Genomic DNA, 114,975 nt, shown 5'->3' on the forward strand with positions numbered 1-114,975 from the left:
CTGCGGCGCTGACTGAACACAGCAAGCGGAAGCCCGGCGGCACCTCGCCAGAAGAACCCGGCCGCAGCCGGGGAAGCAGACCAACAGAAGAGGGCCCGAAGCAGTATTCCTGCTTCGGGCCCTCACACGTTTAAGCGGGCGGGCGGTCAGACCTCGGGGGTCTTCTCGCCGCGGCGAATAGCCAGGCGCTCCTCCAGGATCACCTGGAGCTCTTCCATCGACCGGCGCTCCATGAGCATGTCCCAGTGAGTGCGGGCCGGCTTAGCGTCCTCTTCTTCGACTTCGGACACACCAACGCGCATGCCGATGCCGTGAGTACCGGAATCCCACGTGTCCGGAACATCTGCGTCCGTCGAGAACGGAACTTTGAACCGGTGGCCGTCTTCGCAAACGAATTCGACAAGCTGACGAGGTGCCGGCTCGACACCGACTTCCGATTCCAGGGACCGGGAGCCAAGCTGGGTGCCCCGCAGGCTGCGTTCGCTCATGTGACTGAACCTCTCACTCGGTGGGCGGGTATTCAAGCAGACAACAAGTCTAACGCCGCCGAGTATTCCAGGCACACACGACCCGTTAAGGCCAAGGTGCCACAATCACATGTATGAACGACGCCCCGCGCACGCACCGCGAACCGATCGAACCCGACGGCGTGTGGACAAAAGAAGAACAGTCCAGCTTCAAACGCGCCCATATGACGTATCTAAAAGCGCGCACACGCGCTGAGCGCACGGCACAGTCAGTGTCCAAGTTCGCCGGCCAGGCGAAAACGGCAGGGGAGAGGCTCAAGAGCGCCGGATCAGCTGCAGCGCGCACAGCAAAAACAGCCGCGGGTGCAGCAGCCGTTGACGGAGGACTCATCGATAGGGTCAGCGACAGCATTGATACGACGGTCGAACGCATAGGAAAGATGAGCGGAGCTTCAACCGACGGTGTGAAGAGCGGAATTGCCGGAGCGCGCACGAAAGCTAAGTCTGCCGCGCGGCGTTTTTCCGGCACAGATCACAACGAGGACCGCGCGTAGAGCTTGCCTCGTAACCTGTTTGTTACCTAAACTTGCCTCTCGTTACAGATTCGCAACGAGAGGTGACACTGTGCCGAAGGCTTCGAAGACCCTGCGGGCATCCGACATTCTGCGCGCCAGCCGCCGACGTCCGGTTCTTGCAGCCATCGCGGTTCCAACTGCCGCAGCAGCTGCGATTACGGCTGCCGGTTTCGCCGCCGCTCCCGGAGCTGCAGAAGAACCTCAGGCCTTCGAAAGCAAGGCAGCACCCGAAGCAACGACAGACGACACTGCCGACAAACAGCGGAAGGACGCCCAGGCAAAGGCCGAAAAGGAACAGAAGAAGGCTTCCGGTTCCATGACCCTGCCCGAACCCGAAAAGTCCGAATCGGACGCGGGGGAGAAGGCCAACAGCTCCTCTGGCAAGGGCGGATCAAGCAAGAGCGCGTCCAGCAAGTCTGAACCAAAGGCCAACACCAAGGCATCCGGATCGGGTGGCACGTGCAAGGCCTCGTACTACTGGCAGGATCAGATGACCGCCACCGGTGAGCGTTTCAACACAAACGACCTCACTGCCGCGCACAAGTCACTGCCGTTCAACAGCCGCGTAAAGGTGACGAACAAGGCAAACGGCAAGTCCGTCACGGTTCGCATCAATGACCGCGGACCGTACGTTGCAGGCCGTTGCCTCGACCTTTCGACCGCGGCAATGAAGGCTGTTGGCGGAACAGGAGCCGGCGTCATCACTGTTTCCTACCAGGTGCTGTAAACCGCCCTTTCGGGAACGTGCTCAAACACACCCCAGCTCCGTTACCTTTCCGTTACGAATTGATATAGCATTGCGTTATCGTTCCGAAACTTTCATCTGCGATTGGAAGATCTGTGAGCAAACACCGCGCTGAAGGCACCAAGGCCTCCGGAAGCATTTTTGACCTCTTTCGCCGTTCGTCCAAGCGTGGGCGCTACGCGAGCGAACCGAAGTCTGCCGCTGGAGTTCTCGCCTCTGCAGGCCGCCGCCCGGTCCTGGCAGCAATTGCCGTACCGACCGCAGCTGCGGCAAGCATCGTTGCAGCCGGCTTTGCTGTAACGCCAAGCGCAGAAGAAGAACAGACCCAGTTCACCCAGAATGCGGCTCCGGCAGCAGACGCACCCGACACCTCGGCTGCCGAAAAGGCTGCCAAGGACGCCGAAAAGCAGCAGAAAGACAGCGCGCGCTCTCTGTCCGTCAAGGAAGAAGAGCCGGCTGAAGACACCCAGTCGGGCAGTGCAGGCAGCTCGAACTCCGCGGGCAGCTCCGGCAAGTCCGGCAGTACCTCCAAGAAGAGCGGCAACAAGGCCGGCTCAGGTGCCGCTGCCAGCGACAGCGGCAAGCCGAAGAACACAAAGGCATCGGGCAAGGCCGGTTCGTGCCCAGCTTCGACCTACGGCCAGGGTGACGGTTTCCATGGCAGGCAGACCGCCAACGGCGAACGGTTCAACCGCAACGCAATGACCGCAGCACACAAAACGCTGCCGTTCAACAGTCGCGTCAAGGTCACGAATACAAGCAACGGAAAGTCTGTCACCGTCCGCATCAATGACCGCGGACCGTACCACGGCAATCGCTGCCTGGACCTTTCCACCGCCGCAATGAACCAGATCGGCGGCGACGGAGTCGCTACCGTCAAGTGGCAGGTTCTCTGACATAACGCATACAGAAAGCGGCGCAGCACAGTGCGCCGCTTTCTGTATGTCATGGCAGGCTAAGCGCAGTGTGCGCTGTGTCCGGCACAGCAAGCAGACAATCCGGTGTGAGCTCAGAGACTTCGCCAGCGAAACAGTCCTGTGACGCCATCTTTGCCATAAGCGCCGATAATATACATTATGTTAAGTAAAGATTGAGAGGCCGCTTCCCCGATGTCGATGACAGTCATCACCGTGCTCCTCGCAGGCTCTCTCGCCGCCGGATGGATTGACGCCGTTGTCGGCGGTGGCGGACTCATTCTGCTGCCGCTCATCATGATCATGGCTCCGGGACTGACGAACGCTCAGGCACTTGGCACCAACAAGCTCGCCGCGGTTTTCGGCACAACGAGTGCCGCCATTACTCTCGCTCGCCGCGTTCCAAACGCTCTTGGCGCTCTGCGCTGGGCTCCCCTGGCTCTGGTCGGCGCGGCCATCGGCGCGCTCATCGCTGCCAGCGTTGATCAGCACATCATGCGGCCGATCATCATCGTCGTCCTCGTTGCCGTCGGCTTCTTCGTCCTGCTGCGCCCATCCTTTGGCCGTGACAGCGAGCCGCGCATTATGTCAAAGCGCTCGTGGACAGCAGGTGCAGCGATCATTCTGGCCATCGGCATCTACGACGGCGCATTCGGGCCCGGCACCGGCCTGTTCTTCATCATGTCTCTCACGGCGCTCATGCGCGGAGATTTTATGACAAGTGCAGCCTGGGCGAAGGTCCTCAACGTCGCTACCAATCTCGGCGCGCTCATTGTGTTCGGGCTGCGCGGTGATGTCCTGTGGCTGCTGGGCCTGGGCCTCGCCGTAACGAACATCATCGGCGCCCGCATTGGCGCGCGCATGGTGCTCGGTCGCGGCGCCGGCTTCGTCCGCATCGTGATTCTCTGCGTTGTCGTCATCATGGCGGGCAAACTCACCTACGACCAGTTCTTCGCCTGAGCCGCTCCCCTGGCTTACCTACACTCACAATAGTCGGTGCGACCATATTGCCAGTCGCCATCGGCGCACTGATCTCATCGATCCGCCCTCCAACCGCACCAAAGTCGGCTCCAAGTTCCGGCGGACACTGTAAGCGTAAGCCATCACAAACGTGGATAGTACGTGAAAGCCGAAAACCCGGTCGACCAGCACAACGATTTCGCTGACAACTACGGTCGTAAGGTCGTAACGCCCGGGCTTGAGGACCCTCGCAACTCAGAAAACTTCGGCAGGTGGTGGCATCGCTGTCCTACCCCTTCGACAAAGTCTGGGACCGGAAACTCAACTCGTATCATCGTCGCGGATAGCTAACTGGGACCCATCCACCCTTGTGGATACACATTTTTGCAGGCTTACTAACCGGTAAGTATCGGAATCACGGATTCGTTCACCGCACTGCGGTCTGAGCAACGCGGATGACTACGCTTTCAGCAGGGTATTCCATTGTCGCGAGAGCTGTCGTATTCTCGGGTGACAATTCAGACGTTGAGGCGATGGGATATAAGGAGGCCGCAGCTTGGCAAAATTAAGCAATCATGGCCCTCGACATAGCCCCGTGTGCCGTGAACATCCGGAGGTGAAGAGTTCATGATTCCGCAAAGAAGAATTGTGTGGACGTTTGTGTCTGCACTAGCAACGGGCGCGTTTGTGGCGAACATGGTCCTGCCCGTGCAAGCAGAAGGCGTGCAGGTCCGAGATGCTGAGTACACGCTCGACGCACTGTTCAGACACGATCTTGTCATCGGTGGTATGGACTCCGTAAAGAGTTTGACACGTAACGGTACGCCAAGTTCCGACATCGAAGATGGGGTGCAAATAGGCACATTTAAAGGCGATAAAACAGTGATCGTCGACGCTTCTCTCGCGGCGCATGGAGCACTCGCGGTAGTCGACACAGAGCAAGTTGATCTTTCCTGGGAGGGCGTCGACACCATACGAAGGTATGCCGTGTTTCGCGACAACGAACTGCTTGCAGAAACGTCTGAACGGTCTTTCCGAGACTCGAACACTTCGCCAGGCGCAATTTATCACTATCGTGTGGAGACCGTTGTCCCTGAGGGGACAGCTCTTCCTACCTCCGAAGAGGCGACAATTCATGGATTCGACGTCATCGTTCCTGACTCCCCGGACCTAGTGGCAGAGGCAGCGGAATACAACACCAAAATTAATGCAATGGCCGCGCGTAAGGGATCGACTGTGCGATATCGGACATTCATTCCGCAGGCAAAGCTCAGCGCACCGCTAGTAGGTTGCGGTAGCTACCGCAGTCTGAGCGGGTACAAATTCGGTGGGGATAACCGGGGCTACAATGCCAGTTCTGGGACGTCTCGCACGAGTATGACTGCGAATGTACGGTGGGACGGCCGTGGGCTCGTTAGCAGTTCCAATAAAATAGGCGCAACGAAAGTATACAATTCCAAGGGCAAGCTTGTAGCTACGAAGACGGCATCTACCAAGGACATGTCGATTAAGCAACTCGGAAAGACAAAGTCAGCTGTCGATCTTCGCTTCAGGTTAAAAGCGGGAAACCCATTTTGCAAGCACAACTCGATTCAGGGCGCTTTTACGATCACGGTCACTAAAAATGGCTCCTACAGGATTATTTCTGGCAGCCATCGTCAAATGCCGAATCACGAGGTGTATGTATCCTCAACCACCGGTAAGTGGAAGACTGTCTACAAGCGAAAGTACGCAAGTGCTGCGTGCCTGGTTCGTTGGGCCTGCCCAGAGGCGCAGATGGTGGGTTATGGAAACTATTGATCGACCGCACAGCTCTGGGCTATCGGCGCGACGCCGTTTCATTATGGTCAGTGCTCTGGCGGGCGGATTCGCACTACAGGTACTTTACAGCTTTGGGTTCGCCGCGTATCTGAACATCCCGGAGGGCCACCGATGGCCGCCTGTCGTTGCCGCCGGTCTCATGACCCTGGTCGTCGCAGTCGGCACCTGGGGACGCGAAAGAGAAATGGCTCGCATCGCCAAAACTGCCACCATTGCGGCCATTGTGTTCATTCTCTCGAACGCCCTGCTCGCACAGATCGATGCCTTAATTCAGGCCCAGATTCACATGAGCGTGAGCCATGCAGTGAGCGATATATTCATGAGGATTTTCTACTTCTTCATTCTCACGGGCGAAGCATGGTCATCGTTCTTCATCTCGATGGTTGTAGCAGCCCTCGTCACTGAGTAGATCACCAGACATGCATCACCCGTCGGCGAATGGAATCCAAATCCAGCCTTCGCGCAGCGCCGTCTGCCTTTGCTCTTCCGGCGGCCCATAAGCTTTGCCCGTCACCACCGTGTGCGCTGACACAGCGGCGAGAACAGCATCGAGCGCATTGTCATCTGCCACACAGAGATCTGCGTGCTCGTCACTCATGACGAGGCGGAGGGACCTCAGAATCTCTTCTCTCACCTGGGCGCCCGCCGCGCCTTTGTATCCACGGTGCTTAAGCCCGTGTTGGAAGAGGAAACCTGCCGGATAGACCTCGCAGATCCGCCCTGAACCATCGCGCGCCGTGTCGATCCCCAATAGCTTCAGCTGCGCTTCAATGCCGCTCCACCGCAGTGCCGGATATGCGATCCTGTCAGTTGACACACTCAGCGGGCGCAGACCGAAATCGTCCTTGAGGACCCTGTCCGTCATACGGAGAACCGCCTCTGTCCGCCAGTCAGCACACTGCTGCGGCCCACCAGCGTGGTGAGCACTGACCAGGTCAACGAACCTGTCCGGCCAGCCGAGCGGCACATCGACCCCGGTCTTCACCGACTGCCGGATGGCTTCGATGATGGCGCTGTCGTCAGCACCGACCTCGAGCTGCTCAACTCGAAGCGCTGAGGAGTCAGCAGACACAACCGCAAGACCTGTCTGGGCAGTCTGTGAAGCCAGGTCGACCCCAGCAATAAACACTGTCATTGCTTCTGCGCCATGTACGTCAAACACATGTACGGAAGATCAAACGGCTCACTCACCGGATGTTCTTCGGTCAAATAGCCGCGCAGGTTGCCCTCGACACGCGCGCGGACCGTGTCATTTGAGCGCAGCCAGTACGTACGCGTTGCTGTCAGCGCAACCGTGTCGTCAATCGTCATCGGCACACTGAACTCATCAATGCGCGCTTCGACCGTACCGAAACCTGCTCGAAGCTCGGGCCGCCACTGCGGGCGATAGACATCACCGGCGTGCATGATGCGTGACAGTCGTAGAACCCAGTCAACCCGCACATCGAGCTGGTTGAGAACTATGGCCGCCACTCCCCCGGGTTTGAGAACCCTCGCGAACTCCGCTGAGGCCGCCTCGGCATCAAACCAGTGCCACGCTTGAGCAGACACTACGAGGTCGAACGATGCATCAGCAAAGGGCAGCTGTTCTGCCCGAGCGGTTGTCGACGGCAGAGGGTTGATCTCCAAGAGCGCCGAGTCCGGATCGGCTGCGTGAACGTCAAAGCCACGCGCCGCAAGCGCCCGACCGTATTTCCCGGTACCGGAACCAACGTCGAGCACCCGAAGTCCCGCAGGATCAGCGGGCACCTCTCCCCCGTCCTCGGCGGCTGCTGCAGCCAGTGCGCGGTCAGAGACAGCGCGAACGGCCGTATCGGGATAGCCGGGTCGAATGCGCTCGTACTCGTATGCCGAAGCACCGAACAGAGTGCCGCGTCCTTTAGCATCGCGGCGAATCTTCGGGCTTGCCATCAGGCCTCAGTCAGAATGAATTCCGCCCCGGCGTCCTCGACAGTTTCACGGATCGCCTGCACCATGCCGTCCGAAATGGGAATGCCGTTGACGGAGCGATCCTCGACCGAGCGGTGCTCAGGATCACCGGCAACCTGCACGGGTTCGTCCGGGTCAACGGGCTCCATACCGCGCAGGGTGTCCCGCAGAACGCGTGCGTACTCTTCGGCGTCCGCACCTTCTCCGAATGCGCGAGGATCAATCGCCAAGAAGAAGTAGCCAATCGACTGGCGTCCGGCAACATCACCCGGCTGGTCGGAACCGGACAGGGCAGCCGAGAGCAGCTGCACCATCGTGGCAAGCGCGTAGCCCTTGTGCCCACCGGCGCTGTTGCCGCCAACCGGAAGAAGCCCAATGTCGGAGCTTTCCGGGCTCAAAAGAGCGTTGTAGACCTCCATGCCGTCCGTGACAACCTCACCATTGCCGTCAGTTGCCCATTCACCGGCGAGAGGCTCATCCGCGTAGGCGTAGACCTTGACCTTGTTGCCGGGCACAACGGTGGTGGCCATGTCAACGAAAATGGGCTCTTCGTCCTTCACTGGGTGTGCGAAGGCAATCGGATTCGTTCCCATGAGCGCATGCTTGGCCCCGGTCGGCTTCTGCATGGCCGAGCGCGTCGAACACGTGGCAATGCCCACCATGCCCCTGCGAGCAGCTCGCAGGACATACTGTCCGGCAGCCCCGAAGTGATTCGCATTGCGCACCGACCCGATGCCCACTCCGAACTTCTCTGCTGCTTCGATTGCTGCGTCCATCGCGCGCACGCTCACCGGATGACCGAAGCCATGGTCGGCGTTAAAAACCGAAACCGCACCGAACTGGTGAACCAGGCGCTGTTCGGCCTTTTCATTCAGGGTGCCGTCGGAGATCTCCTGCCAGTACAGGGGAAGCATCGAAATGCCGTGGGAGTCGACTCCCGACAGGTCGGTGGCAAACATGATCTCTGTGCACACCTGCGCCTGGTCTTCTGCCAGTCCAAAGGCTTTCAGCCCAGTGAAGATCTGCTCTTTGACGGACTGCGGGGTGTAACGACGCATAGGAGGCCTTCCTCAGCTGGGGTTGATTCAAGCGGCACACGTGCCGTGTGTGTCGGTTCGCTGCGACCCAGCCTATCCGGTGTCTGCGGCGTACCAATGGGAGCCTAAAATGAACCGAGAGTGTATATATCCTGGGTTTTCTTCTTAAGAACCAGAAAGGCCATGATGGACGTTTCCCTTGAGCAGGCACAGGCTGACTACCGCGCGTTCGCCGCTCGCGGCCTCAATCTCGACATCACCCGAGGCAAGCCGGCACCCGAACAGCTTGACCTGTCGGCTGATCTGCTGACGAACGTCACGGGTGACGACTTCACCTCGCCTTCGGGAATCGACACGCGCAACTACGGCGGCCTTGACGGACTGAAGGAACTCCGCGAAATCTTCGGTGAGCTCTACAAGGTGCCCACCGAGCAGATCTTGGCGCAGGGTTCGTCATCTTTGACGCTTGAGTACATGACCCTGGACTTCGCCAAGCGCTACGGCACCCCCGCAGGTGCCCCGTGGACGAACGCCAAGATCCTCTGCCCCGTTCCCGGCTACGACCGCCATTTCCAGTTGGCAGAAGCCCTCGGCTACGAGCTCATCGCAATCCGCACGGACGATGAAGGACCCGTCATGGACGACGTCCGCCGCTATGTGGCAGACCCAGATGTCCGCGCCATGTGGCTCGTACCCATGTACTCCAACCCGACCGGCACATCGATCAGCGAAGCCAGGGCCCGCGAACTCGCTGAAATCAAGGCGGCAGCAGACGACTTCACCCTCCTGTGGGACAACGCCTACGGCCTGCACCACCTGTCAGATGACAACCAGGCACCCATGGTCGACATCCTGTCCCTGTGCGCCGAAGCAGGCCACCCCGACCGCCCCTGGATCTACGCCTCGACATCGAAGATGACCTTCGCCGGCGCGGGTGTGGCGTTCTTCGCCAGCTCCCCCGCCGTCATCGAGTGGTACCGCACCCACATGGGGGCCGCCATGATCGGCCCGGACAAGATCAACCAGCTGCGCCACCTGCGGTTCTTCCGCGATGCCGACGGCGTTCGCGAACACATGCGCCGCCACGCCGAGATCATCCGCCCGAAGTTCGAAGCCGTGCTCACCGCGCTTGAAAACGGTCTGAGTTCCGACATCGCGTCATGGACGCAGCCGAACGGCGGCTACTTCATCACCCTGCGCGTCCCCAACGGCACCGCCTCAAAGGTTGTGAAGTACGCGGCCGAAGCCGGTGTAGCTCTCACCCCCGCAGGCTCCACCCACCCGCACGGGCTTGACCCCAACGACGCCTACATCCGGATCGCGCCCTCAATGCCGAGCCTCGAAGACGTCACCGCCGCAGCCGAAGGCCTGGTCGCCTGCGTGCGCCTGGCCGCAGCCGAACTCGGCTGAACCCTCCCCCCAAGAAAGAACGAGGCGGAGCTCACTTTGGTGAGCTCCGCCTCGTTCGTTCTGTTCCCCAATCAGCGGTAGTCGTAGAAACCGCGGCCGGACTTCCGACCGAGCAGTCCCCCGTCGACCATGCGCGACAGCAGGACCGGCGGCTTGTCGGCGGCAGCACCGGTTTCTTCATAGATCGACTGGCCGACGAACAGGCACGTGTCCAGCCCGATGAGGTCAGCAAGCGTGAGCGGACCCATGGGGTGGGCGGCACCGTTCATCATGCCGTTGTCAATGTCTTCCTTCGTCGCGTGACCGGCTTCGTACATGCGGATGGCGGCGAAAAGGTACGGGATGAGCAGAGCGTTGACGATGAAGCCGGGGCGGTCGTCCGAGCGGATGGGCTTCTTGCCCAGAACGTCAATCGAGAACTTCTCAATCGTGTTTGCAACCTCCGGATCAGTCAGCACGGAGCTGATGATTTCGACAAGCGGCTGCACCGGTGCGGGGTTGAAGAAGTGCAGACCGAGAACCCGCTCCGGACGTGAGGTCACCTGCGCGAAGCGGATGATCGGCATGGACGAAGTATTGGACGCAAGAATCGCGTTCTTGTCGGTGACGATGCCGTCGAGTTCAGAGAAGATCGACTTCTTGATCTCTTCGTTTTCACTGGCGGCTTCGATGACCAGCTGACGGTCGGCCATGGCCTGCAGATCAGTTGTGAAGGTCAGGCGGCCGAGAGCCGCGTCGGCGTCTTCCTGGCTGAGCTTGCCGCGCTCAACGCCCTTGGCGAAGGACTTTTCGATCCGGCCGCGGCCGGCTGCGACAGCTTCGTCGCTGATGTCCCGGACGACGACGTCCAGACCCGAACGAGCGAGGACCTCGGCAATGCCCGAGCCCATGAGGCCGGAGCCGATGACACCTGCTTTCGTGATTTCCATTATTCTCCTTTCGAAGACGAAAGGCGGCGACCCCTTACGGGCCGCCGCCGATTTCAGCTGCCGAACCAAGCGGAATTGCGAATCTGCTTCATCGCCTCTTTCCGCCGTGGCCCGGGCAGTGTCTGAACGTACACAACGCCGTTCAGGTGGTCTGTTTCGTGCTGGAGCATCTGCGCGAACACCCCATCACCGCGCAGTTCGACCGGGTTGCCGTCAGCGTCGAAGCCCTTCACGGCCGCATATTCCCAGCGAGGGGTGGGAAACTGCAGACCCGGGATCGACAGGCAGCCTTCGCCGATGTCGCGCTTCTCGCCCGACGTTTCGATGATCTCGGGGTTGAAGATCGCACCGGTGCGGCCGTCGACGTCATAGCCGAAGGCTCGAAGGGCAACCCCAATCTGGGGCGCTGCCACGGCGGCACGGCCGTCGGGCAGCGACGAGTCGATGAGGTCTTGCGCCAGCGCCCGAGTTGCCGGCCCGAATTCGGTGACGGGCCGGCACTCAGTGCGCAAGACGGGATCTCCGAAGAGCCTGATGGCTCGTTCAGCCATCGATGACCACCACGAGGTCGCCACCCTCAAGCTGCGCGACAGGTTCGATGGCCACACGCGACACGGTGCCGTCGATCGTCGCCGTGATGGAGGCTTCCATCTTCATCGCTTCGATCGTGGCGACCGTCTGGCCTGCCTTGACCTTGTCGCCTTCGGCAACCTGGAGGGTGACGACACCCGCGAACGGGCTGGCCACGTGACCCGGGTTGGATTCGTCGGCGCGTTCTGCAACCGCGATGTCAACGTCAACCGAACGGTCGCGGATCGACAGCGGGCGCAGCTGGCCGTTGAGCGTTGCCATGACGTTGCGCATACCCCGTTCATCCGGCGAGGAGATCGCCTGGATGCCGACGAGCAGAGCCTTGCCCTTTTCGATGACGACGGAGTGTTCGTGACCTTCACGCACGCCGTACAGGAATTCGTTCGTCTCCAGCACCGACAGGTCGCCGTACTGGTCGATCATGCGGCCGTATTCCTTGGTCGGCTGCGGGAACAGCAGACGGTTGAGCGTGTCCTGGCGGGTCTTGCCGGGCTCGCGCAGGAGCTCAGCTTCGTGCGCCTCAAGGTGCTCAGCAGGCTTGACGTGCTTGCGGCCTTCCAGCGCCTTGGTGCGGAACGGCTCGGGCCAGCCTGCCGGCGGGTCGCCGAGGTCACCGCTGAGGAACCCGATGACGGAGTCCGGGATGTCGAAGCTCTGGGGGTTCTCCGCGAATTCCTTGGGGTCGGCGTTGACTGCGACGAGGTGCAGTGCGAGGTCGCCGACAACCTTCGAGGAGGGAGTCACCTTTACCAGGTGGCCCAGGATCTTGTCGGCTGCTTCGTACATGAGCTCGACTTCTTCGAAGCGCTCGCCCAGGCCGAGTGCAACTGCCTGCTGGCGCAGGTTCGACAGCTGGCCGCCGGGGATTTCGTGGCGGTAGACGCGACCCGTCGGTCCCGGCAGACCGGATTCGAACGGCTTGTAGACGTTGCGCACGGCCTCCCAGTACGGTTCGAGGTCCTGCACGTTGGCCAGGTTGAGGCCGGTGTCGCGCTCGGTGTGCTCGAGGGCTGCCACGAGTGCCGACATGGGCGGCTGGCTCGTGGTGCCGGCCATCGATGCGGAGGCTGCGTCAACAGCGTCCACGCCGGCTTCCGATGCGGCCAGGAGGGTGGCCAGCTGACCGCCGGCGGTGTCGTGGGTGTGCAGGTGCAGCGGCAGGTCGAACTCGCTGCGCAGCGCGGTGACCAGCTTGGTGGCTGCGGCGGGGCGCAGCAGGCCTGCCATGTCCTTGATTGCGAGGACGTGGGCGCCGGCTTCGACGATCTGCTCTGCAAGGCTCAGGTAGTAGTCGAGGGTGTAGACCTCTTCCTTCGGGTTGAGAAGATCCGAGGTGTAGCACAGCGCGACTTCGGCCACTGCCTTGCCGGTGCCGCGGACAGCCTCAATTGCCGGGCGCATCTGTTCGACGTCATTGAGGGCGTCGAAGATGCGGAACACGTCGATGCCGGTGCGGGCGGATTCGTCGACGAAGGCGTCGGTCACTTCGGTCGGGTAGGGCGTGTAGCCGACGGTGTTGCGGCCGCGCAGCAGCATCTGGAGGTTGGTGTTCGGCATGGCCGAGCGCAGCTTCTCCAGACGTTCCCACGGGTCTTCCGCGAGGAAGCGCAGCGCGACGTCGTAGGTGGCGCCGCCCCATGCTTCTACCGAGAGCAGTTCGGGCAGCATCCGGGCGATGTACGGTGCGACAGCTTCGAGGTCACGGGTGCGCACACGGGTCGCCAGAAGCGACTGGTGGGCGTCACGGAACGAGGTGTCAGTCACCTTGAGTTCCTTGGCATCACGCAGAGCCTTTGCCCAGCCCTCGGGGCCGAGTTCCAGGAGGCTGTTGCGCGATGACGCGGGTGTTTCTTCGGAAAGTTCCAGCTGCGGGAGCTTTTCAGAGGGCTTGAGGTCAACCGGTGACGGGCCGTAGGGCTGGTTGACGGTCACGTCGGCGAGGTATTCGAGGACCTTCGAACCGCGGTCAGCGCCCACGCGTGCTTCCAGCAGGTGGGGACGCTCTTCAATGAAGTTGGTCGACAGGTCACCGCGAATGAACGCGGGGTCGTCGAGAACAGCCCGGAGGAAGCCGATGTTCGATGCGACACCGCGGATGCGGAATTCGGCAAGTGCGCGACGCTGGCGGTTGACCGCAACGTCGTACGTGGCACCTCGTGCGGTGCACTTGACGAGCATCGAGTCGAAGTGGGCCGAAACCTCGGCACCCGCGTAGACGGTGCCGCCGTCCAGCCGGACACCCGCACCGCCGGCCGAACGGTACGCGGTGATCGTTCCTGTGTCCGGGCGGAAGGAGTTTGCGGGGTCTTCCGTAGTGATGCGGCACTGCACGGCCGCACCCTTGTAGCTGATCTTGTCCTGAGTCAGGCCGAGTTCTTCCAGGCTTGTGCCCGCGGCAATGCGCATCTGCGCCTGCACGAGGTCGACATCGGTGATCTCTTCCGTGATCGTGTGCTCAACCTGGATGCGCGGGTTCATTTCGATGAAGGCGAACTTGCCTGCGCGCGGGCCGGCGGTTTCCAGCAGGAACTCGACGGTTCCGGCGTTCTGGTAGCCGATCGAACGGGCGAACTGCAGCGCAGCGTCGTGCATTGCGCTTGCGATTTCCGGGTCGAGGTTCGGCGCGGGGGCGATTTCGACGACCTTCTGGTGGCGACGCTGGATAGAGCAGTCGCGTTCGAACAGGTGAACGGCGTTCGAGTCGTTGTCAGCCAGAACCTGGACTTCGATGTGGCGGGGCCGCTGAACGGCCTGCTCAATGTAGACGGTCGGGTTGCCGAACGCACCTTCGCCTTCGCGCATGGCGATCTTTGCGGCCTCAACCAGTTCGGTGCGGTTGTCAACACGGCGCATACCGCGACCGCCGCCGCCGGCAACTGCCTTGACGAACAGCGGGAACTCCATGTTCTCAGCGGCTTCGAGCAGTTCGTCGAGGTCAGTCGATGCCGGGGTTGCATCGAGCGTGGGAACTCCCGCTTCGCGTGCTGCGGCGATGGCCTCAACCTTGTTGCCGGCCATCTGGAGCACATCGGCACGCGGGCCGATGAAGGTGATTCCCTCGCGGTCGCAGGCACGAGCAAGTTCCGGGTTTTCCGACAGGAACCCGTAACCGGGGTAAACGGCGTCTGCTCCGGATTCCTTGGCCACGCGAATGATCTCGTCGACGTTGAGGTACGCCCGAACCGGGTGCCCTTCGTCTCCGATCATGTACGCTTCGTCAGCCTTGAGGCGGTGCTCCGAGTTGCGGTCTTCGTAGGGGAAGACGGCGACTGTGGACGCGCCGAGTTCGTAGGCTGCGCGGAATGCGCGCACCGCGATTTCACCGCGGTTGGCTACCAGGACTTTCTTGAACATCAGGCAAGCTCTATTCCGGTTGTGCCCCTTAAAGGGCGGCCTCCAGTTTGTGTCTGAACTACTGTACCGAATGCGGTAGTGATCTCCGTCATGCGGCTTGCACAGGTCTATGTCCGTGCCACCCTCTACGCTTGTGCCCATGCGGATCCTTCACACTTCGGACTGGCACATCGGACGGACGTTCCACGGCATGAACACCGTTCCGCACTTCCTTGAGTACGCCGACTTCCTCATTGAGACCATCAAAAGCAGCTCGGCTGATGTGCTGCTTGTCTCCGGCGATGTCTTCGACCGGGCCGTTCCGCCGCTGGACGCTCTGGAGGCCTACGAAACCACGATGGCTCGGGTCTTAGACACCGGTGCAGTCGCAGTGTTGACCAGCGGCAATCACGACTCCCACCAAAGGCTGGGGGTCGGCCGCCGACTCATGGAATCCTCCGGGCTGTACATTCGCACGTCCCTTTCCGACATTGAACGACCCGTTGTGCTCGGCGACGACGGCGACCGCACAGTCGTATACGGAATCCCCTACTTGGAGCCTGCCCTCGTCAGCGGCGTCTTCGACACCTCGCGCACACACAGCGCAGTTCTCAATGCAGCAATAGGGCGCATACTCGCCCACCGTGCGCAGCACTGTCCGGACCACACGGCGATCGTCATGGCACACGGATTCATCGCCGGTGCCGAACCCAGCGATTCCGAAAGATCAATTGAGATCGGAGGTGTGGGCAGGGCGGAAGCGGACCTCTTCACGTGGGCTGACTATGCCGCCCTCGGCCACCTGCACCGCCCACAGACCGTCGCACCGAACGTGCGGTATTCGGGTTCGCCCCTCCCCTATTCCTTTTCCGAGGCCGGCACAAACAAGCTCATGTGGCTGTACGACACCCGGTCCGGAGCGATCGATTCTGTGACGATCCCCGAGATCCTTCCGATCGCTTCTCTTACGGGCAGCGTCGATCAGCTGCTGGTAAAAGCACCCGTTTACCAGGACCACGCGGTCGAGGTGCGGCTGACCAACACCACGGTCCCGCAGGGCGCTTTGGACTCACTCCGGAAAGCATTTCCGCAGCTGCTCAGCGTCCAGTGGATCAACCTCGTGCAGACTACGGCGCCACGGGGCAGGAAAAAAGAGACTATTGACGACGCCGAGGTGTTCGCGCAGTTCTGCAGAGCAGCCGCCGGTCGACCCCCTTCGGAATCCGAACGTGAACTGTTCGCCAACGCGATGCAGTGGGCTCAGGAGCGGACTCGATGAAATTCCACACGCTGTCCGTGGAAGGCTTCGGTGCCTTCAGCCAACGCCAGACGGTCGACTTTGACACCCTTGCCGACGACGGCCTGTTCCTCATTTCCGGCCCCACGGGGTCGGGCAAGACCACCATCCTCGACGCTGTCACGTTTGCCCTGTTCGGCCGTGTTCCCGGTGTGCGCAATGATGCAGGCGAACTGCGTTCCACCTACGCCGGTCCCGACACGCCCACGACCGTCGTGCTCGATTTCACAGCGGACGGACGCAGGTGGAAAGTTGAACGCAGCCCAAGCTACGACCGACCAAAACTGCGCGGCGAAGGCACGACGAAAGAAAAGCCGCGGGCATATCTGTTTGAACAGCGCGGTAAGGATTGGACGCCCGTGGCTTCCGGCAGCCGCCAGGTGGGCGAAGCCCTCGCACCGGTCATAGGCCTCACAGCAGAGCAGTTCACCAAAATCGTGCTGCTCCCCCAGGGAGAATTCACGGCCTTCCTCAGAGCTGACACAGCTGAGCGAGAACCCCTGCTGCGCAAGCTGTTCGGAACAGAGCGCTTCAGCTCCGTCGAAGACTGGTTCCAACAGCGGTCACAAGACGCAAGGCAGAAACTCGACGACATCATGCGGCACCGCTGCGATGTCATGAAGACCGCAGCTGAACAGTGTCTCGACCGCCTGGCAGTGCCAGACGACCAACGGCCGGGATTCGTTGACGTCGTCGCTTTTCTGGCTGCTGCGAAAACAGCTGCAGTCGAGCACGCAGAAACAGCGACCATCGCTGCCAGAACCGCTGATGAAAGCCTTGAGCTTCACAACAACCGTGCCCAAGAACTGAAAAGCGCCGCCGTAAAATCCGAGGCTCTCGAAGAGCACCGGCGGTTGGAAGCTGAGCATGAGAACCAGCGGGAGGCTGTCGAGGCCGCCCGCTGCGAACTCGAACGCAAGAAAGCGGCGGATCGCATCATGCCGAGCCTGCGCGAACAGAGAAAAGCTCACCGAGCGCTTTCAGATGCTCAACAGCAACACGAACGGGCACAGGAAGAACTGAAAGCTTCACTAGGCCAGGTTGAGGATCTCGCACAGTGCGAATCCGTCACAAACACCGCTTACTCCGCAGCAGGCAGCCTGGCCCGCAGTCTGCGCAGGCGGGAAGCGCTCGAAGCTGAGAGCAGACGATGCCGAGAAGCGCTCGAGGCCGCGCACGAAGAGCTGAAGAAAGCCCAAGCGGCCCACACCGAAGCCGCCCAAGCCGACACGGCGGCGCAGAACGAACTCGCGGAAGCACCCGATCTCGCCAAGCTCGAAGCCGAACACCAAGACATCGCGACGCACGCCGACAGTGCGCTCAATGCCCACAGGCGACACGCTGAAATGCAGGACCTCGTCCAGAGCGCACAGGCGGTGCTGCGCGAGCGTGAAGACACCGTACGTGATGCGACAGAGCACTTTCGGAAAGTCCGGGGCCTGCGTCTGAGCGCAATAGCGTCTGAACTTGCCCGGGACCTGCGTCAAGGACACGCATGCCCAGTGTGCGGATCGGAAGAACACCCGAGTCCGGCCAGGGCGGCGGGCGCAGAGAACTCACGGGATGCAGAAGAACGGGCCGAACGAGCAGCTGATCGGGCGCAAACGGCACTCGACGAGGCACGCACTGCCGTTTCATCGGCCCAAGCGCAGCTGGCTGCCGCGGAAGAGGCCGTGCAGAATGCGAAGTTCACCGACCCCGACGAAGCTCGGGGGGCTTTGGACAAAGCCGCCGCTGAACTGCAACGCGGACGCGAAGTTCAGCAGAAACTCAAGGGGGCAGCAGAACGCGCGGCTCTGCGCTTGGCATCTGCTCACGAACGGCTGACAACCGCGCAGCAGCAGACCGATGCGGCCAGGGAGCGCTTTACGGATGCTGACTCGCAGATGGATGCCATGTCACAGACGCATGATTCCGTTTTCGCTCCCGACATCCGCGCCGCAGGGGTCGAGGTCCCGGACACTGCCGAGGCTGCATCCGCCGTTGCCGAGGCCCTCAGCAGACGGATGTCGCTCATCCGCAAGCTGCAGACTGCCGAAGACCACGTGCAGCGCGCCGAGCGCGAGTTCACCCAGCGTGCGGCTGACTACGCCGCCCAGCTCGAAGCATCCGCATTTGCGGATGACCACCAGCTTGAGAAGGCGGCGGCTTCCGATGCCGAGCAGCTCGAAAACGTGCTGACGGCGAATGAATACCGGAAAACCAAACTGCATGAAAACCGAAACAGCGACTGGTTCGCGGAAGCTCAGACGCTGCCCAGCGCACAGGAATGTCATGATCGCGCCGCGGAGGCAGCCGCTGCCGCTGACACCTGGGCTCAGCAGTCACAGCGGCTGCACCAGCGCCTAGCTGTCGTCGCCGACCGTCTGAATTCCCTGGAAAGACTCCTCGAGCGCTTCACAGCCGAATCCGATCATGAGCGCCGCGCAATTGATCGGCTGAAAGAAGAAGTCCAATTGTCGGACCTTGTACGCGGCACAGCGCAGCATTCGAAGCTGCCTTTGAGCTCGTTCGCGCTTCTAGGACTGTTCGAAGCGGTCACACGCAGCGCCTCAGACCGACTCAGCGCCATGACCAGCGGGCGATACCGTCTGTCAGTGAATCCTCTTGGGCAGAGAAAGGAACGCAAAGCGGGACTCAGCCTCGTCATCCACGATGCGTTTTCCGAAAGCGAGCGTGATCCCCGTTCCCTGTCGGGTGGCGAGTCATTCATGGCCGCACTGGCTTTGGCACTCGGCCTGGCTGACACAGTGGCTGAAACGGCAGGGGGCCTTCGTCTGGACACCCTCTTCATTGACGAAGGCTTCGGCAGCCTCGACCCCGATTCACTGGACGCGGTGCTCACCGTGCTCGATGAGCTGCGCACGGGAGGTCGCTGTCTCGGGGTTATCTCCCACGTCGAATCCATGCAGCGGGCAATACCGGCAAAGATCATCGTCGACCCGGGTCCTGCCGGTTCCAGCATCCACACCTCCGGGCTGAAAGATTCCCCGGGCGCCTCCAGCATGTAAGCAGCAGAATCGGATAACGTGGAACTGTGCTTGTCCTCAGTATTTCCAGTCTCAAAGGCGGCGTCGGCAAGACGTCGGTAACTCTCGGCCTGGCTTCTGCCGCGCAGAGCCGCGGAATCCCGACCCTCGTGGTCGACATGGACCCCCAGGCTGACGCATCGACGGGGCTCGACGTCCCGATTTCCACGCCGCTGGACATCGCGGATGTCCTTGCCGCACCGAAATCAAAGCTCGCACGCGAAGCGATGGTGCCCAGCGGATGGACCGACAAGGGGTCCAGCCGGCTCGACGTCATCCCCGGCTCACCGCGTGCCGCCGAATTCGATCGCCCCAGTCTGTCAGAGCGCTATCTCAAGAGGCTGCGCGATGCACTTGACAGGGTGTCCGACGTTTACAGACTGGTCATCATCGACTGCCCACCATCGCTCAACGGCCTTACGCGCACGGCCTGGACAGCCAGCAACCGGGTTCTCGTCGTCACTGAACCCGGTCTGTTCTCTGTCGCTGCGGCTGATCGTGCACTGCGCGCCTCAGATGAACTGCGCAAGCGCACAGCCAAAGACCTGCAGCCTCTGGGCATTGCGCTTAACCGCGTGCGTCCGTCGTCGCGCGAACACAGCTTCCGCATCAACGAACTCAAGGACATGTTCGGGCCGCTGGTGATCAACCCGCCGCTTCCCGAACGCACTGTTCTGCAGCAGGCACAGGGTTCTGCCCGACCGATTCACCAGTGGCCTGGGCGTCCCGCCAGCGAACTTGCTCGCGCTTTTGACAAGATTCTCGATCGTGCGCTGCGCAGCGAAAACATTCGGGGACGACGCCCCGCTGAAGAACCCTCTGCAGCGCCGGCATCGCCGACTGCGAACACACCACCGCAGCAGCAGCCGCAGAGCACTGATGCTGGTTCGCAGGCCCAGACAACCGGGTCAAAGGTCGAAAAGCCCAAGGACACGAACACTGCGCCTTCCAGCCCCGCTGAACCGCAGACGCAGAGCGTAGGCCCCCCACCCGCCGGCACCTCCGCCAAGCCGAAAAACCGACCGGCCGACAAGTCCGCACCCGCAGACACCTCCGCCAAGCGGGAAAACCAGCCGGCCGACAAGGCCGCACCCGCAGCAAAGCCCGGTACAGCAGAAAAACGCGATCCTGCGACGAAACCTGGCCCAAGCCAGAAACCCGCCGCCGAAAAGCCAGCTGAAACCGCCAAGGCGAAAGGCCAGGCTGAAAAGACCCAGCCGGCGGAACAGACAGCGCAGACAGATAAGTCCGAACCCGCGAAGCTGACCGGCCCGCGCCCCGACGGCACATACCCCAGCCGTCGTGAACTTCGCCAGAGGCGCGCAGACTGACGCACACCCAGACACAGCACAACAGAGGCGGCCAGGAGATGTTCTCCTGGCCGCCTCTGTGTATCAGGCCTTCAGTCCCCCAGGGCGCAAATCAGCTTGACTTGCGCGCCCTCCGAAGTGCGAGTTCGTCAATCGGCAGCTGTGCCTGTTCGGGCCTTTCGCTGGGAAGTTCAGACAGTGTTCCTTCGACTTCACGCCATACCTGGCCGACGGCGATGCCGAACACGCCCTGACCGCCCTGGACGAGGTCAACGACTTCATCAGCGGACGTGCACTCAAACACCGACGCGCCGTCGCTCATCAGGGTGATGCGCGAGAGATCATCGATTCCGTGTTCGCGCAGGTGTCCCACGGCGGTGCGAATCTGGTTAAGGGCGACCCCGGTATCAAGAAGGCGCTTGATGACCTTGAGCACCAGAATGTCGCGGAAAGAATACAGGCGCTGCGAACCCGATCCGGTTGCAGTGCGAATAGAGGGAACGACGAGGTCCGTGCGTGCCCAGTAGTCGAGCTGACGGTACGTGATGTCAACGACACGGCACACCGTGGGACCGCGGTAGCCCGCGTCTTCGTCGAGCTCCGGAAGATCGTCGTCAAAAAGCAGCCCTTGGGCTGCGCGCGGAATCGGCTTGACCGATTCTTCTGTTGAGTGGCTCACGCCATCTCCTCCTTAGACCCCTGGGGGAAGTAAGGGCACGTTGTCGAAGTCCTCTGAGTTTACCGCATAGGACAGACACGAGCCCGGGGCTGCCTTCAAGAAGAACCTATGTGCTGGGCGGAGTCGTTTCAAACATTTAGAAGATAACGTTTCTGCGTGTCGTCGTTATCCTAGGAATCGAAACTGTGCTCAGCCTTCCCGTTCGGGCTGCTTTTCCGCAAGCAGCCTGGTTTTCACCGTGGAAGCGTACTTGTCTTCGTACTGCTGCCCGGACAGGCGCAGAATCTCGTACATCACCTCATCGGTGATCGAACGCAGCAGGAACCTGTCGTGCTCAAGATCCTGATAGCGGCTGAAGTCCATCGGCTCACCGAACACCACGCCCACACGGCGCAGCTTGGGGATGACGGAACCGGTTTTGAGCACCTTGTCCGTGCCGATGACAGCAACCGGAATGACCGGCACACCAGCCTCGAGAACCAGGCGGGCAACGCCGGTACGACCGCGGTAGAGCTTCCCGTCGGGACTGCGTGTGCCCTCCGGGTAGATGCCCAGGAGAGCCCCGCTCTTGAGCACTTTCAGACCGGCCTGCAGCGACGCCTCGGAAGCGGATCCTCCGCCTCGGTCCATGGGGAGTTGGTTCGTGGCCTTGAAGAACCACTTGGTGAAGAAGCCGGTGATTCCGCGCCCCATGAAGTAGTCCTTCTTAGCCAGGTAGACCACGGGACGCGGTGCAACGAGCGGCGTGAAGATTGAATCGACAAACGAAAGGTGATTTCCGGCGATGATCGCCCCGCCCTCAGCCGGTATGTTCTCGAGGCCGCGAACCCAGGGACGAAAAAGAGCCTTGAGAAGCGGACCGACGAAGATCCGCTTAAGCAGCCAGTAGAACACTCAGAGCCTTTCGGGACGCACCGCGCTTGTTTGCGCTTCCGAGTATAGGTCCTTTGCGACCCTCTGCTGTGGCATCCTGGAAACATGACCGCCCAGCACGCAGCAGACTTGACGCAGCCCCTCCGCCTGAACGGCTCAGGTGACGTAGGGATTCTCGCCGTTCACGGCTTCACCGGCTCTCCCGCCACGATGCGACCACTTGCACAGGCTCTCCACGCCAGCACCGGCGCGCCGACCTCTGTTCCGCTGCTGCCCGGACACGGCACGAATCTGAAGGACATGGCTGCCAGCACGTGGCAGCAGTGGAGTGAAGCGGTCGACCAGGCCGCTGACGAACTGCGCACCGAGTGCCGTGAAATCGTCATCATCGGATTGTCAATGGGCGGGGCCCTCAGTCTGCACACTGCGGCCAAACGCTCAGACATTGCACACGTCGGTCTCATCAATCCGGCCGTCTATGTCGACAGCCCCTTCGCGCCTTTTGCCGGTGCTTTGTCCATATTCATCAAACGGGTGTCGGGGATTGAGAACGCAATCAACAAGCCCGGACAGGACGAACAGGCGTACCCGCAGGTGCCTCTGCCAAGCGTCGGTGAACTGTACCGAGGTGTCGGGGTCGTGCGCTCCGAACTGTGGCGGGTGCACGCACCGATCACCTATTTCCTATCCGGGACCGACGATGTGGTGGAACCGCGTTCGTGGAACTGTGTGCGCCAAGGTGTGCGCGGACCGATGAGAACCGTTCCGCTGCCCATGAGCAATCACGTTGCAACCCTCGACTATGACGCAGGCAAGATCGAAGAAGAGCTGACCGCCGTCGTCCGTCAGCTGCAGGAGGAATCCCGTGGCGCGTGACGAAGACGGACCCGAGTGGGATCGGCTGAACCAGGATGAGAAGGTCACCGATGAGCAATGGGACTCGATCATGTCCGGCTACAGCGATTTCGACGCGGTCAATTCCGAGGTGTCTGCTTCAGAAACTGCCGACTACCTAGCAGAACAGGATGGCTGGACGGCTCCCCCAGCGCCGAAGATCGGCATTCGCAGTGCACGACCAGGGCTCGTCGTATCCACAGCCGCATTTCTGCTCGGGATCATCGGGCTGGTTCTGACCGCGCTGTTCTTTCGCTCGGCACCGGGACTTGTGACCGCGTTCTTCATCGTGTGTGCTGCAGGGGGTGCGGTTGCATTGATACTGTTCCTCCCCCAGTCCCGCACCGACCGCTATGACGACGGCGCGCAGGTGTGAATCTCCGTGTCAGTGCCAGGTGAGACGATTCCGGGATGAAGGAATTTCCCGGTTTCGATCTCCCGGAGCCCGCACGTTCCGGCCAGCTGAGCATCGCCGACATCGGCACTGATCTAAGCGACGTCACGTTCACGGTGCTCGATTTCGAAACCACCGGAGCAGACCGCGGCGGCGGCAACGTCACAGAGATCGGCGCCGTCCGTGTTCGCGGCGGAAGAATCGACGGAGAATTCCAGACCCTCGTCAATCCAGCTGGCCAGGCCATATCGCCGTTTGTGCAGCGACTGACCGGCATCAGCAATTCCATGGTGGTCACAGCACCGGAAATGAGGGCGGTGCTGCCGTCGTTTTTGGAATTCGCACGAGGCACGGTCTTAGTTGCCCACAATGCGCCGTTCGACATCGGCATTCTCAGGCGAGCCTGCGAAGAACACGACTACCCGTGGCCTGGCTTTCCCGTAGTCGACACCCTCACACTCGCCAGGCGGCTGCTTCCCAAAACGGAAGTGCGCAATCACAAGCTCGGCACACTCGCACAGCACTTTGGCACAGCGACTGACCCCGAACACAGGGCACTCGCAGATGCTCGAGCAACGACGGAGCTCCTCCACCACCTCTTCGACCGTCTGGGCGGCTACGGTGTCACAACGCTCGAAGAACTGCTGTCGATCAAACCCAAAGGGCTTGGCCGCAGGCGCACGAAACTGCACTTGGCAGAAAATGTTCCCTCAGCTCCCGGCGTCTACATGTTCCTCGACGGGGCGCGCCGTGTTCTCTACATCGGAAAATCACGCGACATGCGCTCGCGTGTCCGCTCGTACTTCACTGCCGGAGAAACTCGAGGGCGCATGACGGAAATGGTGACAGCCGCACAGGAAGTCACCACAATCCCCTGCGCAACAGAAATCGAGGCCGCGGTGCGCGAAGTGCGGCTCATCGGCGAACTCGCCCCTCCCTACAACCGGCGATCGAAGAGACCAGAACGCCAAACGTGGCTGAAGTTCACCGACGAGGCGTTTCCCCGGCTGTCAGCAGTACGCTCTCGACCACCCCGAAATCTACTGGTCGCCGGCCCTTTTTCGTCGCACAAGAGCGCACTCCAGGCCAAGCAGGTGTTGGAGCAGCTGTATCCCCTGAAAACCTGCACTCAGAACCCCCGGTCCGAAAAGTTCAGGCCGTGCGCAGCCAGCCAGGTCGACGCGTGCGGCGGCCCATGCTCTGGTGTAACGGACGAACAGGCGTACCAGGACGCCATAAGCGGGCTTGAGCAGTTCGCAGCGGGTAACACGTCCGATTTCAGCCAACAGCTGCATGGAAGGCTGCGGCAGCTGTCCCAGAATCAGCGCTTTGAAACTGCCGGGGAAACACTGGATGCGGCAGTGCACATGCTGCGCGTCCAAGCACGGGCAGAAGCAGCAGACCTGCTTAAGGACACCGAGCAGATAACCGCAGCGCGCCCGCAACCTGACGGAAGCTGGGAACTGGCGCTCATCCGCTGGGGACGGCTGGCCGCATCAGAAACTGCTGCAAAAACCTCTGGCGTGCTCAGCGCGGCACAGGCGATCGAAGCGACAGCCGCCCACGTTGAACCTGATCAGCACACGCTGCTGGAAGAGCACACGCTTCTGTCAGGGTGGATGTACGCTGTGGGAACCGTACTCATCAGCTCGACGGCACCTCTGCTTTTGCCGCGAACAGGTTTCAGCTATGCCTCAGCGCAGCTGGGCTCAAGCGGACGCGGCGGCTGACTCTTCAACCAGCTGGTCGAGCTTCGCCGCGGCCTTTCCGGCATCAAGCGTTTCCTGAGCACGCTGGAACTGAGCCGACAAGCGGTCGGCAAGCGGCGCCTCGGCGTCATCAGAAGCGGCCACGAGCGCCGCCGCGGCATTGAGCAGCACAGCGTCTCGCACAGGCCCGGTCTCCCCGTCCAGGGTGCGGCGGATAACGGAGGCGTTGTATGCGGGATCGCCGCCGCGCAGGTCATCCTTTGTCACACGTGCAATGCCCAGTGACGTCGCATCGAATACCGAGTGCTCAATCTGTCCGCCGCGCACTTCCCACACGTCATTGACTGCAGTGTTGGACAGTTCGTCAAGACCGTCCTGCGAACGGAAGACCAAAGCGGAATCGCCGCGTTCAGCAAGCACACCCGCAATAAGCGGCGCCATAGCAGGATCCGACACGCCGATGGCGGTCGAACGCGTGCCGGCCGGATTGGCGAGCGGGCCGAGGATGTTGAACGCACTGGGCACTGCAATCTGCTTGCGCACAGGGGCGATGAAGCGCATAGACGGGTGGTAGACGTTCGCAAACAAGAACGCCATGCCGACTTTCTGGGCAACCGCTGCAGTCTCCTCCGGGGTCAGGTCCAGGGCCAGCCCAAGGTGTTCAAAAACATCAGCCGACCCCGAGGCCGAGGAGGTAGCCCGGTTTCCGTGCTTTGCCACCGGCACCCCGGTTCCGGCGATGACGAACGAAGCTGTCGATGAGATGTTCACCGTCTTGGCCCGGTCGCCGCCGGTGCCGACGATGTCGACATAGCCGTCGAGACCTTCGATGGAAACGGCGTGCTCCATCATCGCCGACACAAGACCCGTGATCTCTTCGACGGTTTCGCCCTTGCCGTGGTGGGCTACCAGGAACGCGGCCATCGTGACGTCGGGGACGTCACCGGACATGATCTGGTCCATGGCCCACGCCGCGGTGCCTCGGTCCATGTGCCGGTGATCCATGAGTCCCACAATGAGGTCCGACCAGTTACGCACGTCCTTCATGACGCTGCTTTCGTTCGCGGTGAAGGGAACGGTCATAACTGTGCCTTTCTGCTGGGCAATCTGTACGGCGGGACAAACGCGGTCAGTCTATCGGCGTGAAAGGTACGGCATGTTCCCGGCCTGGCACGCACGCAATCAGATGATGAAAAGCCAAGGATTCTGAGCTCTCCATGCCACGACTCCCATACCTCATAAAACAGGCACTTGGTCGTGGCTGCTGAACGAAACGGGTGAAACTATCGCCAAACATAAACAGAACCAATTGATAGTGATACGCACCACAGTAGTGCGACACGCAGGCGAGGCAGGGCGTCACATCGAGTAAATCTTCACAAACCGCGCCAACTCGCCGAAAGATGGGTATTGAAATCTCAATTAATGAGTGAATCCTGAGTGAAAGATGAAATTCACCTGCGGACTGGGTAATAATCGTGGTGTGTCAACTGCAGCTTCATCTCAAACAGCGCCGGTTCATCCCGTGATCAGCAGGCCGAACACGACAACCATCGGGTTCATCGTGTGGCTTGCGAGCGAGCTGATGTTCTTCGCCGCGCTCTTCGCCATGTACTTCACGATCCGCTCCGTGGTTCCCGACATGTGGGCAGCGGAAACGCCCAAGCTCGAAGTGCCCTTCGCGCTCGTGAACACCTCGATCCTGGTCCTGTCTTCCGTGACCTGCCAGATCGGCGTTCACCACGCTGAGCACTTCAAGCCTCGCCGCCCGGAGGGCAAGGGCCTCTTCGCCATCGGCCAGTGGGGCATGATCGAGTGGTACTTCCTCTCGTTCGTCCTCGGCTCGATCTTCGTCGGCGGTCAGGTCATGGAGTACGCAACGCTCGTCTCCGAAGGCGTAGCAATCAACTCGAACGCCTACGGCTCCGTCTTCTACATGACGACCGGATTCCACGGTCTGCACGTCATCGGCGGACTCATCGCGTTCCTGTTCGTCATCGGACGCGCCTACGGGGCTAAGCGCTTCGGCCACCGCGAATCGACGTTTGCAGTTTGTGTTTCCTACTACTGGCACTTCGTCGACATCGTTTGGGTTGCGCTGTTCGCAATCATCTATCTGCTCCAGTAAGCGGACGACCCGCACACCCGCAGCGAAAATTTAGTAAAGGACAAGACTCGTGAAGTTTCTTGCAGAACGCCGCCGGCACCCCATGGCGCTCGTTGTTCTCCTGCTGGTCGGACTGCTGTTCACCGGCGGGGCATACGCGCTGTTCACCGGCGGAAGCGATGCCAACGCAGACGAATACTCCGCTGACCAGATCGACGCCGGTCAGAAGCTGTTCGTCACGAACTGTGCAACCTGCCACGGCATGAACGCCGAAGGCACCGAAAACGGACCCAGCCTCATCGGCGTGGGCGCATCAGCGGTCGACTTCCAGGTTGGCACAGGCCGCATGCCGCTCCAGATGCACGGCCCCCAGGCTCCCGTGAAGGCCGCGCAGTTCGACCAGGACGAAATCGACGACATGGCTGCATACGTCGCCTCGCTTGGTCCTGGCCCGGCAATTCCCGATGCTGAATACCTCGACGCCTCCAAGGGCGACGCTGCAGCAGGCGGCGGCCTGTTCCGCACGAACTGCGCCATGTGCCACAACGTGGTCGGCGCCGGTGGTGCTCTCACCCGAGGCAAGTACGCTCCGAACCTCAGCGAAGTTTCCGAGCGCCACCTCTACGAGGCAATGCAGACCGGCCCGCAGAACATGCCGATCTTCAACGACGCAAACCTCACCCCCGAAGACAAGCGCGACATCATCGCCTACATCGAAGACACCAAGAAGCCCTCCCCGGGAGGCTTCAAGCTCGGAGCCCTCGGCCCGGTTGCTGAAGGTCTCTTCATCTGGTTCTTCGGACTGTCCGCAGTCGTCGGCATCACCGTGTGGCTCACCGCCCGGTCGAAGTAAGCCAAGCCCTTATCCGTTTCGAGTACTAGACGAGGATGCACATGACCTCGAGTCACAACACTGGCACCACCGGCCAGCTTGAGCCGGTGAACGGGTTTGAGAACCCCGGCCTGCCGCAGCACAACCCCAGGATCACCGACGCTGAGCCGCTGGCTGAAAAGGCAGCGGAGCGCCAGGTCGCTCTGTGGTTCCTGCTGTCGATGATCGGAACCATCTGGTTCATCGTCTCCTTCTTCCTGTTCGGACCCAAGGGAGAGGAACCCACCCACGCAGGCCTGCGCCTCCAGACCCTCATGCTGGGTCTCGGCTCGGCTGCTGCGCTGTTCGGCCTCGGCATCGGCATTGTCCACTGGGCACGCACGCTTCTGCCCGACGCCGAAGTCGTTGAAGATCGCCACTCGATTGCCGGTTCCGAAGAAGACCAGGCTATTGCTCTGGAAATCCTCAACCAGGCAAAGGAAGAGTCGGGTATTGCCCGCCGTCCGCTTCTGCGCAACATGCTCATCGCGGCCGTTGCAATCGCTCCCCTGCCTGCCGTCCTCGTCCTGCGCGACCTCGGTCCGCTGCCGGGCGACAAACTCTTCACCACCCTGTGGAAGAAGGGCGTCCGTCTGGTGCTCGACCCGGGCGGTGTTCCCGGTGAAGGCGAAGAGCGCGCGATCAAGCTCGCTGACGTCACGATCGGCTCGGCTTACCACGTGGTGCCCGAAGGCATGCACAAGTCGGAAGAGCCGCTGAACGAAAAGGCCAAGGCTGCTGTTCTGCTTATGCGCATCAGTCCGGACGAACTCAACACTGAGCCCGGCAAGGAAGACTGGGGCGTTGACGGAGTTGTCGCATACTCCAAGATCTGCACCCACGTTGGATGCCCTGTCGCTCTGTACGAACACCAGACGCACCACCTGCTGTGCCCGTGCCACCAGTCAACCTTCGACGTGACTCAGCACTGCAAGGTCATCTTCGGCCCTGCTAAGCGTCCGCTTCCGCAGCTGCCGATCGAAGTCGACAGCGAAGGCTACCTGGTCGCCCAGAGCGACTTCCACGAGCCCGTTGGTCCGACCTTCTGGGAGATCAACACGAGGGAGACTGACGCCTGATGAGCAACACACTCACTGACAACAAAGCAATGATTGCCGGTGGCCGCTGGGTTGAATCCCGCACCGGCGCTTCCAAGGCCGTCAAGGAGTTCGGCCGGAAGATCTTCCCGAGCCACTGGTCGTTCATGCTCGGCGAGGTTGCACTCTACAGCTTCATCATTCTGGTTCTTACGGGAACCTTCCTGACGCTGTGGTTCCGCCCCACCATGGGTCACGTGATCTACGAAGGTCCGTTTGTCCCGCTCAAGGGTGTACAGATCTCTGAGGCATACGCATCGACCCTCTACATTTCGTTTGAGGTTCGCGGCGGTCTGTTCATCCGTCAGATGCACCACTGGGCAGCTCTTCTGTTCATGGCCGCTCTTTCGATCCACGCGATGCGCGTGTTCTTCACCGGCGCTTACCGCAAGCCCCGTGAGATCAACTGGATCATCGGTGTCGGCCTCATCGCCATGGGCATGGCAGCCGGCTTCACCGGCTACTCGCTGCCGGACGACCTCCTGTCGGGTAACGGTCTGCGAATCATCGACGGTCTGCTGAAGTCCATTCCGCTGGTGGGAACGTACATTTCGTTCTTCCTGTTCGGCGGGGAATTCCCTGGCGAAGACATTGTGTCCCGCCTGTACTCGATGCACATCATGGTCGTGCCAGCACTGCTCATTGCATTGATCGGTGCCCACCTGATGTTCGTCGTGATTCACAAGCACACACAGTGGCCCGGAGCCGGTCACACCAACCGCAACGTTGTCGGCGAACCCGTTCTGCCCACGTTCGCGGCTAAGGGCGGCGGCTTCTTCTTCATGATCTTCGGCCTGCTGGCCCTGATCTCCGGTGTGTTTACGATTAACGCGATCTGGAACTACGGACCGTACGACCCCTCCCCCGTTTCGGCTGGTACCCAGCCTGACTGGTACATCGGCTGGCTCGATGGATTCCTCCGAATCATGCCAGGTTGGATGGAATTCTACGTCTTCGGCTACCCGATCTCCGTTAACATCAACACCGCGCTTCTTGCCACCGGAGTTCTGTTCGTCGGGATGATCGTCTGGCCGTTCTTCGAGCAGTGGCTGACCAAGGACACCCGCGAACACCACGTTCTGGAACGTCCGCGCAACAACCCCACGCGCACCGCGTTCGGTGTGGCGGCAGCCATTTGGTACATCAACCTGTGGGCAGCAGCTTCGGGTGACCTCATCGCAGTGTTCTTCCACATGTCGCTTAACGACATGATCTACATCTTCCGAGCACTGTTCTTCCTTGGACCGATCGTCGGCTACATCGTGACTAAGCGCATCTGCCTGGCCCTTCAGCGCAAGGACCGTGAGATCGCACTGCACGGTTTCGAGTCGGGTGAAATCATCCGTCTGCCCCACGGTGAGTTCCAGGAGCGCCACAAGCCACTGTCAGAAGACAAGCTGTGGAAACTGACCGCCTTCGAAGCTCCGGGCTACATCCCCGCGCAGCCCAACGAAGACGGAGTCATTACCAAGGCGGAGAAGCGCCGCGCACGTGTTGCACGATTCTTCTATGAAGACCGCGTTGCCCCTGTCACGAAGGCAGAGCTTGACGCTGCACACCACGACCACGAAGAGGTCGAAGCAGCTGACAGCAAAAAGCTGAACTGACAATAGGCAGCTGAAGCCCCGCAGCCATTGAGGCTGCGGGGCTTCTGCTTTGCCTGCCGGCCTTAGAATGCGCTCTCCGGGCCGGGGCGATCGGCGATAACACACTCCTGTCGCCGAGGTGTTGGCCGCACTATCGACTGTTGCGGGTCACTTGGATTCAAGTGTCGTTCTTACGACAGTTGTTATCGTCAAAATCAGATCGCTACAGGTTCATCCAGCTGAGTTGCTTCCATCTGCCAGAGTCGCCCGCCTAAGAACTGATTGCGCTCAACCCCGCGTCACGGACTTCGACCTTTCAGAGCTGCTAAGTCTTACACCTACAGCTGATAAACCGTTTTCAATGCCGTCCCGGCTGTTCTTACGCACGGCAGTCCGCATTTCCGTTGGTCGTGCTTGCATCGCTCTCCCCAACTCACTGAAGTCTGCACGTTCGCGACTTGCGCAGACTTGCTGAGGGGTCGAACAGACGGAGGACACCAGCTCTACACTTCTGACAGCATGATCCTGCCTTACAAAGGTCTGACGTTATGGTTCTTCGGACATCAGCCCTTTCCTAGGACTGTAACGACCATGCTCTTGCACGTAGAGCCGTTCTGTGAAGTCCCGGGACATCGTTCACTCGGTGCGCAGGCAGTTTGAGTATGCGGCGGCTGATGTATCGCGTCATCGTTCCCCGCTAGAGGGCCTTTCATGTTCAAACCGAAGCATGTGCAGATCGGGGCACAGATGAGGCGGCTCCGTGCGTTTCTGCCTCAATATGTGCCCTAATCTGTAGAACCTACTGAGACCTGTGGTTTGTTTCTTCCCAGCGCGGTTGTTGCATGGCTGCCTATATTCCGCGCCCCACCCGTTAGCAGCAAATCCACGCTTTAGCCGCATCGAGACTCCGTTCAGCAACAGAAACTCCCATTAGAAGTTGTTGCTAAGGCGAAGAATCCGGCTAAAGGGTGTCAGGTCGCCAGAAAGGGGACGTGAATGGATACGCAAGATATCAGCGGGCAAATTCTCGGCGGCAGAAGCGACGCCGTACTCGGCCCCGCAGACGGTATCAGCCTGGGCGGAGAGGATCTGGTTGATAAACCCTTGCAGCATCTGACGCATCAGATCCGGCGAAGCCTGTGCCAGCAGATCGTCCAGATAGGTTGCAGGGTCGATAGAATGCGGAGCAGCGGTCATCGTTACGTGCCTTTCGGTGAGATGTGGTAGTTGAGTCGAAAGGATACTGACGGTGGCCGCCCCTATATTTCCCAGGGCCCACCATCAGAAAGCGTTACACCACACTAAGGGACGCAACCGTTTCTTCCCAGCGCGGTTGTTGCATGGCTGCAAATACCGCGGCCCACCCGTCAGCAGCAAATCCACGCTTTAGCCGCATCGAGACACCGTTCAGCAACAGAAACTCCCATTAGAAGTTGTTGCTAAGGCGAAGAATCCGGCTAAAGGGTGTCAGGTCGCCAGAAAGGGGACGTGAATGGATGCCCAAAATATCAGGGGGCAAGTTCTCAGCGGCTGAAGCGAACGCTGTCCTGAATTCAGACAGACGTGAAGGCATCTTAGAGGTGACACGAGCAGCAGTGACAGTCTCGAAGACTCGAGGCGGCCTTTATGTTCGCGACGTTGTTTCCGAGGCTGTTGGTGTGCTCACTGCGCTGAGGGATCGTCTGACAACAGTGAAGCTGCGCAATCACAAAGACCACACGTGGGAATTAAGAAGCACAACAAAGCGCCCCCGTGCACAATGCACGGGAGCGCTTCAGTCAGAGTTGATCAGTGCGCGTGGTTGCCGCGATCGTACTCGTATACGAGTCCGATCAGCGATACCAGGCACAGCACGCCACCGAAGGGCATGATCCACCAGCCGACTGCAACCCCGAGGAAGCAGATGCCGATGCCTGCAGCCAGGGCCAAAGGCCACCAGCTCCACGGGCTGTAGAAGCCGTACTCGTAGGATTCATCGCTGATCTCGGCAGATTCGATGTCCTGCGGGTGCTTGCCCATCTTCTTGTCCTCCAAGAAGACGAACGCACCGATCATGAGCGACATCAGACCGACAAGCAAGATAGCTGGAAAGCCGACCAGTTCCTTGAAGTCCGTCAGGTAACCGTAGACGAACGCAACAGGAATGAAGAAGAAGATTCCTGCACTGAAAATCAGGCCCGAGATCCTCACTTGGTGCTCCTTTCGGGCAGCGAGTATGCGTCACTGGGGTGACCAGCCAGTTCCAGAAGTTCTGGGTGGTTCGCGTCGAATGCCGGGCGTTCCGAACGGATGCGGGGCAGCGACGTGAAGTTGTGACGCGGGGGCGGGCAGGAGGTTGCCCATTCGAGCGAACCGCCGTAGCCCCACGGGTCGTTCACAGTGACCTTAGGCGCCTTGCGTGCGGTGATCCATACGTTCCAGAACCAGGGGATCATGGAAGCTGCAAGGATGATCGTGCCGACGGTCGAAAGCTGGTTCTGCCAGGTGAAGTTGTCCTGCGGCAGGTAGTCAGGGTAACGACGCGGCATGCCCTCAACTCCAAGCCAGTGCTGGATGAGGAAGGTGCCGTGGAAGCCGATGAACAGAATCCAGAAGTGGATCTTGCCGAGGGTTTCGTTGAGCATCTTGCCGGTGAACTTCGGCCACCAGAAGTAGAAACCTGCGAACATCGCGAAGACGACGGTACCGAAGATCACGTAGTGGAAGTGAGCCACAACGAAGTAGGTGTCTGACACCTGCTGGTCCATGATCGGGCTTGCCAGAACGACGCCGGTGAGACCACCGAAGACGAAGCTGACGAGGAAGCCGATCGACCAGAGCATCGGGGTTTCGAAAGTCAGCGAACCGCGGAACATCGTAAAGATCCAGTTGAAGATCTTCACACCTGTCGGAACCGCGATGAGCATCGTCATGAACGCGAAGAACGGAAGCATGACTGCACCGGTGACGTACATGTGGTGAGCCCAAACGGTGACCGACAGGGCTGCAATCGCGATTGTCGCGTAGACAAGCATCTTGTAGCCGAAGATCGGCTTGCGGCTGAAGGTCGGGAAGATCTCAGACACGATGCCGAAGAACGGCAGTGCGATGACGTAGACCTCAGGGTGACCGAAGAACCAGAACAGGTGCTGGTAGAGAATCGGTCCGCCGTTTTCCGGGCTGAAGATGTGCGCGCCCAGAACACGGTCTGCAGCAACAGCGAACAGAGCGGCAGCCAGCGGCGGGAACGCCATCAGAACGAGAATACCGGTGATCAGAACATTCCAGGAGAACACCGACAGACGGAACATCGTCATACCCGGAGCGCGCATGGTGATCACGGTCGTAATGAAGTTCACGGAACCGAGGATCGTGCCGAAGCCCTGGAAACCGATGCCGAGCGTCCACAGGTGACCGCCCAGTCCGGGGGTGAATGTCGTGTTGCTCAGCGGAGCGTAAGCCGTCCAACCGAACGATGCTGCACCCTGCGGAGTCAGGAACCCGGAGCAGGCGATGAGCGAACCGAAGAGGAACACCCAGAAAGCAAATGCGTTCAGTCGCGGGAATGCGACGTCGGGAGCACCGATCTGCAGCGGCATGATGACGTTGGCAAAACCGGCAAACAGCGGCGTTGCGAACATCAGCAGCATAAGCGTGCCGTGCATGGTGAACAGCTGGTTGTACTGTTCCTTCGTTTCGATGATCTGCATACCGGGTGCAAACAGCTCAAGACGGATGAGCACGGCCATAACACCGGCGATGCAGAAGAAGAGGAACGACGCGATCAGGTACATGTACCCGATGGTCTTGTGGTCGGTGGAGGTCAGCCAGTTGACGATGACCTTGCCCTTACTCACCGGAACCTTCGGTGCAGCACCGAGGTCGACGGGGCGATCAGCTACCGCCGTCATTTGTCAGCACCTTCTTTCTGGTATGGGTTGGAGTACCAGTGTGTGCGGTCGAATTCTTCGCCGAGTACACCGGTGTTGCCCTGTTCACGGAGCTCGTTGGTGTAGGCCAGGTATTCGTCCTTGGACACAACCTTGACGTTGAAAAGCATTTCGGAGTGGAACTCACCGCAGAGTTCAGCACACTTGCCGAGGTATTCGCCTTCCTTGAGGGCCTTGAGGTGGAGTGTTTCCACACGGCCGGGGGTCATGTCGCGCTTCTCGAGGAACGCAGGGACCCAGAAGGAATGAATGACATCGCGCGAACGGAGCTGGATCTCAAGATCCGTGTTCGCCGGCAGGTACAGCGTCGGTGCTTCTTCACCGGGCTTTTCAGTACCGTCCAGGTTTACCTGAACACCTGCGTAGTGGACGTCCTGCGAGGTGTAGTTGAAGTCCCAAGCCCACTGCTTGCCGACAACCTCGATCTTCTCTTCGCCCGGCGTCTTGTCATTCGTGGTCTCGTCGAACAGCGCCATGTTGTGGAAGAAGAAGCCGACAACAAGGATGATCGGAATGACCGTGTACATGATCTCGACGGGCATGTTGTACTGCAGCTGCACCGGCAGTCCGCGATCGTTCTTACGACGGCGGTACGCGACGATGCAGAAGAGCATCAGACCCCATGTGATGGCGCCTACGGCTAGAGCAGCAATCCAGCCTCCGGTCCACAGTGCGGTGTACGCGTCTGTGTGGGACGTCGCGCCTTTCGAAGCGGCGGGCAGATAGCCCAGCTCCGGCGCACCGTTGGAGCAGCCGGCGAGGAGGGCAGAAGAAGCCAGGGCGCCTGCGACGCCCACCTTCTTCGCCCAGGCCTTCGGAGACCTGCGTGCTGACTGATTCGGAGAATCCACGTGCAGCCTTTCGGATACCTAACGGATGAATCCTGCGTGTTGGACGGCGCTCATAGGTGCGACCCCAACCGACGGAAGTCACCCAACTCTGACTTTGTCTTAACCACCCTACCGCTAACGGGGGTGAAATTTCATACTCACCTGCTCATTGCATGAGAAAATCCTGTGTGCGAAGACCGCGAAGCCGCATTTCTACGGCTTTTGCGTACTCGAGCTCAGGGATTTCCGACACGCCGAGCGATTCTAAGTGTGGCGTGGACCACTGCGCATCGATGAGCCACTGCCCTTCCTCACATCTGTCCTCCATGTGGCGAACGAGTCCGACGAGGGCCGCTTTGGAGGCATCGGTTTCCCTGTGGAACATGGACTCACCCGCAAATATGCTTCCCAGGTCAAGCCCGAACAGCCCGCCGATGAGTTCGCCATCGCGGTCCCACACATCGACGGATTTCATCCATCCTGTTCTGGCCAACTCCGTGTACACGGCTTTTATGTCGTCGGTGATCCACGCACCCGGGCGCGAGCGGTCGGCACACCCGACCAGGACGTCGTCGAACGCCTCGTTCCACGTAATGCGCATTCCCCGCATCGACTTGCGAAGGCTCTTAGAGACCTTGAGCTCGCCCGGCAGAAGCACACCGCGCGTTTTGGGCGACCACCACCCGCAGCCGTCTGAGCCCGCATCGCCGAGTTCCATCGGAAACAGTCCGGCACGATAGGCAGAAACAATTCGGCCGATCTCCAGCTGCGGTGAAACAGCTGCGAGATCGGCCGGTTGCATTCCCATTGACGTGGGTGCGTCAGTGGAAAGAATCCCCGCAGGCACACGAGCCAGCGGCATTGGGGTTGTCGATCGTAAAGCCCTGCTTTTCGATGGTGTCCGAGAAGTCGATGGTGGATCCGTCGAGGTAGGGAACGCTCATGCGGTCGACGATAACCTCGACGCCGTCGAAATTGCGCACTGCGTCACCGTCGAGGACGCGCTCGTCAAAGTACAGCTGATAGATCAGGCCGGAGCACCCTCCAGGCTGGACAGCAACACGCAGGCGAAGGTCGTCGCGGCCTTCCTGCTCGAGGAGGCTGCGAACTTTGTCGGCTGCCGCTGAAGAAAGATCAACTCCGTGCGACGCCTGTTCTGTAACAGTCATATTCACTCCAATTCATCGGCAATGCCTACGGTACGTATGGAAACGGCTGGGGCAAGCATAGTATTCCCGGCCGACAACTCGGTTCAGGCCCGTTCGCCCAGCCGCTTGAGCAGAAGAGCCTCGGACACAATAGCCCGCTTGAAATCAGGCAGGTAAAGACTTTCGTTGGCACTGTGGGCGCGAGTGTCGGGGTCTTCAATGCCGGTAACGAGGATCGAGGCGTTCGGGAAGACCTCGAGCAGGTCCGCAATGAACGGGATGGAGCCGCCCAAGCCCATCTTCACCGCTTCTTCCCCGAAGCCATCGGTCAGCGCTTCGAGTGCCTTGCCGAGAACCAGGTCAGATTCGTCCGCCTGCCAGGGGCTGCCGAACTCGGATGCGCCGAACTCGATCTGCGCGCCGAAGGGCACATGTTCTTCGAGGTGCTTGCGAAGCTTGTCGAGGGCATCTTCTGGGTCCTGCCCCGGCGCCAAACGCATCGACACTTTCGCACCGGCGCGAGCGTGCAGAGTGTTCGAGGAATCAGCCACGCTCGGCATGTCCATCCCAATGACGGTAAGTGCCGGCTGCGACCACAGACGCGAGGCGAGTGAGCCGCGCCCGATGAAGTCTGTCCCGGGCAGGACACCGGAATCGCGGCGCAGGTCTTCCTCGCTGTATTCAACAGCGGCCTCTTCAGAGGCGACGAGCCCCTCGACCGCCGGCGAACCGTCCTCGTTGTGCAGGCTGGACAGCAGGCGGATGAGGGCGAGCGGTGCATCCGGCGCCACTCCCCCGTACATGCCGGAGTGAACCGAGTGCTTCATCGTCGTAACGGTGAACTCGAGCGACGCCATGCCGCGCAGGCTCGTGGTCAGTGCGGGTTTGCCCTCCGCCCAGTTGCCGGAGTCGGCAACGATGATGACATCAGCAGCCAGCTTGTCCCGGTAGCGCTCAATGAAGTCTCGGAAGCTGGGAGAGCCGGCTTCTTCTTCACCTTCAATGAACAGAGTCACACCGACATCAAGTTCGTCCGCCAGCAATCGCAGCGCAGTCAGGTGAACCAGGATGCCAGCTTTGTCATCTGCCGAACCACGACCGTAGGCGCGGTCACCCTTCACCGTAAGCTCAAACGGTTCGGTATCCCAGTCATCGCGACTGCCAGCGGGCTGTACGTCGTGATGCGCGTACAGCAGAACCGTGGGCTGCCCTTCCGGAGCCGCACGGCGAGCCACTACCGCTGGATACCCCTCGCTGCCGTCCTGGTTGGCACCGCGCAGGATCTCAACGTTGTCAAAGCCGACTTCTTCGGCGAGCTCAGCTGTGAGCGCCGCTGAATCAGCTACGTGCTGAGGATCGACGTTCGGCCATGCGACCGACGGCACAGCGACGAGTTTGGTGAGGTTGTCAAGGACTTCCGAGTAAACGGCGTCCAGCCGCTCGTGCAGAGCCTTGGACAGGGCAGTTCCGTGCTGTGAAGATTCAGAAATGGTCATGCTCCGATACTATTAGCGCCGTACAGCCACAGGAAGCAGCGCGCACAATACACGTGCGGAAAGCATTATCAGGAGACAAACCAGGCATGTCGGACAAGCCAGAATCCAACGAGCAGCACCGGGACCCCGAGGCGAAGAAGAACCGCCCCACGCCGTCCCGTCGCCAGCAGGAGCAGGCTCGCCGTCGCCCTCTCGTACCCGAAGACCGCAAAACAGCCAAGGCTGAGGCCCGCGCCGAAATGCGCCGTGAGCGCAACTACATCCGGGAACGGATGATGGAAGGCGATGAGCGCTATCTCCCCGCCCGTGACGTCGGCCCCCAGCGCCGCTACATCCGCGACTATGTCGACGCCCGCTACTCCTTCGGCGAGCTGCTCATCCCCATTGCGCTTGTCATCCTGCTGGTGAGCCTGTTCATTCAAAACGTTCAGGTGCAGGCCTATTCGACATACGTCATCTATGTGCTTCTGGGCCTCGTCGTGCTTGATGGCTTCATCATCCACTTCACCCTGAAGAAGAAGATGTCGGACAAGTTCGGAGCCGAAAACCTGCAGCGCGGCAATACTTTCTATGCGATTATGCGGAGCATTCAGCTGCGAATGCTTCGCACTCCCCGCGCACTCGTCGGCCGGCGCGAATATCCCAACTGACAACCATGCCGGCTGCAGCTGACCCGCAGCTGCAGTCGGACATTCAGCGGCCGAGGATCTTCTGTGCAAGGCGCGGACCTTCGTAGATGAGGCCCGTGTACACCTGCACCAGATCTGCACCTGCCGCAATCCTGGCGAGGTAGTCAGCACGCGACTGCACTCCCCCAACAGAGATGACGGTCATGTCCTCCGCAACCCGCGAGCGGACCAAACGCAGAACTTCAAAGGACCGCACGGCAGCCGGGGCTCCCGAGATCCCTCCTGCTTCCGCCTCGGCAAGTTCGCGATCCGCACCGGTGAGTACCGAACGGTCCAGAACAGTGTTGGTGCAGATAATCCCATCTAAGCCGACCTCCGATGCGAGATCGCAGACAGCCAGAACATCGTCATCGGCAAGGTCCGGTGCGATCTTGACCAGCACTGGAACATGACCGAGCGTCGAACGCACATCAGATGAGCCAACTGCCCGTGTTTCTTCCAGAACCGCAGTGAGGATCGGGCGAAGCGCCTCGACCGTCTGCAGATCCCGCAATCCCGGCGTGTTGGGTGAGGAGACATTGATCACGAGGTAGTCGGCGTACTTCGCAAGACGCGACGCCGACACCCGGTAATCATCAGCCGCCTGCTCCAAGGGAACAGTTTTCGTCTTGCCGATGTTGACCCCGATGATGGGACGGCGATCTTCAGGAAGCTCAGCAATCTGCTGGCGCGCACGCTGCAGATTGCGCTCCGCCTGCTCAGAACCGTCGTTGTTGAAGCCCATGCGGTTGAGAACCCCCTCCGACTGGGCCAGGCGGAACAGCCGCTTCTTCGGATTGCCGGGCTGGCCCTCAGCGGTGACGGTGCCCACCTCAATGTGGCCGAAGCCCAGCCGGGACATCGCCCGGACGCCCACGCCGTTCTTGTCGAACCCGGCGGCCAGCCCCAGACGATTGGGGAACGTCAAGCCCATGACGGTGGCCGGTTTCGGTCGCACACCGAACAGGGAGCTGATGAGATCTCCGCCCCCGGGAAGAGAATCAAGTAGGTTAAGAAGTGAGAAGCTCGCGCTGTGCGCCAGCTCCGCGTCAGAGCGGACAAGAACTGAGCGGTAGAGGGCTTTGTACATAAAGCTATCTTTACCGCCTGGCACGCGCGGGAACAAATGAAAGCAGAAGAAAGGTTTCGCATGACCCAGTCGATTCCATCCGCAGCAGGACGCGCCGCGGCCGCGCACAAGGCCAAGGCCGATGTGCTTGTGGTCGGGCTGACCGCAGAGGGCACCGTTCTAGCAGAAGACCTCAAGCCCGCTCTCGCCAAGGACCTCGAGAAGGCCGCCGTCAGCGTCGACGCGTCCGGCCGACTCGACTCGACGGCGCGGGTGCCCGCACCCGCTGGATTCGCGGCAGGTTCTGTCGTCCTGGCCGGACTTGGGGAATTCTCTCCGGCTGACCTGACTGAACCGACCAAGGCAGATGCAGCCCTCGATGCTCTGCGCCGCGCTGCCGGTTCAGCTCTGCGCAGCATCACGAAGGCCCGTTCGGTCGCGTTGGCTCTCCCCAGCCCCGACGCCGCGGCTGCCGAAGCGATCGCAACCGGTGCCGTGCTCGGCGCCTACCGCTACGGTGCCTACCGTTCCGAAGACAAGGCGAAGACCCTTGCTGCCGGCATTGAAGTGCTCACGGCGAAATCCAACCTCAAGGCTGTTGAGCGCGGTGCCGTCATCGCTCGCGGCACCTGCGGTGCACGCGACTTCGTCAACCAGCCGCCGCTTGACCTTTACCCGGAAACGTTCGCCGCTGAGGTCGTAAAGCAGGCGAAGGCCGAAAAGATCAAGGCAACCGTTTGGGATCCAGCGAAACTCGAAGCCGAGGGCTTCGGCGGACTCATCGGAGTTGGCCGCGGTTCAAAGCGCGGACCCCGCCTGGTGAAGCTCGAGTACGCACCCCGCCGTGCTTCGAAGCACCTGGCCCTGGTCGGCAAGGGAATCACCTTCGACAGCGGCGGCATTTCCCTGAAGCCCGCTGCAAGCATGGAGGACATGAAGTCTGACATGGGCGGCGCCGCAGCCGCAGCTCAGGCCATCATCACGATCGCCCGCCTGCATCTGCCGGTCAAGGTCACCGCCTGGCTCGCCATGGCTGAAAACATGCCCGGTGCTGACGCACAGCGACCCAGCGACGTCATCACCATCTACGGCGGCAAGACCGTCGAGGTGACCAACACCGACGCAGAAGGCCGTCTGGTGCTGGCCGATGCCCTTGTTGCAGCAGGCAAGGAGAACCCGGACCTCATCATCGACATCGCGACCCTCACCGGCGCGCAGATCGTCGCCCTGGGCAACCGCACCTCGGGTGTTATGGGCCGGACGAACGCCCGCAACGCCGTAGTCCTCGCCTCCGAGAAGACCGGCGAGGCCATGTGGCCGATGCCCTTCCCGGAAGAGCTTCTGAGCTACTTCGATTCGGAAACCGCTGACATCAAGAACTCCGGCAAGCGCCCCGGAGGCATGCTCAGCGCCGGCGTCTTCCTGCAGGAATTCGTCGCAGACGAACAGGATTGGGCACACATCGACATCGCCGGACCGTCGTTCAACTCGGAATCACCTTGGGGCTACACCCCAGCCGAAGGCACCGGCGTTCCGGTTCGCACACTCGTCCAGGTGGCCGAAAACCTCGCCTGATCGCACCCGCCCCCGGTTTGACAGTGGTCACACTGCCGAGCCGGGGCGGGACTTTATCGGAATTAAGTGAAAAGATAGGACTAGCCGCCACAGCGGTCCTCAACCGACCATTTTGCTAGGAGCACATTTCGTGAGCGATTCGCAAAACAACTACGACCTCATCGTTCTCGGCGGTGGCACAGCCGGCTACGCCGCGGCACTCCGCGCGACGCAGCTTGACATGAAGGTCGCTCTCATTGAGCGCGACAAGGTCGGAGGCACCTGCCTTCACCGCGGCTGCGTCCCCACCAAGGCACTCCTCCACGTTGCCGAAGTCGCAGACTCGACACGCGAAGCCAGCGTGTTCGGCATCGATGCCACCCTCAACAACATCAACGTCGAAGACGTGCTGAAGTTCAAGAGCGGCATCACCGACAAGAACCACAAGGGCTTGCAGGGCCTCATCAAAATGGCCGGCATCGACACCGTCATCGGCGAAGGCAAGCTGACCGGCAAGGACACCGTCACCGTCTCCACCGACGAAGGCGATGTCGAACTGACGGGCAAGAACATTGTCCTGGCCACCGGTTCGACTTCCCGCACACTCGGCATCGAGATCGGCGGCAACGTGCTCACCAGCACCGAAGCTCTCAACCTCGACCGCGTTCCCAAGTCCGCAATCGTGCTCGGCGGCGGCGTCATCGGCGTTGAGTTCGCAAGCATTTGGAACTCCTTCGGATCCGACGTCACAATCGTCGAAGGACTGCCGAACCTCGTGGCCAACGAAGACGCATCCGTTTCCAAGGGCCTCGAGCGCGCATTCAAGAAGCGCAAGATCAAGCAGAAGCTCGGCGTGTTCTTCAAGGAAGTCGAGCAGACCTCCGACGGCGTCAAGGTGTCCCTCGAAGACGGCACTGAACTCGAAGCCGAGGTTCTGCTCGTGGCTGTCGGCCGCGGTCCCGTGACCGAAGGCTTCGGCTTCGAAGAGCAGGGAGTGAAGCTCGACCGCGGTTTCGTCACCACGAACGATCGCCTGCACACCGGTGTCGGCAACATCTACGCCGCCGGCGACATCGTGCCCGGCCTGCAGCTTGCACACCGCTCCTTCGCGCACGGTATCTTCATTGCCGAAGAGATCGCGGGCAAGAACCCGGCACCCCTGGATGAAACCGGCGTTCCGCGCATCACCTACTGCGACCCGGAGATCTTCTCCGTCGGCCTCACGGAAAAGAAGGCTGCTGAGAAGTACGGCGAAGACAAGATCGAAAAGGTCGAATTCCCGCTGGCCGGCAACGCCAAGTCCGCCATCCTCAACACGCAGGGATTCATCAAGATCATCCGCGAAAAGGACGGCCCGATTGTCGGCGTTCACGGACTCGGCGCTCGCCTGTCCGAACAGGCCGGCGAAGCCCAGCTCATCGTGAACTGGGAGGCCTTCCCCGAAGAGGTCGCATCGCTCATCCACGGACACCCCACCCAGAACGAAGCCATCGGCGAAGCAGCGCTGGCGCTTGCCGGCAAGCCGCTGCACTTCCGCTGATCGAGCCATAGGGAGACTGACACAATGGCCAACACCGTAAAGATGCCCGCTCTCGGCGAATCGGTGACGGAAGGCACCGTCACCCGCTGGCTGAAGGAAGTCGGCGACACCGTCGAGGTCGACGAACCGCTTCTCGAAGTGTCGACTGACAAGGTCGACACCGAAATCCCCAGCCCGTACTCCGGCGTTCTGCAGGAGATCCTGGCTGAAGAAGACGACGACGTCGAGGTCGGCGGCGACCTCGCTGTCATCGGCGACGGAGAAGGCTCCGGCGACTCCGCTGAAGACGACTCCGCTGGCGAAGAAGAAGCCGAAGAACCAGATGCCGAAGAGCCAGAGGCGGACGAAGAGCCCGAAGACGACGCAGCCGAAGAAGAGGACGAAGCTCCCGCTGCGAAGTCGGACGACAAGCCCTCCGGCGGTTCCGGTGAATCGCAGGAAGTCACCATGCCGGCTCTCGGCGAATCGGTGACGGAGGGCACCGTCACCCGCTGGCTGAAGGAAGTCGGCGACACCGTCGAGGTCGACGAACCGCTTCTCGAAGTGTCGACTGACAAGGTCGACACCGAAATCCCCAGCCCTGTCGCAGGCACCGTACTTGAACTGCTTGCTGAAGAAGACGACGACGTTGAAGTCGGCGCACCCCTGGCGCGCATCGGCGACGGCGACGCTTCGGCTTCGGGTGACAAGCAGGACGACGCTGACGATGCCGACCAGGCTGAAGACTCGGCTGACAACGCTGACGATGCTGACCAGGCTGAAGACTCGGCTGACGAAGCTGACAACGCTGACGAAGCCGATGTCGAAGAAGAAGCCATCGACGAGTCCGAAAAGGACCTGTCGAAGGAAGAGCCCAAGAAGGCACCTGCCTCTGAGTCGACAGCATCGGATGACGAAGCCCAGACCGCTGCTGCCAAGCAGGCTGCAGGCGAATCGAGCAGCGCACCCAGCCGCTCCGCCGAGTCTGCTTCTTCGGCCGCACAGACCGTGACCTCCGGCCAGGCGCCCTACGTCACGCCGCTGGTGCGCAAGCTTGCACGCGAAAAGGGCGTTGACCTTTCGACCGTGCGCGGAACGGGAGTCGGCGGTCGTATCCGCAAGCAGGATGTCCTTGCCGCACAGAGCACTGCCAGTGCCTCTGCCCCGGCTGCGTCTGCTCCTGCTGGCCGCGAACCGTTCGTCATCGAGGTTTCGGAAGAAGCCAAGAAGCTGCGCGGAACCACGCAGAAGGCGTCGCGCATTCGCCGCACCATTGCACAGCGCATGCGCGAATCGCTGCAGAACTCCGCTCAGCTCACCCAGGTGACCGAAGTCGACATGACTGCTGTTTCGGCTCTGCGCAAGGCCAAGAAGGAAGAATTCCAGCAGAAGCACGGCGTTAAGCTGACGTCCCTGCCGTTCTTCGCCAAGGCCGTAGCAGAAGCCCTGCAGGCGTACCCGCGTGTCAACGCCACGTTCGATGTCGAGGCTGGAGAGATCGCCTACCCCGACTCTGAGAACCTCGGCATTGCGGTCGACACCGAACGCGGTCTGCTGGTTCCGGTCGTCAAGAACGCCGGCGACCTTTCGATCGCTGGCCTGGCCAAGGCAATCGACGACGTCGCGTCCAAGACTCGCGATGGCAAGATCAGCCCTGACCTGCTGTCGGGCGGCACGTTCACCATCACGAACATCGGTTCGTTCGGTGCTCTGTTCGCCACGCCGATCACCAACCACCCCGAGGTCGGCATCCTGGGCACCGGTGCTATCAAGCGCCGCCCGCAGGTTGTCACAAGCGAAGACGGCACCGAGGCAATTGCTATTCGCGACATGGCGTACCTGCCGCTGACCTACAACCACGAACTGGTTGACGGTGCGGACGCCGGTCGTTTCCTCAAGGCCATTAAGAACCGCCTTGAGAACGGTTCGTTCGAGGCCGATCTCGACCTCTGATCGATCCTGATCGATCCTGAATGGAAGCGCCCGCGGAGAAATCCGCGGGCGCTTCTGCTTGGCGGGCACCTGACTGGCGGCTTAAGACTCAGTTTTCGTGAAGTTCCTCCGTGCGGCTGACCTTCCATTTGCCTTCGTGCTTTTCCAAACTCACCCGGATCCGCGCTTCGGGAACAGGCACTCCGCCGATCTCGGCAGCGACGACAGCCCGGACAGTCGCGGTCTCTGTAGTGCTGTCCTCAACTTCGCACTCTGTGACGTCCATCGTGACGTTCATGGGCTGAGCGGGTTTGTCTTCTGATTCCGCATCGGCTTTCGCAGCGTTTGATCCTGGCACTGTAAGGCCTGCGAGGTCGGCTGGCTTGCCGCCGGCGAACGCAGCTGCCCGCGCCTGTGTCAGGTCTTTGAAGCCCTCACAGGGCCCACTGCTGTCTGGAGCAGCATCCGAGGTGTCTTCCGGCTCGCCGCTTTGCTCTGCCGGCACGGAGGGCTCATCCTCCGCTTTAGGGCTGCGCGGCTCTTCGCCATGCTTCCCCTGGTCAACCGCCGCTGTCGGTTCGGTCTGGTCCGGCTGCGCACCACCGATGATAAGCGCAATGCCGGCAGTCACTGTCGCCAGCGCTGCAGCACCGATAACACCGGCACGCACACCTCTGCGGATCTTTCCACCCGGGGCAGCCGCGGTGGGTTCTTTTCTTTTCGGACCGGATCGCTTTGCTGTCCGCTCCGGTTTCCGGGCTCCACGACGAGGTGCCTGCGATCCTCGATTCTTGCGCGCGCGTTCTGTGTCCCCACGGAGGGCTGCTATCGCGGTGTCGCCAATCCCCTGTTCAGCTTTCTCCTCAGCGCCTGTCTTCGGGCCCGTCTGTTCCTGGACGTTATTCACAGCCGCTGTGACCGGGCGCAGTCCAGCGGTCGGTGGATCATTGACTGGAACTCCAGGTTCGCCCGGATAAAAGGGCAGCCGCTCTGCCCCTCGGTAATTGCACACTGCCTCAAGAAGATCCCCTCTGGGAAGATCACCTGTTTCGCTGTCCAGCAACAGCGCGTCAATGAGATCAACAAGTTCCGTGGGCAGGTTGTTGTCGCGATTCTTCAAAGGCACAGCAGTTTCAGTGAAAGTCACGCCCTGTGCGGCAGCGTACAGAAGTTCGCCCAGCTCCCGAGCTTCTGATTCCTCCCCTGGAACCTCGATGCCCGGCAATGCGCAGACGGAACCGTCATCAGCAAGCGCCAGGCTTGCCCGCGAAATCGGGTTCGAGCTATCGGTCCCGCCTGTGGCCTCAATCGTGCCGCGCACAAGACACACGAGTTCATCCGCTCCCAGAGGTGCCAGACCGAGAAGCGCGTCCTCGAGCATGCCGCCTCGACATCTGGGAATGAGCAGCCCCGCAACCGGCTCCATGTCAGGGCCCAGAACCGAAACCGGCCTCCCGGCACCAGCGGCCGTGTCTGCTGCACACACGAACCATTTGACCTCGTGGGCGTTGAACACGCGCCACAGTCCGGGGCGGACCTCGGCATCGTAGATCCATTCGCACACCTGCATATCAGCCTCCTTAGGCAGAAATTCGACCACGTTGGAAGACCGACCGAAACCCCCAAACCGCAATCTGTGGATAACTTTTGCGGTGCTTTTGCCGCTTGGGCCCTCGTCGGCATATGGTCATGGAATGGCTTGGGACATCGAACACCTGGGTTTTGCACCCGAATTCGTTGACTACAGAGAAGCGCTGGAAGTCCAAAGGCGGACGCACGCTGATGTTGTCGACGGCAAGAAGAACTCCACTTTCCTCGTGCTGGAACACTCCCCCGTCTACACAGCGGGCAAACGCACTGAAGACCACGAACGCCCCCGCGACGGCACGGAAGTCATCGACATCGACCGAGGCGGAAAGATCACCTGGCACGGTCCGGGGCAGCTGGTCATCTACCCCATCTACCGCCTGAATGACCAAAAAGAGGTCCGCCTTTTCGTCGACCAAATCGAAAAAGCGGGAATCGAACTGCTCGCCGAGTACGGAATCACCGCGCAGCAGGTTGAGGGTCGATCCGGTGTGTGGATCACCGAGGGCCCGGGACCGGACAGGAAGATCCTCGCGATCGGCATCCGCATTCACAACGGCGTGTCGATGCACGGCCTGGCTTTGAACTGCTCGAACGAGCTCGCCGGCTTTGAAAACATCGTCCCCTGCGGCATTCCTGACGCCGCGACCACTAGCATTTCCATCGAAACCGGCACCCAAACAACTCCGGAACAGGCTGCACCGCGCCTGCTGGAGCTGCTGGACAAGCACATCACCGCCTGATCCCCACGAAAGGCCAGGACATGACAATCGCCCCGGAAGGACGCAAGCTGCTGCGAGTGGAAGCTCGCAATTCGCAGACTCCCATTGAAGACAAGCCGAAGTGGATCAAAGCGAAAGCCAAGATCGGCCCCGAGTTCTCGGAACTGAAATCGCTTGTCCGCACGGCCGGTCTCAACACCGTGTGTGAGGAAGCGGGCTGCCCCAACATCTTTGAATGCTGGGAGGACCGCGAGGCCACGTTCCTCATCGGCGGTGAGCAGTGCACCCGCCGCTGCGACTTCTGCCAGATCGACACCGGCAAACCCGCTGACTTCGACGCTGATGAACCCCGTCGCGTCGCTGAGTCCGTGAAGACCATGGGTCTGCGCTATTCGACCATCACGGGTGTTGCTCGCGATGACCTTGATGACGGCGGCGCGTGGCTGTACGCGGAAACGGTCCGCCTCATCCACGAAATCGACCACGGTGACGGTCACGGCACTGGTGTCGAGCTGCTCATCCCCGACTTCAACTCTGACGATGACCAGCTGGCCGAGGTCTTTTCGTCACGTCCCGAAGTGCTGGCACACAACATTGAGACGGTGCCGCGCATCTTCAAGCGCATCCGCCCCGGTTTCCGCTACGAGCGCTCGCTGTCGGTCATCACGAAGGCCCGCGAGGCCGGCCTGGTCACAAAGTCCAACCTCATCTTGGGCATGGGCGAAACGAACGACGAAGTGGTCGAAGCGATGAAGGATCTCCACGAAGCCGGCTGCGACCTGCTGACGATCACGCAGTACCTGCGCCCCAGCGCCCTGCACCACCCCATCGACCGGTGGGTCAAACCGCAGGACTTCGTTGAGCTGCGCGACATCGGCGAAGAAATCGGCTTTGCCGGAGTCATGTCCGGTCCGCTGGTCCGTTCGTCCTACCGTGCCGGTCGCCTGTGGGCTCAGGCCATGCGCCGTCGCGGTCAGGAGATCCCCGCTCACCTGGCTCACCTTGACAACGAAGCTCCCGCCCGTCAGGAAGCTCAGGCGGTGGTGGATACTTTCGGCCCGGGCGACGAGGTAAAATTCTCCTGACCCATCATTGGTTGATCATTTTTCGCAAGCAAACAGAAAAGCAGAATGTCTCAGACTGAAGAACCACGCCGCCGCGGACTTTTCCGCCGGCGTCCCAAGGACCCTTCGAAGCCCGGTCGCATCGGCCAGATGCGTCAGGTCTTCAAACTTGCCCGCAAACACTTCCCCGCTGTTCCGTGGCTTATGCTCGCCGCGATTCTGGGCTTGGGCGGCATCGGCTTCATCGTGGGCTTCTTCCTGCTGCCGCCGGTGTGGCTGTGGACCATCATCGGCCTGTTGGGCGGTCTGACGCTGGCGATCTTCATTCTCGGCCGCTACGCCGAGACCGCGGCTTTCGCCGAAATGAAGGACCAGCCCGGCGCTTACGGCGCGGTCCTCAACACGGTCCGCCGCAGCTGGCTTGCCGACGACCAGCCGGTCGCCGGTGACCCCCGCACCAAAGACCTGGTGTTCCGCGCCACCGGCCGAGGTGGAGTCGTGCTGGTTTCGGAAGGTCCGGCTGGCCGTGTGTCGAAGCTGCTGGCCAAGGAGCAGAAGCGCCACGAGCGCATTCTGCCTTCCGTTCCCGTGCACGTCATCCAGGGCGGTGAGGGAAAGAACCAGGTTCCCATGAACCGACTGGTCTCGACCGTGTACAAACTGCCGAAGAAGCTCACCAAGGCTGAAGTGCTTCAGGTGCGCAAGCGTCTTGCGGCTCTGGGCACTATGTCGACGAACCAGCCGATTCCCAAGGGCATGGATCCCAACCGCGCACGTCCCAACCGCCGCGCACTGCGGGGACGCTGATCTCAAACACCAAAAGCGCCGACCACGTTGGTCGGCGCTTTTTGTCTGCTGAAGAAATCCACACCGGCTGCCGTCGGCTTCCCACAGGCTGCACGTGCGGCTGAACGATCATCGCTCGGCAGGCAAAGCAGTTTGTGCGACATGCCCGAGCGAGTGGTCGGCTATGTCAGTCAGATCCGCACAACGGCGGTGTCGGCCGCGAGGTCGTGCAGGCCGCGGTTGTCGGGGTTGTACAGAAGACCGGGGATGATGAGCAGCTGCAGTGCAATCCGGACCAGCAGGCGCAGGGGGTTGGGTCGGCGTCCGTGGCGATTGATGATGCGCACTCCACAGATCCGCTGACCGATGGTGTAGCCCAGCAGCGACTGCAGCAGCAGGGATTCGATGACGAAGATCAGGTGGGGCGCGAAAATGAAATCAGGCGCCAGCCAGCGAGCAATCAGGGCGCACAGTGCCCAATCGATGAAGAGGCTTCCAACCCTGCGGATCAAAGACGCTGTTGATCCCGGACCGGTTTCGGGAAGGCCTAGGCGCTGCCCCGCGTAGGTTCCCTCTTCGAGTTTCGGCCCCTGGAGCCACGAACCTAAACTGTCTCTGTCGAACACGGAAACGAGTGTAGCCGGTAAGATGAAAACACCGGCGGCCAGTACCGCACCGTCGCGACGACTCAATACAGGAGAAAAGTTGTTTTCCACCGCAAGCGAGCTCGTTTCGTATATTCGCGACAACGAGATCGATTTCGTCGACATCCGATTCTGCGATCTTCCCGGAGTAGTTCAGCACTTCAATCTTCCCGGCAAGGCCTACACGGAAGAAGTGATTGAAGAGGGCCTGCTCTTTGACGGTTCGTCCATCCGCGGCTTCCAGTCGATTCACGAATCCGACATGAAGCTCATCCCGGACGTGACGAGCGCTTACATCGATCCGTTCCGCAAGGCGAAAACCCTCGTGGTCATCCACTCGATTGTGGATCCGTTCACGAACGAACCGTACTCGCGTGACCCCCGCCAGGTAGCGGCAAAGGCCGAGGCGTACCTGAAGTCGACCGGCATCGCCGACACTGCCTTCATCGGCGCCGAAGCCGAGTTCTACCTCTTCGACTCAATCCGCTACGACAATTCAGCCCGTACCAGCTTCTACGAGATCGACTCCCTGGAAGCCGCGTGGAACACCGGGGCTGCTGAAGACGGCCACAACCTCGGCTACAAGACGCCCTACACCAGCGGCTACTTCCCCGTTCCCCCGCGCGATAAGTTCGCGGACATCCGCGACGAAATGTCGCTGACGCTTGAGCAGATCGGCTTCGAAATGGAGCGTGCTCACCACGAAACCGCGACGGCTGGCCAGCAGGAGATCAACTACAAGTTCGACACCCTGCAGAAGGCCGGCGACCAGCTGCTGGACTTCAAGTACGTCATCAAGAACGTTGCTGCGGCCAACAACAAGACCGCCACGTTCATGCCGCGCCCGCTTCTGGGCGATGCCGGTGCGGGTATGCACTGCCACCAGTCGCTGTGGAAGGACGGCAAGCCGCTGTTCTACGACGAAACCGGATACGCGGGCCTATCGGACCTTGCGCGCTGGTACATCGGCGGCCTCATTGAGCACGCCGGCGCTGTTCTTGCATTCACCAACCCGACCATGAACTCCTACCGTCGTCTAGTTCGCGGTTTCGAGGCGCCGATCAACCTGGTCTACTCGGCTCGCAACCGTTCGGCTGCCATCCGCATTCCGATCACCGGTACGTCGCCGAAGGCCAAGCGCCTGGAGTTCCGCGCACCTGACCCATCGGGCAACCCGTACCTGTCCTTCTCCGCTCAGCTCATGGCCGGCCTCGACGGAATCAAGAACCGCATCGAACCGCCGGAGCCGATCGACAAGGACCTCTACGAGCTCCCGCCGGAAGAAACCGAGAACATCAAGATGGTTCCGAACTCGCTCGAAGGTGCCCTCGAAGCTCTCGCGGAAGACCACGAGTTCCTCATGGAAGGCGATGTCTTTACCCAGGACCTCATCGAAACCTGGATCAACTACAAGTACGAAAACGAAATCGACGTTGCACGTCTGCGTCCGACGCCGACGGACTTCGAACTCTACTTTGATCTCTGATCGTCGCCTGTGATGTGAATGGCCCGGCATCTGCCGGGCCATTCGCGTTTTGTCAGTCGGAGCTGGTCCAGCTGAGCGTGTACCTCAGTCGGTGGGGTCGTCTCCGTAGAAGATGACTTCCATTGTCGAACGCGCCCAGCGGGTGATCCGCAGATAGTCATCGACCAACAGCTGCGCGCTTCCCTGCGGATAGCCCATGAGCCTGGCTGCGGCTTCGAGTTCGCGGATATCGCTGGGCAGACTGTCGCTGGGTTTGCCCCTGTAGAGCGTGATGGCGTTGCGTACTTCCGTTGCCATTAACCAGGCGGTCCGCAGCACCTCGTGATCGGAAGCCGACACAAGCCCCTCATCGCGTGCAGCGGCCAGGGCGGGCAGCGTCGAGGTTGTGCGCAGTCCGGGGTGTTCGGCGGCGTGCTGCAGCTGCAGCAGCTGCACAGTCCATTCGACATCGCTCAGCCCGCCGGTTCCCAATTTCACGTGCTGACGGCGATCAGCACCGCGCGGGAGTCGTTCGTCTTCCATCCGCGCTTTGAGCCGACGCACCTGCATGATGGAGCGCACCGGCAGAGTCTGCGGATAGCGCAAAGGGTTGATCATGTCGACGTAGTCGCTCATGAGGTCGTTGTCACCGGCTATCGGGCGGGCGCGCAGGAGCGCTTGTGCTTCCCACGGTTCGCTCCACGCTTCGTAATAGCGCCGATAGGACTCAAGCGTTCGGACATAGGGGCCACTGCGGCCTTCAGGACGCAGGTCGGCATCGAGCTCAATGGCCGGGTCCTGCTGTGCGCTTTTCAGCGCCGAGGTCACTTCGAGAGCGACGCGACGGGCGTGTTTGGCCAAAGCCTCGCGGTCGTCATCGCCCATGGTGTGTGCGGGACGGTAGACAAAGCACACGTCGGCATCAGAGAACACCCCGATCTCGCGGCCGCCCAGGCGTCCCATCGCGATGATCGCAAAATCGTAGTCATAGATTCTGTGCTCAGTGTCCAGGTCACGCCGCACTGACAGAAGTGCTGCGTCAATGGCTGTGCTCATCACGTCAGACAGGGCCTGTGGGACAGCGCTGCGGGGAATGACCTCGAGAATGTCGGCGAGGATGATCCTGAGCTTTTCACGCCCGTAGACGGCGCGCACGCCTTCCACTCCCCTGCCTCTGCCGACCAGTTCAGACATTTCCTGGCGCAGCGAGTCCAGCGGGGTCGGATGCAGCATGTCCTGATCAGCAAGCCAGCGCACTGACCCGTGGTAGTGCATGATGTGCGATGCCGCGTACTGCGACAGCGACAGCACCCGGGCAAGCGCTTCTGCGCCCTGCCCGGAGTCACGCAGCAGCTTGAGGTACCACGTTGATGAGCTCAGCTTTTCCGACAGCCTGCGGTACGCAAGCAGACCGGCATCTGGATCAACACCCTCCGACAGCCAGCCGAGCATGGCCGGCAGCACTTGTCGATGCACGCGCGAAGCACGGCTGACGCCGGCTGAAAGGTCGTGGATATGCCGCATGGCTGAGTGCGGGTCGACGAAGCCGAAGGCGCGCAGGCGGCTTTCCGCGGCTTTTGCCGGCAGCGAGGTCACTGCGCCGGTCCCGACGGCCGCGTCGAGGATCGGACGGTAGAAAATCTGTTCGTGAAGAGCGCGTACGCGCCGGGAATAGTCGTCGCGTTCACGTTTGAGCCGTACTTCTGTCCGGTCGCCGGTCGGGTAGACCATGCGCGCCAGTTCGCGGAGTGCTTCTGGTTTGTCAGGCAGAACTGCAGCACGGCGCATGCGCGGAATCTGCAGGCGGTGTTCGACAACCCGCAAGAATGAGTAGGCCTCTTCCATCAGCGCGGCATCGTCCCCAGACAAATAGCCGCCCCGTTCAAGGCTGCGCAGGGCCTCGAGGGTGTTCGGTTCGCGGATGTCGTGGACTTCCGTTCCGTGCACCAGCTGAAGCAGCTGGGCGGAGAATTCGACATCGCGGAGCCCGCCGGGCCCCAGTTTCAGCTGCCGGTCGGCTTCATCACGGTCGATGAGATCGACAACTCTGCGTCGCATAGCCCGTACTTTCGGGATGAAGTCGTCCCGGTGGGCGGCGGTCCACACCTGCGGCAGACACGCTTCGGCCCACTGCTGTCCGAGTTCTTCGGATCCGGCGACGGGACGGGCTTTGAAAAGAGCCTGGAACTCCCAGTTTTCTGCGATGTCGCTGTAATAGCCTGCAAACTCGTCGACAGTGCGCACAAGTGCTCCCGCTTTGCCCTCCGGCCGAAGAGCTGCGTCGACTTCCCACAGGGCGGGTTCTGCTCCAGCAGCCGAAATGAGGTCGATGATCTGCAGGGCCGCTGCCGAGGCGCAGCTGCGGGCGCGTTCTGCCTGTTCGCCGTCCGCTGTGGTTTCCGGGCTGAAGGCGAAGACCACGTCAACATCGGATACGTAGTTGAGTTCGCGGGCACCGCATTTGCCCATGGCGATAACAGCAAGTTCAGCGCACCCGTCGGGTATTGAATCCCCCGCGGCGAGGTCGTGTGCCGCCATGAGGGCACCCTCAGCCATTTCTGTCAGGGTCCGGCTGACAGTGTCGAAGTCTGCGGTCGGTTCGTGACTGCCGAGGTCTGCGGCTGTCAGCTGGATGAGTTCGTCCCGGTACGCTCGGCGCAGGGCGGTTCGACCGTCTTCGATTGAGAGCAGCTGACCGTCGGCGTCGTACACCGAACGGGCAATGCGCTTACGCACCTTTCTCCTGCGCTTTGAGCGCAGGAAGTCTTCGTCTTCGGCCAGCAGCCGCAGCGACTCAGGCCACCGCACAATGTGGTCAATGCAGGCCTCAGAACTCCCGGCCAACCGAACAAGTCGGTCGAGCAGATGCTGAGAATCCTGCACGAGCCCACCGAGGTCGACCTCGGCTGCCGCTGCCGCCTCAGCGACGCGGACCAAACCGAGGGAAACGGAACCGGGGTCACCGGTGAAACGGGCGAATTCCCTAATCGCCGATTCGTACCCTTCCAAACCGGTCAGTTCGCAGAACTGGCCAAGGAAGCGCTCAAAGCGCGAGTCGAATTTACCGCGCTGGTTGCGTGTTGGGTCCTGCCGCCTGCTCAGATCTAACCTGCGAATCATGTTTGGGTGTAGAGCCCATCGAGTTCATAGGCGGTCACCTGCGCGCGGTAGTCTCTCCATTCCCTCGCTTTGTCACGCAGGTAGAAGTCGAATACCTCTTCGCCCAGAGTGTCAGCGACGAGTTCGCTGTTCTCCATGCAGCGCAGAGCTTCCGACAGGCTCGCAGGCAGCGGTTCAATGCCCATGGCGCTGCGCTCGCGTCGGCTGAGATCCCACACGTCGTCTTCGACTTCCGGAGGCAATTCCATGCCCTCCTCAATGCCTTTCAGTCCCGCGGCCAGCAGCACCGAGTAGGCCAGGTAGGGATTGGCGCAGGAGTCCATGCCGCGGTACTCGATCCGAGCAGACGATTCCTTGCCGGACTTGTACTGCGGCACCCGTACAAGTGCAGTGCCCGTGCGACCCCAGCTGATGTAGGACGGGGCTTCGTGCCCGGTCCACAGGCGCTTGTAGGAGTTGACGTACTGGTTGGTGACCGCAGCGATCTCAGGGGCGTGGTGCAGCAGGCCTGCCGCGAACTGCCGGCCGGTGGTCGACAGCTGGTATTCGGCGCCGGCCTCAAAGAACGCGTTGTCTTCACCTTCGAACAGCGACAGGTGCGTGTGCATCCCGTTGCCCGGATGCTCGGCCAGGGGCTTGGGCATGAACGTGGCGTGCACGCCCTGGGAAATCGCAACCTCTTTGACTACCGCTTTGAAGGTCATGACGTTGTCGGCCATAGTCATCGCGTCCGCATAGCGCAGATCGATTTCGTTCTGTCCCGGACCGGCTTCGTGATGCGAGAACTCGACGGAAATGCCCATGGATTCCAACATCTGCACTGCACTGCGCCGGAAATCGTTCGCAGTGCCGCCGTTGACGTGATCGAAGTATCCGGCGTTGTCGACCGGAACAGGAGGTTTGCCGTCCAGTTCGGCCGAACGGAACAGGTAGAACTCCATTTCCGGGTGCACGATGAAGGTGAAGCCGCGCTCGCGCGCTTTCGCCAGGGTGCGGGCCAGAATATTGCGCGGATAAGAAGCGGCAGGTTCACCATCGGGAGTCAGCACATCGCAGAACATCCGACCGGTTGGCTCGACCTCGCCTCGCCATGGCAGGAGCGAATACGTCGACGAGTCTGGGCGCAGAACCATGTCGTCTTCGATGACCCGGGAAAAGCCTTCGAGTGCCGAACCGTCAAAGCCGATGCCCTCGGTGAAAGCTCCCTCAAGTTCGTCGGGAACAATCGCAACGGACTTCAAGCGGCCCATGATGTCGGGAAACCACAGACGCACAAACCGCACGTCACGGTCATCGACATCGCGCAGAACCGCTTCCTGCTGTTTGGTCAGCCCCATCAGCGCCAGTCCTCGTCGTCTTCTTCCCATTCGCGATTGCGCTCGCTGGCTGTTGCGAGTGCCGCCTGAGCTTCGGCTTCGCTGTCATAGGGGCCCAGCCGGTTCTCAAAGGAGCTCTTCCGTCCCTTTTCAACTTTGCCGGTCTTGGTGTTGAACCAGTATTTCTCTTCTTCGTACGACATAGCGCACCTCCCTGTGCACAACTCTAGCTGTCTACAATGATGTCATCATGACGAATTCTGCTCCGCTTGGAACTCTCACAAAGGGAACCGTGGCGCCCATGCGCTCCGTTCCAGCCCACATCGAACGTCCCGAATACGTCGGCAAGGCCGAACCGAACGAAGGTCGCGGCAGCAATTTCTACACGCCTGAAGAAATCGAGCTGGTCCGCGAATCGGGCCGCATCGCCGCGAACGCCATGGCCGAGGGCGGCAAGCTCGTTGAGCCCGGCCGCACGACGGACGAAATCGACGTTGTCGTCCACGAATACCTGCTGGACCACGGCGCCTACCCGTCGACTCTTGACTACCGGGGCTTCACCAAGTCGGTGTGCACATCGATCAACGAGGTCGTCTGCCACGGCATCCCCGACTCCACCGTGATTCAGGACGGTGACATCGTGAACCTTGATGTCACCGCCTACAAGAACGGCATGCACGGGGACACAAACTTCACGTTCGTGGCCGGCAATGTCGACGAAGAGTCCCGCCTGCTGGTGGAGAGGACCCACGAATCGCTCATGCGCGGCATCAAGGCCGTCAAGCCGGGCCGTTCTATCAACATCATCGGCCGCGTCATCGAAAAGTACGCGAAGCGCTTCGGCTACGGAGTTGTTCGCGACTACACCGGTCACGGGGTCGGGCGCGAATTCCACTCCGGGCTCATCATCCCCCACTATGACGCCGCTCCGAACTACGCGGACGAAATCCAGCCGGGCATGATCTTCACAATCGAGCCGATGCTCAATCTGGGCACCATCAACTGGGAACAGTGGGATGACGGCTGGACGATTGTGACTGCCGACCGTCGCCGCTCAGCCCAGTTCGAGCACACCCTCGTGGTGACAGAGGACGGCGCGGACATCCTCACGCTTCCCGATGTCGAACTCGTGGCCGGCCGTGACTGATCGCGGCGAGCTGCGCGGTTCGGCAGGAGCACACTCCTGTGCTTTGGGCATTGACATCGGCGGCTCGTCCATCAAGGCCGGGCTGGTCGACCTCGAACGCGGCCGGATCATCGGCGACCGTGTCGTTGTGCCGACGCCACATCCCGCCACTCCCGAAACTCTCATGAATGCAGTCCGCGGTGCGGCATCCGAGGTGCTTGCACAGCAGCCGGGCGGCACCTCGTCACCAGAATCCGGGTACGAGGCGCCGCTGACTCCCCCTGTCCCCGCCGGGGTCGCATTCCCCGGGGTGGTCAAGAACGGCGTTGTCACCTTCGCGTTCAATCTTGACGATTCATGGCTTGGAGCGAATATTGAGCAGACCATTGGGGCAGCCCTTGGCCGTCCGTGTGTTTTTCTCAATGACGCTGATGCCGCCGGCATTGCCGAAATGACCTTCGGCGCTGGTCGCGAATGGCACGACAGGACTGTTCTCATGCTCACCCTGGGAACCGGCATCGGTTCGGCGCTGTTTACCCGCGGCAGGCTCGTGCCGTTCACCGAACTCGGCCACGTTGAGATAGGCGGCGAAGACGCAGAGCTCAGCGCATCCGCAAGCGCAAAGGTGCGGTTGGGCATGGACTACCCTACGTGGGCTGCGAAGCTCAGCCGGTACTGCAGGGAAATGGAAAAGCTCATCAACCCCGACGCGTTCATCTTCGGCGGGGGCATTTCGCAGGATCATGCCGACTGGCTTCACCTGCTCGACCTTCAGACGCCCGCTGTCCCGGCGGCAATGTTCAATGACTCAGGGATCATCGGCGCGGCGGTCCACGGTGCTGACGTTGCTGAAAGCATCGGTCGCTGAACATTACAGCGCTGAGTCCCGGCGCCAGCTTGTGTAGGGACAGGCCACCGATAAGCCGGGTTCTGTTCCCAGGCGGAAGCCTGGGCGACGGTCATCTGTCTAGGACCTGCATTGCTGCAGGCCTCAAGCAATCCACCCGACGGCACGACGAGCAGCCGTATAGCCGTCTGCACGATCTTGCTCCCGGTGGGGTTTACCCAGCGGCCCGCGTCACCGCGGGCCCTGGTGGTCTCTTACACCACCTTTTCACCCTTACCAGCACGCTGGCGGTTTAGCTTTCTGCGGCACTTTCCCGCGGGTTTCCCCGGGTGGCTGTTAGCCACCACCGCGCTCTGCGGAGCCCGGACTTTCCTCGGCCGGGCACGAGGCCCGAACGCGACCGTCTGGTGGCCTGTCCTCGGCCAAGTGTATATGTGCGGGCTTTTAGAATGAGCATCATGTTCATTCTTCTGCCGCCGTCCGAAGGCAAAACACCGGCGCAAGACGGAGCGCCTGTCGACCTGTCGTCTCTGTCCTTACCGGAACTCAATGAAACGAGGCGTGAGGTGCTTGCCGAGCTGCAGAAAGTCAGCGCCGCGCCGGATGCCCTTGTTCAGTTGGGTGTAGGTGAGCGCATTGCCGGCGAGGTGGCGCGCAACATTGATCTAGACACGGAACCGACGGCACAGGCTCTGACGGTCTATACGGGTGTCCTGTTTGAGGCACTCGATGTTTCCGCTGTGCTGCAGGCCCCACGCGAACGGGTCGAGCGGGTGTTCATTGCCTCAGCGCTTTTCGGCATGGTCGGCGCACTTGATCACATCCCTGCCTATCGACTGTCGATGAAGACCTCACTGGGTGATCTGGGACCACTGGCGAAACTGTGGAAGGAGGCGCTGGGGGAACCGTTGGCCGAGCACTTCGGAGATGCGCCGGTGCTCGACTGCCGGTCGGGCGACTACCGCAGGCCGTGGCCGGGCATTCCTGAAAACACCGTGGCTGTCAATGTCGTCAAAGAGGTTGCCGGCAAGCGCACAACCGTGTCCCACTGGGCTAAGCACACGCGCGGCCTGGTTGCGTCCCACCTGCTGCAGCGCAGTGAACCGATGCCGTCTTCACCGGAAGCCATTGCTGACGCTGTTGCCGAACAGTTCGAGGTCGAATACGCCCCGCCCCGCGGTAAACAGTCGGCAGTGCTGACGGTCGTACTGCCTGACGCCTGACAGGGCAGCGGGCTTGATGCTTCTGCGCTTTCAGGCCTGAACGATGAGGCCTTCGCAGTCCTCGCACTGAAACGCCCAGGTGCGCTCGGCATTGCGCACCGCATCAGCCTGCACTCCGGACAAAGCTGCACCACAGGCTCCACAGGCTCCTGCCGCGAGAACTCCGATACCGGATGAGCGGATGATCGACGCTGCCTCAGCCGGAAGCTCGGCGAGTTTGGCCGTGGTCTGTTCTACCAGCTGCGCGTGCTCGCCGTCCAAGCGAGCCGCTTCTTCCTGCCTGCGCTGACCTTCGGCTTTTCCTTCCGCAGCGACCTCTTCGGCACGTGCGCGCAGCTTCTGCAGCTGGGATTCGGCAGATTCGGCGCTGTCAAGAGCCTGCAGTTCTCTGTCTTCCGCGTGGCCGACAGCAGTACGCACAGACTCGATGTCCGCCTGCAGTGCAACGAGGTCCCGGCTTGTCAGGCCGACTCCGGCATTGAGCTTCGCCTCCATGCTTTCGGCTTTTGACCGCCCATCGGCAGCTTGCGCAGCGGCCGTGCGCGCTTCTTTCTGATGACCCTCGATTTCGGCGCGCAGCTCTGTGGCTTTCGCGGCAAGCGCTTTGTGTTCACCGGCCAGTTCCTGCAGGCGCGCCACGCGCTCTTCTTGTTTTGCCTCGGTGCGATTGCGACGAATCTGCGCGCTCAGTGATGCGTAGTCGAGCGCGGCCGCGTGCTGCTGTGTGCTCAGTTCCACTGCCACTCCTCGGAGTCGGGAAGAACGACTGCTGTCCACGGGTCAGAGCAGACACCGGACACAGTCACTTCAACACTGTGTCCGCCTGCCCGCAGGGCTTCGTCGAGCTGTTCGGCCGCGCGCGGGATCCACGCCGATTCGGCCGAATAGTGCGAAATGTCGATGAGGTGCTCAAGCGGGCCTCCCCGGGAACCCATATCGAGGGCTTCCGATGCGGGGTGATGGCGAAGGTCCGAGGTGATGTACAGCTGGGCTTCCGCCTTGCGTGCCGCATCGAACATGGAGTCACCCGCTCCTCCTAGAACGGCAACACGCGTGACTTCCGCACCGGGGTCGCCTCCGATGGCGATGCCCCGGACAGACAGGTCAACTCCCTGTGCCAGGCGGACGGCAATGTCCTCAACTGTCGTCGGTTCCACGGTGCCGACCCGTCCCAGGCCGACCCCCGCCTCGGCATCGGGGTTCTGCACAAGGGGTTCGACTTCCCGCAGCTGCAGGATCTCCGCGAGGACATCGGACACCCCGCCAAGAGCAGAGTCTGCGTTCGTGTGGGCATTGAACTGTGCGACGCCAGACCGGATCAGCGTGTGTACGGCACCGCCCTTCAGCGTGTCGGCAGCGACTGATGTCACGCCGCGCAGCAGCAGCGGGTGGTGGGTGAAGAGGAAGTCCGCACCGAGCTCAACGGCTTCTGCGATGACTTCATCCGATGGGTCCAGCGCGCAGTGCGCGTGAGTCACGGGGGCTTCTGGGTCGCCTACCGCCAAACCAACGGAATCCCAGTCTTCCGCGAGGTTGTTCGGCCAGAGCTGTTCACAGACGTTCATTACATCGCGCACATTCGTCATGCCTTCAAACTAGCGCATTGAGCCGACGAAAAAGACACCCCAAGAAAATTGAATGATCGTTTGAACTATGCCACGATTCATCTATGACACAACTCACAGAAGAGAATCGCTCCGTCATCGGAGACATCGTCAAGCGCAGCGCCGCGCGCTCCCCCAAGGACACCGCCATCGTCTTCCAGGACCGCACCTGGACGTACAGTCAGCTCGACCAGGCAGTGACCAACATCGCCCACTTTTTTGTTGAGCACGGCCTTGAAAAAGGCGACCGCGTAGCCGCCTACAGCAAGAACTCGGACATCTTCGCCATCGTCTTCTTGGCCTGTGCACGCGCCGGACTCATCCACGTGCCGGTCAACTACCAGCTGACGAAGGACGAACTCGACTACATCCTGTCGGACTCGGACCCCAAGCTGATCCTGGCCGAAGAAGCCCTCATGCCGTTCATCGAGGAAACCGAAGCCGGACAAAAGCGTGAGCGCATGCTCATGGAAAGCCTCGTAGAACCGGCACTGAAAGTCGACGGCCCGGCTCGCGATGGCGAGTTCTCCCCTGTCGACACCGACCGCGTGCAGCTGCTCTACACCTCGGGAACCACGTCGTCGCCCAAGGGTGCTGTCATGACGCACCGCAGCCTCATGCACCAGTACCTGTCGGTTCTGACATCCCTGGACATCACCAGCTCTGACCGTTTCGTCCACGCTCTGCCGCTGTACCACTCGGCTCAGATGCACGTGCTGCTGATTCCCGCCCTCATGCGCGGCGCATACAGCATCATCGTGCCCACACCTGTTCCGCAGCAGCTGCTCGAGCTCATCGAAAAGGAGCGCATCACCGCGTTCTTCGCCGCCCCGACCGTGTGGGTTGCGCTGACCAATAACCCGGACTTCACCACGCGCGACCTTTCGTCGCTCAAGAAGGCCTACTACGGCGCATCCATCATGCCCGGCCCGATTGTTGAGCGCCTGCAGAAGCAGCTGCCGGAGCTCGGCCTGTACAACTGCTTCGGCCAGTCCGAAATGGGCCCGCTGTGCACCGTTCTGCGTCCTGAAGAGCACGCCGACCGCCCGGCCTCAGCAGGCCGCCCAGCGCTGTTCGTGGAGACCCGAATTGTCGACCTCGACGGCAACGACGTCGAAGTCGGCCAGCGCGGCGAAATCCTCTACCGCTCACCCCAGCTGGCCGAAGGCTACTGGAACAAGCCGGAAAAGACCGCTGAGGCCTTCGTGGGCGGATGGTTCCACTCCGGTGACCTCGTTGTGGCTGACGAAGAGGGCTACATCACGGTTGTGGACCGTGTGAAGGACGTCATCAACACCGGTGGTGTTCTCGTGGCCAGCCGCGAAGTCGAAGACGCCATTTTCTCGATGGACGGCGTGGAAGAAGTCTCGGTTGTCGGCATGCCGGATGAAAAGTGGATCGAGGCGATCACCGCCTACGTCGTCCTCACCGACGCCGGCCGCGAAAGCCTGACGGAAGAAGCCGTCATCGAGTACGTCAAGGGCAAGCTCGCAGGCTTCAAGGTTCCCAAGACCGTGCACTTCGTAGACGCTCTGCCGAAGAACTCGGCGGGCAAGATCCTCAAGCGCTCACTGCGCGAAGGCACGCACGCCTGACCTGACACAGACAGATGCGGGAATGTCCAGAAAGGGCATCTCCGCATCTGTTTGGGGGCCCGCATCTGTTGAAGGCAATGAGAAAACCCGCTCTCGACGCTTAAGTCGATGAGCGGGTTTGTGTCTGTCGGGATAGCGGGATTTGAACCCACGACCTCCTCGTCCCGAACGAGGCGCGCTACCAAACTGCGCCATATCCCGTGATTGGCAACGGGGACAACTATAGCCCACCGTGGGCTGATTGCGAAATCGCGTCTTCGACCTGCCATGATGGACCCCATGAGCTTGTCTGTTCACCGCATTGCCGATGCCGCGGTCGCAATTCTCACTGACTACGGCATGGGTGACCTATCTATGCGCAGACTTGCTCGCGATCTCGGTGTTGGGCCCTCTGCTCTGTACTGGCACGTTAAGAACAAACAGGAGATCTTCGTCCTTGTTGCCCGGCGCATCGCCGGTGAAATTGATGAGGCCCTCGGGGACGGCACAGACCTAGCCCCGACCGAAATCCTGCTGCACATGCACGATGTTCTTCTGCGCTACCGCGATGGCGCGGACATCTTTTCGCTCGCCTACGCCCATTCGGGTGATTCTGTTCTGCCCACCGCTGTCCGAACCCAGATCGCTGACGAGGCGGAGCGCCATTCTTCTGTTGTCCTCACCTGTGGGACGGTCGCCTTTGAGCAGAACCGCTCCCTGTTCGATTCGACGGCAGGACCGGCTGACAGCCGGGCGGCTCTTGCCGCCGCTCTGACCCGAATTGGCAGGAACGCCGACTGACTGTATCCTTATCCAGGTCAGGGCCTATAGCTCAGTTGGCTAGAGCATCTCGTTTACACCGAGAGGGTCGGGGGTTCGAGTCCCTCTGGGCCCACCGCTACAAGAAAGTCGGGATCCGCGAATTCGTGCGGGTCCCGGTTTTCTTTGTGCCCGCTTCAGCTGCTAACGGGTCATTTGTGGGTCATTTCTGACCAGAACCGGCGTTCTTGATTGGAGCACGGCCAGAAGCCATGCCATGTCGTTCAGGCAATACACAGGAAAACATCCCAGCGTCGGCTGCTTAGATCACTACCGTTGTGTTCACGGTCACTCTTTCGGGGAGCCTCCCCGGGCCGAGAGGAGTACCCTGTGAACCCCTCTTCAACAAATACAGTCAAAAAGAAGCGCACGGGAGCGCTGTTCGGCCCCGGTCTTATGATCGCGGCTTCGTTCATCGGCCCCGGAACAATCACCACAGCAATCGTCACCGGCGCAGACTTCGGCTTCACACTCGCGTGGTCTGTCGTCTTTTCGATCATCGCCACCCTTGTTCTGCAGGAGATGTCGGTCAGACTCGGCCTCGGCGCAGGACTCGGGCTCGGCGAAGCTATGCGGCGTGCATTAGAGAACCCCGTCCTGAGAACGCTGATGATCGTGCTCGTCGTCGCTGCAATCGGAATCGGCGGGGCTGCCTATGCCGGCGGTGACACAACAGGCACATCGTTGGCCGTTTCAGCGGTTGCGCCAGTAGACCTCAGGATCATTGTCAGTGCAATCATCATCGCGATCTTCGCCCTGCTCATCACCGGCAGCTACAAGATCATCGAGCGGGTTCTCATGGTGATGGTGGTCATCCTTGCTGTCCTGTTCGTCATCGCCGTCTTCGTCGTTCAACCTCCAATCGCCGACATCCTCAAGGGAATCTTCGTCCCCTCGATGCCTCCAGGATCCGCGCTGACTGCAATTGCACTCATCGGAACCACCGTGGTCCCCTACAATGTCTTCCTCCACGCCAGCCTCGTACAGGAAAACTGGGCGAATGTTCCAAAGGAGACAGCGCTGAAAGAAGCCCGCATTGACACCGTCGCTTCGATTTCGTTCGGTGGGCTCATCACTCTGGCGGTGATGGCGACCTCCTTTGGCGCGCTGTTCCTCCACGGTATGAGCGCAGAAACGGCTGAGGACCTCGCGGTATCGCTCGAGCCGCTTCTGGGAGAAGCTTCCACATGGGTGTTCGCACTCGGCCTGTTTGCGGCCGGCTTCACGTCCGCCCTCGCCGGTCCGCTCGGAGCGGCTTATGCCATTACGGGGATGCTCGGCAAGAGCACAGATATGAAAAGCCCGCTGTTCCGCGCAGTGTGGATCGCGGTGCTCGCCGTCGGTGCAGTCATCGCGCTGACCGGCTTTGAGCCGATTCAGCTCATCGTCATTGCGCACGCGGCCAACGGCCTGCTCCTGCCGATCATCGCCATCTTCCTGCTGGTGACAATGAACAGCAAGAAAGTCGTCGGCGAACATGCAAACGGTGTATGGGCCAATATCTTCGGCGGTGCAGTGACTCTGATTGTCATAGGGATCGGCAGCTACCAGCTGGCTGACCTTCTGGGGCTGCTGCCCGGCTGATCGAATCTCTGTCACAGGCGGGGTTGGGTACGGTACGAGCCGTGTCCAGCCTCGTCACTTCTGGCACTCGGGGCACCAGTAGAGTTTGCGCCCCTCCATTTCTGTCATCGCGACGGGAGTTCTGCACACGCGACACGGCAGCCCTGTGCGGCCATAGACAAAATGGCGGAATTCACTGTCATCCACGGCGCGCTGCCGACTAGCGCCTCGCAGTCTCGTGCGGGTGAGCATGACACCCGTTTCAACACCGACGGGCAGCAGACGAACCCAGTCGCGCCACAGCGCGGCAACCTCGGCATCCGTGAGCTCGGTGCCGGGTTTGAACGGGCTGAGTCCAGCCCGGAACAGCATCTCAGCCCTGTACACATTGCCGATCCCGGCAATAACAGACTGGTCCATGAGCAGACTGCCAATCGGACGGCGCCGGCGCACATTCTCAGCAAACCTGCGGCCACCTCGTGCGTTTCCGTCGACCAGCGGATCCGGGCCGAGAGAAGCCAACTGGGCCTCCACCTCGTGAGGAGCGAGAACTTCGCACACCATCGGGCCGCGCAGATCAGCGCAGACGTCCTCAGTCAGCAGGCGCAGACGCACCTGGCCGACCGGCTCGGGCGGCCACACAGCGTCGAGCTCCTCCGCCTTTTCGACTTCACCGGCACGCACCCGCCGAGGTGCCCCCAGCGACCCTGAATACTCCCCCGTCTGCCCGGCACGGTCAGAGGCGCCGGCAGCGTACAGAAAATCCCAGGCACCGTAGATCCCCAGGTGGACCCGCACAGTACGCTCACCCTCGAAAGGCAGGAACAGGTGCTTGCCAACGGCATAGCATTCCCCCAGCTCACTGCCGCTGATGAGCGCGGCACCGTCGGAAAAGCGTCCCTGGGGTGAAGACGCAGTCACCGCACGCCCGCCGAAATCAGCGTTGAATCGGCGGGCAATGCGGTGAATCGAATGGCCCTCAGGCAAGCGCGGCCTTGATCTTCTCGGCAGCTTCCGCGATGTCTTCGGCCTCGGTCGAACCGTGCTTGTTGTCCAGGCGGAAGTCGTCGATCGAGTTCGTGGGCCACACGTGAATGTGCACGTGCGGAACTTCAAAGCCCTGGATCATCACGCCGACGCGCTCACAGGAGAACGCCTTCTTCTGCGCCTTGCCGATCTTCTGGGCAACCGCCATGAGGTGGGAGGTGAGCTCTTCCGGCATGTCGAGCCAGTGGTCAATCTCTTCGCGCGGGATGACGAGCACGTGTCCGTCAGTCATCGGCGTGATGTCCATAAAGGCAGCACAGCGGTCGTCTTCGTAGACGAACGTGCCGGGAATGTCACCGTCGAGGATTTTCGTGAAGATGGACGCCATAACCCCTCCTTGGGAAGAACGACAGGTTCGTCACCACCCTATCCGCTCAGGCGGCAGCGAAGCAGGCTCAGAAGCTCTCAGCAGGATTGAGGAAGCGACTGAAGTCGCGCTTGCTGCCAGTCAAAGAGTGCTCCGTATCGACCACAACACCCTCGCCATCCAGAAGAAAGGTCAGTCGGCGTGCAAAGCCGCGCTGCTCATCGAAAGCCCCAAAGGCCCTCGCGGCTGCACCGTGGGGCCAGAAGTCAGACAGAAGAACAAAGGGCAGCCCGAGTTCCTGCGCCCACGCAGCCAGCGTGTACTTGGGATCGCAGGAAACAGCGACGACCTCTGTGCCGCCGGAAAGCAGACCCTCATACATTCCGGCAAGCTCACGCATTTCGGAACCGCACACGGGCGAGAAGGCAAAGGGAAAGAAGACCGCGAGAACGCGATCAGCGTCGGCCCGGCGCCTGCACTCGTCCAGGGAAAGCGCCTCACCAAAATGGGAAGGCAGACAAAACGAAGGTGCCGCCGCACCCACCTGGGGTCCGACGGCACCAGTTTCCACAGTCATCAGTCGAAGTTCTTTTTGCTCATCAAGCACACGGCCGACCAGTCAGCCGCCGCACGGACCGTTTTCGTCACGTGCATACCGGCCACGGGAGCGGCATCGTTGATGTCGACGGGATCAATGTGTCCCGGACGACCGGCCTTCGGGGTCAGAAGCCACACAACACCGCCGTCCTTCAGTGTTGTCTGCGCGTCGACGATGCCGTCTGTCAGGTCGTCGTCATCGCTGCGCCACCACATGACGATCACGTCGAAAACATCGTCAACGTCGCCGTCAATCATCTCTTCGCCGGTAACTGCCGCGATGTCGTCGCGCAGCTGGAAATCAACGTCGTCGTCGTAGCCGATTTCCTGAACATACTGTCCGCTCGACAGAGACAGGGGGTTAGCAACCTGTGCTGCCTGAGCGGAATCGAGCGTCCTTCCTGAGGGAGTTGTACTCATGGCTTTATTCTCACCAGAAACGCCCCGTTTAGCCAATCACCGGGCCGACACCCCGACAAAAACAGCGAAATTGGCCATTTTGCACAATCTGCGTCCATAAGGGTGGAGCATTTCACATCAAGTTCGGCACCACCCGGGCTCGATGTGCAATAGCCTAGACACATATCCGAAGTCCCTTAAACGCGAGAGGAATTGCTTTGGACAACAAGAACAAGGGCCCCATCCTCAATGGTCTCCCCGCGAATGTCCCGGACATCGACCCACAGGAGACGCAGGACTGGATCGACTCCCTTGATGCGCTGGTCGAAGAGGCCGGCACCGCCCGCGCTCGCTACATCATGCTCAACCTCATCCAGCGTGCGCGCCAGCAGCGAATCGGCGTCCCCAGCCTGACAGCCACTGACTACGTCAACACCATCGGCGCTGAAGACGAACCGTGGTTCCCCGGTGACGAAGAAGTCGAACGTCGCTACCGCAGGTGGATCCGTTGGAACGCTGCTGTACAGGTTCAGCGCGCACAGCGCGAGGGCATCGGAGTCGGCGGCCACATTTCGACCTACGCCTCAGCCGCAACTCTCTACGAAGTCGGTCTCAACCACTTCTTCCGCGGCAAGGACCACCCCGGCGGCGGCGACCACATCTTCTACCAGGGTCACGCTTCCCCCGGTATGTACGCACGCGCCTTCCTCGAAGGCCGGCTCACTGCCGAGCAGATGGACGGCTTCCGCCAGCAGTCCTCCCACTACGTCAACGGCAAGCCCTTCGGTCTGCCCTCCTACCCGCACCCGCGGCAGATGCCGGACTTCTGGGAGCACCCCACGGTCTCCATGGGCATCGGCCCCCAGGCCGCCATTTCGCAGGCGCAGTTCGACCGCTACCTGCACAACCGCGGCATCAAGGACACCAGCCAGCAGCACACCTGGGCTTTCCTCGGCGACGGCGAAATGGACGAGCCCGAAGCACGCGGCATGCTCCAGTACGCCGCCTACGAAGAGCTCGACAACCTGACCTTCGTCATCAACTGCAACCTGCAGCGCCTCGACGGCCCGGTCCGCGGCAACGGCAAGATCATCCAGGAACTCGAATCCTGGTTCCGAGGTGCCGGTTGGAACGTCATCAAGGTCATCTGGGGCCGCGAGTGGGACCCGCTGCTGGCCAAGGACCGCGACGGCGCCCTGGTCAACCTGATGAACGCCACCCCGGACGGCGACTACCAGACCTACAAGGGCGAGTCCGGTGGATTTGTCCGCGACAACTTCTTCGGTCGCGACCCCCGCACGAAGGCCATGGTCGAGGACTACACCGACCAGCAGATCTGGAACCTCAAGCGCGGCGGCCACGACTACCGCAAGGTGTACGCGGCGTACAAGGCAGCGCTTGAGCACACCGGCCAGCCGACCGTCATCCTCGTCAAGACCGTTAAGGGCTACTCGCTCGGACCTCACTTCGAGGCCCGCAACGCGACCCACCAGATGAAGACGATGGCGCTCGAAGACCTCAAGGCCGCTCGCGACCACTTCTCCATCCCGATCTCCGACAAGCAACTCGAAGAGAACCCGGAACTTCCGCCGTACTACCATCCCGGTGAGGACGCACCGGAGATCAAGTACCTCCTCGACCGCCGTCGCGAACTCGGCGGCTTCACACCCGAACGCCGCTCGAAGTACGTCGACATCAAACTGCCTGACGACAAGGTCTTCGAACCTGGCATGCGCGGCTCCGGCAAGCAGGAAATCGCCTCGACCATGGCGTTTGTCCGCATCCTCAAGGACCTCATGCGCGACAAGGAGTTCGGCAAGCGCGTCGTGCCGATCATTCCTGACGAAGCCCGCACCTTCGGCATGGACTCCTTCTTCCCCACGAAGAAGATCTACAACCCGCACGGCCAGAACTACATTTCGGTCGACCGTGACCTCTTCCTGTCCTACAAGGAAGCGACCGACGGCCAGCTGCTGCACATGGGCATCAACGAATCCGGTTCGACAACCGCTCTGACGGCCGCGGGCACCAGCTACGCCACGCACGGCGAACCGATGATTCCGTTCTACATCTTCTACTCGATGTTCGGATTCCAGCGTTCGGGCGACCAGTTCTGGGCGGCCAGCGACCAGATGGCACGCGGATTCATCCTCGGCGCAACAGCAGGTCGCACCACCCTGACCGGTGAGGGTCTGCAGCACGGCGATGGACACTCGCACGTCCTGTCGTCGACCTTCCCGTCAATCGTGTCCTACGACCCGGCCTACGCCTACGAGATCGCGACCATCGTCCGCGATGGTCTGCACCGGATGTACGACCCCGAAGATCCGCGCCAGGATCCGGACGTCATGTACTACATCACGATGTACAACGAACCGATGGTCCAGCCGAAGGCACCGGAAAACCTCGACACCGAGGGCATCATCAAGGGTCTGTACAAGCTCAAGGACGGCAACAAGACCGAAGGCCCGAAGGTTCAGCTCATGGCCTCCGGCGTTGGTGTGCCGTGGATCCTCGAGGCCCAGGAGATCCTGGAGAAGGACTGGGGAGTCAGCGCGGACGTGTGGTCTGTCACCTCGTGGCAGGAGCTGCGCCGTGACGGCCTGGAAGCCGACGACGCTCGTCTGCTCGATCCGAAGGCTGAACACCGGGTCCCCTTCGTCACGCAGAAGCTGCTGGGCTCGGAAGGTCCGGTCATCGCCACGAGCGACTTCACCAGGACCGTTCCGGACATGATCCGCCAGTACGTGCCGAACCACTTCACGAGCCTCGGAGCTGACGGCTACGCGATCTCCGACACGCGTCCGGCAGCCCGCCGTTACTTCCTCATCGACGCTCACTCGGTTGTCGTTCAGGCCCTCATCAGCCTGGCAGACACCGGCGAGATCGACATGTCGAAGGCTGCGGAGGCCGCTAAGAAGTATGGACTCGACGACCCGCGCAAGGGTGTATCGGGCACCACCGGCGGCGACGCCTGATGAGCACAGCCGCGCGGCAGTGATTCCGCCGCAGAAGGGGCCGGGGCCACTCCCCGGCCCCTTTTGTGTATCAAATACAAGACTTTTGTCGTTTTGGCGCTATTGTTGTGCTCATGCCCGACCATGAAGCACCTGGCGCGAAGACCGCTGATCGCGCTGACACGATTCGCCGCCTCGAGGCCGGTCAGCGCACGCTGTCGAACCTGACGCTGAAGCGCATTGAGGGACGCCTGCGCTGGTTCTCCCAGCTGTCCTCAGCTGACAAAGGCTGGGTCGTAGTACTTGCGAACTCGGGAATTTCGTCATTCATCGAGTGGTATCGCAATCCCACCCGGCACCTGCGGGTCATCAACGACATCTTCAAATCCGCACCGAAGGAACTCGTCCGGTCGGTTTCGCTGCAGCAGACTCTGCAGCTGCTGCGCGTAGTCGTCGAAGTGGTCGAAGAGCGGGTGAGCGATCTTGCGCGCGCTGGCGAACAGGCCGAACTGCGCGAGGCGGTGCTCATCTATTCGCGCGAAATCGCCTTTGCCGCCGCCGATGTGTATGCACGCGCCGCCGAGGCGCGGGGCAGCTGGGACGCTCGACTCGAAGCGATGGTCATCGACGCTCTCGTTCGCGGCGATTCCGTTGACGAACTGGCCAGCCGCACCGCCGCCTACGGCTGGAACTCTGAGGGCTCCATTCGCGTCATCATGGGACGCGCGCCGCGCCGCAAAGACCGCGCCTCGATTGAAGAAGTGCGCGCAACGGCTAAGAAATGGGCCGAAGACGCGCTGGTCGGCGTCCATTCCGACCGTCTGCTCATTGTGCTTGGCGGTGTGGCTGACATCGAAGCTGCCGCTGAGGACCTATCGCCGTTCTTCGGACCGTCGGACATCGTCATCGGCCCGGAGGTCAGTTCGTTCGCCGAAGCGGGTACGAGCGCATCTGCGGCCGTGTGGGGTCTGCGCACAGCACGCGCCCGGCCCGACACTCCCCGTCCCGTCTTTGCCGATGATCTTCTTCCCGAACGCGCCATGGCAGGTGACCGCAGCGCCGTGCGCGCCCTTGTGACTTCCTACTACGAACCCCTGGCAACAGGGTCCGGCCAGCTTCTGGCAACCGCCGCCGCCTATCTCGAATACGGCGGTGCACTGGAAACAACCGCACGGGCCCTGGATGTTCACCCGAACACCGTCCGCTATCGACTCAAGAAGCTCACAGAAGCTCTTGGGATAGATCCGACCGAAGCGCGGTCGGGCTTCGTCATACGGATCGCTTTGGTGTATGGCCACCTGCACAGCGCAGGGCAGTTGTACGCCCACGACAATTCACGCTGAGGTTTCAGCCAAATACACTATCGTCATTGCCCAGTCGAGAAAGTTGGAGAGCTTTGCTAGTTGTTGCCTGCCCGGGTCAGGGCGCCCAGAAGTCCGGATTCCTCACGCCTTTTATGGAGATCGACGGCTTTAAGCAGACGATCGCCAGCGCTTCCGAAGCGGTCGGCCTTGACCTCATTGCCCACGGCACCACATCGGATGACGAAACCATCAAGGACACCGCTATTGCGCAGCCGCTCCTTGTTGCATCCGCAATCGCCTCGGCACGCGAAGTCCTCGGCGACACCGCACCCAGCTTCTACGCGGGACACTCGGTGGGTGAAATCGGCGCCGCCGCACTCGCGGGCATTCTCACCGATTCTGACGCCATGAACTTCGTCGGCGTCCGCTCCCGGGGCATGGCCCAGGCTTCCAAGGCCGTGCCCACGGGCATGGCTGCTGTCATCGGCGGAGTCCAGGATGACGTCCTCGCGGCAATTGAGGCTGCGGGCCTTCAGCCGGCCAACGTCAACGGCGGCGGACAGATCGTCGCCGCCGGCGCCCTTGAGAACATCGACAAGCTCAAGGACAACCCTCCGGAGCGCACCCGCGTCATCCCACTGCAGGTGGCCGGTGCATTCCACACCGACTTCATGGCATCGGCACAGCCTGAACTGCAGGAACTGGCCGATTCGCTCAACCCAAACGACCCGACCGTGTCGATCCTGTCGAACCGCGACGGCCGTCCGGTCGAAAACGGCCGCGAGTACGTCCAGTCCCTGGTTTCGCAGGTCACCTCGCCCGTCCGATGGGACCTGTGCCAGCAGACTCTCGTGGAAGCCGGGGTCACTGGCCTGCTCGAACTCCTACCCGGTGGAACGCTGACCGGAATTGCCCGACGCGGCATGAAGGGCGTTGAGACCTTCGCTTTGACATCGGCCGATCAGCTTGACGAAGCACGCGCCTTCGTCACCGCCCACGCCTAAGAAAGGGATCAACGTGGCAACTCTCAAGACCGCGACCCCGCAGGGATATTCCCGCATCGCCGGCATCGGAGCCGGTCGATCGAACGTCGTCGTACACAACAACGACATCGTCGGCCCCATCGATTCGTCTGACGAATGGATTCAGCAGCGCACCGGCATCGTCACGCGCCGCCGCGCCGACAAAGATACGAGCCTCATCGACATGTCCCTGGAGGCGGCCAAGGAGGCAATCGCGAACGCGGGGCTGAGGCCCGAAGACATTGGCGCGATCATCATCGCGACCGTAACCTTCCCCTACCCGACCCCGTCAGCGGCAGCGAAACTCGCAGCTGAACTGGGCACCGGCCCGATCCCCGCCTGGGATATTTCAGCCGCGTGCGCAGGATACTGCTACGGCATCGCCCAGGCCGACGCTGTCGTGCGCTCGGGCATGGCCGACAACGTCCTCGTGGTCGGCGCTGAGAAGCTCTCCGACTGGATCGACCCGACAGACCGGTCGATTTCCTTCATCCTCGGAGACGGTGCGGGAGCTGCCGTCGTGCAGTCTTCCGACACGCCCGGCATTTCACAGTCGGTTATCGGATCAAACCCGCAGAAGTGGGACACGATCAAAATGCACGCATCGTTCTTCGAATACCGGGACGACCGCGAAGTTGGATTCCCCACACTGCGCCAAGACGGACCGTCTGTTTTCCGCTGGGCCGTCTACGACATGGTCGAGATCGCCAAGGAGGCGCTCGATGCCGCCGGCGTTCGGGCTTCCGACCTCGCCGCATTCGTGCCGCACCAGGCGAACATGCGGATCATCGACAACCTGGCAAAGCAGCTCGGCGTTCCCGACTCCGTCGTGATCGGCCGAGACATTGCAGAGAACGGCAACACATCATCGGCGTCCATTCCGCTGGCAACCCACCGCCTGCTGAAGGAAAACCCGGAGCTGTCCGGCGGCCTGTCCCTGCAGATAGGCTTCGGCGCCGGCCTGGTGTACGGAGCCCAGGTAGTGCAGCTCCCCTGATTGACTTGGAGACCGCTGAGTCACGGGACACAGCGCGCCTCCTGACGTAATATCGATTCGGGCATTCGTCGAATCAATGTCACACGACTGCAAGCAGTCAAAGAGAAAGAGGAAACTATGGCTAACACCGAAGCAGAAGTCCTTGCAGGACTCGCAGAAATCGTCAACGAAGAAACCGGCCTCGCCGTCGACGCTGTTGAACCGCAGAAGTCGTTCACCGATGACCTCGACATCGACTCGATCTCGATGATGACCATCGTCGTCAACGCTGAGAAGAAGTTCGACGTCAAGATCCCCGACGATGACGTCAAGGACCTGGAAACCGTCCAGAACGCTGTTGACTACATCGTGAAGGCTCAGCAGGCCTGATCTCCCTAAGCCGCCGGGCTCACACGAGCTCGGCGGCTTACCCCCAAGATTCGACGAGGTAACCACATGACTTCCACAGTTGTCGTCACCGGCATCGGCGCTGTCACCCCTCTGGGAGGCACCGCCGAAAAAACCTGGGAATCAGCTCTCGCCGGCACATCCGGTGTCAAAGCACTCGACAACGACTGGCAGGGAAAATACGACATCCCTGTCAACTTTGCGGCTGCCGTCGATCCGGCAGTTGTCGAAGACAAGCTCACACGAGTCCAGGCCAAGCGCCTTGATCCCTCCAGCCAGTTCGCACTGATCTCCGCCAAAGAGGCTATGGCTGATGCCGGCTTCAGCGAAGAGGGCGCCGAAGTCGATGCTGATCGACTCGCCGTTTCGTGGGCCACGGGCATCGGAGGCGTCTGGAGCCTGCTCAACGGCTGGGACACTCTGCGCGAAGAGGGCTCCCGCCGCGTTATGCCGCTGACCGTCCCCATGCTCATGCCCAACGGCCCCGCCGCTGCCATCGGCATGGAATACCACGCCCACGCAGGTGTGCAGACGGTTGTCTCCGCGTGCGCTTCGTCCACCGAAAGCATTGGCCACGCCTTTGACGTGCTCAGGTCCGGCCGCGCTGACGTCGTGATTGCAGGCGGTTCAGAAAGCGCCATTCACCCGTTCACAATGTCGGCCTTCTCATCGATGCGCGCCCTTTCGCGCCGTACCGATTCGCCTGAAACCGCATCGCGTCCCTACGACGTCGACCGTGACGGCTTTGTCATGGGCGAAGGCGCTGGCGCTCTCGTGCTGGAAACCAAGGAGCACGCAGAAGCGCGCGGCGCGAAGATCTATGCGGAGCTCGGCGGCTGGGGCGTCACCAACGACGCGCACCACATCACCGCCAACGAACCCGAAGGCAAGTACGCCCTGCGGGCCATGCGCCAGGCGCTCGAATGCGCCGGGGTCAAGCCTGAGGACATCAAGCACATCAATGCCCACGCAACCTCGACGCCGGTCGGCGATGTGCCGGAATCCCTGGCTATCAACGCACTGCTCGGCGAGCACACACACGATGCTCTGGTGACCGGCACGAAGTCCATGACCGGCCACCTGCTCGGCGGTGCGGGCGCTGTTGAAGCGATCTTCACCGTCCTGGCTCTGCACAACCGCGTGGCCCCGCCGACGATCAACATTGAGAATGTCGATCCGAAGATCGATCTCAACATCGTCCGCGATAAGCCGGCAGAACTGCCCGACGGTTCGATCGCCGCACTGTCGAACTCGTTCGGCTTCGGCGGTCACAACGCCGTCGTACTTTTCAAGAGCGTCTGATCTTCAGCAGCTGACTGTTTCGGGGTGGGTATCGTTGCGATACCCACCCCGAATTGTTTCTGCCACAGGACCTAAGCCGACGCGCGGTCAGCGGCTCTGATGGCTGAATGAGAGTCCCCCCGGCCGGACTTGAACCGGCGACCAAGGGATTATGAGTCCCCTGCTCTAACCAGCTGAGCTACAGGGGGTCAGAACATCGACAGCATAGCAGTGCGCACACCGGGACGGTATTTCTCTTCTTAGCGTTTTGCACTATCATGGCTAGGAACCTCTTGGCGTTTCGATTCGTGGGGAAGACGTTTTCGGAACGATCAAGGAGGCAAAGTGAATAACACTCAGGGCGTACTGTTCGTCCACTCTGCACCGCGTGCGCTGTGCCCTCACATTGAATGGGCCGCAGGCGGTGCTATTGGTGCCCAAGCAAAGTTTGACTGGTCACCGCAGCCGGCAGCTCCCGGTCTGCTGCGGGCAGAAGTCTGCTGGGCAGCCCCGGCTGGGTCAGGCGCTAAGATCGCGTCTGCTCTCAAAGGCTGGGCCAATGTTCGCTACGAAGTCACCGAGGAAGCGTCCCCGGGATTCGACGGCGCACGGTGGAGCCATACACCGGACCTAGGCATTTTCCATGCGCTGACCGACGTCCACGGCAACATTGTCGTCGGCGAGGACATCATCCGCGCTGTCATGGCACGCTCCGCCGGAGACTCCGAGCGCATGCAGGCCGAAATGTCCCTCGCCCTGGGCCAGGCCTGGGATGACGAGCTCGAAGCTTTCCGTCGCGCCGGAGAAGGCGCACCGATTCGCTGGCTTTCCCGCGCAGTCTGAATTAAACGCTCCACCGAGCACCACTCCGCCCGGTTCCGTTGGCTTTGCCTCTTGGCCAACGGAACCGGGCGGTCTTTGCAACCGAAGTGTTCTTGGTCTTCAGCGCTTCTGCAGGCGAATGCGGGAAAGAACTGACCGCGCGGCGTCGACGCTGGTGTAGCGCTCGGTCGTAATGAACAGGTCGAATTCGCGGCGACCGTCCGAGCCCAGCTCGTTGCGGCGGTGCGCACTGACCATGCTCGACCAGTCCGGCCCGACAACGATGACCGCGTATTCGTCGCGCAGCGCATCGGAATGGTCAACCGGTCCAGACCGGACACTCGGCATCGGCGATTCTTCGAAACCACCCGATAGGACCGCAGCAAGCCCCGCAGTCCTGCCAACAGACCGATACACCTGTTCGACCTTGTCGGGCAACTTTTCTTCTTCGCCGAACACACCGACGACGAGCGCTGAAGATCCCGCCGAGGACGCCCGCTGCAGCAGCTGCACCATGTGCTCGATCATGAAGTCGTAGTCGACGACCAGCGGATCAGTCTGCAGCCCCAGCGCGATTGAATAGGGCGTACCCTGAATCTGTTTGTTGCGGGTGTAGTGCCCAGACAGCGCATCTTCGGGAGGGATGGTCACCGGGTTCGGCTTTTCCGTAGGCTCGGCGTACAGTTCCCCCGTGGCGAACCGCGCACCAAGCGCATTCACCATGATGAGGTCGTCCTCGGAATCAACACCCTCGGCAACAACGACCGCCCCGGTGCGTTCAACGTGGGCTCGCAAGAGCATATTGAGCTTAGCCAGGTGTTCTTTGTCTTCTATTTTGAGCACACCCGGGTGGAGAGCCACCACCGCGGGATTGACCAGCGGCAGATAAGCCGTTGTAGCAAGGTCGAGCCCGACGCCCGATATCCCCATCGACCAGCCCAGCTGGCGGGCGGAGCGCACTGAACGCAGCACTGACCCCGGCTGAGCGGCGATGCTCAACGGGTCGAGCTGCAGGATGATCCGAGCGTCGCGATCCGTGCGGTCTTCAAGAGTGACGAGCGATTCCGGTTCAGCGTTCACAAACAGTCGCGTGTGGGATTCAAGACCCGCGGCTTCGGCATCCCGAAGAGTCTGTTCGCGGATGGACGAATCGATGTCCCCCACCATGTGCGAATCGCGGACGGCCCGTCGCAGATCTTGGGGGCTGATCGGTGCTCCGTCGGTGTCTGCACTGTGTCTGACGCGGTACCCGGCGTCCATGCCGGTAATGACATCAACGACTGGAGAAAACAGCGAACGCACTCCCCCGGAGCGCACAAGCTCTTCGAGGTCCGGACCTCCGATGGCGTTGGCATCGTGTGTCACTGGCGCTACTCCCCTTTTCCTTTTGCGGGCGCTGCCAGTGTCTCACACACAGGCTGCCGCGGTCAGAAAACCGTCACGTGCGCGCAAACTTCGCACAGGGTTCAGCTGGAAGATACGGTCTGGCGGCCCGGAGGCTGACTGCCGCCCCGGCGGCCCGAAACGATCACATCCCAGACGGCCACCGCGGCGGCCGCACTCATGATGACGCCGATGACGGTGAAAGCAGTGATGAACGCAGCGTCCCAGCCTGCAGTCGCCTGGACCGCGAACAGGGTTCCGGTGATGGCGGCGATGCCCACTGCCGTACCGACCCTCTGCCCAGTCTGGAGCACCCCGCCGGCGGCTCCGGAATCCCGGACCGGCACCTCGAGCAGGGTGAGAGTCTGGTTGGGACTGACGATGACGCCCTGTGCCGTGCCCAGAACAGACAGCGGGAGCATAAGCCACCAGATGCTCACGAGCCCCGCCTGAGCAAGCAGAACAACACCGATCGAGCCGGCAACGCACACAATGGCGATCACCATGCCCCAGAGAACCAGGCGTCGACCGTAGGCGAAGACCCTGCGGCCGGCCCAGGCAGAGGTCCCGATGGTTCCGAGTGCTCCCGGAAGTCCAATAAGACCAGCCTGCAGCGCGGTGAAATCGTGACCGCCCTGCAGGAACACCGCAGACACAACCCAGATGCTGGTCGTGCCCATGAAATACAGGCCGATGAGCAGTGAGCCGTTGGCGAAGCTCGGGATCCGGAAGAGGCTGAGATCAACCATCGGTTCGCGCCCGCGGGCCTTATAGCGCTTCTCCCAGGCAACCCAAACGCCGATGAGTGCAATACCCACAAACACGAGCGAGAACACCCAGGCACCGAGTGCGCGCTCCATGAAGGGCAGCATGATCAGCAGGATCGCCAGCGCGAAGAGAACTGTTCCGACCGGGTCCATGTCGGCGCGGGACTTTCCACGACCGTCAGTCTCGGCTGTGTCAGCAGCGCTCGTCCACGCACTCGCCGGGAACAGGCGAAACGCTGCAAAAGCCCCGATGAGCGCGAAGGGAACGTTGATGAGGAAGGACGCACGCCAGCCCCAGCCGTCACCGAAAGCAGCCATGAAGACCCCGCCGAGCACAGGACCGATCGCCACCGAAATGCCGACCGTCGAACCGAAGTAGCCGAATGCGCGGCCGCGTTCAGGGCCGGAGAAATACTGTTGGATGATGCCGACGGTCTGCGGATTCAGCAGTCCGGATCCAAAGCCCATGAGGACGCGGGCAAGGTTGAGCACGATGTCGTTCGGTGCCACTCCGGCAAGCAGCGACGCTGCGCCGAACAGGATCGAACCGATGACGAACAGGCGACCGCGCCCATACACGTCTCCAGCACGCCCGGCTGCAACCAGAAGCACGCCGAAAGACAGCGTGTAGCCCGACAGTACCCACTGAAGAGCCGATGACGGCGCGTCAAGATCCCGGCCTATGCCCGGCAGGACGACGTTGACGATCGACACGCTCAGCAGCGACATGAACACCGGAATGAGCACTACCAACAGAATCTGCCTCTGCTGCTGTGTCAGCTTTCCGGAACTCACCCTGTGCGCCGCCTTTCGTCATTCAGCAGGAGGATCTGCTGCCTTCGGTAGTCAGATGGAAACCGGTTCCCGAGGTGGAACTCAGTTTTTCGAGTTTCTTCAGTTCTGAAGACAACCCGAGTAGATCTCTTCAAAGGTATCGAGAGTTGCTGAGATATCGTGACGAGCCGCAATCTTCTGCGCGGCCAGGCTCATAGCCTCGCGCTCATCAAGAGGGGCCGTGGCGATTTCAGTGAACGCCTGCGCGTATCCGTCGATGTCCCTGGGTGCGATGAGTCGACCGTTGACTCCGTCCTCGCAAAGGTGCGGGAGGGCCACCGCATCTGCAAGAACCACGGGAACACCCGTAGCCAGAGCCTCGAGTGTTGCAATCGACTGCAGTTCAGCGGTTGAGGGCATGCAGAAAATGTCTGCTCGCTGGTAGGCGGCCACGAGTTCAGCATCGCTGACCTTCCCGCGCAGAACCACGCGATCAGCAACTCCAAGCTTGTCTGCAAGGTCCGCCAGTGCTTTTTCCTGTTCGCCCGCGCCGATGATCTCAGCCCGCAGGTCCAGCGCCGGATCGGTCTTGGCAATTGCCTCGATGATGTCCTCGATGTGCTTCTCAGCCGACAGACGACCGACAAAGAGGATTGTCGGCGAGGTGCCGGCCTTGTCCTCTGCTGGATCGGCAGGGTGGAAGTGGGACAGGTCGATGCCGCAGGACACTGCTCGGATCGGCTTGTCAAAGCCGTGTTGGTGGAGCAGGTCCGCGGCCAATTGGGTGGGAACCGTGATGTAGTCAGCAGACTGGTATTTCTTCTTCAAGTCCCACCATGCGGCCTTTTCGGCCGCAGCGACGATCGCCCCGGGCGCACTGACGTATGGCACGACGTTCTGGGGCATGAAGTGGTTGGTGCCCACAATGGGGATGTGACGGCGACGCGCCGTCGTAAAAGCACGCCGTCCGATGACGAAATGTGCCTGGGTATGGATGATATCGGGCTGAATCTGGTCGATCAGCCGGTCAAATGCCGGCGCGACGTCCCAGGGCATGCAGATCATCCACGTGGGATGCAGCGGCCAGCGCAGAGATTTGATGTAGTGGACCTCAACGCCGTAGTCGTCCGCTCGATGGTAGGCCATGCCCGAGGGTGAAGGGCAGATGACGTGGACTCTGTGCCCGCGTCCAGCCAGACCTTGGGCGAGCTGCTGGGCGAATGTTGCAGCGCCGTTGACTTCCGGGGCGTAGGTTTCGGCGGGAATGACGATTGTGAGGGGACGGTTCATGCTCGCTGTGAGGTTGGGGACTGGGTGCTCTCGTCACGCTCTCGGCGTTCAAGCACATCGGGGTGAAAGCGAGCGAGGACGATAACTCCCAAGCACGCTACCAGTCCGGCCGCAACCATAATCACAGGAACCCACAACGGTGCGGCAGCGGCCTCACCGAGTACGACAACACCGAGGATCACCGCGACGATCGGGTCGATCACCGTCAGGCCTGCAATGACGATTTCCGGCGGTCCCGAAGCGTAGCCGGCCTGCACAAACCACGAACCTATTCCACCGCACGCGGCAACACACAAGAGGTTGCTCCAGGTCACTGCCGGCAGTCCCCCGGCAAGGAACTGAGACGCGCAGATATGCGTATTGGTTGCCACACACGCAAAGAGAATGGCCGCGCTGACCACGTTGAACAGCTGATGCGGTCGGCGCTGAACAAGGCGGCCCACAACGGTGATTGCGAGAAGTGCCGCTGAGACCCACACCATTGGGAGGGCCTCAGCACCGAATCTGACGCGAGACACGGCAAAGAGCGAAGAAACTCCTACAAAACCGGCGACACCGGCGACACAGAGAAGAACCGACGTGTAGACGCGCCTCTTGAACACCAGACCACGAGCGAATCGGGCGATGAGGACGGAAACGGCCAGCGAGATGGCACCGACGGGCTGAACAACCATGACGGGGGCAAGAGCAAGGGACAGGACACCGGCGGTGACGGCGATGACCATGATCGCGGTGCCCAGCAGCCACCTGCCCGATTTGAACAGTTGGAAGAATGAGCGAATGCCGAAGCGCTCGGAGTCGTGCGATGTCGTTACACCGGAGTGCTGCACAGCCGCACCTGCGGCAAGTCCTACCGCAGATACCAGTGCAAACCCCAAGGCTGCCCAAATGATCACTCCAGCACTGTACAGGGTTCGAGTGCAGACCCGCTGAGAGAACTGGCGGGGAGGAAAAACCGAAGACGAAAAAGCCCCGATTCTGGGATCGGGGCTGAAGCGCTCCTCCGGCTGGGCTCGAACCAGCGACCCTTCGATTAACAGTCGAATGCTCTGCCAACTGAGCTACGGAGGATTAGTGCTCTTCTTGAGCACGAGTCATAACTCTAGAACACCCTGCGCACAGATGCAAATCCATCCCACGACAGCCAACGAGGTCCACCTCGGGAGCGGTCAAGAGTTCGCCCTGCAGAGCAGAGTTCGCAGGAAATCCAGCACAACCACATGAGGAGCAAACCGCCCGCCACCGGCGAAAACTCGCACTATCTAGGGAATGTTCAAGCCGACGCGCCGGTCATTTCATAAATTCCCTGTGACAATGTTGCAGTTTTGTCATATTATGGCTTCTTGAAACTCAACAGCCTAGGCTTCGACCTTCTTCCTCCTTCGAGTCGGGCCGTTAGTTTTTATACGGGGAAACATGTCTCTTTTGAATAAAGTGACGGTCGCCGCAACAGCGACTGTCATGCTATTCGGCACGGGCATCGCATCCGGTTCCGCGGTCAGCGCTGCCCCCGCTACTTCCCAGGGAGACACTGGCGAGACCAGCAGCCTGGGTGGTACGCAGATTTCAACCGAATCTGAAGAAGCCGGACCGGCGCAGATGGCCTCCGCTGCCGCTGAGCACGCACAGCTGCTCGGCAATGCGACCGGTGAAGTCAAGTGCGTCATCAAGGACAACGGCTGCTACCAGGCGTTCGCGCAGGGTGCGCTGTTCTTCTCACCTGTGACGGGCGCCGAACCGGTCGTTGACAAGATGTGGCAGCAGTACCGCGCCAACGGCTTTGAAAACGGCTCGTGGGGCTACCCGCTCGACGCACCCGTCACCAACGAAGACGGTTCCGTCACCCAGCGCTTCCAGGGCGGCGTGAAGGAGGTTGCGGCTCCCGCACCGGAGCCTGCACCGCAGCCGGAATCTGAAACGCAGCCGGCACCGGGCGGCAACACCGACAACGGCCAGGAACAGAGCCCTGAACCTTCTTCCGAAGCTTCACAGGAGCCTTCGGAAGCACCGTCGACGCAGGCACCGCAGCCGGCGCCCAAACCCTCACCGAAGCCGGAATCGAAGAAGCCTGCTCCGAAACCAAAACCGAAGCCGAAGCCTAAGAAGAAGGATTCGAAGCCCAAGAAGTCGAAGAAGGTTTCTGAAGACCAGCTGCGCAAGAACATCATCAAAGAAGCGCGCAAGGGAATCGGAACCCGCTACGTGTGGGGCGGCACAAGCCCCACGAAGGGCTGGGACTGCTCGGGCTTCACTCAGTACGTGTACAAGAAGAACGGAATCAACATTCCGCGAGTGTCCGGCGCACAGCGCAGCGCCGGCAAGGTGGTCAAGGCATCTGAGGCCAAGCCCGGCGACATCATCTGGGTACCCGGTCACGTCGGCATCGTGTCCGACAAGAAGGGCAAGATGATCGACGCGGGTTCACGCCGCACCGGCACATCCGAGCGCAGCTACGCCTGGATGGTCAAACGCGGAGCGAAGTTCATCCGCTACATCTGATAAGCGCAGGTCAGCTCAGCTGACACCGCGTTGAAAGACACAGAAAGAGCCGCAGACTTAACTGTCTGCGGCTCTTTCTATCTGCCTGCGCTTCCGCAGTGGTGTGTTCCGTCGGCGCTCAGCCTGCGGAGACGATCTCCGCTCCTTCTGCGCGCAGCTCGACCTTGCGGATCTTGCCCGAAACCGTCATGGGGAAAGACTCACGGACTTCGACATAGCGTGGAATCTTGTAGTGGGCCAGTTTGCCCTGAGCGAATTCGCGTACATCTTCCGCTGTCAGTGTTTCCACTCCTTCGCGGAGGATGACCCAGGCCATGAGCTCTTCGCCGTACTTGGGGTCGGGCACACCGACCACCTGCACATCGCGAATTGACGGGTGCGTGTAGAGGAACTCTTCGATTTCGCGCGGGTAGACGTTTTCGCCGCCGCGAATCACCATGTCTTTGATTCGTCCCGAAATGTCGAGGTATACCGCTTCGTTCATGATCCCGAGGTCCCCGGTGTGCATCCAGCCATCGGCATCGAGCACCTCGGCGGTTTTGTCGGGCTGATTCCAGTAGCCCTTCATGACGCAGTAGCCGCGTGTGCACACTTCGCCCTTCTGCCCCCGGGGCAGGGTCTCCCCCGTCACGGGGTCGACGACCTTGACTTCCGTGTGCGGCATGACCGTCCCGACGGTTTCCGTGCGGGCTTCGAGTGAATCATCAACTCGGGTCATGGTCGACACGGGCGCGGTCTCCGTCATTCCGTAGCAGATGGCAACTTCGGACATGTGCATCCGCTCGATAACAGCCCGCATGACTTCGACGGGGCACGTGGATCCCGCCATGACGCCTGTGCGCAGCGTTGAAAGGTCGTAGTCGTCGAAGTTCGACAGTTCAAGTTCGGCGATGAACATCGTCGGCACGCCGTACAGCGATGTCGCTTTCGTCTTCTCCACCGCGCTCAGGGCAGCACTCGGTTCGAATCCTGCGCTTGGGATCACAGCCGTGCTTCCGTGGCTGAACGCAGCGAGGATGCCGATGACCATGCCGAAGCAGTGGAAAAATGGCACGGGAAGGACGACCGTGTCCTCTTCTGCGTACGCGAGGTTTTCGCCGATCAGGTAGCCGTTGTTGAGGATGTTGTGGTGGGTGAGCGTCACACCCTTGGGGAAGCCGGTTGTTCCCGAGGTGTACTGCAGGTTGATCGGCTCGTCACAGCTGAGCGAATCCGTGATCTGGCGGATGCGCGTGCGCACTTTGGCACCTTCGTCCGCCAGAAGCCTCTCCCCGGCTTCGAGGAGAGCGGAGAACTTTTCCTCCGGCGCGATCTCGTGTTGTTTCATCGGTATTGCGGTCGGTTCGTGCGATGTGTCGACGTAGACCACTGACAGGTTCTCAAGTTTTGCGGCGACCGCCCTGCTCACTTCGACGAAGTCGATGTGAGGAGGTGCCGATACCTGGCTGATGAGCATCGTGGCACCGGAGTGCTCGAGGATGAACTCGAGTTCGTGTTCCCGATAGGCCGGGTTGATGTTGACGATGATGACGCCGAGTTTGGCCGCCGCGTACATCGTCAGCACCCATTCGGGAATGTTCTGGGCGAAGATCCCGAGGCGGTCGCCCTTATTCAGGCCGCGTTCCATAAGGGCGGCGGCCAGGCGATCGGTGTCACGCTCAAGTTCGGCATAGGTCCACGTGCGGCCGGTGGGTAGGTCGAGAAGCGCTTGCGCGTCGGGCGTCTGCGCTGCCTGTGTGGCGAAATTGCCGGCAATCGTGTCTCCGAGAAGCCCTGCTGAAGCGGGGCCGGATGAATATGACAGGGTCACGACTCTGTGCTCCTTGCTGTTGTTTTTCACACGCCTGTGTGCGATGCGCATCACTTTGCCACAAACGAGGCACTGTTTCTACAGACACCCGCGACCACCCGGATGTTCGCACCTATCATGGGGGTATGGGCAAAGTCATAGTCCTCGGTTCGATCAACATCGACACGGTCATCCGCGCTCCCCGCTACCCCAGACTGGGTGAAACACTCATGGCGAACAGCGTGCGCACCATGCCCGGCGGAAAAGGAGCCAATCAGGCTGTTGCCGCACACCGGTCGGGCGCTGAAACGCTCCTCTTGTCCTGTGTTGGTTCGGATGCCCAGGGGGCGTTCTACCGCAAGCATCTTCAAGCTTCCGGCCTGAGTACGGAGTTTGTGCGCACGACCTCGGGGCCCACCGGGTCCGCGACGATCGTCGTCGAAGATTCCGGCAACAACGCGATTCTGTTTGATCCGGGCGCGAACGCCGCGGTCGGCGAACCGGAGATTGAGGTCATTCTTGAGCATGCACAGCCCGGGGATGTCCTGACGATCGTGTTGGAAATCCAAGACCAGGTGGCTTTGCGCGCCCTCGCAGCCGCTCAAGAACGCGGCGTGACAACCCTGCTCAACCCCTCCCCCTGGACGCAGGCAGCCCAGAGCCTCGCCGACTCCGCTGACATCGTGATCGTCAACGAACAGGAATCAGCACGACTCAACCGCGTTGACGAAAGGGTGTGCATCACCTTCGGCGCTCAGGGCGCTCTGTGGCGCGGCATTCACGCACCCGCGCGCCGAATAGAGGCCGTCGACACAACGGGCGCGGGCGATACGTTCGCGGGAACACTGGCCGCAGCCGTTGCCCGGGGACTCTCGACCGAAGAAGCTTTGCAGGCCGCAACAGAAGCCGCGACCGACATCTGCGAACGCGATGGCGCGCAGGACTGGCAAACACTGAGCAACTAAAACTTTGCCCGGCGTTCATTTAGCGTTAACGTAAACCTTGTCATCATTCGGTTCCACACCGACCCACATCCGCCTGAGCACGCTCTGCGGTCACGGGTCCTTCACCGCGCGGAGCCGATCTCGCACATAAGCGGAAGAAGACAGTGGATTTCGTCGTACTCATCGTCGTGCTCGTCATCGCCTTGGCGCTGTTCTTCGATTTCACCAACGGCTTTCACGACACGGCCAACGCAATGGCGACCCCGATTGCAACAGGGGCCCTCAAACCGAAAACAGCCGTGGGGCTCGCAGCAATCCTCAACCTCATCGGCGCGCTCCTGTCGACGGAAGTCTCCAAGACAGTCTCGGGCGGCATCATCAACGAGGACCGGATAGGCGGGGATCTGTTCCCCTCCCTCATCTTCGCCGGACTGATCGGCGCCATCTGCTGGAACATGCTCACGTGGCTCTTGGGCCTGCCCTCAAGTTCGTCGCACGCTCTTTTCGGCGGACTGATCGGCGCGACGATGGTCGGTATCGGGTTCACAGCCGTCAACATCGGCGGCGTCCTGTCCAAGATCGTTCTGCCAGCCATCCTCTCGCCGCTGACAGCCGGCATCATCGCCTTCGTCGCGACCAAGGTCGCATACGGCGTTACCCGCCGCTACGACAAAAAGCCCTCGGGCCGTGACGGGTTTCGGTGGGGTCAGATCCTCACTTCAAGCCTCGTTGCACTCGCCCACGGAACGAACGACGCGCAGAAGACGATGGGCGTGATCACCCTCGTCCTTATCGCGGTCGGCTGGCAGTCGTCTGCCGATCACGATCCGCAGATGTGGGTTGTCCTCGCCTGCGCCTTCACAATTGCCCTGGGTACGTACATGGGCGGCTGGCGAATCATCCACACGCTCGGCAAGGGCCTCACCCAGGTGCGCCCAGCCCAGGGATTCGCCGCGGAGTCCTCCACAGCAGCGACGATTCTCGCCTCGTCCGCCCTCGGCTTCGCACTGTCGACAACCCAGGTCGCGTCAGGTTCTGTCATCGGTTCGGGCATGGGCAGGCGCGGTTCAACCGTGAAATGGTCCATGGCCGGAAAGATCGTGCTCGGCTGGCTGGTCACTCTGCCGGCCGCAGGCCTCATCGGGGCTCTTGCCGCGATCTTCGTTGTTCTTCTGGGCAACATCGGTCTTGTCATTGACTTCATCGCAGCCACTGCAATTGTTCTCGGCCTCTACCTGTACTCGAAGCGCGACAGCGGCGAACCCGACGAAGCGCTGTCACACGATGTCGCCGATGCCGGTTTCGCGGTGGATGTCGACACGGATCCCCCGCCCACGCCGCGGCAGGCACGCGCCCAAGAGCGCCGCCGCAGTGAACGGATTGGCATCGACGGCGACAGCGGAAAGGAAGAATCGTGATCACAATCGACTGGGCCGCATTCCTCCTGGTGTTTGTCTCCGCTTTGGCGGGAGCCGTGTTCCTCGTGGGCTTCTATGCCCTCGGGCTGCGTCTGCTTGTGGCCGGCGGCAAGCCTCCGGTGGTGCACCCGGCAGAATTCCCCGATGCCATCACCGTGATGTCACCCAAGCAGATCCGCAAGGCGGAAAAGAAAGCAGCCAAAGCAGCCAAAAAGGTGCCGCTGTCGCCTGGTGCGCAGAAGCTCGTGCTGCTGTGCGCCTACTGCTGCTTTGCCCTGTGCGCAGCCGTCATCGTCTTCGGTGTTCTGCTGCTGTTGGTGTTCCGCTGATACTCCCGCTCTCCCAGGATTTGTGACGGTTGGGCCGATAGGGTGAGAAGCATGGCCGAAAACTCACCTCACAGCTCCAAGCAGGGGCGCAGTCGCACCGCCTACATCATCATCGCCATTATCGCGGTGGCTGCCTTCATCGCGGTTGTCGCACTCGCACAGCTCACGTCCGGCGGCACGCCCTCCGGTGACGAGCAGGCACAGCGCAGTGCCCCCTCCGCCTCGTCCGCCGATGGGGACAATGCGCAGGAAGAAGGCGATTCATCGGAAGGCGCTGAAGCCGCCGCAGCCGGCGAGGAAGGCGAATGGGTTCGCCGGGACGCAGACGACTCCGCCGCTGTTGGCGATGTTGACGCTCCCGTCGTCATCACCGAATGGACCGACCCGCGCTGCCCGTTCTGTGCGCACTTCCACAACAACATCCTTCCGGACCTGCAGAAGAAATACGTTGACACCGGCAAGGTGCGCTTCGAATTCATCACCGTGGCGTTCTTCGGCGAACAGTCCGCGGCCGCCGGCGCAGCTATGGAAGCTGCCGGCAAACAGGGCAAGTACAGCGAGTATTCGGATGCCCTCTATGCGGCCGCGCCCGACAAGGGCCACCCCGATCTTCCGGAAGACAAGCTGGTGGAGTTTGCCGAAACCGCTGGTGTTGGCGATATCGAGAAGTTCCGCAAAGACATGAAAGATGCCACGCTCATCGACAAGGTCAATGACGAAACTGCGAAGGCTCAGCAGTACTACGGAATCCAGGCAGTGCCCTTCTTTGCATCGTCCGATGGCGAAAGCGCACTGCGCGGAGCGCAGCCGGTGGAGAACTTCGAAGAATTCATTGACGAACAGCTGGAGAAGGCCGAAGCTCAATGAGCCTGGGGCTTCTTGGAGCTTTTGCCGGCGGAGTTCTCACACTCTTGAGCCCGTGCTCTGCAATGCTCCTGCCGGCATTCTTTTCCTACGCTTTCACGTCACCAAAAGAGCTGCTGGGAAGGACCTTCATTTTCTACCTGGGGCTGGTGACCACGCTCGTCCCGCTGGGAATTCTCGCCGGTTCAGTCGGCGCCTTCGTCACGGTCCACCGCGAAGCTGTCGTGGCGGTGGCCGCCGTCGTGGTCGCCATCATGGGTGTTCTCACAGCTCTCAACGTGAATCTCCCGTTCATGCCCTCAGGCGTGCAGAGTGCAGGGCGTTCATCCGCATCGGTCTATCTTCTCGGTGCTGTGTACGGGGTGGCGGGTGTCTGTGCGGGGCCTATTCTCGGAGCTGTTCTGACGGTCGCCGCGACAAGCGCATCCGCGCTGTGGGGTGGCCTGATCCTTGTGTTCTTCGCTGCAGGCATGGCTCTGCCTCTCGTTCTGCTGTCAGCCCTGTGGACGCGCCTGCCCGCTGTCCAGAAAATGGTCCGCCCGCGACCGGTTTCGTTCGGACCCATCACAACCACGTGGACGAACCTGATCGGCGGTCTGCTCATGGTGGCACTTGCCGCACTGCTGTTCTTCACGAGCGGCACGGCCAAGCTGACTGGCTTCCTCGGCGCAGGAACGCAGGCGCGCATTGAAGGGTGGGTTCTGCAGAATTCATCAGCCGGCGTCGAGTTCGTCATTCTCGGTGCCATTGCCGTGATCACTGCAGTAATCGCCGTCGTTGTTCTCAAACGCCGCGGTCCGCGCAATGACTGACTTCACGGACCGTCGATTTTGCATTGGTCCGATGCATGGTCTAAGCTAGTACCTGTTGCCCAGACGGGTTCTGGGGGATTGGCGCAGTTGGTAGCGCGTCTCCATGGCATGGAGAAGGTCAGGGGTTCGAATCCCCTATCCTCCACTCGAGAAGCTTTGAGACAGCACTCGTAAAAAAGGCCTCCGGTTCGCCCGGAGGCCTTTTCATTTCCCCTTCTGCCACTCTGCACTGACTGTGAGCCACTGCCCTGCATACCGACTTCCTGGGCTCACCCTCACGCACTGCATACCACTCTCCTGCATTTCACTGCCATGGCAACATCCTGGTTCTTTCCGCAGGCCCCTGGTCATATGCGCGTTCATCTATAAGACTGGTGACTGCGGCTACATCCGCCTAATCCGCAACCAACAACGACGTTCATCATCGGATGAGTTAGGAAATTTCCATGTCAACCATGAAAGCAGCGGTTGCCGAAGAGTTCGGTCACAACCTCAATGTCTCTGATTCCAATCTGCCAGAACCCGGCGAACACCAGGCGCTGGTGAAGCTCATCGCCACCGGTGTCTGCCACACAGACCTGCACGCCATGGAGGGCGACTGGCCGGTCAAGCCCAGCCCGCCCTTCATTCCCGGCCACGAGGGTGTCGGCATCGTCGAGAAGCTCGGCCCCGGCGAGCACACAGTGAAGGTCGGCGACATGGTCGGCAATGCCTGGCTGTGGAGCGCGTGCGGGCACTGCGAACACTGCCGCCAGGGATGGGAAACGCTGTGCGAGCAGCAGGAAAACGGCGGCTATTCCGTCAACGGCTCCTTCGGTGAGTACATGCTCGTCGACACCCGCTACGCCCCGGTCATTCCCGAAGGATCTGATCCTCAAGAGGTCGCACCCGTGCTCTGTGCCGGTGTGACCGTGTACAAGGGCCTGAAGATGACCGACACTCGCCCCGGACAGTGGGTTGTCATCTCCGGCATCGGCGGGCTGGGACACATCGCTGTCCAGTACGCTGTCGCAATGGGACTGCGCGTGGTCGCCGTTGACATTGCCGAAGACAAGCTGGCTCTGGCTCAGAAGCACGGCGCTGAAATCATCGTCAATGCTCTGACAGAAGACCCCGCTCAGGCCATTCAGGACAAGATCGGCGGAGCCCACGGTGTGCTTGTCACCGCCGTCCACGAGCAGGCGTTCAGTCAGGCGATCGGCATGTCACGCCGCGGCGGAACCATTGTGTTCAACGGTCTGCCGCCGGGCGAATTCTCCGTGTCGATCTTCAACGTCGTCCTGGCTGGTCTGACGATCCGCGGTTCGATCGTCGGCACGCGTCAGGACATGGTCGAAGCTCTCGACTTCTACGCCGCCGGCAAGATCAAGCCGACGTTCTCCACGCGCCGTCTTGAGGAGATCAACGACGTCTTCCAGGAGATGCGCGACGGCAAGATCGAAGGCCGCGTGGTCATCGAATACTGATCACTCCCCTGCCGCCGCCAGCGGCAGCCAAGATTCACGAGGCGGAACTCAGGTTCCGCCTCGTGTTCTGTTGGCGGGGGCTGCCGACTGAGTGCAAAGTCCAGTCGCACGGCATGAAATCCAAGAGATTTCACAGGCGCATCGAAGCCAAGACGGTAGAATTGGCGTACGTCAACGACGAAGTTGGCATCAGCGACAGCCGATCGAATGATTCCGAGGTTCGCGGCAGATCAAGCAAAAGAAGGAGGCATCATGACTAAAGCCAATATCGGCTTCTGGCTATCGTTGGCAGCCTTCATCGTACTGTTCGGCGCATTCATTGCATCGGGGACCGTTTCAGGAATGGAACGCGATGCGAATATCTACGGCGGGCCGTCCGAGCTGATCTTTCCCATCTCCGGAATCGGAGCACTCATTGCCGCCGGAGTCGCCATAATGTGTGCGGTGAAAGGCCGCTTCTTCAAAAACTGAGGATAACAACAGCCAACCCTCACGAGGCGGAACTCAGGTTCCGCCTCGTGTTCTGTTTAGGGACTGCTGCAAAAAGGAGACCGGAAAACTCGACTCTCTGCTCAACGCCCGGAAAGCTTAGAGCCAGCACTCATGGAAACCGCGGCTCGTCCGGAGCTTCGTACCTTTGCCCTTGCTCTCGAACGGATCTTCACAAACGCCACGGCGCTGACAAGCAGCACACCGCTGACAGCCGCCATGAGCGGAGCTGTGGGCAGGTCGAGCACATAGGCCGTCCAGAAGCCCGCCACCGCGCTGATGACAGCAATGACGAGGCTCAGTGCGATGACGACCGGCAGACGATTGCCGAACAGGACCGCAACCGCCGGCGGCACCACAACGAGCGCGACGACGAGAATAGCGCCCGCGGCATTGAACGCCACCACGACAGTTACGGCCACGAGAGCCATGAGCGTGTAGTCAACCGTTCTAACAGGCAGACCCATGGTGCGAGCCAGAACCGGATCGAAAGTCGCCAGGGACAGCACCCTGTAGGTGCAGGCGATGAAAATCGCCGTGACAGCGAAGACACCAAGAAGCATGAGCGCCGTCTGCGGACCGAGGTTCACTCCCCTGACAAGCACGTGTTCACTCGGCAGAGCCATAAGGTTCAAATCACCCGTCAGCACGGTGTCCTCGCAGATGTGCACCGACTTCAGGCTCGTGGACAGAAGAATCACTCCACCGGCGAAAAGAGCGGGAAAAATGAGCCCCTGATCGGCGCCTCGTGCTATCAGTCCGGTCCGGCGCAGCCATTCAGAGCCGAGCACCACGATCATGCCCATGGCCGAAGCGGCTGCAATCATCCACGGCGAATGGGTTGTGCCCGACACAATCGCCCCGATGACAACACCGGGAAGAACAGCGTGAGACATCGCGTCAACGAGCATTGACTGGCGCCGCAGCACCAAGAACACCCCGGGCAGAGCACATGTCACCGCGGTGGCAACAGCCAAAAACACGGTCGCCGCTGCAATGCTCATCTGCCATTACCTCCCACAACAGCCAACCGGGCTGCATTCCGCCGGGCACGCATGGCCCTGCCGATAACCGAGCGCCGCGGGGCAAAAAGAACCGACACGAGGAAAACTGTGAAGAGCACCAACACCACAATCGGGCCTGTCGGCACTCGCCCGAAGCTGACAGCGGCATAGGACCCGACGGCGCCGGCAGCGCCGCCGATAGAACCTGCGAGCATCACCATAGATCTGAGGCTTCCCGTCCACTGGCGAGCAGATGCTGCCGGCATAATCGCAAACGCCACCATGAGGATGAGCCCCACTGACTTCACGCCGATGACGACGGCAACTGTTGTCGCCACCCCCAGTATTGGCCCGAGCACGGCTGACCGATAGCCCAGGGTGTGGGCAAAGACCGGATCGAAGGTGAACAGCCCAAAAGCACGCCAGCCGATGATGACCGTCAGCAGCGCCGCACCGCCGCACACCGCGATCACAAGCAGGTCTTCGTGCGTTGTGGTTGCGGCATTGCCGAAGATATACGTTTCAATTCCCCCACGGCCCGGCAGCGACGACAGCGACGCCGAGCGCAGCAGCACGATACCGCTGCCGTAGAACAAAGCGAGAACTCCGGCCATGGCTGCATCTGAGCCCAGGCGGGTGCCGCTGATCCAATTCACGGCAAACGCCGCAAGAGACGAGGAAATCACCGCGCCGATCGTCAGAGTCACCATCGACCTGCCTGACACGCCAAGTACGGCAACCGCGATGACAAAGGCCGCAGCAACGCCGAAGACCGCCGAGTGCCCGATGACATCGGCAATGAGAGCCTGCCGGCGGAGATACAGAAAACAGCCCATCGCACCCGAGAAGGACCCCACGAGAACAGTTCCGATGAGCATGGTACGGAACGTGTAGTTCAGCAGAAGCTCACTCGGTGCGACGAAACCCGCGGCCAGCAGATCAGCGGTCTCCACTGGGACCTCCCTCCGCTGTGATGATGGTCCCGAAACCGTAGACCGAGCTGAATTCCCGACTTACGAGCACCTCGTCAACAGGCCCGCTGAGCACACAGTGGCCCTTGTTCAAAACGGCGGCGCGAGTGCAGAAATCGCGGACTGTCGTCAGGTCGTGGTGGACAACAACGACTGTCTTGCCGGATGCGCGCAGCTGGCGAATGACCTCGAGGACGACTTTTTCGCTCGACGCGTCGATGCCCGCCAGAGGTTCGTCGAGGAGAAACAGGCCGGGGTCCTGTGCGAGGATGCGGGCCATAAAGGTTCGCTGCTTCTGCCCGCCGGACAGTTCAGAGATCTGCTGTCCTTCGAGATCCGCAATCCCCATGGTGTTCAGAGCTTCATCAACCCGCTGACGCCGGCTGGCGTTGATGCGGCCGAACAGCCCGACTTCGCCGTACAGGCCCATCGTGACGACATCGCGCACTGTTGCCGGGAAATCCCAGTCGATATCCGCAGATTGGGGCATGTAGCCCACGTGCCTGCGCATCTGCGAAAGCGACCCACCGAAGAACTGCACCGTACCCGCCAGGGGTTTGAGCAGTCCCAGTGCTGCTTTCAGAAAAGTCGACTTGCCTGCACCGTTGGGGCCCATGATGGCAAGCACTTCCCCAACGGGAGCCGCGAGATCAACGCCGTCAAGTGCGAGCTTGTCGTGATACGCGGCTGTCAGTCCGCGCGCTTCCAACGCTGGGGCTCCCGCAATGGGTTTAGCTTCCCGAGCTCTGTTTGTCATCGATGCTCCGTTCAGCTCAGGGCTTCTGCAATTGCATTTGCGTTGTGTTCAAAAACACCGAGATACGTGTCAAGCGGGGCGGATTCGCCCAGTGAGTCTGCGTAGAGCTCCTTATCGGAGATCTCGACCTCCCACCCCTTCGCTTTGACCGCCTGCTTGAGGTGTTTGATCGCCTCTGGGCTCTTCAGGTTGTCCTGGAAGATGACCGGCACCTTGTGGTCGGCAATCGTCTTTGCAAGTTCATCAATCTCAGCAGCCGACATTTCGGATTCGGATGACACGAAGTCTGTTGCGTAGATTTCCATGTCGTAGGTCTTGCCCAGGTAGTTGAACGCATCGTGTCCGGTCACAAGGACGCGATTCTCTTTGGGAATCCGCTCGAGCTTTTCTTTCGCATCCGCCGCAACTTCATCGATTTTCTTGTTGTACTCTTCCGCGTTAGTCGTGTACTGATCCGCGTTTTCGGGGTCGATCTCACCGATCTTCTCTGCCGAGGCCTGCACAACCTGCTTCCACAGGTCGGGTGAGTTCCACACGTGCGGGTCATGGCCTTCGATCTTGCCGTCCTCTTCCCACGGCAGCAGCTCAGATTCGTCAAGCTGTCCAGCCGCGGCAAGCTGCTTGTCGCCGAGCTTGTCCAGCTGATCCATCATCTGGTGCTCCATGTCGCGGCTGGTCCACAGCACGACGTCGGCTGAATCGAGCTTCTCGGTGTCGCGAGTGGTCAGAGGCTGAGTGTGTGGGTCTCCCCCGGGCTTGACGAGCACGGTGACATCGGCGTCGGGGGCGATGTTCCTTGCCGCGTCCCCCAAGTAGCCGGTGGTGGCAACGATGCTGAGCTGCCCCTCTTCACCGTTGCCCGTCGTGGAGGGGGCACAACCTACCGCACTCATTGCCAGTACCGCACCTGCGATGCCCGCCATTGCGCGCTTGAACCCGAGTCGCTTCATTTTCTGCCTTTCGTTGCCGCGAATCACGCATATATTAAGTTCGCTTAACACAAATTAGGATGACCTAATGCCACGAACAAATAAGTGTCCGTTTATGCAGATCCGACCTGAGTCGAGCGCTCCCAAAACTCACGAGGCGGAACTCACGTTCCGCCTCGTGTTCTGTTTTCGGAGACTACAGTTGGCATATGGCACTCGAACACACACAGGTCGCCCTCCAACTGCCCTCGGGGCGGGAACAAGCACACATCTGGACCACCGGAACACCGTCACAGCGACAGCCGCTGCTGTTCATTCACGGTTTTCGAGGCGATCACCACGGCCTGCAGTTCATTGCCGAAAACATCAAAGGCCGACAGTCGTTCATTCCCGACCTGCCTGGCTTCGGTCAGACCCCTCCCCTGCCTGGCAAACAGACGCTTGAGACCTACACGTCATTTGTTCGCGGTCTTGCCGACTGGATTGAAAACCAGACAGGGAAGCAGCCTGTTCTGGTGGGCCATTCCTTTGGTTCGATCGTGGCGGCACACACTGCAGCTGAAGCACGAGCGCCCAGACCCCTCGTGCTCATCAACCCAATCGTCAGCCTGCCCGACCGAGGACCGGGCAGGCTGCTCACTGTGACAGTCGACAACTACTACCGCATTGCCGAAGCCGCTCCTGAAAAGATCGGCAATTTCCTGCTGAAGAACCGACCGACAGTGCGACTCATGAGCGAAGCCATGGCCACCAGCCGCGACCGCGACACCCGTCGTTTCATTCACGACCAGCACCAGCAGCACTTCAGCAGCTTCAGCGACCGCAAATCACTGGCAGATGCCTACCGGGTATCAACTCACCACACGGTCCGCGAGGTGGAAACGCAGCTAACTATGCCCGTATTGGTCATCAGCGGCAGGGCGGACGCCATCGCTGCGCCCAGGACCACCCGCGCGTTCGTCAAACGCCTGCCGAACGTCGAACACCATGAGTTCCCTCGTGTGGGCCACCTGGTGCACTATGAAAGACCGGCCGAGACCGCCCGGTTGATAGAAAACTGGCTAGACTGAGGGCACACGCGCAGACATCAGGAGGAACCATGTCGGTAGTGAAGATCAACGTTCTGTCAGTGCCCGAAGCACAGGGCGAAGAACTCGAAGCCCGCTTCGCTAAGCGAGCCCACAGTGTCGACCAGGCCCCGGGCTTCGAAGGCTTCCAAATGCTCCGCCCCACAGCGGGAACCGAGTCCTACTACATCGTGACCCAGTGGGACTCCGAAGAGTCCTTCCAGGCGTGGGCTGCCCAGCGCACCCACCGCGGACCCAATGAGTCCCTTTCCAAACAGGAAGGCCTGCTGGAGTTCGAAATCGTCGAATTCGACTGAAGACTCGACTGACACTCCCTAAGCTCTAACAGACCAAAGCCGGCGTCCTTACGAGAACGCCGGCTTTGTCATGTGTGCGGGCTGTTCTGCGTTCGCTGTTTCTGTCGTGTGTGCTGACAGGCGTCGGGTACACGATTCCCGATGGCGCAGAGCTCAGCAGCCGGGATCAGTCGTAGGGCTTGAACTCATCGACGTCTGCGGCATCCCGCAGACGACCGGGTTCGGCCAGACGGTTGACCACAGTTTTGCGGCTGACAGGCGAACCGGACACGTAAACGGCACGCGACAGCACGTTCGAGGCGACACTCGATACGACGATCAGGGACAGGAAGCCCAGGATGGCCATGATCAGGTGCAGAATCTTAAAGCCCTCAGTGCTGAGCGTGAAGACATAAGCCGAGGCGAGGATCATCGGCATGGCCAGGCCGGTGCCCGGCGAGAACACATTGATCCGACTGAGAGCATCGCGCGCACGGAACATGGCAATAACGGTGCCCAGCAGGATGAGGCTTCCCCCAATCCCGAAGATGCCCACGAGAACGACGGCGAGGGTTTGCATCAGCGGTGCCCCCTGGTGAGAATTCGCGAAAGCGCAATTGTCGACAGAATGCCCAGCAGCGACGCCAGGAAGATCACATCTAACAGAATAGAGAGGTTCACGAGCATCGCGATGAACACCAGAATGCCGACCGCGCAGAAGTAGACGAGGTCACCGATGATCGCCCGCGAACCGCTTTCCTTAGCGGTGAGAACACGGATGAGACCCAAAACGATCGTGCAGGCGAGAATGCCGATGCAGATCCAGATGATGACAGTCACTGCTGATCGCTCCTTCGCGGAGGAACTTCGCCGCGCAGGGCTTTGAGCAGCCTGTCCTCCATGTCGTAAAGGCCGTCGAGCACTTCCTGTTCGGAGTCCCCGAACAGCGAGTGGACGAACAGCGTCGGCGGCGTCTTCGACGTGCCGGATGCCGTTGCGACCACGAGGGTGCCCGGCGTGATCGTGATCGACTGGGCCATTGACGTGATTTCAAAATCGGTGACGCAGCGCAGCGGCAGCTGAACGATCATCGGGTTGCCGTAGGGTTTGCGCGGCAGGTTTGACAGAACATCCCACGTACCCAGGAGGATCTCCTTGAAGATCCACAGGGCGTAGGCAATCAGGTGCAGAGGCTTCATCATCGTCCCAGCACCGCCTCGACGTAGGGAGCGTAGTCAAGCATGGATTCGGCTGCGGCGTTTGTGACTTCGGCAAGAGCGCCGGCGCCGAAGAACAGGGCAACGGACACGACGATGAGCGACGCGCCCGGAGCCAGAAGTTTGGCGGGGATCCGCACGTCAGCGGGCAGGTCTGTCAAGGCCGCGCGACCGGTGCTCGAAGAGTCTGGACGGTAGCTGCTCATAGCGCCACCCCAGAAGGTGTTGCGCCACATGCGCTGCAGGGCCAGCACCGTAATGCAGGCGCCAAGCACGATAACCCCAATGAAGGTGAAGCCGAGCGGTCCGGGGTTCTCTGCCGCTGAGCGCACGATGCCGAGCTTGCCCCACAGGCCAGATGTCGGCGGCAGGCCGACAAGAGAAAGCAGACCCAGTACGTAGAACACCGCAGTCCAGCGATCGCGGAAAGCCAGGCCAGACAGGCGGCGGAAAGCGCCTGTACCGTAGGTCTGTTCAATCGCTCCGGTCAGCAGCAGCAGACCGGCCATCGTGATGATGTGGTGGACCATGTAGAACATACCGGCCGAAAGCGATGCAACTGTCAGCAGAGAAGCACCGATGAGGATGTGGCCGACACCGTCGGTCATCATGAACGCAAGCACATTGCGCATGCGGTTGATGCCCCATGCCGACAGGGTCGCGGTCAGAATCGTGACAACGGCGACGATCGCAAGAGGGATCTGCCACGAGTTCGTCGAACCGTAGGCCACGGTGTACACGCGGTATATGCCGTAGAGGCCGACCTTTGTGTGCAGAGCCGAGAACAGGGCCATCATGCCAGCAGACGTGTCCGGGTAGGACCGAACGAGCCATCCGTGGACGGGAACAAAGCCCGCTTTGATGCCGAGAGCAGTCACGACAATTGCCAGGCCCAGACCGCCCTGGGCAGTAATGTCACCGTTCATGCCCATCTGCGCGAGCACGGCGATGTTGACGGTGCCCAGTGCGGCATAGACAAATCCAACGCCGATGACCAGAAGCGTCGAGGTCAGCAGGTTGACCATGACGAACATACGGCCCACGCCCAAGCGCTTCCACGTACCCGTCACAGCGATGAGGGCATAGCTGGGAAGAACCATGACCTCAACCATGACGAAGAAGTTGAAGAGGTCGCCGGTGAGGAACGCTCCGGTGACGCCGGCCATCATCATGAGCACAAGTGACGGCAGGAACCTGTACTGATCTTCGCCGGTCACGACGAGGAACCAGCAGCACACCACCGCGGCAAGTGACGTGACCAGCACCATGAGAGCTGAGAACGCATCGACAACAAACGGAATGGCCAGACCGCCCTCATAGGCGCCGACGTTCTCTGCGTAGACGCTCCCGTCGATCGTCGCCATCAGCATGTACACAGCGGCTGCCGCATTGATGAGCGGAATGCCGAGCATTGCGACGATGTCGAGCCAGCGGCGACGTATGAGAACAGTCAGGGCGGTGCCGAAAAGCGGCAGCCCAACAAGAACTGTGAGAAGAGCGGCACTCATGCTTCGCCCTCCCTGAGTCCCTGCTTCACCTCGGCAAGAGCCGAGTCGCTCAGCAGTTCGTCCTCAGTGACATCGCCTTCGCGGATTTCCCCGGTTTCGGGGATCGTCTTCTGGTCGTCATCGTGGCCGAGAACAGCCAGAGCAAGCATGAAGATGGTCACCGCCAGCGTAATGACGATCGCAGTAAGCACAAAGGCCTGCGGCAGCGGGTCAGCCGCATCAGCCGGAAGGGACCGGCCGCCCAGCGGTTCGTGGCGCCACGCAGAAACGCCGGAAGCCAGGAGTGCAAAGTTGGCGGCGTGCGAAACGAGTGCCAAGCCGAAAACGGCGCGGACCATCGACCGCTGCATCATGAGGTACACCCCGCCGGCGGTCAGGATTCCGATGGTGATCGAAAGAATCACTGTCGGCCTCCGTTCTTCTGGTCTGCTTCCTGCTGATCAACAACGCCCAAGCTCCTGCCGGGCCGCAGGCGCTGCCGGGCTGTCGGCCTTTGCGCCCGGACTGCGTCGAGCGGACCGGAGAGTTCACCGTGAACCATTTCGTCTGTGCGTTCGCGCGTACGTTCGAAGTCGACGTCACGGTGCATACGACCACCGGTGAGAACGTCCGAACCGGCCGGCGTGAAGGCGGAGTCCGAGGTGCCCAGCAGGTTGAAGGACACGAGGATGAGGCCGACAACCGCGAGGTAGACACCGACATCGAAGATCATCGACGTGGTCCAGTGCTGCCCAGCGAAGTGACCGTGGGCTGGCTCGAGGAACGAACCTGTCATCACCAAGTTGAGGAAGCCGGTCATCACCGCAGTCATGACACCGCCGCCGATCAGGTACAGCGGCAGGCGCGGCGGACCGATAGCACGGTCGTTCGATGTGGCCATGTAAGCCAAGCCGATAATCGCTGAACCAACCAGAGCGGCAATAAAGCCGCCACCGGGCTCATTGTGACCGCGCATGAAGATGATGAACGAGGTCAGTGCAAGAATCGGTGCCGCAACCTTGAACGTCAGGCGCAGAGCAACGAGGTTGGGCCAGGCTTCGAAGACCGCGCGGTGCGCGACGGTGCCCTTGGGCCGCACCGCAACCCACGGCTTGCGCGGAACTTCCGCGATTTCGGAGGCCGGCGGGTCGATGTAGCGGTCCCGGACGGACGACATGACAGCGACGATCGCGATGCCGGCCATACCGAGAACAGTGAGTTCGCCGAGGGTGTCCAGGGCACGGAACTCCACGAGGATCGTGTTGACGATGTTGTCACCACCGGAGATTTCGGGAGCTTCGTGGAGGTACTTCATGGCGATCTCGGACCGCTCGCGACGACCGGACACAAGGAACGTCACAAGCGCCATGGCGCCTCCGACGACAACGGCGAAGACAGCACGGCCGAACTGCTTGCGCTTGGGGTAGCGCCAGAAGGTCTTCGGCAGCTTCTGCAGAACGAGCATGAAGACGATGATCGTCATGGCTTCGACCAGCAGCTGAGTCAGCGTGACATCCGGTGCGCCAAGAGCCATGAGCTGCACGGTGGCCAAAATGCCGACGGCGGAAAGAGAAATCGTGGCGGTCAGGCGTGAACGCGCCATACAGACCGACAGGACCGCAAAGCCGATGACGAGCATGAGCACAACGTCCATTGTGCGGTTGAGGTTCTTCTGCAGGGGCGGCACACCACCGGAGGCGAAAACGGCAATCGCTCCGCCGTAGACGACAATCGCAAGCAGCGTAAACGAAGCTGTGAGGTGCGGCAGCGCGCGTTCGGAGCCGATGAAGCGGTTGAGAACCACACCACAGCGGCGGAAGACACCCTGAATGCCGCGCAGAACCTGCGCGGTGGTGATGGGCGGGCCGGACTTGGCAAAAGCGGCAAACACCCTGCTGCGGAAGGCAATGACAACCAGACCCGCGATGATGATGACGATGCTCGCGGCAAGTTCCAGATTGAATCCGTGCCACAGGGACAGGTGCACATCTGCCGATTCACCAAGAGACGAAGCCACACCGGGTGTGAGGAACCGTTCGAGGCTGCCAAGAGTGAACACGAGCGGAACGGATGCGAGGATCGGCAGGGCAGCGAAGGTGAACATGACCGGGTCGGACGGGCTGAGCTCAGACTTGTCGACTTCCGGACCGTCAATGAACGCACCGAACACTATCCGCACGCAGTAGGCGATCGTGAAAATCGATGCCAGTGCCGCTGCGATGAGCGCAACCACACCAGCGACCGAACCCGCTGACAGCAGACCGGAGAAGATCGCCTCCTTCGACACAAAGCCCATCAGAGGCGGAATGCCAGCCATGGAGGCCGCACCGATGACGGTGACGGCAAAACTGAAGGGAGCAATACGCGCAAGCTTCGGAATGGAGCCGAAGATCCGCGTGTGCCCGATGTGGTCGATGACGCCGACCATCATGAACAGGCCCGACTTGAACATCGCGTGGGCAACAACGTGCAGAAGACCGGCGGTCAGCGCAAGCGGAGTGCCAACTCCAACAGCCGCCACAATGAGGCCCAGCTGGCTGACCGTGGAAAACGCCATGAGCTTCTTGACGTCGTCCTGTGTCAGCGCCAACCAGCCGCCCACAGCAACCGTGATGAGCCCCACCGTGGTGAGCAGAACATTCCACACGACAACGTCATGGAACGCGGGCGAAAAGCGAAACAGCAGGAAAATACCGGCCTTCACAACGGCCGCGGCATGCAGATAGGCACTCACCGGAGTGGCGGCCGCCATCGCATCAGGCAGCCACGCGTGGAACGGGAACTGAGCCGACTTCGTAAACGCCGCGACCGCCACCAAAACAGCGGCCGTCGGAGCAAGCCACGGAAGATCCGACCAGGCACTTGAAGCCAGAGCTGCCGATACCGAGGTGGTGCCCGTCGTCATCGCGATGAGCGCAACTGCGGCCAACAGCAGGACACCGCCGAAGAACGTCATAAACATGGTGCGCAGCGACGGCGCCCATGCGGCCGGGCCCGAACGGGCAATCAGCATAAACGAGGCCAACGACGTGACTTCCCAGCACACAAACAGCAGGAAGAGGTCATCTGCGAGGACGAGGCCGACCATGGCGAAGGTGAAGGTCGCCATCAGCCAGTAGAAGCTCGTCGTGCGGCCCGGCGGGAAATAGCGGGTCGAATAGAACAGCACGACCGCACCGATGAGAAGCGCAATGTAGGTGAAGATGACGCCGAGCCCATCGGCTTGCAGCGCGGCACGTGCGCCCAGCGCCGGGACCCAGGCAACAGACCACGATGGCGTGCCGCCGGCAAAGACTGCGGTTGCAGCAGGAGTGAAGACAATCGCGGCTGCGATGTATGCCGCTCCGATGATCCAGCCGGAAATGCGCCCGAAGAATCGCGTAATGAGCGGTACGAGGACAACAACCGCACCCAACAGTCCAAGTGTCGATGCGAGTTCCACGTAGGCGCCTTTCATCATCGGCGAATCGGTAAAGGTCAGGGACATCTTAGCGGCGCCGTGACTCCATCACCAATCCGGGCGGGACCAAGCCCGACCTCCGGCATCAGGCAGTGCTCTGAAACCGGTCCAGGGTCCTCGTTGTGCTTAAGAGCCCTGCTGAGCCTGCCTCCTGCATTCGGCCGCGACGAGCTCAACCAGCTTCTCCGCGTGAGCTGCCGGAGCAGAGTTGCTTGCTCTCTCCCCCGCTGCCCGCGCGGCGGTTTCGACCGTTGACCATTCAGCCACAACTGCTTCAAGAGTGTCTGCCAGACCCTGTGCGTCCGGCGAAGACGCGAGGATCGTCGCATCTCCGAACTCGCGTGCCAGCACGGGGTCGCTTACAACAATGCCGCGACTCGCAGCGCACGCCTCGATCATGACCATCGGCTGGTTATCGAAGCCCAATGAGGTCTGCACCGCAAGGTGACTGCGCACCAGCAGCTGCTCAACCTGCTGCGGGGAAACCGTTCCTATGCAGCGGACATTTGCCGGGTGACTGTCAAGATCACCGCCTGCGACCTCGAGCAGCACCGGCACTTGGCGATCAAGAAGGATCTGCATGGCTTCAAGGGCAACATCGAGGCGCTTTTCCGGAGCAAAGCGGCCGACCCACGCCAACCGAAGCGGAACCTGCCGAGGCAGAGGACGGGTGTGTGCTGTCCGCTTGGCGGCGTTGGACAGAACGACAACGTTGCCGGCCCCGGCCTCAATCAGCTTCTGTGCCTGGTGCTTCGACGGTGAGAGGACGACATCAGTGTGCTGGGCCATGGCCAGAGTCATCGCTCGCAAGGCTGAATCTGCAGGCCGGTCAGCAAGCTTTGACTTTGGGGTCTTCTGCCGAGTGAAAAGCCGGTAGAGGCCTCGCATCGCAGGTGCAGCCGGCCCAGCCGACTTAGGTGCTTGCCAAAAGAAAGTGTGCACCGTGTGCAGTGTGATAATCCCCAAGCTCTTGGCGGTTGCGACGGCCGCAGCGGCAAGCCCGAATTCCGAATGCACAATGACCACATCCGGTGCAGCTGCCATCAGCACCCGCCTCATCCAGCGCGCCAAACCGCGACCGAAGAAGTACACCGGCAGACCCGCACCGGGAATGCGGACCGTGCTCGGTGGGTTGATCACCTCGACCTCAGGGAGACCCGGTGCCTGGCGCGCACGGGGCGCCATGACGGCCACACTGTGCCCGGCATCGTGCAGAGCCCCTGCCTGCGTAAGAAAAGCCGTCTGTGCCCCGCCGACATAGTCGAGGTCGTAATCGCACACCAACAGGAACTTCACAAAACCGCCTTGTTCACGATGAGAAGGCGCCCGGGCGCACCGAGGTAAAGCGCGCGGTCACTGCGCGTTCTGCGATTCAAGCTCCGGGAGCTCGATAGTCGCGCAGTCGCCCCACAGTTTGTCGAGGCCGTAGTATTCCCTGTCGTCTTCGTGGAACACGTGCACAGTGATATCGCCGAAGTCGACGAGCACCCACCGGTTCTCTCCTGTGCCCTCACGGCGAATCGGCTTGATCTGGTGCCTGCGCAGCAGCTGTTCTTCGATGTTGTCAACGACAGCGTGCACCTGTCGTTCGTTGGATGCTGATGCGATGACAAAGGCATCTGTGAGCACCAGATTGTCTGCGACGTCGATTGCGGTGATGTCAGTTGCGAGCCTGTCGGATGCTGCCTGAGCGGCCGTGCGGGCCAGCTCTTTTGCCGTGTCAGTTGCGGGCACTGTGACCTTTCTGTTCAGAAGAGCATGATGAGGGCGATGACGATGAGGACGATGGCAACGAGGCCGCCGACCCCCAGGACAATGTAAGGAAGCGCGGATGGACGGTCGCCGACGAGAATCTCGCCGTCGCCGTAGGTGATGTCACGGGCTTTCATGGGGCCTGCGGGAGGGTTCTCGACCTCTTCGCCTTCATCAGCCTGGAGCATCTGGCTTTCTTCAGGCGAAATGGCGACCGATTCAATCGGCATGGTCGCAGGACCGGATGCGGCACGACGGAAGTCCTGGGCCGGCTGCGATTTTTCGGGTGCGGCCTTGCTGTCTACGGCAGGCTTGACGTCGTGATCGGCGCTGCCGTTACCGTCCTTGGCTTCAGCGACGCCAGGGGCGGCAGAAGGCGCAGAGACAACCGTGATGCCCTGCGTATTGGGCTTGACTACCGGTGCGCGGCGTTCCCGCGGCTTGCTCGCGGCCTGTCGGCGAGCCACCCAGTCTTCCGACTTCGGGGCCTCGGGAGCCTTCGCAGCGTCGTCTTGGCCCTTCGGGGCCTCGGGACCCTTCGGAGCGTCGTCTTGACTCTTCGGAGCGTCGACGGCTGTTTCCGCCTGGGCTTCAGAGGTTTCCGGTTCGTGGCTCTGCTGTGCGCCAGGAGCCGGCGTCACAGGAGCCTTCTTCACGACGGGAGCGGGGCTCTTGTCCGCGTGCGCTTCCTTCTGCTGAGTCTCGACTGGCTTCGTGGGCGCCGGCGAGGACTCCTGCGGCGCCTGGTCCGCGTCGACTGGGGCCGGCTCAAGTCCGTGTTCGCGCATGTAGCGTCGGCGTTCAGCCCTGGTTTGGAACTGCGGCATTTCAGGCTTTTCAGACGAACCTGCGGCCCGGGTCGCCGGTGCGCTGGGGGCCTCCGGTTCACCGGGAACCTCTTCTGGTTTTGCAGGACCCGGCGCTGGCACCGTGCCGATGGGCTGCATCTTTTCGGTGGGGCGCGGGTCAGGCTCATTCTGAACGCGAGGCGCCTGCTGGGTCTGCTGCGTGTCCTGCATCTGCTGAGCAGGGCGGGCGGGTGCAGGTTCGACTGGGCGTGCCGATGTGGCCGGTGCGGCGGGCGCCGTTGCGGGTGTCTGCGGTTTGACTGTCAGCTTGGCCGGTGCCGGCTCTTCTTTCGGAGTGTCTTCGACTGAGCCTTCTGCAGAGTCCTGAGCAGCAGCCGCGGCTTCCGCGGCGCGGCGTTCAGCTTCCCGCCGTTCGCGTCGGGTTCGGTACTGCTCAGCCAATTTCACTCCTGTAGAGGTTGTGTTTTGCGATGTATTGCACGACGCCGTCCGGTACGAGGTACCACACCGGGAGGTCGTCAAGCACCCTGTCGCGACAGTCGGTCGACGAAATCGCCAGTGCGGGGATCTGCAGGAGGCTCACGCCGTCCTGGGGAAGCCCTTCTGACGACAGTTCGTGTCCGGGTCGGCTGACTCCGACGAAATGTGCGAGCTCAAAAAGCTCGTCGACTTCTTTCCACGACAGGATCTGGGCAAGCGCGTCGGCGCCCGTGATGAAGAACATCTCGGTGCCCTCGCCGAGTTTTTCAGCGAGATCGCGCAGAGTGTCGATCGTGTATGTGTTTCCCGGTCGATCGACATCGACGGGGGAAACAGTGAAGCGCGGGTTGGACGCCGTGGCGATCACGGTCATGAGGTAGCGATGCTCGGCATCGCTGACGTTCTTGCCGGTCTTCTGCCACGGGCGCCCCGTGGGGACGAAGATGACTTCGTCCAACCCGAACCTTGCCGCGACTTCGCTGGCGGCAACCAGGTGGCCGTTGTGGATGGGATCGAATGTTCCGCCCATCACTCCGACCCTGCGCGCTTCGTGGTTCATCATCAGTGGCGGTAGGAAATGCCCTTCCAGCTGAGAGTGACGATTCCCAGGAACAGCAGGATGCCCAGCGCGGTAGCGCCGTACCAGATCGGGTCCATGGGAAGTTCAGCGCCTTCGTGCGCGTGTTCTGCTGCTGCGAGAAGAATCTCGTTCACTGTTTCTCCTGTATGTAGGTGTGAGTGGTCTGTTTGGGAAACACTTTACCCGTTGGCAGACGGTACCGCTCGGCGTGTCGAAATCAGCTGCGGATCTGGCCTGAACCGCGCATGACCCACTTGGTGGTTGTGAGCTCTGCAAGCCCCATGGGGCCGCGCGCGTGGAGCTTCTGAGTGGAGATTCCGACTTCTGCTCCCAGCCCGAATTCGCCGCCGTCGGTGAACCTCGTCGACACATTGACCCCGACGACAGCGGAGTCGATGGCGTCGACGAAGATGTCGGCGTTGGCGATCGTGTTGGTCACGATGACATCGGTGTGGCCGGTCGAGTAGGCGCGAATGTGTTCGATCGCCTCGTCGATGTCCGACACGATCCGCACTGCGATTTCAAGGTCGTGGTACTCCTTAGCCCAGTCACGGCGCGTGACACGGCGGATACGGACGCCCTCCGGAGCGCATTCGGCAACATCAGAATCACCGTGGATGGTGACCCCCGCCTCGTGCAGTCGTTCAAGGATCCTCGGCATCACACGGCGGGCGGCCTTTTCGTGCACCAGCAGTGTTTCCAGCGCGTTGCACACGCTCGGGCGGTGAGTCTTCGCATTGAGGACAAGGTCCGAGGCCATCCGGACGTGCGCAGAAGAGTCAATGAACATGTGGGTGTTGCCGGCACCCGTTTCAATGACGGGCACGATCGAGTCTTGCACGACGCGCTGGATGAGCTCCGGACCTCCGCGCGGAATCAGCAGGTCTACGTAGTCACGTGCCTGCATCAGCACCGCGGCCCCTTCGCGGCCCCAGGCATCGATACTCGAAACGGTGTCGGCCGGCAGGCCTGCCGAGGCTACGGCCTTGCGCAGAAGCTCAACCAGCAGAGTGTTCGCCGAAATCGCCGCGGAACCGCCGCGCAGGATAACCGCGTTGCCGGCCTTGAGGGCCAGTGCCGCAATGTCAACGGTGACGTTGGGCCGTGCCTCGTAAATCGCGCCGACCACGCCCATGGGCACGCGCTTCTGCATGAGGTTGATGCCGTTGGGCAGGGTGCGGCCGCTGACGATGTCACCAACCGGGTCAGCCAGGCCGATCACGTGGCGCACAGCGGCCGCGATGCCGCGCACACGCTGCTCGTTGAGCTCCAGGCGATCCAGCAGCGAATCAGAAAAACCGCGCTTCTTTGCAGTTTCGATGTCTTCGGCACTCGCTGCCACGATGTCGTCGATGTTGTCTTCCAAGGTCTGCGCGATCGCCTCAAGGGCCGCGTTCTTGTCCTTGGTCGATGCGGTCGACACAACCGCCGAGGCCGTTTTGGCAGCCGCGGCGACGCGAGTGACCGCCCGTTCGATCTTGGGATCGATGTCAGTGGTTTCCGTCATGTCACACTGTCCCATTCTTTGTCAGAATCATGTCGTTTCGGTGAACGACTTCCCTTTGGAACGATACGCCGAAGCGGCGACCGAGTTCACTCTTGCTCAGACCGAACATCTGCGGAAGTTCGTCCGCGCTGAAGTTCGGGAGTCCGCGCGCCAAGCGCGTTCCGCGCGGATCAACAATATCGACCGGCTCGCCCGCTTCGAAGCGTCCGGAAACATCAACAACACCGGCGGCAAGAAGCGATTTGCCGCCCTCGGTGAGGGCTTTGGCGGCACCGGCGTCAACACGAATGGAGCCTGTTGGCTCAGCAAGGTGCGCAAGCCACAGCAGACGCGTCTGGCGCCTAGAGTGCGTGGGACCGAAGTACGTGCCAACGTCCTCCCCGCGAACAGCAGAGACTGCCAGATCAAAAGACGTCAGGACGCTGGGAATCCCGGAGTCTGCCGCGATCACCGCAGCATGGACCTTTGTCGCCATGCCGCCAGTGCCGACAGCACTGCCGCTGCCGCCGATGGTGAGCGAGGCGAGATCCTCAGGACCAGCGACAAAGGGAATGTGCACCGCTGAAGCGTCTTCCGGAGGCGCCGACAGAAGAGAGGGCACGTCCGACAGCAGAACCAGCGCCTCGGCGTGTGCCATCTGCGCTACCAGCGCGGCAAGACGGTCGTTGTCGCCAAAGCGCAGTTCATCAGTTGCCACGGCGTCGTTTTCGTTGACGATCGGCAGAATATTCATCGCCAGAAGACGGTTGATGGTGTTCTGTGCGTTGCGGTACGTGGAGCGGCGCACCATGTCGTCCACCGTCAGGAGGACCTGGGCTGTCACTACCCCGTGGCCTGCGAGTTCTTCCGTGTAGGCCGTCATGAGCAGGCTCTGCCCAACAGCAGCGGCAGCCTGCAGGGTCGGAAGATCAGACGGGCGCTGCTCGATCGGCATGGGCCCAAGACCCGTTGCCACGGCCCCGGAGGTCACAAGGATGACCCTCTTGCCCGCATCGTGCAGTTTGCCGATGATGTCTGTCAGCTCGACCAGACGGGCTCGATTAAGGCCGCCCTCATCGGTAATCGACGACGACCCGACCTTGACGACGATTGTTTCGGCGCGACGCACGGAGTCGCGCACTGCTGCTGCATCAGTCAACGGCTATTCGGCCTCCCGCTGAGCCTTCTCAGCCAGGCGCTCAGCTTCGAGTTCCGCACGCGCGGCGGCCTTTGCGTCCATCCGCTCGTGGAATGCGGCCTTGCGCTCAGCCCGCGAGGCGCGACGGTTCTCTTCCAGACGCGAGTCGCTGCCGCGTTTGCCCAGGGGCTCTCCCCCACCCAGCAGTGTGGGATCCCAGTCGAAGACAACAGCGTCTTCACCCGGACCGATGACAATCGTGTCGCCGGGGTGCGCGCCCTGCTTGAACAGCTCCTCCTCGATTCCGAGCCTTTGAAGACGGTCTCCCAGGTAGCCGATGGCTTCGTCATTCGTGAAGTCGGTCTGCAGAATCCAGCGTTCGGGCTTGTCACCGCGCACTCGATACACGGCGCCTTCCGGACCGCTCTCGGGAGTGATGGTGAACGACCCGCCGCGGTCGACCGCTGCCGGCCGGATGACCTGGCGGGCAGGTTCGCCATCGAGTTCTGCTCGCCGGCTGCGCTCTTCGAGCACGATTTCAGCCATCGCGTAGGACAGTTCTTTCAGCCCTTCGTGCGACACAGCCGAAATATCGAAGGTGCGGTACCCCGCTTCATTCAATTCAGCCCGCACGATGTCGGCAAGGTCTTTGCCGTCGGGGATGTCGGTTTTGTTCAATGCGACCAGGGTTGGGCGCTGAGTGAGCGGAAGCAGGTCGCCGCTGGGGTCGACATCGACTTCGTAGGTTGCGAGTTCAGCCTCAATCGTTTTGAGGTCGCTAACGGGGTCTCGCTCGGGTTCCCACGTCGCCATGTCGATCACGTGCACGATAGCCGCACAGCGCTCAATGTGGCGCAGGAAGTCCAGCCCAAGGCCCTTGCCCTGAGCTGCACCGGGAATGAGGCCGGGAACGTCAGCAACGGTGAAGCGCGTGTTGCCGGCCTGCACCACGCCCAAGTTGGGAACGAGAGTCGTGAACGGGTAGTCCGCGATTTTCGGCTTTGCGGCCGACAGCGCTGCGATCAGGCTCGACTTGCCCGCCGACGGATACCCGACCAGCGCAATGTCAGCGACGGTCTTCAGTTCGAGGACGACATCGACTTCTTCACCCGGCGTTCCCAGCAGGTGGAACCCAGGAGCTTTGCGCTTGGTCGACGCCAGAGCCGCATTGCCCAGGCCACCGCGACCACCCGAAGCGGCAACATAGCGCGCACCTGCACCCACGAGGTCTGCGAGGATTTCGCCATCGCGGCTCTTGACGACAGTGCCGTTGGGCACAGGGACAACACGGTCGCCGGCCTTCGCTCCGTGCCGCAGGTCGCCGGAGCCGGCTGCGCCGTTGTCGGCTTTGATGTGCGGTGAGCGGTGATAGCTCAGCAGCGTTGTGGTCTGCGGATCGACTTCGAAGATGATGTCGCCGCCGTCTCCGCCGTTGCCGCCATCGGGTCCGCCCAGCGGTTTGAATTTCTCGCGACGCACAGACGTGCACCCGTCGCCCCCGTTTCCGGCGGCGAGGAAAAGAGTCACGCGATCGACGAACTCGACAGCCACGGCATTCCCTTTCTAATGAATGTGGGGCGAGCCGCTTTGCGACTCGCCCCACAATTCTAAACTCTCTTATTCAGCAATGACGCTGACCGTCTTGCGGCCGCGCTTCTGACTGAATTCCACGGTTCCCGCAGCAAGCGCGAACAGTGTGTCGTCGCCGCCGCGTCCGACGTTGACGCCGGGGTGGAACTTGGTTCCGCGCTGGCGGACGAGGATTTCGCCGTTGTTCACCAGCTGACCGCCGAAGCGCTTGACACCCAGGCGCTTGGCGTTGGAATCACGACCGTTGCGAGTGGAGCTCGCACCCTTCTTAGTTGCCATAGTTCAGTACTCCTGGGTTCTGCTTACTTGATGCCGGTGATCTTGAGGCGCGTGAGTTCCTGGCGGTGGCCCTGACGACGCTTGTAGCCGGTCTTGTTCTTGTACTTCTGGATGACGATCTTGGGGCCGCGAAGCTCGTCGACTACTTCAGCGCTGACCTTGAGCTTGGCCACGTCTTCCGGGGCGTGGGTTACGGTGTCGCCGTCCACGTGGAGAACGACGTCAAGATCGACGGAGTCCCCGGCTTCGGCTTTGATCCGGTTGACGGTGATGACATCGCCGACAGACACCTTTTCCTGGTGACCACCGACGCGGACAATGGCGTAGACCATAAACAGTCCCCTTCTTTTCTGCTGTGAGCGGCTGTTTCCACCGCCCGCATTCGTACCGGCGACTTTCCCTTGGCCCATGGCCCATTAGGAGGAAAAGTCCGCCGTGATGCGATTGCACCGACCTGCAATCTTAATCTTCACAGCCCCCGAAAGTCAAAGCGACTGGCGAGCCTCTTGTTCCGCGATCCGCTGGTGGCGGCGGATGACGTGCGCAACCGTGAAACCGAGCAACTCCTCTGCGAATTCCGGGTCCAGTCCGCTGGCTTCGGCCAGAGAGCGCAGACGTTCCAGCTGACGCTGTTCGCGTTCGGGGTCCGCCGGCGGCAGCTGTTGGGACGCTTTGAGGTGGCCGACTTTCTCAGTGAGCTTGAACCGTTCGGCCATGATGTGGATGAGCACAGCATCAAGGTTGTCGATGCTGTCGCGCAGCTGCTGCAGCTCTTCAGGTATCTCCGTCATGGAACCCAATGCTACCGGCGGATGCGCCCCACTTTCGGAGGTGTTCACCCAGTGAACGGGACGTGAGCGGATCTCTTCCGTTTCCGCATACGGGAATTCTCCACGGCAGCTCGCTTCGCGGCCTTCTGTCCCCCATGAGGTCAGCGAAGTCCTCCAGCTGTCGGTCAAGAACGCGCCGTCCGCCGTACCTGCTGGCAAGAGCACCCATGGCCGTGGGAAGAACAGGTTCTGCTATCCGAATCTCTGTGTCCGCAGCCGGAACGGTCTCGCAGTCGGCTCCCGTGATGACATCGGCCCCTGCCAGCAGAAAAGCTGTGTCTTCCAGGGGCTCCAGCGCGGCATCGGCGGCGTCCGCATCCGCAATCACGCCCCGCATCCAGCAGCGCTCCCCCTCGCCAATGATGAGCACAGCCTGGGGCAGAGCCCACGCGTCGATACGGCCTGCCTTCGGCAGCCGCACCGCAACCCGCAGGTCATAGCCCAGCTGCGCCGGAGTCGCGACAGCCGCAGTGAACTGCTCACGGGCGATGAACTGCACCCACAGCCAGAAGTCGACGAGGTCGGATCGCTCCTCCTGAAAAATGTGGACTTCACGCGCATCGGATGATTCGGGCACCGAGGCGTCCATCCGCATGGCGCGGTATACCGCCCATCCGCGCAGCCCGGGCCCAGCCTGCGCGCAGAAAGATGCGAACTCAGCGTGCCTGCTTGTGCGCACTGGAACTTCGTACAGCGCCAGAAGGGCGCGAAGTTTGCGTTCGCGCACCAGTTCGGGGTTCATCGGTGTGTTGCGAGAAGAGCTTTCTAGAAGATCCACGCCGAGCGCCCGGACTGCCTGACGGGTGGCATTCTGCGCGGTTCCGTATTCCGGGGTGTCGGTGATGCTGATGTACAGCGGGTCGAGAGCACACCGGCTCTCCACATCGAAAGGGTCGTATCCGGCAGAGGCGGTCACCGGGGAAAGCACGATTGTTTCAGCACCGGCCGCGGCGGCCTGCACCGCAATGTCGCGCAGGTCGGCGAAGTCGCCCACACCCCACGAACGCCCCATGCGGGCTGATGCCAGGTGCAGATCGAAGCCTCGCTCACCTGGCTGCACTGCAGTTTCGCTCACGAAGAGCGGTGCACGGCTGACTGTGCCGGCGACCGCGCACGTGATTTCGCCAATACCGGGTTCACGCGCCTGGGTGATTGCCGTGAACTCGTGCCGGACTTCCGAGGCGCCTGCCGCCGTCACGGTCTGCGTTCCGGTGATCGTCGGGGTGATGTTCGCGGGAACCGGTTCGCCGCTGAGTCCGACTGTCGACACCGATGCGGTGGCGGGGTGGGCGGTTCGCACTGACACTGCCGCCGGATGGCCGGCTTCGGCAACGACAGCCGCCGGCAGGGCGGAGAGCCACTGCCGGCGGTTTTCGCGGTCGATGAGGATCTGCAGTTCACTGCTGTCCTCGGCTGCGAAGCCGAGAACCTGCAGCGCGGCGGCCAGCTGGTCATCAGACAGCGGCCGGCCCGCGACATCGCGTTCTCCGTCGATGCCGAGCAGGGCGGCCAGCCGGCGCATCCCCCCGGTCATGTCCGACTGCAGGATCCCCGCCACGGGTCAGTCCTGGCCGATGATGAGGATGGGCGGTTCCGGTTCAGCAGGCGCTTCGGGCTTCTTCGGCTCCTGCTTCTTCGGGGCTTCCTCAGGCCTGGGCTCCGGTTTCTGAACTGCTTTTTGAATCCGCGTCTGCGATGCGCCGCCGATCATGAGCAGACCTTCCGATTCCGGCGTCGGCATGCTGACGGGCTCAGCCTGCTTACGGGCAGCAGAGTCCGCTTCAGCCTCGCTGCCGGAGCTGCTGTCTACATCGTTGTCGTCTGTGCCGTCACCGACAGGGTTTTCGGTGTTCTCAGCCGGCTCGGCCGATTTGATGCGACGGCCGCCTCCGCGGGTTCCGCGGCGACGACGCGTGCGGCGTTCGCGCTGTTCGCCATCATCGGGTGCGGCCTCACCGGTGTGCTCAGCGCTGTCTGCCGGTGTCTTCGCCGCTTCTGCCGCGTCATGCGAAACATCATGCGTGTCACCGGACGTGGCCGCTGGCTCGTCTGCTTCGGCGGGTGCTTGCGGTTCCTCGTGGTCCCGAATGGTGGCCTTGGCGATGGCCGCCATGGCCTTCTGGGACTCCCGGCTGCGCTTTTCGTCTTCTTCAGACTGCTGGCTGCCGGAGGAGTTGTTGTGCGAACCGCGCGAGTTGTCCTTGTTGTCGCGGTTCTTGCGGCGCGACTTGTACTGCCGGCCGGAGTGGTCCGGTTCGGTGCCCGGCAGCATAAGGCCGCGTCCGGAGAGGTCTTCCCCGGCTGCCGCGAGACCTTCGGCCAGGCCCGTGCCGATGCGCTTGCGGGTCATCTGGACGAGCCCGAGCGAGGTCACTTCCGCTACCTGGTGTTTGGTGCGGTCGCGGCCCAGGCATTCGACCAGGCGACGAACCACGAGGTCGCGGTTGGATTCAAGCACCATGTCGATGAAGTCAACGACGATGATGCCGCCAATATCGCGCAGACGCAGCTGGCGGATGACTTCTTCGGCTGCTTCGAGGTTATTCTTCGTGACGGTCTCTTCGAGGGATCCGCCGGAGCCGGTGAACTTGCCGGTGTTGACGTCGATGACGGTCATCGCCTCTGTGCGGTCGATGACGAGCGAACCACCTGAGGGCAGGTTGACCTTGCGGTTGAGCGCCTTGTCGATCTGTTCGGACACGCGGTAGTGGTCGAATATGTCGTCGTCGCCTTCGTAGCGAGATACGCGATCCCGCAGGTCGGGTGCAACGGATTCGACGTATTCGGTGATGACGTCCCACATGCGGTTTCCGTCGATCACGAGTTCACTGAAGTCTTCGTTGAAGACATCGCGGATGATGCGGACCATCATGTCCGGTTCGCTGTACAGGAGTTCCGGTGCACGCACCTTGGTGGACGAGGACTTGCCCTCGATGGTCTCCCAGCGCTTGCGCAGGCGTTCGATGTCCTGACGCAGGTCGTCTTCCGAGGCGCCTTCCGCGGCTGTGCGCACGATGACGCCGGAGCCGTCTGGGACGGCGTCCTTCAGGATCGACTTCAGGCGGCTGCGCTCACTGTCGGGCAGTTTGCGCGAAATGCCGGTCATCTGGTTGCCGGGGACGTACACGAGGAAGCGGCCGGGCAGAGAGATCTGCGCGGTCAGGCGCGCGCCCTTGTGCCCGACGGGGTCCTTTGTCACCTGGACGAGCACCGGATCGCCGGGGTTGAGTGCGACTTCGATTCGGCGGGGTTTGCCGTCCATGCCGAGAGCGTCCCAGTTGACTTCACCGGCGTACAGCACGGCGTTGCGGCCCTTGCCGATGTCGACGAAGGCGGCTTCCATGCTGGGCAGCACGTTCTGCACGCGACCCAGGTAGACGTTGCCGATGAGCGAGGACTGCTGGCGCTTCTCCGACAGGTAGTGTTCAACGGCGATGCCGTCTTCGGTGACAACGAGCTGAGTGCGTCCGTCTTTTTCGCGCACGATCATGGCGCGCTCAACCGATTCGCGACGGGCCAGGAATTCAGCTTCCGTGATGACGGGGCGGCGGCGCCCAGCGGCCCGGCCTTCCCGACGGCGCTGACGTTTGGCTTCTACGCGGGAAGAACCGCGGATACCCGTGACTTCGCTTTCCAGCGAGGTGGTGCGGCGGCTTCCGCGCTCACGGCGGCGTGTGCGGCGTCGCCTGCGACCGCTGTCGCCGTCGTTGTCATCGCCGTCGTTGTCGTCAGCGTCCGATGTGCGGTTGTCGTGATCGCTGTCTCCGCGGCTGCCGTGGTCGCCACGGCCGCGTCGGCGGCTGTCGGAACCGGAGTCGTCCGAGTCATCCGAATCATCGTGCGAATCGTCGTTGTCGTCGCGGTCATCGCGCGAACGTGAGCGACGACCGCGGCCACCGCGTCGACGCCGGCGTCGACCGCCTTCGCGGCCACCTTCATCGTCGTTGAAACCGCCGTCGGAGTCAGTGTCGCCGGAGTCCTCGGTGTCGTCCGAATCGTCGTAGTCATCGTCTTCAGGTTCCCAGTCGGGATCCACCTGAACGCCCAGTTCGGCCTTCGGCTGCTGGAACAGCAGCGCACCGCCTGCCGGAGCGGTGACGGGGACCACCTCGGTGTCGTCGTAATCCTCAGATGCCCGTGCGGAGAAAGCGGGTGCAGTCTGCAGTTCGGCGGATGCCGCACTCACGGGCAGACCGGCGACCTCCGGCTGGGCCGCGTTGGAGAACAGGCCGCCCGAAAACGCTGTTATGCCAGCTTTGTCGTCAGCTTCGTTCTCAGCGCTGTCTTCTGCGTCGCGGTCGTGTTCTTCTTCGGAATCGTCGACGTCTGCGGTGTCGTCAACCCGATCTTCTGTCGGTTCGTCCTGGCTTTCGCCGCGGCTTTCAGCATTGCGCTTCTGGCCGGCTTTGTCGGCGATCGACTCCAAAAGCTCTGCGCGACGGCTGTCGTCTTCAGCCTGCGTCTGGCGCCCCTGGGACTGCTGGCGCAGCGCTTCGAGGTCGGAAAGGATTCCCTCTGTGGGATCCACTGTGTCACTCATTGAAAACTCCTGTCCCGATCGAGCGGTGCAACGTCCGCGACCGGGATCATGTCCTTGTCATAATCACAAAAGTCTGTGAGCTGCTGTGGGCTCGCGCGAATGCTCAGCGCGGTGGCCCAGGGCTTCATCTTGAACCTGGCCGAAATTCTTCGGAGAGGTGGAAGCACACCCGGCGCGGTTGCTCTGCCGGAGCTCTG

104 protein-coding genes, 5 tRNA genes, 1 other RNA gene and 2 pseudogenes (1 of these 112 running past the window's edge) are annotated in these 114,975 nt (G+C 61.4%); 51 read left to right on the top strand and 61 right to left on the bottom strand.

All coding sequences use genetic code 11. The features are described from left to right. Positions 1-12: the 3' end of a polyprenol monophosphomannose synthase gene (locus HMPREF3172_RS07350; protein ID WP_070516510.1), read on the top strand. Its footprint begins 717 nt before the window's first position; only the last 12 of its 729 coding nucleotides appear in the window; its start codon lies beyond the left edge, outside the window; the stop codon is at positions 10-12. 134 nt (positions 13-146) lie between these two features. Here HMPREF3172_RS07350 and HMPREF3172_RS07355 read toward each other — a convergent pair whose 3' ends face one another. Further along, positions 147-488: an RNA polymerase-binding protein RbpA gene (locus HMPREF3172_RS07355; RefSeq protein ID WP_070516512.1), complete on the bottom strand. Its 342-nt coding sequence runs from the start codon at positions 486-488 to the stop codon at positions 147-149. 113 nt (positions 489-601) lie between these two features. Between HMPREF3172_RS07355 and HMPREF3172_RS07360 the strand changes: the two genes are divergently transcribed. The 6 genes from HMPREF3172_RS07360 to HMPREF3172_RS07385 all read left to right on the top strand — a co-directional run bounded on the left by HMPREF3172_RS07360 (position 602) and on the right by HMPREF3172_RS07385 (position 5,891). Then, positions 602-1,021, top strand: a complete 420-nt coding sequence (locus HMPREF3172_RS07360; RefSeq protein ID WP_061942814.1) for a hypothetical protein — start codon at positions 602-604, stop codon at positions 1,019-1,021. A gap of 70 nt (positions 1,022-1,091) precedes the next feature. After that, the gene (locus HMPREF3172_RS10580; protein ID WP_218078933.1) at positions 1,092-1,769 is read left to right on the top strand and encodes a septal ring lytic transglycosylase RlpA family protein; all 678 of its coding nucleotides are present in this window, start codon (positions 1,092-1,094) and stop codon (positions 1,767-1,769) included. 113 nt (positions 1,770-1,882) lie between these two features. Beyond that, complete coding sequence (locus HMPREF3172_RS10585) at positions 1,883-2,683, top strand: septal ring lytic transglycosylase RlpA family protein (RefSeq protein ID WP_070516514.1); 801 nt, start codon at positions 1,883-1,885, stop codon at positions 2,681-2,683. Positions 2,684-2,896: 213 nt separating this feature from the next. Further along, entirely contained in the window at positions 2,897-3,661 is a 765-nt protein-coding gene (locus HMPREF3172_RS07375; protein WP_061942808.1) for a TSUP family transporter, read from the top strand. Between the two features lie 660 nt (positions 3,662-4,321). Beyond that, positions 4,322-5,461, top strand: coding sequence for a DUF3238 domain-containing protein (locus HMPREF3172_RS07380; protein ID WP_256173292.1), 1,140 nt, complete (start codon positions 4,322-4,324; stop codon positions 5,459-5,461). After that, positions 5,448-5,891, top strand: coding sequence for a hypothetical protein (locus HMPREF3172_RS07385; protein WP_256173293.1), 444 nt, complete (start codon positions 5,448-5,450; stop codon positions 5,889-5,891). Before HMPREF3172_RS07380 ends, HMPREF3172_RS07385 begins: the two co-directional genes overlap by 14 nt. A 15-nt stretch (positions 5,892-5,906) precedes the next feature. Here the strand turns inward: HMPREF3172_RS07385 and HMPREF3172_RS07390 are convergent, their stop codons facing one another. From HMPREF3172_RS07390 to HMPREF3172_RS07400, 3 genes are read right to left on the bottom strand one after another with little or no spacing between them, the layout of a single operon-like run. Beyond that, entirely contained in the window at positions 5,907-6,617 is a 711-nt protein-coding gene (locus tag HMPREF3172_RS07390) for a DUF429 domain-containing protein (protein WP_070516520.1), read from the bottom strand. Continuing rightward, positions 6,614-7,393 carry a class I SAM-dependent methyltransferase gene (locus tag HMPREF3172_RS07395; RefSeq protein WP_070516522.1) on the bottom strand — a complete coding sequence of 260 codons (780 nt, stop codon included), beginning with the start codon at positions 7,391-7,393 and terminating at the stop codon, positions 6,614-6,616. The genes HMPREF3172_RS07390 and HMPREF3172_RS07395 overlap by 4 nt, the downstream gene beginning before the upstream one ends. After that, a complete protein-coding gene (locus tag HMPREF3172_RS07400; RefSeq protein WP_070516523.1) occupies positions 7,393-8,469 on the bottom strand; it encodes an Ldh family oxidoreductase in 1,077 nt (358 codons plus the stop codon). Before HMPREF3172_RS07400 ends, HMPREF3172_RS07395 begins: the two co-directional genes overlap by 1 nt. Positions 8,470-8,634: 165 nt before the next feature. Here HMPREF3172_RS07400 and HMPREF3172_RS07405 point away from each other — a divergent pair, with 165 nt between their 5' ends. Continuing rightward, positions 8,635-9,858: an aspartate aminotransferase type Ic gene (locus tag HMPREF3172_RS07405; protein ID WP_256173295.1), complete on the top strand. Its 1,224-nt coding sequence runs from the start codon at positions 8,635-8,637 to the stop codon at positions 9,856-9,858. Positions 9,859-9,929: 71 nt separating this feature from the next. Here HMPREF3172_RS07405 and HMPREF3172_RS07410 read toward each other — a convergent pair whose 3' ends face one another. The 3 genes from HMPREF3172_RS07410 to HMPREF3172_RS07420 are packed head-to-tail and all read right to left on the bottom strand — an operon-like array spanning position 9,930 to position 14,732. Next, positions 9,930-10,787, bottom strand: coding sequence for a 3-hydroxybutyryl-CoA dehydrogenase (locus HMPREF3172_RS07410; RefSeq protein ID WP_176746139.1), 858 nt, complete (start codon positions 10,785-10,787; stop codon positions 9,930-9,932). Positions 10,788-10,840: 53 nt separating this feature from the next. Next, the gene (locus tag HMPREF3172_RS07415) at positions 10,841-11,338 is read right to left on the bottom strand and encodes a peptide deformylase (protein WP_019174977.1); all 498 of its coding nucleotides are present in this window, start codon (positions 11,336-11,338) and stop codon (positions 10,841-10,843) included. Continuing rightward, positions 11,331-14,732, bottom strand: a complete 3,402-nt coding sequence (locus tag HMPREF3172_RS07420; protein ID WP_070516527.1) for a pyruvate carboxylase — start codon at positions 14,730-14,732, stop codon at positions 11,331-11,333. The genes HMPREF3172_RS07415 and HMPREF3172_RS07420 overlap by 8 nt, the downstream gene beginning before the upstream one ends. 139 nt (positions 14,733-14,871) lie before the next feature. Here HMPREF3172_RS07420 and HMPREF3172_RS07425 point away from each other — a divergent pair, with 139 nt between their 5' ends. Genes HMPREF3172_RS07425 through HMPREF3172_RS10770 form a run of 3 tightly spaced genes read left to right on the top strand, consistent with a single transcriptional unit; the run spans position 14,872 to position 20,368 of the window. Beyond that, the gene (locus HMPREF3172_RS07425) at positions 14,872-15,990 is read left to right on the top strand and encodes a metallophosphoesterase family protein (protein ID WP_070516530.1); all 1,119 of its coding nucleotides are present in this window, start codon (positions 14,872-14,874) and stop codon (positions 15,988-15,990) included. Then, entirely contained in the window at positions 15,987-19,019 is a 3,033-nt protein-coding gene (locus HMPREF3172_RS07430) for an AAA family ATPase (protein ID WP_070516532.1), read from the top strand. The genes HMPREF3172_RS07425 and HMPREF3172_RS07430 overlap by 4 nt, the downstream gene beginning before the upstream one ends. Before the next feature lie 26 nt (positions 19,020-19,045). Beyond that, the gene (locus HMPREF3172_RS10770) at positions 19,046-20,368 is read left to right on the top strand and encodes an AAA family ATPase (protein ID WP_070516534.1); all 1,323 of its coding nucleotides are present in this window, start codon (positions 19,046-19,048) and stop codon (positions 20,366-20,368) included. Between the two features lie 91 nt (positions 20,369-20,459). Here the strand turns inward: HMPREF3172_RS10770 and HMPREF3172_RS07440 are convergent, their stop codons facing one another. Both HMPREF3172_RS07440 and HMPREF3172_RS07445 read right to left on the bottom strand, forming a co-directional pair. After that, positions 20,460-21,026 carry a MerR family transcriptional regulator gene (locus HMPREF3172_RS07440; protein ID WP_019174972.1) on the bottom strand — a complete coding sequence of 189 codons (567 nt, stop codon included), beginning with the start codon at positions 21,024-21,026 and terminating at the stop codon, positions 20,460-20,462. A gap of 189 nt (positions 21,027-21,215) precedes the next feature. Next, a complete protein-coding gene (locus HMPREF3172_RS07445) occupies positions 21,216-21,920 on the bottom strand; it encodes a lysophospholipid acyltransferase family protein (protein WP_070516536.1) in 705 nt (234 codons plus the stop codon). Positions 21,921-22,004: 84 nt separating this feature from the next. On the opposite strand from HMPREF3172_RS07445, the gene HMPREF3172_RS07450 reads away from it, so the two are divergent. From HMPREF3172_RS07450 to HMPREF3172_RS07460, 3 genes are read left to right on the top strand one after another with little or no spacing between them, the layout of a single operon-like run. Further along, positions 22,005-22,775 carry an alpha/beta hydrolase gene (locus tag HMPREF3172_RS07450; protein WP_070516538.1) on the top strand — a complete coding sequence of 257 codons (771 nt, stop codon included), beginning with the start codon at positions 22,005-22,007 and terminating at the stop codon, positions 22,773-22,775. Beyond that, positions 22,765-23,169 (top strand): hypothetical protein, encoded by a 405-nt coding sequence (locus tag HMPREF3172_RS07455; RefSeq protein ID WP_070516540.1) that lies wholly within the window; start codon positions 22,765-22,767, stop codon positions 23,167-23,169. The genes HMPREF3172_RS07450 and HMPREF3172_RS07455 overlap by 11 nt, the downstream gene beginning before the upstream one ends. A 35-nt stretch (positions 23,170-23,204) precedes the next feature. Next, positions 23,205-24,917: a DEDD exonuclease domain-containing protein gene (locus HMPREF3172_RS07460; RefSeq protein WP_070516541.1), complete on the top strand. Its 1,713-nt coding sequence runs from the start codon at positions 23,205-23,207 to the stop codon at positions 24,915-24,917. Here the strand turns inward: HMPREF3172_RS07460 and trpD are convergent. Continuing rightward, positions 24,897-25,979, bottom strand: a complete 1,083-nt coding sequence (gene trpD, locus HMPREF3172_RS07465; RefSeq protein WP_070423417.1) for an anthranilate phosphoribosyltransferase — start codon at positions 25,977-25,979, stop codon at positions 24,897-24,899. The genes HMPREF3172_RS07460 and trpD overlap by 21 nt on opposite strands. Positions 25,980-26,421: 442 nt before the next feature. On the opposite strand from trpD, the gene HMPREF3172_RS07470 reads away from it, so the two are divergent. Genes HMPREF3172_RS07470 through HMPREF3172_RS07485 form a run of 4 tightly spaced genes read left to right on the top strand, consistent with a single transcriptional unit; the run spans position 26,422 to position 30,578 of the window. Further along, positions 26,422-27,024, top strand: coding sequence for an aa3-type cytochrome oxidase subunit III (locus HMPREF3172_RS07470; protein ID WP_256173297.1), 603 nt, complete (start codon positions 26,422-26,424; stop codon positions 27,022-27,024). Positions 27,025-27,073: 49 nt separating this feature from the next. Continuing rightward, a complete protein-coding gene (locus HMPREF3172_RS07475; RefSeq protein ID WP_070516543.1) occupies positions 27,074-27,856 on the top strand; it encodes a cytochrome bc1 complex diheme cytochrome c subunit in 783 nt (260 codons plus the stop codon). Positions 27,857-27,897: 41 nt separating this feature from the next. Next, positions 27,898-28,953: a cytochrome bc1 complex Rieske iron-sulfur subunit gene (locus HMPREF3172_RS07480; RefSeq protein ID WP_019174964.1), complete on the top strand. Its 1,056-nt coding sequence runs from the start codon at positions 27,898-27,900 to the stop codon at positions 28,951-28,953. Further along, entirely contained in the window at positions 28,953-30,578 is a 1,626-nt protein-coding gene (locus HMPREF3172_RS07485) for a cytochrome bc1 complex cytochrome b subunit (RefSeq protein WP_070516545.1), read from the top strand. The genes HMPREF3172_RS07480 and HMPREF3172_RS07485 overlap by 1 nt, the downstream gene beginning before the upstream one ends. 1,014 nt (positions 30,579-31,592) lie before the next feature. Here the strand turns inward: HMPREF3172_RS07485 and HMPREF3172_RS10440 are convergent. The 7 genes and pseudogenes from HMPREF3172_RS10440 to HMPREF3172_RS07520 all read right to left on the bottom strand — a co-directional run. Then, positions 31,593-31,754, bottom strand: a pseudogene (locus HMPREF3172_RS10440) (IS256 family transposase); the annotation flags it as partial. A gap of 591 nt (positions 31,755-32,345) precedes the next feature. Then, positions 32,346-32,747 (bottom strand): cytochrome c oxidase subunit 4, encoded by a 402-nt coding sequence (locus HMPREF3172_RS07495; protein WP_019174961.1) that lies wholly within the window; start codon positions 32,745-32,747, stop codon positions 32,346-32,348. Further along, positions 32,744-34,447, bottom strand: coding sequence for an aa3-type cytochrome oxidase subunit I (gene ctaD, locus HMPREF3172_RS07500; RefSeq protein WP_070516548.1), 1,704 nt, complete (start codon positions 34,445-34,447; stop codon positions 32,744-32,746). Before ctaD ends, HMPREF3172_RS07495 begins: the two co-directional genes overlap by 4 nt. Next, positions 34,444-35,337 carry an aa3-type cytochrome oxidase subunit II gene (coxB, locus tag HMPREF3172_RS07505; protein WP_062021498.1) on the bottom strand — a complete coding sequence of 298 codons (894 nt, stop codon included), beginning with the start codon at positions 35,335-35,337 and terminating at the stop codon, positions 34,444-34,446. The genes ctaD and coxB overlap by 4 nt, the downstream gene beginning before the upstream one ends. Positions 35,338-35,482: 145 nt before the next feature. Continuing rightward, entirely contained in the window at positions 35,483-36,124 is a 642-nt protein-coding gene (aat, locus tag HMPREF3172_RS07510) for a leucyl/phenylalanyl-tRNA--protein transferase (RefSeq protein ID WP_256173299.1), read from the bottom strand. 13 nt (positions 36,125-36,137) lie between these two features. Beyond that, complete coding sequence (locus HMPREF3172_RS07515; protein WP_019174957.1) at positions 36,138-36,485, bottom strand: HesB/IscA family protein; 348 nt, start codon at positions 36,483-36,485, stop codon at positions 36,138-36,140. An 83-nt stretch (positions 36,486-36,568) separates the two neighbouring features. Then, complete coding sequence (locus HMPREF3172_RS07520) at positions 36,569-37,960, bottom strand: dipeptidase (protein ID WP_062021501.1); 1,392 nt, start codon at positions 37,958-37,960, stop codon at positions 36,569-36,571. 86 nt (positions 37,961-38,046) lie between these two features. Between HMPREF3172_RS07520 and HMPREF3172_RS07525 the strand changes: the two genes are divergently transcribed. Beyond that, a complete protein-coding gene (locus HMPREF3172_RS07525) occupies positions 38,047-38,610 on the top strand; it encodes a DUF3043 domain-containing protein (protein WP_062021502.1) in 564 nt (187 codons plus the stop codon). 43 nt (positions 38,611-38,653) lie between these two features. Here the strand turns inward: HMPREF3172_RS07525 and HMPREF3172_RS07530 are convergent, their stop codons facing one another. Beyond that, entirely contained in the window at positions 38,654-39,718 is a 1,065-nt protein-coding gene (locus HMPREF3172_RS07530; RefSeq protein WP_070516551.1) for a quinone-dependent dihydroorotate dehydrogenase, read from the bottom strand. Between the two features lie 60 nt (positions 39,719-39,778). Between HMPREF3172_RS07530 and HMPREF3172_RS07535 the strand changes: the two genes are divergently transcribed. The 3 genes from HMPREF3172_RS07535 to sucB all read left to right on the top strand — a co-directional run bounded on the left by HMPREF3172_RS07535 (position 39,779) and on the right by sucB (position 44,723). Beyond that, complete coding sequence (locus HMPREF3172_RS07535; protein ID WP_070516556.1) at positions 39,779-41,272, top strand: leucyl aminopeptidase; 1,494 nt, start codon at positions 39,779-39,781, stop codon at positions 41,270-41,272. Between the two features lie 130 nt (positions 41,273-41,402). Next, positions 41,403-42,791: a dihydrolipoyl dehydrogenase gene (lpdA, locus tag HMPREF3172_RS07540; protein ID WP_070428295.1), complete on the top strand. Its 1,389-nt coding sequence runs from the start codon at positions 41,403-41,405 to the stop codon at positions 42,789-42,791. Positions 42,792-42,815: 24 nt separating this feature from the next. After that, positions 42,816-44,723: a 2-oxoglutarate dehydrogenase, E2 component, dihydrolipoamide succinyltransferase gene (sucB, locus tag HMPREF3172_RS07545; protein ID WP_070516559.1), complete on the top strand. Its 1,908-nt coding sequence runs from the start codon at positions 42,816-42,818 to the stop codon at positions 44,721-44,723. 88 nt (positions 44,724-44,811) lie between these two features. Here the strand turns inward: sucB and HMPREF3172_RS07550 are convergent, their stop codons facing one another. After that, positions 44,812-46,272, bottom strand: a complete 1,461-nt coding sequence (locus tag HMPREF3172_RS07550; protein WP_070516561.1) for a hypothetical protein — start codon at positions 46,270-46,272, stop codon at positions 44,812-44,814. Positions 46,273-46,396: 124 nt separating this feature from the next. On the opposite strand from HMPREF3172_RS07550, the gene lipB reads away from it, so the two are divergent. From lipB to HMPREF3172_RS07565, 3 genes are read left to right on the top strand one after another with little or no spacing between them, the layout of a single operon-like run. Then, on the top strand, positions 46,397-47,032 hold the full coding sequence (lipB, locus tag HMPREF3172_RS07555; RefSeq protein WP_070516564.1) for a lipoyl(octanoyl) transferase LipB: 636 nt from the start codon (positions 46,397-46,399) through the stop codon (positions 47,030-47,032). Positions 47,033-47,052: 20 nt separating this feature from the next. Next, positions 47,053-48,096, top strand: coding sequence for a lipoyl synthase (gene lipA / locus HMPREF3172_RS07560; RefSeq protein ID WP_019174948.1), 1,044 nt, complete (start codon positions 47,053-47,055; stop codon positions 48,094-48,096). A gap of 45 nt (positions 48,097-48,141) precedes the next feature. Continuing rightward, complete coding sequence (locus tag HMPREF3172_RS07565) at positions 48,142-48,882, top strand: DUF4191 domain-containing protein (RefSeq protein ID WP_070428290.1); 741 nt, start codon at positions 48,142-48,144, stop codon at positions 48,880-48,882. 170 nt (positions 48,883-49,052) lie between these two features. Here the strand turns inward: HMPREF3172_RS07565 and HMPREF3172_RS07570 are convergent, their stop codons facing one another. Next, positions 49,053-49,487: an RDD family protein gene (locus HMPREF3172_RS07570; protein ID WP_070516655.1), complete on the bottom strand. Its 435-nt coding sequence runs from the start codon at positions 49,485-49,487 to the stop codon at positions 49,053-49,055. Between the two features lie 79 nt (positions 49,488-49,566). On the opposite strand from HMPREF3172_RS07570, the gene glnA reads away from it, so the two are divergent. Then, the gene (gene glnA / locus HMPREF3172_RS07575) at positions 49,567-50,991 is read left to right on the top strand and encodes a type I glutamate--ammonia ligase (RefSeq protein WP_019174945.1); all 1,425 of its coding nucleotides are present in this window, start codon (positions 49,567-49,569) and stop codon (positions 50,989-50,991) included. Positions 50,992-51,075: 84 nt separating this feature from the next. Here glnA and HMPREF3172_RS07580 read toward each other — a convergent pair whose 3' ends face one another. Genes HMPREF3172_RS07580 through HMPREF3172_RS07590 form a run of 3 tightly spaced genes read right to left on the bottom strand, consistent with a single transcriptional unit; the run spans position 51,076 to position 55,609 of the window. Next, the gene (locus HMPREF3172_RS07580) at positions 51,076-54,090 is read right to left on the bottom strand and encodes a bifunctional [glutamine synthetase] adenylyltransferase/[glutamine synthetase]-adenylyl-L-tyrosine phosphorylase (protein WP_070516566.1); all 3,015 of its coding nucleotides are present in this window, start codon (positions 54,088-54,090) and stop codon (positions 51,076-51,078) included. After that, the gene (locus HMPREF3172_RS07585; protein WP_026022744.1) at positions 54,087-55,421 is read right to left on the bottom strand and encodes a glutamine synthetase family protein; all 1,335 of its coding nucleotides are present in this window, start codon (positions 55,419-55,421) and stop codon (positions 54,087-54,089) included. Before HMPREF3172_RS07585 ends, HMPREF3172_RS07580 begins: the two co-directional genes overlap by 4 nt. Positions 55,422-55,426: 5 nt before the next feature. After that, on the bottom strand, positions 55,427-55,609 hold the full coding sequence (locus HMPREF3172_RS07590) for a hypothetical protein (RefSeq protein ID WP_062021537.1): 183 nt from the start codon (positions 55,607-55,609) through the stop codon (positions 55,427-55,429). Between the two features lie 47 nt (positions 55,610-55,656). Here HMPREF3172_RS07590 and map point away from each other — a divergent pair, with 47 nt between their 5' ends. Both map and ppgK read left to right on the top strand, forming a co-directional pair. Continuing rightward, complete coding sequence (gene map / locus HMPREF3172_RS07595; RefSeq protein WP_019174941.1) at positions 55,657-56,553, top strand: type I methionyl aminopeptidase; 897 nt, start codon at positions 55,657-55,659, stop codon at positions 56,551-56,553. Then, positions 56,546-57,400 (top strand): polyphosphate--glucose phosphotransferase, encoded by an 855-nt coding sequence (gene ppgK, locus HMPREF3172_RS07600; RefSeq protein ID WP_256173302.1) that lies wholly within the window; start codon positions 56,546-56,548, stop codon positions 57,398-57,400. The genes map and ppgK overlap by 8 nt, the downstream gene beginning before the upstream one ends. Before the next feature lie 35 nt (positions 57,401-57,435). Here the strand turns inward: ppgK and rnpB are convergent. After that, positions 57,436-57,795, bottom strand: an RNA gene (gene rnpB / locus HMPREF3172_RS07605) — RNase P RNA component class A. Between the two features lie 42 nt (positions 57,796-57,837). On the opposite strand from rnpB, the gene HMPREF3172_RS07610 reads away from it, so the two are divergent. Next, the gene (locus HMPREF3172_RS07610) at positions 57,838-58,602 is read left to right on the top strand and encodes a YaaA family protein (protein WP_019174939.1); all 765 of its coding nucleotides are present in this window, start codon (positions 57,838-57,840) and stop codon (positions 58,600-58,602) included. Positions 58,603-58,632: 30 nt separating this feature from the next. On the opposite strand, the gene HMPREF3172_RS07615 is transcribed toward HMPREF3172_RS07610, so the two are convergent. Next, the gene (locus HMPREF3172_RS07615; RefSeq protein ID WP_070516570.1) at positions 58,633-59,340 is read right to left on the bottom strand and encodes a CT398-like coiled coil hairpin domain-containing protein; all 708 of its coding nucleotides are present in this window, start codon (positions 59,338-59,340) and stop codon (positions 58,633-58,635) included. Continuing rightward, entirely contained in the window at positions 59,331-60,188 is an 858-nt protein-coding gene (locus tag HMPREF3172_RS07620) for a Nif3-like dinuclear metal center hexameric protein (protein ID WP_070516572.1), read from the bottom strand. The genes HMPREF3172_RS07615 and HMPREF3172_RS07620 overlap by 10 nt, the downstream gene beginning before the upstream one ends. 83 nt (positions 60,189-60,271) lie before the next feature. Here HMPREF3172_RS07620 and HMPREF3172_RS07625 point away from each other — a divergent pair, with 83 nt between their 5' ends. Then, positions 60,272-61,801, top strand: coding sequence for a fatty acyl-CoA synthetase (locus HMPREF3172_RS07625; RefSeq protein WP_070516575.1), 1,530 nt, complete (start codon positions 60,272-60,274; stop codon positions 61,799-61,801). A 127-nt stretch (positions 61,802-61,928) separates the two neighbouring features. Here the strand turns inward: HMPREF3172_RS07625 and HMPREF3172_RS07630 are convergent. After that, a tRNA-Pro gene (locus tag HMPREF3172_RS07630) sits at positions 61,929-62,002 on the bottom strand. 78 nt (positions 62,003-62,080) lie between these two features. Here HMPREF3172_RS07630 and HMPREF3172_RS07635 point away from each other — a divergent pair. The 3 genes from HMPREF3172_RS07635 (at position 62,081) to HMPREF3172_RS07645 (ending at position 64,183) form a co-directional block, all read left to right on the top strand. Continuing rightward, positions 62,081-62,581, top strand: coding sequence for a TetR/AcrR family transcriptional regulator (locus tag HMPREF3172_RS07635; RefSeq protein ID WP_070516576.1), 501 nt, complete (start codon positions 62,081-62,083; stop codon positions 62,579-62,581). Positions 62,582-62,601: 20 nt separating this feature from the next. After that, positions 62,602-62,675 (top strand) — tRNA-Val (locus HMPREF3172_RS07640). Positions 62,676-62,929: 254 nt separating this feature from the next. Beyond that, complete coding sequence (locus HMPREF3172_RS07645; protein WP_070516578.1) at positions 62,930-64,183, top strand: Nramp family divalent metal transporter; 1,254 nt, start codon at positions 62,930-62,932, stop codon at positions 64,181-64,183. Positions 64,184-64,237: 54 nt separating this feature from the next. Here HMPREF3172_RS07645 and HMPREF3172_RS07650 read toward each other — a convergent pair whose 3' ends face one another. The 4 genes from HMPREF3172_RS07650 to HMPREF3172_RS07665 all read right to left on the bottom strand — a co-directional run bounded on the left by HMPREF3172_RS07650 (position 64,238) and on the right by HMPREF3172_RS07665 (position 66,533). Next, the gene (locus HMPREF3172_RS07650; RefSeq protein ID WP_070516580.1) at positions 64,238-65,149 is read right to left on the bottom strand and encodes an Fpg/Nei family DNA glycosylase; all 912 of its coding nucleotides are present in this window, start codon (positions 65,147-65,149) and stop codon (positions 64,238-64,240) included. Continuing rightward, positions 65,142-65,537, bottom strand: a complete 396-nt coding sequence (locus HMPREF3172_RS07655) for an HIT family protein (protein WP_070423664.1) — start codon at positions 65,535-65,537, stop codon at positions 65,142-65,144. Before HMPREF3172_RS07655 ends, HMPREF3172_RS07650 begins: the two co-directional genes overlap by 8 nt. Before the next feature lie 67 nt (positions 65,538-65,604). Further along, positions 65,605-66,093, bottom strand: coding sequence for a redoxin domain-containing protein (locus HMPREF3172_RS07660; protein ID WP_070516582.1), 489 nt, complete (start codon positions 66,091-66,093; stop codon positions 65,605-65,607). Then, a complete protein-coding gene (locus HMPREF3172_RS07665) occupies positions 66,093-66,533 on the bottom strand; it encodes a DUF3052 domain-containing protein (RefSeq protein ID WP_061942710.1) in 441 nt (146 codons plus the stop codon). Before HMPREF3172_RS07665 ends, HMPREF3172_RS07660 begins: the two co-directional genes overlap by 1 nt. 197 nt (positions 66,534-66,730) lie before the next feature. Here HMPREF3172_RS07665 and aceE point away from each other — a divergent pair, with 197 nt between their 5' ends. The 6 genes from aceE (at position 66,731) to fabF (ending at position 74,481) form a co-directional block, all read left to right on the top strand. Beyond that, complete coding sequence (gene aceE / locus HMPREF3172_RS07670) at positions 66,731-69,490, top strand: pyruvate dehydrogenase (acetyl-transferring), homodimeric type (RefSeq protein WP_061942708.1); 2,760 nt, start codon at positions 66,731-66,733, stop codon at positions 69,488-69,490. 113 nt (positions 69,491-69,603) lie between these two features. Next, positions 69,604-70,812 (top strand): PucR family transcriptional regulator, encoded by a 1,209-nt coding sequence (locus HMPREF3172_RS07675; protein ID WP_070423759.1) that lies wholly within the window; start codon positions 69,604-69,606, stop codon positions 70,810-70,812. Between the two features lie 53 nt (positions 70,813-70,865). Continuing rightward, positions 70,866-71,777, top strand: coding sequence for an ACP S-malonyltransferase (locus HMPREF3172_RS07680; RefSeq protein WP_070516584.1), 912 nt, complete (start codon positions 70,866-70,868; stop codon positions 71,775-71,777). Positions 71,778-71,790: 13 nt separating this feature from the next. Beyond that, entirely contained in the window at positions 71,791-72,792 is a 1,002-nt protein-coding gene (locus HMPREF3172_RS07685) for a beta-ketoacyl-ACP synthase III (RefSeq protein ID WP_070516587.1), read from the top strand. Between the two features lie 117 nt (positions 72,793-72,909). After that, positions 72,910-73,161 (top strand): acyl carrier protein, encoded by a 252-nt coding sequence (locus HMPREF3172_RS07690; RefSeq protein WP_019175348.1) that lies wholly within the window; start codon positions 72,910-72,912, stop codon positions 73,159-73,161. A gap of 66 nt (positions 73,162-73,227) precedes the next feature. Beyond that, positions 73,228-74,481 carry a beta-ketoacyl-ACP synthase II gene (fabF, locus tag HMPREF3172_RS07695; RefSeq protein WP_070516589.1) on the top strand — a complete coding sequence of 418 codons (1,254 nt, stop codon included), beginning with the start codon at positions 73,228-73,230 and terminating at the stop codon, positions 74,479-74,481. Between the two features lie 114 nt (positions 74,482-74,595). On the opposite strand, the gene HMPREF3172_RS07700 is transcribed toward fabF, so the two are convergent. After that, a tRNA-Ile gene (locus HMPREF3172_RS07700) sits at positions 74,596-74,669 on the bottom strand. A 136-nt stretch (positions 74,670-74,805) separates the two neighbouring features. Here HMPREF3172_RS07700 and HMPREF3172_RS07705 point away from each other — a divergent pair. Then, positions 74,806-75,303: a DUF3145 domain-containing protein gene (locus tag HMPREF3172_RS07705; protein WP_019175350.1), complete on the top strand. Its 498-nt coding sequence runs from the start codon at positions 74,806-74,808 to the stop codon at positions 75,301-75,303. Between the two features lie 99 nt (positions 75,304-75,402). Here HMPREF3172_RS07705 and HMPREF3172_RS07710 read toward each other — a convergent pair whose 3' ends face one another. From HMPREF3172_RS07710 to HMPREF3172_RS07730, 5 genes are all read right to left on the bottom strand, one after another. Further along, complete coding sequence (locus HMPREF3172_RS07710; protein WP_062021578.1) at positions 75,403-76,647, bottom strand: EAL domain-containing protein; 1,245 nt, start codon at positions 76,645-76,647, stop codon at positions 75,403-75,405. Positions 76,648-76,748: 101 nt separating this feature from the next. Further along, positions 76,749-78,227, bottom strand: coding sequence for an MFS transporter (locus tag HMPREF3172_RS07715; protein ID WP_070516591.1), 1,479 nt, complete (start codon positions 78,225-78,227; stop codon positions 76,749-76,751). A 99-nt stretch (positions 78,228-78,326) separates the two neighbouring features. Next, positions 78,327-79,496 (bottom strand): glycosyltransferase, encoded by a 1,170-nt coding sequence (locus tag HMPREF3172_RS07720; RefSeq protein WP_070428276.1) that lies wholly within the window; start codon positions 79,494-79,496, stop codon positions 78,327-78,329. Beyond that, on the bottom strand, positions 79,493-80,392 hold the full coding sequence (locus tag HMPREF3172_RS07725; protein WP_256173308.1) for a DMT family protein: 900 nt from the start codon (positions 80,390-80,392) through the stop codon (positions 79,493-79,495). The genes HMPREF3172_RS07720 and HMPREF3172_RS07725 overlap by 4 nt, the downstream gene beginning before the upstream one ends. 102 nt (positions 80,393-80,494) lie before the next feature. Continuing rightward, positions 80,495-80,567 (bottom strand) — tRNA-Asn (locus HMPREF3172_RS07730). Between the two features lie 345 nt (positions 80,568-80,912). Between HMPREF3172_RS07730 and HMPREF3172_RS07735 the strand changes: the two genes are divergently transcribed. Continuing rightward, the gene (locus HMPREF3172_RS07735; RefSeq protein WP_083281464.1) at positions 80,913-81,995 is read left to right on the top strand and encodes an NlpC/P60 family protein; all 1,083 of its coding nucleotides are present in this window, start codon (positions 80,913-80,915) and stop codon (positions 81,993-81,995) included. Between the two features lie 118 nt (positions 81,996-82,113). On the opposite strand, the gene HMPREF3172_RS07740 is transcribed toward HMPREF3172_RS07735, so the two are convergent. Continuing rightward, complete coding sequence (locus tag HMPREF3172_RS07740) at positions 82,114-83,856, bottom strand: AMP-binding protein (RefSeq protein ID WP_070516597.1); 1,743 nt, start codon at positions 83,854-83,856, stop codon at positions 82,114-82,116. 74 nt (positions 83,857-83,930) lie between these two features. Between HMPREF3172_RS07740 and HMPREF3172_RS07745 the strand changes: the two genes are divergently transcribed. The 8 genes from HMPREF3172_RS07745 to HMPREF3172_RS07780 all read left to right on the top strand — a co-directional run bounded on the left by HMPREF3172_RS07745 (position 83,931) and on the right by HMPREF3172_RS07780 (position 90,088). After that, positions 83,931-84,749, top strand: coding sequence for a ribokinase (locus HMPREF3172_RS07745; protein WP_070428273.1), 819 nt, complete (start codon positions 83,931-83,933; stop codon positions 84,747-84,749). A gap of 143 nt (positions 84,750-84,892) precedes the next feature. Then, on the top strand, positions 84,893-86,146 hold the full coding sequence (locus tag HMPREF3172_RS07750; RefSeq protein ID WP_070428272.1) for an inorganic phosphate transporter: 1,254 nt from the start codon (positions 84,893-84,895) through the stop codon (positions 86,144-86,146). Next, on the top strand, positions 86,143-86,475 hold the full coding sequence (locus HMPREF3172_RS07755) for a peptidase (protein WP_370919318.1): 333 nt from the start codon (positions 86,143-86,145) through the stop codon (positions 86,473-86,475). The genes HMPREF3172_RS07750 and HMPREF3172_RS07755 overlap by 4 nt, the downstream gene beginning before the upstream one ends. 51 nt (positions 86,476-86,526) lie before the next feature. Further along, entirely contained in the window at positions 86,527-87,342 is an 816-nt protein-coding gene (locus HMPREF3172_RS07760; RefSeq protein WP_070516599.1) for a DsbA family protein, read from the top strand. Continuing rightward, the gene (locus HMPREF3172_RS07765; RefSeq protein WP_070516601.1) at positions 87,339-88,151 is read left to right on the top strand and encodes a cytochrome c biogenesis CcdA family protein; all 813 of its coding nucleotides are present in this window, start codon (positions 87,339-87,341) and stop codon (positions 88,149-88,151) included. Before HMPREF3172_RS07760 ends, HMPREF3172_RS07765 begins: the two co-directional genes overlap by 4 nt. A gap of 72 nt (positions 88,152-88,223) precedes the next feature. Continuing rightward, positions 88,224-88,296: transfer RNA gene (locus HMPREF3172_RS07770), tRNA-Ala, on the top strand. Between the two features lie 301 nt (positions 88,297-88,597). Further along, positions 88,598-89,617: an alcohol dehydrogenase AdhP gene (gene adhP / locus HMPREF3172_RS07775; RefSeq protein ID WP_061942615.1), complete on the top strand. Its 1,020-nt coding sequence runs from the start codon at positions 88,598-88,600 to the stop codon at positions 89,615-89,617. A gap of 252 nt (positions 89,618-89,869) precedes the next feature. Beyond that, positions 89,870-90,088, top strand: a complete 219-nt coding sequence (locus HMPREF3172_RS07780) for a hypothetical protein (protein WP_070516603.1) — start codon at positions 89,870-89,872, stop codon at positions 90,086-90,088. Positions 90,089-90,189: 101 nt separating this feature from the next. On the opposite strand, the gene HMPREF3172_RS07785 is transcribed toward HMPREF3172_RS07780, so the two are convergent. The 4 genes from HMPREF3172_RS07785 to HMPREF3172_RS07800 are packed head-to-tail and all read right to left on the bottom strand — an operon-like array spanning position 90,190 to position 93,788. Beyond that, positions 90,190-91,110, bottom strand: a complete 921-nt coding sequence (locus HMPREF3172_RS07785) for a metal ABC transporter permease (protein WP_070428486.1) — start codon at positions 91,108-91,110, stop codon at positions 90,190-90,192. Beyond that, a complete protein-coding gene (locus HMPREF3172_RS07790) occupies positions 91,107-92,063 on the bottom strand; it encodes a metal ABC transporter permease (RefSeq protein ID WP_062021611.1) in 957 nt (318 codons plus the stop codon). The genes HMPREF3172_RS07785 and HMPREF3172_RS07790 overlap by 4 nt, the downstream gene beginning before the upstream one ends. Continuing rightward, positions 92,050-92,838, bottom strand: a complete 789-nt coding sequence (locus HMPREF3172_RS07795; protein WP_070516604.1) for a metal ABC transporter ATP-binding protein — start codon at positions 92,836-92,838, stop codon at positions 92,050-92,052. The genes HMPREF3172_RS07790 and HMPREF3172_RS07795 overlap by 14 nt, the downstream gene beginning before the upstream one ends. Positions 92,839-92,849: 11 nt before the next feature. Further along, on the bottom strand, positions 92,850-93,788 hold the full coding sequence (locus tag HMPREF3172_RS07800; protein WP_019175376.1) for a metal ABC transporter substrate-binding protein: 939 nt from the start codon (positions 93,786-93,788) through the stop codon (positions 92,850-92,852). Between the two features lie 188 nt (positions 93,789-93,976). On the opposite strand from HMPREF3172_RS07800, the gene HMPREF3172_RS07805 reads away from it, so the two are divergent. Together HMPREF3172_RS07805 and HMPREF3172_RS07810 are read left to right on the top strand one after the other, a co-directional pair. Next, positions 93,977-94,837, top strand: a complete 861-nt coding sequence (locus HMPREF3172_RS07805; protein WP_070423680.1) for an alpha/beta fold hydrolase — start codon at positions 93,977-93,979, stop codon at positions 94,835-94,837. Between the two features lie 29 nt (positions 94,838-94,866). Then, positions 94,867-95,151, top strand: coding sequence for an antibiotic biosynthesis monooxygenase family protein (locus tag HMPREF3172_RS07810; protein ID WP_062021621.1), 285 nt, complete (start codon positions 94,867-94,869; stop codon positions 95,149-95,151). Positions 95,152-95,317: 166 nt separating this feature from the next. On the opposite strand, the gene HMPREF3172_RS07815 is transcribed toward HMPREF3172_RS07810, so the two are convergent. From HMPREF3172_RS07815 to HMPREF3172_RS07900, 19 genes and pseudogenes are all read right to left on the bottom strand, one after another. Further along, on the bottom strand, positions 95,318-95,710 hold the full coding sequence (locus tag HMPREF3172_RS07815) for a cation:proton antiporter (protein ID WP_061942603.1): 393 nt from the start codon (positions 95,708-95,710) through the stop codon (positions 95,318-95,320). Further along, positions 95,710-95,970: a monovalent cation/H+ antiporter complex subunit F gene (locus tag HMPREF3172_RS07820; protein WP_019175380.1), complete on the bottom strand. Its 261-nt coding sequence runs from the start codon at positions 95,968-95,970 to the stop codon at positions 95,710-95,712. Before HMPREF3172_RS07820 ends, HMPREF3172_RS07815 begins: the two co-directional genes overlap by 1 nt. Then, on the bottom strand, positions 95,967-96,332 hold the full coding sequence (locus tag HMPREF3172_RS07825) for a Na+/H+ antiporter subunit E (protein ID WP_256173310.1): 366 nt from the start codon (positions 96,330-96,332) through the stop codon (positions 95,967-95,969). Before HMPREF3172_RS07825 ends, HMPREF3172_RS07820 begins: the two co-directional genes overlap by 4 nt. Further along, the gene (locus tag HMPREF3172_RS07830; protein ID WP_019175382.1) at positions 96,329-97,855 is read right to left on the bottom strand and encodes a proton-conducting transporter transmembrane domain-containing protein; all 1,527 of its coding nucleotides are present in this window, start codon (positions 97,853-97,855) and stop codon (positions 96,329-96,331) included. The genes HMPREF3172_RS07825 and HMPREF3172_RS07830 overlap by 4 nt, the downstream gene beginning before the upstream one ends. An 80-nt stretch (positions 97,856-97,935) precedes the next feature. Beyond that, positions 97,936-98,259 (bottom strand): annotated as a pseudogene (locus HMPREF3172_RS07835) (sodium:proton antiporter); the annotation flags it as partial. After that, positions 98,256-101,321 (bottom strand): DUF4040 family protein, encoded by a 3,066-nt coding sequence (locus HMPREF3172_RS07840; protein WP_070516607.1) that lies wholly within the window; start codon positions 101,319-101,321, stop codon positions 98,256-98,258. The pseudogene HMPREF3172_RS07835 and the gene HMPREF3172_RS07840, both read right to left, overlap by 4 nt. A gap of 99 nt (positions 101,322-101,420) precedes the next feature. Continuing rightward, positions 101,421-102,590, bottom strand: a complete 1,170-nt coding sequence (locus HMPREF3172_RS07845; protein ID WP_061942598.1) for a glycosyltransferase family 4 protein — start codon at positions 102,588-102,590, stop codon at positions 101,421-101,423. Between the two features lie 57 nt (positions 102,591-102,647). Continuing rightward, a complete protein-coding gene (rsfS, locus tag HMPREF3172_RS07850; RefSeq protein ID WP_019175386.1) occupies positions 102,648-103,028 on the bottom strand; it encodes a ribosome silencing factor in 381 nt (126 codons plus the stop codon). A 14-nt stretch (positions 103,029-103,042) separates the two neighbouring features. Continuing rightward, positions 103,043-104,296, bottom strand: a complete 1,254-nt coding sequence (locus HMPREF3172_RS07855; RefSeq protein WP_070516608.1) for a hypothetical protein — start codon at positions 104,294-104,296, stop codon at positions 103,043-103,045. Then, positions 104,289-104,897 (bottom strand): nicotinate-nucleotide adenylyltransferase, encoded by a 609-nt coding sequence (nadD, locus tag HMPREF3172_RS07860; RefSeq protein ID WP_370919344.1) that lies wholly within the window; start codon positions 104,895-104,897, stop codon positions 104,289-104,291. Before nadD ends, HMPREF3172_RS07855 begins: the two co-directional genes overlap by 8 nt. Further along, positions 104,897-105,049 (bottom strand): hypothetical protein, encoded by a 153-nt coding sequence (locus HMPREF3172_RS10540; RefSeq protein WP_019175388.1) that lies wholly within the window; start codon positions 105,047-105,049, stop codon positions 104,897-104,899. Before HMPREF3172_RS10540 ends, nadD begins: the two co-directional genes overlap by 1 nt. Positions 105,050-105,132: 83 nt before the next feature. Then, a complete protein-coding gene (locus tag HMPREF3172_RS07865) occupies positions 105,133-106,422 on the bottom strand; it encodes a glutamate-5-semialdehyde dehydrogenase (RefSeq protein ID WP_019175389.1) in 1,290 nt (429 codons plus the stop codon). A 1-nt stretch (position 106,423) separates the two neighbouring features. After that, on the bottom strand, positions 106,424-107,560 hold the full coding sequence (proB, locus tag HMPREF3172_RS07870) for a glutamate 5-kinase (RefSeq protein WP_070516609.1): 1,137 nt from the start codon (positions 107,558-107,560) through the stop codon (positions 106,424-106,426). 3 nt (positions 107,561-107,563) lie between these two features. Beyond that, on the bottom strand, positions 107,564-109,090 hold the full coding sequence (gene obgE / locus HMPREF3172_RS07875; RefSeq protein WP_070516611.1) for a GTPase ObgE: 1,527 nt from the start codon (positions 109,088-109,090) through the stop codon (positions 107,564-107,566). A 66-nt stretch (positions 109,091-109,156) separates the two neighbouring features. Beyond that, positions 109,157-109,408, bottom strand: a complete 252-nt coding sequence (gene rpmA / locus HMPREF3172_RS07880; protein ID WP_070516613.1) for a 50S ribosomal protein L27 — start codon at positions 109,406-109,408, stop codon at positions 109,157-109,159. 23 nt (positions 109,409-109,431) lie between these two features. Beyond that, positions 109,432-109,740: a 50S ribosomal protein L21 gene (gene rplU, locus HMPREF3172_RS07885; RefSeq protein WP_019175393.1), complete on the bottom strand. Its 309-nt coding sequence runs from the start codon at positions 109,738-109,740 to the stop codon at positions 109,432-109,434. A gap of 153 nt (positions 109,741-109,893) precedes the next feature. Beyond that, on the bottom strand, positions 109,894-110,199 hold the full coding sequence (locus tag HMPREF3172_RS07890; protein ID WP_019175394.1) for a chorismate mutase: 306 nt from the start codon (positions 110,197-110,199) through the stop codon (positions 109,894-109,896). Continuing rightward, on the bottom strand, positions 110,183-111,796 hold the full coding sequence (locus tag HMPREF3172_RS07895) for a 4-alpha-glucanotransferase (RefSeq protein ID WP_070516615.1): 1,614 nt from the start codon (positions 111,794-111,796) through the stop codon (positions 110,183-110,185). Before HMPREF3172_RS07895 ends, HMPREF3172_RS07890 begins: the two co-directional genes overlap by 17 nt. Before the next feature lie 3 nt (positions 111,797-111,799). Continuing rightward, complete coding sequence (locus HMPREF3172_RS07900; protein WP_070516617.1) at positions 111,800-114,778, bottom strand: Rne/Rng family ribonuclease; 2,979 nt, start codon at positions 114,776-114,778, stop codon at positions 111,800-111,802. Between the last annotated feature and the right edge of the window lie 197 nt (positions 114,779-114,975).

Origin of the sequence: Brevibacterium sp. HMSC08F02 (genome assembly GCF_001807555.1) — a bacterium.
Taxonomy (GTDB): domain Bacteria; phylum Actinomycetota; class Actinomycetes; order Actinomycetales; family Brevibacteriaceae; genus Brevibacterium; species Brevibacterium ravenspurgense.

Bases quoted from the DNA above. Each gene is read 5' to 3' on its own strand.
- HMPREF3172_RS07355 (WP_070516512.1), bottom strand. From the start codon at position 488: ATGAGCGAACGCAGCCTGCGGGGCACCCAGCTTGGCTCCCGGTCCCTG.
- HMPREF3172_RS07360 (WP_061942814.1), top strand. From the start codon at position 602: ATGAACGACGCCCCGCGCACGCACCGCGAACCGATCGAACCCGACGGC.
- HMPREF3172_RS07375 (WP_061942808.1), top strand. From the start codon at position 2,897: ATGTCGATGACAGTCATCACCGTGCTCCTCGCAGGCTCTCTCGCCGCC.
- HMPREF3172_RS07385 (WP_256173293.1), top strand. From the start codon at position 5,448: ATGGAAACTATTGATCGACCGCACAGCTCTGGGCTATCGGCGCGACGC.
- HMPREF3172_RS07390 (WP_070516520.1), bottom strand. From the start codon at position 6,617: ATGACAGTGTTTATTGCTGGGGTCGACCTGGCTTCACAGACTGCCCAG.
- HMPREF3172_RS07395 (WP_070516522.1), bottom strand. From the start codon at position 7,393: ATGGCAAGCCCGAAGATTCGCCGCGATGCTAAAGGACGCGGCACTCTG.
- HMPREF3172_RS07400 (WP_070516523.1), bottom strand. From the start codon at position 8,469: ATGCGTCGTTACACCCCGCAGTCCGTCAAAGAGCAGATCTTCACTGGG.
- HMPREF3172_RS07405 (WP_256173295.1), top strand. From the start codon at position 8,635: ATGGACGTTTCCCTTGAGCAGGCACAGGCTGACTACCGCGCGTTCGCC.
- HMPREF3172_RS07410 (WP_176746139.1), bottom strand. From the start codon at position 10,787: ATGGAAATCACGAAAGCAGGTGTCATCGGCTCCGGCCTCATGGGCTCG.
- HMPREF3172_RS07415 (WP_019174977.1), bottom strand. From the start codon at position 11,338: ATGGCTGAACGAGCCATCAGGCTCTTCGGAGATCCCGTCTTGCGCACT.
- HMPREF3172_RS07420 (WP_070516527.1), bottom strand. From the start codon at position 14,732: ATGTTCAAGAAAGTCCTGGTAGCCAACCGCGGTGAAATCGCGGTGCGC.
- HMPREF3172_RS07425 (WP_070516530.1), top strand. From the start codon at position 14,872: ATGCGGATCCTTCACACTTCGGACTGGCACATCGGACGGACGTTCCAC.
- HMPREF3172_RS07430 (WP_070516532.1), top strand. From the start codon at position 15,987: ATGAAATTCCACACGCTGTCCGTGGAAGGCTTCGGTGCCTTCAGCCAA.
- HMPREF3172_RS07450 (WP_070516538.1), top strand. From the start codon at position 22,005: ATGACCGCCCAGCACGCAGCAGACTTGACGCAGCCCCTCCGCCTGAAC.
- HMPREF3172_RS07460 (WP_070516541.1), top strand. From the start codon at position 23,205: ATGAAGGAATTTCCCGGTTTCGATCTCCCGGAGCCCGCACGTTCCGGC.
- trpD (WP_070423417.1), bottom strand. From the start codon at position 25,979: ATGACCGTTCCCTTCACCGCGAACGAAAGCAGCGTCATGAAGGACGTG.
- HMPREF3172_RS07480 (WP_019174964.1), top strand. From the start codon at position 27,898: ATGACCTCGAGTCACAACACTGGCACCACCGGCCAGCTTGAGCCGGTG.
- HMPREF3172_RS07485 (WP_070516545.1), top strand. From the start codon at position 28,953: ATGAGCAACACACTCACTGACAACAAAGCAATGATTGCCGGTGGCCGC.
- ctaD (WP_070516548.1), bottom strand. From the start codon at position 34,447: ATGACGGCGGTAGCTGATCGCCCCGTCGACCTCGGTGCTGCACCGAAG.
- aat (WP_256173299.1), bottom strand. From the start codon at position 36,124: ATGGGAATGCAACCGGCCGATCTCGCAGCTGTTTCACCGCAGCTGGAG.
- HMPREF3172_RS07515 (WP_019174957.1), bottom strand. From the start codon at position 36,485: ATGACTGTTACAGAACAGGCGTCGCACGGAGTTGATCTTTCTTCAGCG.
- HMPREF3172_RS07520 (WP_062021501.1), bottom strand. From the start codon at position 37,960: ATGACCATTTCTGAATCTTCACAGCACGGAACTGCCCTGTCCAAGGCT.
- HMPREF3172_RS07525 (WP_062021502.1), top strand. From the start codon at position 38,047: ATGTCGGACAAGCCAGAATCCAACGAGCAGCACCGGGACCCCGAGGCG.
- HMPREF3172_RS07530 (WP_070516551.1), bottom strand. From the start codon at position 39,718: ATGTACAAAGCCCTCTACCGCTCAGTTCTTGTCCGCTCTGACGCGGAG.
- HMPREF3172_RS07535 (WP_070516556.1), top strand. From the start codon at position 39,779: ATGACCCAGTCGATTCCATCCGCAGCAGGACGCGCCGCGGCCGCGCAC.
- sucB (WP_070516559.1), top strand. From the start codon at position 42,816: ATGGCCAACACCGTAAAGATGCCCGCTCTCGGCGAATCGGTGACGGAA.
- HMPREF3172_RS07550 (WP_070516561.1), bottom strand. From the start codon at position 46,272: ATGCAGGTGTGCGAATGGATCTACGATGCCGAGGTCCGCCCCGGACTG.
- lipB (WP_070516564.1), top strand. From the start codon at position 46,397: ATGGCTTGGGACATCGAACACCTGGGTTTTGCACCCGAATTCGTTGAC.
- lipA (WP_019174948.1), top strand. From the start codon at position 47,053: ATGACAATCGCCCCGGAAGGACGCAAGCTGCTGCGAGTGGAAGCTCGC.
- HMPREF3172_RS07565 (WP_070428290.1), top strand. From the start codon at position 48,142: ATGTCTCAGACTGAAGAACCACGCCGCCGCGGACTTTTCCGCCGGCGT.
- HMPREF3172_RS07580 (WP_070516566.1), bottom strand. From the start codon at position 54,090: ATGATTCGCAGGTTAGATCTGAGCAGGCGGCAGGACCCAACACGCAAC.
- HMPREF3172_RS07590 (WP_062021537.1), bottom strand. From the start codon at position 55,609: ATGTCGTACGAAGAAGAGAAATACTGGTTCAACACCAAGACCGGCAAA.
- map (WP_019174941.1), top strand. From the start codon at position 55,657: ATGACGAATTCTGCTCCGCTTGGAACTCTCACAAAGGGAACCGTGGCG.
- HMPREF3172_RS07610 (WP_019174939.1), top strand. From the start codon at position 57,838: ATGTTCATTCTTCTGCCGCCGTCCGAAGGCAAAACACCGGCGCAAGAC.
- HMPREF3172_RS07620 (WP_070516572.1), bottom strand. From the start codon at position 60,188: ATGACGAATGTGCGCGATGTAATGAACGTCTGTGAACAGCTCTGGCCG.
- HMPREF3172_RS07625 (WP_070516575.1), top strand. From the start codon at position 60,272: ATGACACAACTCACAGAAGAGAATCGCTCCGTCATCGGAGACATCGTC.
- HMPREF3172_RS07635 (WP_070516576.1), top strand. From the start codon at position 62,081: ATGAGCTTGTCTGTTCACCGCATTGCCGATGCCGCGGTCGCAATTCTC.
- HMPREF3172_RS07655 (WP_070423664.1), bottom strand. From the start codon at position 65,537: ATGGCGTCCATCTTCACGAAAATCCTCGACGGTGACATTCCCGGCACG.
- HMPREF3172_RS07660 (WP_070516582.1), bottom strand. From the start codon at position 66,093: ATGACTGTGGAAACTGGTGCCGTCGGACCCCAGGTGGGTGCGGCGGCA.
- HMPREF3172_RS07665 (WP_061942710.1), bottom strand. From the start codon at position 66,533: ATGAGTACAACTCCCTCAGGAAGGACGCTCGATTCCGCTCAGGCAGCA.
- HMPREF3172_RS07675 (WP_070423759.1), top strand. From the start codon at position 69,604: ATGCCCGACCATGAAGCACCTGGCGCGAAGACCGCTGATCGCGCTGAC.
- HMPREF3172_RS07690 (WP_019175348.1), top strand. From the start codon at position 72,910: ATGGCTAACACCGAAGCAGAAGTCCTTGCAGGACTCGCAGAAATCGTC.
- fabF (WP_070516589.1), top strand. From the start codon at position 73,228: ATGACTTCCACAGTTGTCGTCACCGGCATCGGCGCTGTCACCCCTCTG.
- HMPREF3172_RS07720 (WP_070428276.1), bottom strand. From the start codon at position 79,496: ATGAACCGTCCCCTCACAATCGTCATTCCCGCCGAAACCTACGCCCCG.
- HMPREF3172_RS07735 (WP_083281464.1), top strand. From the start codon at position 80,913: ATGTCTCTTTTGAATAAAGTGACGGTCGCCGCAACAGCGACTGTCATG.
- HMPREF3172_RS07740 (WP_070516597.1), bottom strand. From the start codon at position 83,856: ATGCGCATCGCACACAGGCGTGTGAAAAACAACAGCAAGGAGCACAGA.
- HMPREF3172_RS07745 (WP_070428273.1), top strand. From the start codon at position 83,931: ATGGGCAAAGTCATAGTCCTCGGTTCGATCAACATCGACACGGTCATC.
- HMPREF3172_RS07760 (WP_070516599.1), top strand. From the start codon at position 86,527: ATGGCCGAAAACTCACCTCACAGCTCCAAGCAGGGGCGCAGTCGCACC.
- HMPREF3172_RS07765 (WP_070516601.1), top strand. From the start codon at position 87,339: ATGAGCCTGGGGCTTCTTGGAGCTTTTGCCGGCGGAGTTCTCACACTC.
- adhP (WP_061942615.1), top strand. From the start codon at position 88,598: ATGTCAACCATGAAAGCAGCGGTTGCCGAAGAGTTCGGTCACAACCTC.
- HMPREF3172_RS07780 (WP_070516603.1), top strand. From the start codon at position 89,870: ATGACTAAAGCCAATATCGGCTTCTGGCTATCGTTGGCAGCCTTCATC.
- HMPREF3172_RS07785 (WP_070428486.1), bottom strand. From the start codon at position 91,110: ATGAGCATTGCAGCGGCGACCGTGTTTTTGGCTGTTGCCACCGCGGTG.
- HMPREF3172_RS07795 (WP_070516604.1), bottom strand. From the start codon at position 92,838: ATGACAAACAGAGCTCGGGAAGCTAAACCCATTGCGGGAGCCCCAGCG.
- HMPREF3172_RS07800 (WP_019175376.1), bottom strand. From the start codon at position 93,788: ATGAAGCGACTCGGGTTCAAGCGCGCAATGGCGGGCATCGCAGGTGCG.
- HMPREF3172_RS07805 (WP_070423680.1), top strand. From the start codon at position 93,977: ATGGCACTCGAACACACACAGGTCGCCCTCCAACTGCCCTCGGGGCGG.
- HMPREF3172_RS07810 (WP_062021621.1), top strand. From the start codon at position 94,867: ATGTCGGTAGTGAAGATCAACGTTCTGTCAGTGCCCGAAGCACAGGGC.
- HMPREF3172_RS07815 (WP_061942603.1), bottom strand. From the start codon at position 95,710: ATGCAAACCCTCGCCGTCGTTCTCGTGGGCATCTTCGGGATTGGGGGA.
- HMPREF3172_RS07825 (WP_256173310.1), bottom strand. From the start codon at position 96,332: ATGATGAAGCCTCTGCACCTGATTGCCTACGCCCTGTGGATCTTCAAG.
- HMPREF3172_RS07830 (WP_019175382.1), bottom strand. From the start codon at position 97,855: ATGAGTGCCGCTCTTCTCACAGTTCTTGTTGGGCTGCCGCTTTTCGGC.
- HMPREF3172_RS07840 (WP_070516607.1), bottom strand. From the start codon at position 101,321: ATGTCCCTGACCTTTACCGATTCGCCGATGATGAAAGGCGCCTACGTG.
- nadD (WP_370919344.1), bottom strand. From the start codon at position 104,897: ATGATGAACCACGAAGCGCGCAGGGTCGGAGTGATGGGCGGAACATTC.
- HMPREF3172_RS07865 (WP_019175389.1), bottom strand. From the start codon at position 106,422: ATGACGGAAACCACTGACATCGATCCCAAGATCGAACGGGCGGTCACT.
- rpmA (WP_070516613.1), bottom strand. From the start codon at position 109,408: ATGGCAACTAAGAAGGGTGCGAGCTCCACTCGCAACGGTCGTGATTCC.
- rplU (WP_019175393.1), bottom strand. From the start codon at position 109,740: ATGGTCTACGCCATTGTCCGCGTCGGTGGTCACCAGGAAAAGGTGTCT.
- HMPREF3172_RS07890 (WP_019175394.1), bottom strand. From the start codon at position 110,199: ATGACGGAGATACCTGAAGAGCTGCAGCAGCTGCGCGACAGCATCGAC.
- HMPREF3172_RS07900 (WP_070516617.1), bottom strand. From the start codon at position 114,778: ATGAGTGACACAGTGGATCCCACAGAGGGAATCCTTTCCGACCTCGAA.